Genomic DNA, 89,922 nt, shown 5'->3' with positions numbered 1-89,922 from the left:
GCCGCGTCACGACGGCGCCACCACCGGGGACTATGATCGGTGGCCGCCCGCGGGTGTCGGCCAACACCGTCACAACGGGCCGGAATTCGGGCATTTGCGACAGTGTTTTCATCAATCGGAACAATCTCTTGTGACAAACTGAGGTGACTCCGTATCATGTCGCGCCGGGTCGCCATCGCCAGCCGACGGCAATCTGCCTGTGCGCCGGACCAGCACTGATCCGCCTCCGGCCGCGAATAGGTGGATGGATCGTGAATGACCGGCCTGGAGGGATCGACCCGCGCAGGCTGACGGGTTACTTCAGGAAAGGCCGCTCACTGCCGCTCGCACAACTTGGTCGCTGATTCAAACGATGCCGCTGTCCGCCAAATTGCACGAATTTCAGAACCTGACGCCGCAGCAATGGCTCGACCGCGCGTCACGGACGGCGCCACCGCTGGTCATGGCAGTGCTGGTGATCGCCCTTGCCTGGCAGCTGGTTCAGCTCACCTGGCTGCTGCTCGATCGCGGCCCGCAACCGTTGCCGGCCGCCGCGCCTCCGCCGATGAACATTGCTCCGGTCCGCAGCAGCGTGGACATTCAGGCAATCGTGAATGCACACCTGTTCGACGTCCCCGAGGCTCCGCAGGCCCAGGATGCGGCCTCCGCGCCGGAAACCCAGATGAACCTGGTGCTGTCGGCGGTATTCGCCTCCGAAGATCCCTCCAAGGGCCTGGCCATCATCGGCGAGTCCTCGCAGTCGGCGAAAGTCTTCGCCGTCGGCAGCACGGTCCGCCCCGGCACCAAGTTGCACGCGGTGTACATCGATCGCGTGATCCTCGATCGCGCCGGCAACCTGGAAGCACTGGCGCTGCCCAAGCGCACCTCGGGCGCGCTGGTATCGATCAATCGCCCGCCGACACCGCCCGCCAGCGGCGTGACCGACAACCTCCGGCGCCTGGCCGAGAGCAATCCGAGTGCTTTTGCCGAAATCATCCGGCCGCAACCGGTGTTCGCCAACGGCGTGCAGCGCGGCTATCGCGTCTATCCCGGCCGCAATCGCGCGCAGTTCTCCAGGCTGGGGCTGGTGCCCGGCGACCTGGTGCTGGCGATCAACGGCACGCCGCTCGACGATCCCCAGCGCGGCATGGAAATTTTCAACACCATCGGCAATGCCGATCGGGTCTCGGTGACGGTCGAGCGCAACGGGCAGTCGCAGGAACTGACGTTGAACATGGCGCAGGTGAGCGTCCCCGACGCCGGCGCCACGCCACCGCGACAGCGCAACTCTCCGCAGCAGCCGCCCGTCGAATGAGCGGCGCCGCGCCTCGAACAACGAACATACGCCTGTGCATAGTCAAGGACCGTCCATGACGATTTCTGCAACCAACAAAGCAGGGCAGCCGGCCAGCGCGCTCAGCGGCAAACGCTCCGGCATCCTTGCGTTGACCATGACGTGTCTGCTGACCTGCATGTCCGCATCGGCACAGCAGCAGCAACAGCCTGCGCAACAGGCGACCATCACGCCTGCGTTCCGTGACGCGGAGCTGACCGAAATCATCGACGCGGTCGCCACCATCACCGGCAAGACGTTCATCGTCGACCCGCGGGTGCGCGCCCAGGTGACCATCCGCTCCTCGACGCCGATGACGCCGGATGCGTTCTATCAGACGTTCCTGTCGATCCTGCAGGTGCACGGCTTCATCGCGGTGCCCGCCGGCGACAACATCAAGATCCTGCCCGACGCCAACGCTCGCCAGGTGCCTGCCAACGACCTGCCGAGCAGGGTCAATCCCGATTCGGATGAAGTGGTCACGCAAGTCATTTCGGTGCGCAACATCAACGCCGCCCAGCTGGTGCCGGTGCTGCGTCCGTTGATTCCGCAGAACGGCCACCTGGTGGCCTACCCTGCATCGAACATGCTGATCATCTCCGACCGCGCCAACAACATCTCGCGCATCATGCGCATCGTGCAGCGCCTGGATCAGGGCGGCGACGAAGAGATCGAGATCGTGCGCCTGGAGAACGCCAGCGCAGCGGAGATCGTCCGCGTGGTGAACGCGCTGTCACAGGGCGCTCAACAACAAGGCGAAGCGCCCGGCATGGCCGCCAAGCTCGTGGCCGACGATCGCACCAACAGCGTGCTGATCTCCGGCGAGAAAGGTCAGCGCCTGCGCTTGAAAGGCCTGGTGATGCATCTGGACACGCCGCTGGAAGCCGGCGGCGATACGCAGGTTCGCTATCTCAACTACGCCGACGCCGAACAGATCGCGGGCAAGTTGAAGGAACAGGTCACCGGCATCACGCAGGCGGCGCCTGGTGCGCCCGGCGGCGGCGCCGCCAGTCCTGCCGCTGCGCAGGATCGCAACACCACCATCTGGGCGGACAAACAAACCAATGCCCTCGTGGTCACCGCCGCCCCCAAGATGATGCGGCAGATCATGTCGGTGGTAGACAAGCTCGACATCCGCCGCGCGCAGGTGCACCTCGAGGCCATCCTGGTCGAGATCACCACCACACGCGCCGCCGAGCTCGGTGTGAACTGGGCCGTCTTCAGCGAAGAAGAAGGCAGCACCATTCCGATCGGCACCTTCAACCAGCCGGTCGGCAACACCAGTATCGGCAGCCTCGCCTCCGCCATCATCGATCCGGACAATCTCGCCACGACCGGCTTGCCGAATGGCCTGACACTTGGCGCCGGCATGATCAAGGACGGCGGATTGAACTTCGCCGTGCTGTTGCGCGCGCTGCGCAATGACGGCACCAGCAACATCCTGCAGACGCCTTCGATCACCACCCTCGACAATGAGGAGGCCGAGATCAAGGTCGCGCAGGAGGTGCCGTTCATCACCGGCCAGTACACCAATACCGGCAACACCAATCAGGGCGTGGTCAATCCGTTCCAGACCATCCAGCGCGAAGAGGTCGGCAACATCCTCAAGATCACGCCGCAGATCAACGAAGGCACCGCGGTGCAGTTGAAGATCGAGCAGGAGAACTCCGGCGTCACGCAGGGCCCGGCCGGCGCTGTCGACCTGGTGACCAACAAGCGCACCATCTCCACGACCGTGCTGGTCGAGGACGGCGGCATGATCGTGCTCGGCGGGCTGATCAGCGACACGGCGCTCGAAGGCGAGTCGCGTGTGCCGATCCTCGGCAACATTCCCATCATCGGCGAATTGTTCAAGACGCGCAGCGGCTCCAAAGAGAAACGCAATCTGATGGTGTTCATCCGTCCCACCATCCTGCGTGACGGAGTCGCCGCGGCCATCGAGACCAACGCCAAGTACAACGTGCTGCGGGATCAGCAGCTGCAACGCAAGCGGGGCAAGGTGAACTTGCTGCCTGGCGAACGGCAGCCTTTGCTCCCGCCCATCGAGGAGCTGTCGAAGTACGCAGACCCGACCGCGGGCGCGCAGGCACCGGCACCCGGCACCGATCGCGAGCAATCCGCGCCCGTTGAAACGCAACCGCTGCCGGAGCAGTCACCGCCTCCGCAAGAGCCGAGGCTGTGATTCACTTCGAGCTCGAGTGATGTTCAGGTGAAATCATGAGCGCACAAATCGATTCTTCCGCCGCCGCGCGTAGCGCCGCGGCCGCGCCGGCGACGACGGGCATGGCGACAGCAGGTCCGGCGTCGGCGCTGTCGTTTGCATTCTGCAAGCGCCATGGCGTGGTGGTGCAAAGCGTGGGCGAGCGCTCTGCGGAAGTTGTCTATCGCACTGGCGCTCAGCCCGCGGCGATCGCGGAGCTGCGCCGGGTGCTTGGCATGCCATTGCAGTTGCGGCGCGTGGACACAGAAGCCTTCGATCAGCTGCTGCGTCAGAAGTACGAAGGCGGCAATTCGGCCATGCAAATGGCCGGTGCCGGCGTCGAAGAAGATACCGATCTGGCGCACCTCGCCCAGGACCTGCCCGAGCCTTCGGACCTGCTGGAAAGCGACGACCAGGCGCCCATCATCAAATTGATCAACGCCATCCTGACCCAGGCGGTGAAGGACAACGCGTCCGATATTCACATCGAACCGTTCGAGAACCGCCTGGTGGTGCGCTTCCGAGTCGACGGTGTGTTGCGTGAAGTGTTGCAATCCAAGCGCGCGGTGGCGCAGCTGGTCGTGTCACGTATCAAGGTCATGTCGAAGCTCGACATCGCCGAAAAGCGTTTGCCTCAAGACGGCCGTATCTCGCTGCGTGTCGCCGGACGCGCGGTCGACGTTCGTGTGTCCACGATTCCCGCCGGTCACGGCGAGCGCGTCGTCTTGCGTTTGCTGGACAAACAGGCCGGACGGCTCGAACTGAATGCGCTGGGCATGGACCCGCGCACGCAGAAGCTCATCGACGAGCTGATTCACAAACCGCACGGCATCATCCTGGTCACCGGCCCCACCGGCTCCGGTAAGACCACGACGCTGTATTCGGCGCTGGAGCGCATCAACGATAACACGCGCAATATTCTGACCGTCGAAGATCCAATCGAGTATTACATCGACGGCATCGGCCAGACGCAGGTGAACACCAAGGTCGAGATGACCTTCGCACGCGGGCTGCGCGCCATCCTGCGTCAAGACCCGGACGTGGTGATGATCGGCGAAATTCGCGACTTGGAGACGGCACACATCGCCGTGCAAGCGTCACTGACGGGCCACCTGGTGTTGTCGACGTTGCACACCAACACTGCCGTTGGTGCGGTCACGCGTCTACGCGACATGGGCGTCGAGCCGTTTCTGTTGTCATCGAGCTTGATCGGCGTGCTGGCGCAGCGCCTGGTGCGCGTGCTCAATCCCGACACCAAGGAAGCGTATCAAGCCGGCGAATACGAGCGCCGCTTGCTCAACGTGCCGGAAGGCGCGCCCTCGCCCACTTTGTATCGTCCCGGCGCCGACGCGGCGCTAGGCTTCAAAGGCCGCACCGGCATCTACGAACTGGTGCTGGTCGACGACACCATGCGCACCATGATCCACGACGGCGCCAGCGAACAGGAGTTGGAGCGCTATGCGCGCACGTTGACGCCGAGCATTCGTGATGACGGCCGCGCCGCCGTGCTGGCCGGCGTCACCACCATCGAAGAAGTGATGCGCGTCACTCGCGAAGATTAGGGGTCGTCTTGGGCGCTTTCGAATATACAGCCGTCGATGCCGCGGGACGCGAACGCAAAGGCGTACTGGAAGGCGATACTGCCCGGCAGGTTCGCCAGCTGCTTCGCGATCAGGCACTGCTGCCGCTCGCCGTCAACGAAGTGTCACAAAGCGAGCAGAAGCAGAGCGAGAGCCGTTTCAGCCTCAGGCGCGGGGTGTCCGCCGCCGATGTCTCTCTGCTGACACGGCAGATTGCTACGCTGGTCCGCTCCGGCCTGCCGCTGGAGGAAGCATTGGCCGCGGTCTCGGAGCAAACCGAGAAGCCGCGAGTTCGCAGCATCGTGATGGGCGTGCGCGCCAAAGTGATGGAAGGTCATACGCTCGCCGACGGCTTGTCGGACTTCCCCACGGTCTTCGACGAGTTGTATGTCGCCACGGTCGCAGCTGGCGAACAGTCCGGCCATCTCGATACGGTGCTGGAGCGGCTTGCCGACTACACCGAGAACCGCGAGCAGATGCGCAGCCGCACCATCAACGCCATGTTGTATCCTGTGCTGCTGTTCGTCGTCTGCATTTCGATCGTGGCCCTGCTGCTGACGTTCGTGGTGCCGAAGATCGTCAAGCAGTTCGAGAATTCCAAGGCCGAGCTGCCCATGTTGACGCAGGTGCTGATCGCGATCTCCGACTTCCTGCGCGACTGGGGCTGGTTGCTGGTGATCGCGATCGTGCTGGCAGTGTGGGGCTTCAGGCGCTGGTTGCGCGATCCCAACGCGAAGCGGCGTTTCCACGCCTTTCTGCTGCGTCTGCCGTTGTTCGGCAAAGTGGTCCGGGGCTCGAACACCGCGCGCTTCGCGCGCACCTTTGCCACCTTGACCTCGAGTGCCGTGCCTGTGCTGGAAGCGTTGCGCATCTCCGGCGAAGTGGTCACGAACCTGCCGATGCGCGACGCCGTTCAGGATGCCGCCACCCGGGTCCGCGAAGGCGCCCCCATCGGCAAGTCGCTCGGGGCGTCGAAAATATTCCCGCCGATGATGATTCACCTCATCTCCAGCGGCGAGAGCAGCGGCGAGCTGGAAACCATGCTGGACCGCGCGGCGACCAACCAGGAACGCGAAATGGATTCGATCCTGAGCGCCGCCGTGGGCCTGCTCGGGCCCTTGATGATCCTGTTCATGGGCGGCATGGTGTTACTGATCGTGCTGGCCATGCTGTTGCCGATTTTCGAGCTCAATCAGTTGATTCGCTGAGCCGGCGGCCGAGGCCGCCGCAGGGCGGTGCGGACCGCCTCGCCGACGGGTTCAGCGAATTGGCAAAGACGCTATTGCGAGACGCTGGCGTTCCCTCTATATACTCGCGCCGTACCGACCTGGGGCGCTGCGGCAACGTGCGAGATCGCACACGATGAGCGAGAAGCCGGAATCCGAAGAGTTCGAAGACGAAGAGGACGACGTTGGTTCCGTCGAATCCGAGGACCTCGATGTCGACCATTTGATCGCGGACATCGACAAACGCAAGAAGAATGTGACCAAGGCCGGCGAGCCCGCCTGGCGCCGCCTGGAACGCATCCGCGAAGAGCGCGAGACGGCCGCGCAACTGTCCGATTTCGACGACTACGAGATCGGCTTGGACGGCGATGGCGCCGACGACACCGCCCTGGACGAAGAAGACTGACCACACGCCTGCCGGAACCGGCTGGATCGCGCAGCCGTTTGCTGCGGTATGCGACGCACGAGCCGCTCCATCGCCGCGCTGCGTGAGCAAGCCCAACACTGCCGTGCCTGTCCGCTATACCGGAACGCGACCCAGGTCGTGTTCGGCGAAGGGCGGGTGACCGCGCGAATCGTGCTGATCGGTGAACAACCCGGTGACCGTGAAGACCTCTCGGGCAAGCCCTTTGTCGGACCGGCAGGCAAACTGCTCGACCGTGCCCTGGAGCAAGCCGGCGTCGAACGCGAGGCGACTTACGTCACCAACGCCGTCAAACATTTCAAGTTCGAGCTGCGCGGCAAGCGGCGCATTCACAAGAAACCGAACGACCAGGAGATCTCCGCCTGCACGCACGAGTGGCTGGAGCAGGAGCTGCGCTTGATCGAGCCGGCGCTGGTCGTCGCGATGGGCGCGACCGCCGCGCGTGCCGTGTTCGGACGGACGACGGCGATCGGCAAGAATCGCGGTCACGTCATCAAGGATGCCGCGCTGGTGAACGAAATCACCGCGGACGTGATCGTCACGGTGCATCCGTCATACCTGTTGAGAGTGCGCGACGAGGACCGGCACGCGGCGTTCGACCAATTTGTCGCCGACCTCAAACTCGCAAGAAAGTATGCGCCAGCGTGAACGCGGGCTGGGCCTAGTTGGGCCGCAGGTCGAGCCGCTCGCCCGTGCCGCTCGGCACGCAGAAGATGCCGATGGGGCTGGACCGGCCTCGCAACACCAGTGACGGCAACGGCATCGCGCCCACGTCCATGCCCCGCATATCGAGCAGCTTCTTCACCGCGTCCGAGAACAGCATTTCGCCGGCACGCGCCCGCTGACCCAGTCGCGAAGCGACGTTCACCGTGTCGCCGATGATGGTGTAGTTCATGTATGAAGGCGAGCCGACGTTACCCGCGATCACTTCACCCACGTTGATGCCGATGCCCAGGCCGGTCTCGACGCCATAGCGTTCCACCCAGCGATGCGCCAGCGACGCGAACTGCTCCAGCATGCGCTTGGCGGCAAGAATGGCGCGCTCCGCCCCATCCTCCTGCGCCACCGGCACCCCGAAGCCGACCAGCAAGCTGTCGCCCGCCATGCTGAACACGGTGCCTTCGTATTCGAACGTGATGTCGGTCAGCAGCTTGAAGAATTCGTTCAGCAGCTCGACCACGTGCTCGGGATTGAGACGCTCGGACAGCGCGGTGAAGCCACGCATGTCGGCGAACATCACCGCCACCTGCGCGCGCTTGTTGGTGCCGCCGAACATGGAGTCCAGCAGCTCCGGGCTGGCGAGAATCTGATCGGCGAGCTTGGGCGAGATGTAGCGGCGGAAGGCGGCACGGATGGTTTCGCGGCGTTTCACTTCCTCGGCCAGTTGCTCGGCCGCCAACTGCCGGCGCGCCGCGCTGACTTTGAGTAGCGAGCGCACGCGCACCAGGAACTCGTCGCGACGCACTTGATGGGTGAGGAAGTCATCGACCCCCGCCTCGAATGCCAGCAAGCGTTGCCTGGCCGACTTCGCCAGTCCCACCAACGGCACCAGCAACGTGGTGGGATTGGCCTTGAGCACGCCGCACACGCGAGTCAGCGTGGCGGGCTCGGCTTCGACATCGATGACGATGAGATCTGGCGCGCGGCGCGCGACGCTGGCAATGACATGCTCCGGCTCGACCATGTCGTCAATGACGATATCGGAGCCGTCGAGCAGGCGGCCGAGCAGCGTTCGGCTGGAATCCGAAGTGCTCACCAGTAGCGTTCTGAAAGCGGCGGACAGAGTCGCGGACATCGTCCGTAGTTCCTCCTGGTCGGTCGTGCCCTTTCGTCGCTGCCTCCGAGCCGCGCACCTCGACGCTGGGCAGTCCATCTCTTTCGGCAAGACGGTCAGGGCTTGTCACGCAGTTGACGCCGCGCTCGAGCGCGGCGGAAAGTGCGTAAAGACATTTGCTTGGCGTCGCATCCTACCGACATTGTGGAGCCAAAGCCAAACTAGGGGCCAAACTCGCTGCCAAAACGGGGCCCAAACTTCGGGGCGGTTCAGCTCGTTCCGCTAAACTTGATGCCGGAAGCAGGCTCGAAGAGATCGACCTGGACGGGTGCACAGTCCATTGATGACCAAGATGATGAGCACAATGACGACCGCGATCGCGTTCTTGCCGGCGCACCCGGCGGGGAGTCGCCGTCGTCGTAGCGCAGGCGCGGTACTTCGCGCGCTTGCATCCGCGTTTGCATTCTGGGCGTCGACGCTGATCAGCCCCGCGTCCGCGGCCGACATCGACTACTACGACGCGACCTATCGCGCCAGCTTCAAGCCCGGCGTCGAGTACGCCCAGGTCGAGCTCAAGCTCGCCGGCGATCTACTGCCCAGCAAGGTGGTATTGCGCACGGATTCGCAGCGCTATCGTCAGTTCCGCTCCGACGATCCGCTGCAGGTCAGAGACAAGGAAGTGGTGTGGCACCCGCGAGGCAAGCAGTCGACATTGCGCTACGAGTTCAAGGTGAACAATCAGCGCTCCTCGGGCAGTTACGACTCGTACATCACCGATAATTGGGCGCTGTTCCGAGGCGACAAGCTGACGCCGCCCACGCGAGTCACCGCCGAAAGCAACCTGCATTCGCGCACCACACTGGAATTCGACCTGCCCCAGGGCTGGTCGGCCGTCACGCCCTATTCCTCTGCCGGCGAGCTGCGCTTTCGCATCGACGATCCGAAACGCCGTTTCGACGAGCCCAACGGCTGGATGCTGGTCGGCAAGATCGGGGTGCGCAGCGAACGCATCCGGCACGTGACCGCGGTGATCGCCGCGCCCGAAGGAGACAAGGCGCGCCGCCAGGATGTGCTGGCCTTCATGAACTGGAACCTGCCCAAGCTGCTGGAAGTGTTTCCCGACTTTCCCAGGCGCGTGCTGATCGTGTCCGCCGGCGATCCGATGTGGCGCGGCGGCCTGTCGGGACCGGGCTCGATCTTCCTGCATTCGGACCGGCCGCTGATCAGCGAGAACCGCACCAGTCCGCTGCTGCACGAGCTGGCGCACGTGGCGCTCGGCATTCGGGGCGACAAGGAAAGCGACTGGATCGTCGAAGGCCTGGCGGAGTTTTATTCCATCCAGACTCTGCGCCGCTCGCGCGGCATCAGCAAGAAGCGTTACGAGCAGGCGATGGAAAATCTGAAGAAGTGGGCGCGCCGCTCGCCTACTCTGTTCGCCAAGAGCTCCTCGGGAGCGACGACCGCGCGCGCCGTGCTCGTGTTTCAGCAAGTGGACGCGGAGATTCGCAGCATCACCGGCAATGCCGCCAGCCTCGACGATGTCGCCCGCAAGCTCGCCGCGAAGCGTGGCGAAATCAGCTTGATCGACCTGCAGGAAATCGCGCAGCAGGTGGCCGGCAAGCCGCTGCAATCGTTGCAGCGGGAGCGGCTCATGAAATCGGACTCATGAAGCCCCATCATGAAGTCTTGGGCTGAACCAGGGCCGTAATCTTCATCGCCGTTTCCAGCGCGCGCAGGCCGTCTTCTCCGGTAACTACCGGCGTGCTGCGCTCACGCACCGCTTTCAGAAACGCTTCGATCTCGGCGCGCAACGCATCGCCCTGATCGAAATTCTCCTCCTCGATGGACACTTGCGCGGGCGACTCCACCGGCGCCGCATCTTTCTTGCGAATGACGGTGAGGATCTTCTGCTGCATGTCCACCGACAGGTAGGCGTCGTCCTGGAAGATGCGGATCTTGCGCTCCTGTTTCAGACTGATGCGGCTCGCCGTCGTGTTGGCCACGCAGCCGCCCTGGAAGCGCAAGCGGGCGTTGACGATGTCGATCTCCCCGGAGAACACGGTGGCGCCGACCGCATCGATGCTCTCGATGGGCGTGCCCACCAGCTCCTGGATCAGGTCGATGTCGTGGATCATCAGGTCCAGCACCACGCTGACATCGGTACCGCGCTGCTTGAATGGCGCCAGACGATGGGATTCAACAAAGCGCGGCGTGCGCAGACGCTCTGCGGCGGCCAGCACGGCGGGATTGAAACGTTCGAGATGGCCCACCTGCAGGATGCGCTTGTTGGCGCGGGCGAGATCCACGAGCTCGCGGGCTTCGGCCACGGTCGTCGCGATCGGTTTTTCGATCAGCACGTCGATGCCCTGTTCGAGCAACTCGCGACCGATTTTGTGATGTAACGGCGTCGGCACCGCCAGGCTCACGGCATCGACGGCCCCGAACAGCTCGCGATAATCATGCACGGCACGCGTGCCCAACTCTGCGGCCACCTTGGCGCAGGCCTCGGCGTTTGCATCCACTACCGCCACCAGCGTCGAACCCTCGACCTGAGCGTACTTCTGCGCGTGAAACCTGCCGAGATAGCCGACACCGATAACAGCGGTGCGCAGCGGAGTCGCCGAGTGGGTTGCGTCTGACATGCGCTCCGAGCCCCCTTAGCTCGTGGAGAAAGGGCGCGATCATAGACGATGGTCGACCGCCGGCGACCATTCATCGTAGTCAGTTGCGGTCGGCGGTCGCAGCCGCCAAGATGCGCGCCACTTTGACCGACCAGCCGACTGCCCAGTTAAGGTCTCATAAGTTCGTCTCATGACCGCATGAACGCAGCCCGCCATTCCCGCCACCTGCCCGAGGAGACGCTCGAGGATGTTTCCGACGAGCCGCCTCGCAGCAATCGCCTGCGTTTCGAGCTGATTTTCGCCAGCCTGTGGCTGGCCTTCGGCTTGTTCGTGCTGCCCGCGCTGATCTTCTGGGTGGGCAGCTCGCTGCTCGAGGCCTACGGCGAGAATGCCGGCCTGAGCACCTTCTATGTCGATTTCTTCGGCGACCTGGCCGATGGCTCCGGCCGGGCCTGGACGCTTGCGCTCGGTCCGCTGCTACTGATTTATGTATTGCGCGCCATCTTCATCGGAGTGAAATCGGCGCCGGCTGCGCAGGCGGATGGGGACGACGAGATTCCGAGCCCTGTGCGCCGTGCGCCCCCGAAGAAAGAGCCTGCCAAGCGCGCTCCGACTCGCCCCGCGCGCGTCGAACCGCGGATGGGCAGTGACTGACTCAAGATCGAATCCACGCGCAGCGAGCGCGCGAAATCTCTCTCGCAGCAGCGTGACGAAGATCACACTTCTGTCGGAAGATTCGCCACAGCGTGAAGTGGTCCGTGTACTCTGACCTCGTTGAATAACACAAAGATTCTGTTGGTTTTTTTTACAGTTTGGGAAGAATTCGCATGTGGCTCGCCCGACTCTTTGGCGGCCGGAAGGCGGAAGCGGATGATGAGCCGGCGCGCTTTGCGCCACCCGCTCGACCTGTCCGGCCCATGAAACGCCCGGCACCGGCAGCATCCGCCAGACGCGGAATTCATGCCGATAAGGTGGCCGACAAGGTCAAAAGTGGCTTCGATCCGTACAACAGCGGTTCATTCGAGCGCAACAACGCCTGGGAACGGGTCATCCGCCGCTAAGCGACGGTTCACCGCCCCGTTCCCACCGCGCGTTGCCGGCGCCGGCTATTCCGGCCAATACAACGCGACGGCGCCAGCCACCGCGCCCCACATGGCCGCCTGCGCCCACCATCTCCACTTCAAGGTCTTGAGCAGCCCCAACAGGCTCGCACCGGAAACCGCCGCCAGCGCCAGGAAGATCGCGCTATTACGCAGCAGCGCCGGGAACTCGCTGCCAAGCGCCGGGTTGCTCCCCTTGAGGACTAGGAAAATGACCACCACACCTAGCAGGCCGAAAGTGATAGCGGCCGCGGAGCCGAAAATGATGGCATTGAGGACCGCGAGGGGGCGCATTAGCAGCTCTCCTGAAAGCGGCCTGGCAAGGTGCCTGGCCGGACGGTTTCTTGCTGAACGACAGGCGCACGGGACCGGCCAGCGGCCCGTACTTGATCGGAGTGCAGCGTCTCTCTAGCCTTGACCATAGAATGCTCAAGTCCTGCGTAGCTTTGGCGTGGCTTTTGGCCTAGCTTTGCGTCAAGTCGAGTTGGGTTCATGTCGAGTTGGGCCCAGGTCCCCCTGATGAGGATGTGAAACAGTGTATCAGTCGCCCTCGCACCCACCCGCCAAGCAGCGGCGCAGTACGTTGATCTTCAGCTTGCCCGCGCTGCTCGTGGTCTGTGCGTTGCTGGCCGGGACGGCGCAGGCGCCAGTCGCCAAGGCGGTCGCGACCGTCAACTCGCAGGACCTCTCCCCGACCGAGCGCCAGCGCCGCGTCAGCAAGCTGGTGAGCAACGTCATCGAGCGCTCGCACTACCGTCAGTCGCCGATCAACGATCCGGTGTCGTCGCTGGTGCTGGACCGCTTCATCGAGCAACTCGACGGCTCGCGCAGCTACTTCCTCGCTTCCGACATCGCCGAGTTCGAACGCTATCGCTATCAACTCGACGACGCCGTGGTCAACGGCCAGCTCGAGCCGGTATTCGCCATTTTCAACCGCTTCCAGGTGCGTAACAAGGAGCGGGTCAACTACGCGCTGGAGCTGCTGAAGACCGAGCCCGACTTCACCGTCGACGAAACATTCGAGTTCGACCGTGCCAAGGCGCCGTGGGCCAAGACGCCCGAGGAGCTGAACGACATCTGGCGCCGGCGCGTGAAGAACGATGCCGTGTCGCTGATGCTCACCGAAAAGACCTGGCCGGAAACGCGCGACATCCTGCAGAAGCGCTATGAGCGCGTGGTCAAGCGCACCGAGCAGGTCACCAGCGACGACATCTTCGAAGTGTTCATGAACTCCTTCGCCCATGTCTTCGATCCGCACTCGAGCTACTTCTCGCCGCGCAACTCCGAGGAGTACCGCATTCAGATGAGCCTGTCCTACGAGGGCATCGGCGCTTCCCTGCAGCTCGTCGACGACTACGTGACCGTGCTCAATGTGCTGCCGGGCGGCCCGGCCGCGATCAACGGCACCCTCGGCGCCAACGATCGCATCATCGCGGTCGGCGAAGGCAAGAGCGGCAAGATGGTCGATGTGGTCGGCTGGCGTTTGGACGACGTCGTGCAGATCATTCGTGGCAAGGTCGGCACCACCGTGCGCCTGAGCATCCTGCCCGCGGGGGCCGCGCCCGGCTCACCGGAAAAGACTCTGGAGCTGGTTCGCAACAAGGTGTCGCTGGACGCCCAGGCCGCGCAAAAGAAGGTGCACACCATCAAGCGTGGCGATCGTGACATGAAGGTCGGCGTGATCAACGTGCCGAGCTTCTATCAGGATTTCGAAGCGAAATCCTCGGGCGCAAAGGACTATCGCAGCACCACGCGCGACGTGCGCAAGCTGATCGACGAGTTGAAGGCCGAGAAAGTCGATGCGCTAGTCATGGACCTGCGCGGCAACGGCGGCGGTCACCTCACCGAGGCGACGGCCCTCTCCGGCTTGTTCATTCCCGACGGTCCGATCGTGCAACTGCGCGAAACGGGTGGACGCGTCGAAGTGCTCGACGATCCCGAACCCAACACGGCGTGGGACGGCCCGATGATCGTGCTGGTCGATCGTTACAGCGCCTCGGCATCCGAGATCTTCGCCGCTGCCATTCAGGACTACGGCCGCGGCATCGTCGTCGGCCAGCAGACCTACGGCAAAGGCTCGGTGCAGAACCTGTATCCCCTGGATCGCTATGCCCTGGGCCCCGACCCGGGCTTCGGTCAACTCACTGTCACCATCGGCAAGTACTATCGTGTTACGGGCGAGAGCACGCAGCATCGCGGCGTGCAGCCCGACATTTCCATGCCGACGGCGATCAGCCCCGAGGAAGTTGGCGAGAGCACTCGCGAGAGCGCCCTGCCCTGGGATCGCATCCGTCCGGCGGACTTCAATAAGGAAGGTCAGCTGGCGCAGACCATCGCGGCACTCGAGCAAGCGCACGAGCAGCGCGTCGCCGTCGATCCGAACTTCCGCTCGCTGCTGGCCGATCTCGAATCCTTCGAGAAGGTGCGCACGCAGAAGCAACTGTCCTTGAACCTTCAGGCGCGCATCGCCGAACGCGAGCGACTGGAGCAAGAGCGCCTGGCTCGCGAGAACGAGCGGCGCAAGTTGCGCGGCCAACCGCCGGTGGCCAAGCTCACCGACCTGACAGGCCAGGAGCCGCCAGACGCGGTGTTGGACGAGACGGTGCAGATCGCCGCGGACTTGAGCGGCATGAGCCATCTGTATCTGTCGCGCCTGAAGGCCAATAGCGACCGTCCCGCGACGCCCTGAGCAGCGGATAGCGGTTGGCGGTTAGTGGTTGGTCGGAGGAGCCCCGATTCTTACTTCCTTGCTAACCACTAACCGCCAACCGCTGATCACTGTAGTAGGGCTTGATACAAGTCCCAGTAATCGTCCACCAGCACATTCACGCCGCTCTTGTTGCCGGTCTCCAGCCCGGAGACCGGCGCTGAGGGCAGCGGCAAGGTGCCGATCGAATCGGTCAGCGGAATGGTGTCCGCGTCGCTGCGATAAGTCGCCACCGCGCGTAACGCATCGGTCCGCTCCTTGAGGCCGGCCAGATCGTCTTGCTCGTTCTTGACCTCCGCCAGCGCTTCTCGCAGCAACAACATAAGCCGCGAGCATTCGTCGCGACTGCCGTATTTCATGTCGAACACGCGCTTGGTCATTGTTTCTTTCGCCAGCACCGCGAGCCCGCCGCTGGACAGCTGCACGACCAGTTGCTGCGCATAGGCGATAACGGCGGTATTGACGATGCGGCGACCGTCGATGGAAATTCCCGTGAACGGCGGCGCTTGCTTCTGTTCCAGCGCCGCGCGATCGTCACTGAGGTCGGTCACTTCGGTGACGGCGAGATCCCATTGTTCACGGTCGGAAGCGATTTCTTCCGCGAGCCGGCGCCGGCGCGAGTAGTTCCAGAAGCCGCGCATCGCGGCCAGCTCGCTTTCCTGTAACTTCAGCTGCGCCTCCAACGTGTCGGCGTGCGCTCGAACCGTCGCGATACGCTGATCGAAATCGGCAAGCTGTTGTCGACGCGTGCGATCGAACTCGAGCTGCAGACGGCGCTGCTCGCGATCGGCCTGCTGCTGTTGCAACTGCTGCGCGAAGCGTGCGACTTTCGCCGACGTCGCGCGCCACAACGAACGCAACTGGAAATACACCAGCGCATGCGCGCCGGTCTCCGGATTGCCGAGAAACTCCTCCAGCTGCAGCAGTTGCTCGTTGTGACGAAGCAAGGTGGCTTCGTGATTGCGCAGTTGCTCGAACAGCTTGTGACGCTCGTCCTGCAGCCGCGACAGCTCCTTCTTGAGCTCGGCGCGATTCCAATACAGCTGCAACAGCCGTTCATCGTCGGCGGGCTGCCGCGCGCCGGGCGCGAGGAACTGGCGGAGGTTGCTCAGCCGATCGGAGAATTCCATGCCGCGAGCCCTGGACGGGCAACCTGATCAGGCAGTGGCGAGGGCCGGGAAATGATGGCCGCGCTCGACGCAATAATCGAGCCACTTGTTGAGCATGACGTTGCGCAGCCAGCGATCGCCCAGATCGCGCGCCAGATGCGAACGCAGTGACTCCAGCAACGCGTGCCGATGCCAGCGGGCACAAGCCTGCACTTCCGCCAGGCGTGCATCGCGATAGACACGGATCAGCAGATCCGGATCGGCCAGCGAGCCGGCCTCGTCATCGAACACGTAAGTGAGGCGCAGCGTGGTGGTGTAGCGGCTGCGCTCTTCGATGGCCAGGTGCAACGGACAATCGCCTTCGACCACGGAAATCTGCGTGGCCGCGGCCGCTTCGAGATCCGGCACCAGCCAGGCGAGGCGAATGTAATTGCTCTCGTACAGAGACATCAGACTGACGAAGCTGCCCGGACGGGCACGCCAGCTGACCGGGCAATTCACATCGCTTGCTGTAACGGCTATCGACATGAGCCGAATATAGCACAGCAATTTCGCGCTCCTGCCAGTAGTGTGTGACTTGCGTCACGGCCCGTTTGCAGGCAGGCCGCGCGCCTGCACGACGCGTGCCTGGCATGCGCGAAACCCTGAAAAAAGCGGTGGAACTCTAAGGGCGTAGCCGACGCTCCACGCCGGTCCGGTCGAGAATCCGGCTGGCGATCTCTTCGATGGAACATTCCGTGGTGTCGATGTACGGAATATCGTAGCGACGGAACAGGGCCTCGGCGGTGCGCACCTCGAAATCGACTTGCGAGGGCGAGGAATACTTGCTATTGGGCCGGCGCTCGTTGCGGATCTGTTGCAAACGTTCCGGCGCGATGGTGAGCCCGTACAGCTTGCGTTGGTGCTTGATCAGCGCCGCCGGCAGCCGGCCGGTCTCGAGGTCTTCGTCAGCAAGTGGATAATTGGCGGCGAACACGCCGTATTGCAAGGCCAGGTACAGGCAGGTGGGCGTCTTGCCGGTGCGCGACACGCCGACCAGGATCAGGTCGGCGCGTTCGTAGTCCCGGGTGACAGCGCCGTCATCGTTGGCCAACGCGAAGTTGGTGGCGTTGATGCGCGTGGTGTAGGCACCGATGTCCGACATGCCATGCGCCTTGCCCTGGGCACGCGAAGACTTGAGCTGCAGCTCCATCTCCAGCGGCCCGAGGAAGGCGTCGAAGAAATCCAGGAACAGGCCGTTGGCGCGCTTGATGATCTCGCGCATGTCCTCCTGCACCAAAGTACTGAAAATCACGGGCCGGACGCCCTCGGCCTCGGCGGTCGCGTTGATGCGCCGGACGGCCTCCTCCGCCTTGTCAACAGTGGAGATAAATGGCAGAGTCACTTGCCGAAAAGCCTGCCCATCGAACTGCGTCAGCAGACTGTGTCCCATGGTCTCGGCGGTCACGCCGGTCTGGTCCGACACGAAAAAAACCGTTCGTCTTTCCATTCTTCTGTCGCCAACACTCACGCGGCATGGCGCGTTGAGGTTAAAATCTTCGGGCTAACTCGCTTCCGCTTCAGTGTTTCATTGTACGGCCCGCGGCACAAGCGCGGGTTCCATGAGGAAAGGCCTTGACCGCTTACACAGTACCCTTCGAAAAGCTTGGGCGCCATGACGTCGACACCGTCGGCGGCAAGAATTCCTCGCTCGGCGAGATGATCAGCCATCTGGCCAAGCTGGGCGTGAGTGTGCCCACCGGCTACGCCACCACCGCGCAGGCCTATCGCGACTTCCTCAAGCACGAAGGCCTCGCCGACCGCATCTCCAAGGAACTGGCCGCGCTCGACGTCGACGATGTCGAGAAGCTGGCCGAAGTCGGCGCGAAGATCCGTCAGTGGATTCTGTCAACGCCGTTCCCGCCGCAGCTGGAGCAGGAGATCCTCGCCGGTTACGAACGCATGGGCGGCGGACGCGATGTCGCGGTTGCGGTGCGTTCATCGGCCACCGCCGAAGACCTCCCGGACGCGTCGTTCGCCGGTCAACAGGAAACATTCCTCAACGTGAGCGGCAAGGAAGCGCTGCTGAAGTGCGTGCACGAAGTGTTCGCGTCGCTGTTCAACGACCGCGCCATCGCCTATCGCGTCCATCAAGGCTTCAAGCACGACGTGGTCGCGCTGTCCGCCGGCATTCAGTACATGTGCCGTTCCGATATCGGCGCCAGCGGCGTGATGTTCACGCTCGACACCGACTCGGGCTTCCGCAATGTCGTGTTCATCACTGCCTCGTATGGCCTGGGCGAAACCGTCGTGCAGGGCGCGGTGAACCCGGATGAATTCTATGTCTACAAGCCGACGCTGAAATCCGGCCATGCGCCCATCCTGCGTCGCACGCTCGGCGCCAAGGCCATCAAGATGGTCTACGGCGAGCCCGGCAGCGGCGAGCGCGTCAAGACCGTGGATGTGCCTGTCGAGGAGCGCAACCGGTTCTGCATCGACGACGCCGACATTCTGGAGCTGGCCAGGCAGGCGCTGATCATCGAGGAGCACTACGGCTGTCCGATGGACATCGAGTGGGGCAAGGATGGCGAGACCGGCAAGCTCTATATCCTGCAGGCACGGCCGGAAACCGTGCAGAGCCGCGTCGGCCGCACGGTGCAGCGCTACTCGCTGAAGAAGAAATCCAAGGTGCTCTCCAGCGGCCGCTCCATCGGTCAGCGCATTGGCGCGGGTCCGGCCCGCATCATTCGCGACGTGAAGGAGATGACGCGCGTGCAGAGTGGCGATGTGCTGGTCGCCGACATGACCGATCCCGATTGGGAGCCGGTAATGAAGCGCGCCTCGGCCATCGTCACCAATCGCGGCGGACGCACGTGTCACGCTGCCATCATCGCGCGTGAGCTCGGCATTCCCGCGGTCGTAGGCTGCGGTAACGCCACCGAATCCATCAAGGAAGGCACCGAAGTCACGGTGTCCTGCGCCGAAGGCGACACCGGCTACGTGTACGAAGGCGCCCTGCCGTTCGAACAGAAAGTCATCGAGCTCGATTCGCTGCCGGCCATCAAGACCAAGATCATGATGAATGTCGGCAATCCGGACCGCGCCTTCGACTTCGCCGGCATTCCGAACAAGGGCGTGGGACTTGCCCGCCTGGAGTTCATCATCAATCGCATGATCGGCGTGCATCCGCGCGCGCTGCTCGAATTCGATCAGCTGCCGAAGGACCTGCAGCAGACCATTCGCCGCCAGATGAATGGCTACAAGGATCCGGTCAGCTTCTATATCGAGAAGCTGTGCGAAGGCATCGGCACCATCGCCGCGGCGTTCGCGCCCGAGCCGGTGATCGTGCGCATGTCCGACTTCAAATCGAACGAGTACGCCAACCTGATCGGCGGCCGTCAGTACGAGCCGCATGAAGAGAACCCGATGATCGGCTTCCGGGGCGCGGCGCGTTACGTGGACGAAACGTTCCGTCCGTGCTTCGAGCTCGAGTGCCGCGCGTTGAAGCGCGTGCGCGAAGAGATGGGCTTGACCAACGTGCAGGTGATGGTGCCCTTCGTACGTACGGTGAAGGAAGCCGAGCAAGTCACGCAGTTGCTGGCCGAGAACGGCTTGAAGCGCGGCGAGAACGGCCTGAAGGTCATCATGATGTGCGAGCTGCCGACCAACGCGCTGCTCGCCGACAAGTACCTGCAGTTCTTCGACGGCATGTCCATCGGCTCCAACGACATGACGCAGCTGACGCTGGGCCTGGATCGCGATTCGGCCATCATCGCCAAGCTGTTCGACGAGCGTGACGAGGCGGTCAAGGCACTGCTGAAGCTGGCCATCGACGCGTGCCGCAGGAATGGCAAGTACGTGGGCATTTGCGGCCAGGGGCCGTCCGATCATCCGGACCTGGCGCGCTGGCTGGTCGAGCAAGGCATCGAGAGCATCTCGCTCAATCCGGACACTGTGGTCGAAACCTGGCTGTTCCTGGCCGGTGGAGCCGCCGCGGCCAAGTAGCGGTTGGCGGTTAGCGGTTGGTTCGGAAAAGACCATACCGCTAGTCGCCGGCTCTTACCCTTCTGACTAACCACTAACCACTAACCGCCAACCGCTTCTGGATCAGACGCGCAGGAGATTCGTCCTGTAGTGCTGCAGCTCGCGGATCGAGTCCCTGATGTCGTCCAGCGCCAGGTGCGTGGAGCTCTTCTGAAAGCTGCTGTACACCTCCGGCGCCCACCGGCGCGCCAGCTCCTTGAGCGTGCTCACATCCAGGTTGCGGTAGTGGAAATACCGCTCCAGGTCCGGCATCTCGCGTGCCATGAAACGGCGGTCCTGGCAGATGCTGTTGCCGCACATCGGTGACACACCCGGCTCGATCCAACGGCTCAGGAATTCGATGGTCTGCCGCTCCGCCTCCTGCACAGTGATCGTGCTGGCGCGCACGCGGGCCGCGAGGCCGGAGGCGCCGTGCTGACGGCGATTCCAGTCATCCATGGCGTTCAGGATCTCGTCCGACTGGTGGATGGCCAGCACCGGGCCCTCGGCCAGGGTGTTCAGGTGCTTATCGGTAACCACCGTGGCGATTTCGATGATGTGGTCGGTGTCGGGCTTCAAGCCCGTCATTTCCAGATCGATCCAGATGAGTCGGGTGGGGTCGCGGTCGGTCACGATAAGCTCTGCGTCAGGAGTTTCGATAGGCCATCATAACAGCTAGCCTATAAAGCGCCGCCCCGGGTGCAAGGATGTACCCCGCCGCCGCAGGTGGCGAGCGAGCGGCAAGAGTCGCGCCTTTGTCGCTCGCACGAGGGCCGTGGCACGATGCCCGATCCCAAGCTCTAAAGTGAATGGTTGAATGCACTGGTTTACCGCATTGTTTGTATTGCTGCTGCTGGCCTCCACCGCCATGCGCAGCTGGCTCAATCGGCGCCAGGTAGCGGCGGTGCTCCGGCACCGCGCGCAGGTGCCCGAGGCCTTTGCACAGCAGATCGACCTGGCCGCTCACCAGAAGGCGGCCGACTATACCGTCGCGGGCGCCGCGCTGAATCGCTGGGATGTGCTGCTGGATGCCGTGATCGCGCTGGTGTTGACGCTGGGCGGCGGCATCGACGCGATCGATCGTGCGTGGCAGGCAGCGGGCCTATCGCCCGCGTGGCACGGCACGGCGGTGGTACTGTCGACTTTCTTGATAGTTGGCGCCGTCGGGCTGCCCCTGTCGTTGTGGCGGACTTTTGGGATCGAGGCGCGCTTCGGCTTCAATCGCACCACGCCCGCGTTGTATACCGCCGATCTGCTCAAGAGCCTGGTGCTCAGCCTGCTGCTCGGCGGTCCGCTGATTTTCGTGATCCTGTACCTGATGCAGCAGGCGGGCGATCTGTGGTGGCTGTACGCCTGGCTGGTGTGGGTCGCATTCACAGTGTTCATCACTTGGGCGTGGCCGACGCTGTTCGCGCCGATGTTCAACAAGTTCACCCCGCTCGCCGATGAAGCGCTGAAGCAGCGCACCGAAGCGTTGTTGCAGCGCTGTGGCTTCGCCTCCAAAGGCGTGTTCGTCATGGACGGCTCGCGTCGTTCGGTGCATGGCAATGCCTACTTCACCGGCGTCGGCCGAAACAAGCGCATTGTCTTTTTCGATACGTTGATCGAGCGGCTGCAGATACCCGAGGTCGAAGCCGTGCTGGCGCACGAGCTGGGCCACTTCCGGCTGCATCACGTGCGTTCGCGATTGATCCTCTCGCTCGGCATGGGCCTGCTCGGACTGGCGTTGCTGGGCGCGTTGGCGAGGTGGCCGGAGTTCTACACATCGCTCGGCGTGAGCACGCCCTCGGCCCACGCAGCTTTGCTGCTTTTCATGTTCGTGCTGCCCTCCTTCACCTATTTCCTGACACCGCTGGGTTCCTGGTGGTCGCGCAAGCACGAATTCGAAGCCGACGAATTCGCCGCGCAACACGCCGATGCGCGCCAACTCGCCGATGCGCTGGTCAAGCTCTATCGCGACAACGCGACCACGCTGACGCCCGACCATCTGCACTCGGCCTTCTACGATTCGCACCCGCCCGCGCTGGTGCGCATCGCGCGCCTGCAATCCCTGGCTACGCAGCGGTCATGAGCGAAGCGGCCGAGACGCCGGCCCGCGTCATCGAGTCTTTCGGCCGGCGCGTCATCGTCGAAAGCCAGGCCGGCGTGCGCATGCCCGCCGAGTTGTTTGGCAAGCGCTTGAACTGCGTGTGCGGCGACGAGGTGATGATTCGCGGCCCGCAAGGCAGCGGCGACGTAGCGAAGGTCGTCCGCGTTTTGCCGCGCCGATCGTTGTTTGCTCGCACCGATAGCCGCGGTCGCACCGAGCCTCTGGCGGCGAACCTGTCGTTGCTCGTCGTGATCATCGCGCCCGAGCCCGAGCCGGACCTGTTCATCGCCGATCGCTACCTGGCGGGCGCGGCGCTCGCCAACATTGCTGGCGCACTGATCGTCAACAAATCGGAACTGGCCGGCGCGCAGGAACCCGAGTTCCAAGCGCGTGTGAACGACTACGAGCGCGCTGGCTATCGCGTGCTACGAATCTCGGCAAAGCATGATGAGCAATCGGTTGCTCCGGTGCGCGCGCTGCTCGCTGGTGCGAGCGCCATGCTGGTAGGTCAGTCCGGCGTCGGCAAGTCCACGCTCACCAATCGTCTGGCTCCCGAATCCGAGCGCGCGACTCGATCCTTGTCGGACGCAACAGGCGAAGGCCGTCACACCACCGTATCGACCGCTTTGTTTCGTCTGGCCAGCGGCGGTGAGTTGATCGACTCGCCCGGCGTGCGCGACTACGCTCCTCCGCCGGTGGAAGATGCGATGGTCCAGGTAGGCTGGCCGGAAATTCTCGCTCTGGCGCCGGAATGCCGTTTCAACAATTGCCTGCACATTCGCGAGCCCGGTTGCGCCGTGACCGCTGCGGTCGCCGAGAAGAGCCTCTCGCCGCGCCGTTATGAAAGTTATAAACGGCTACTCAACATCATGCGTGGCCTGGCGCCGGAATACGAGCGACGGCGCTGAGTCGAACCATCGGCTCACCAAGGGCAGCCATCGTCGCCCCTTGGCGGCTCTCAAGGCGTAGAGAGGGCTGGCTGAGCGCGACGACGCTGCCACAGCTGCCACACCCCGTAGGTCAGCACCGGCACGACGTAGACCGCGATCAACACATAGGCAAGGCCGCGGTAGCCACGAGCGATCAAGGTGACCAGGCCGAAGCGATCGGCCAGCAACATCGCGACGATCAGCAGAATGCCGGCAGCGACGAAGCGCGCGCGCACGGAAAGATCGCCGCCGAATCGAGCCTGCCACGCCTGCGCGATGCGTTGATTCACCGCGTGGACGCTGCCAGTACCGCTTTCCAGCAGCGCGGCGAAGATCATGAGCTGGAATACGCCGTGGAACAGCGGCACTTCCAACTGCTTCAGCATGAAATCCGACGGCAGCGCCTGCGCTTCGATCTCGGGGTAGTAGGCCACCATGCAAATGAAAAACAGGAATGCCGGAATCATGGCCAGCGGCCCCGACAACGCGCCCGCAATGATCGCGTCACGGTTGCTGGTGAGATGCCGCAGCACCGGCAGAATCACCACCGCGCCAACGATGTTGTAGCCCGCATAGGTCACGCCGGCGAGCAACCAACCGTCGGTGGGCACATCCAGCACAAAGTTGGCCGAGATGCGATCGCCGAAGGCGTTGAGCGACAGGATCACGAACAACGCATAGACGCCGTACAGAAAGAACGACACCCACTTGAACAGCTGCTCGACGGAGGTGTTGCCGAACGCCACGAACGCCGCGATACCGATCATCAGGCACAACGTGCCCGCCAGTTCCGGCCAGCCGAGCACGGAGGCGCCAATCGCGCCCGCCGCGGCTCCGAACACTGCGAGAATCAGCACGATGAACAAACAGTACGCGATCTCGAAGACGAGCCAGCCGCGCCCCAGCAAATGCCGGAAGAAGGTCCGATAGTCCTCACTGTAGGTTGCTCGCGCGAACAGGAATGTGGCCACGCAGACCACACTCCAGATCACCGCCGCGAAGGACATTGCCAGTAAGCCGCCGTGAGGGCCGGTCGGCAGGAAGAATTCGACCAGCTCGCGCCCGGTCGCGTAACCGCCGCCGATGACGACGGCTTTGAACGCGAAGCCCGGCAGCAGGAAGCGCTGAAACCAGGTGGGAGCCGACATGCGGGCTAGCGCTCGCCGCTCAGGCAGTGATCGATCAGGCGCTCGAACTCGGCACCGCCGCGAATGGGATCGGCGACCGGCACACCCAGACGCTTGCTCTCGGCCGCGAACAGCTGGCGAGCTGCATCTTCCGGCATCTTGGAGGTGTTGAGGCTGACGCCGCCGCAACGAATGTTCGGATTGGTGCGCCGGCCGAGCCGCAGGTTCAAGTCGATGGTCTCCTCGATGCTGGGCAGCGGGTAGCCATCCAAACCGAGCACGTGCGTGCGGCCCGGCTCGTGACAGACCACGATCACGTCGGGCTGGCTGCCATGTAACAAGCCGAGCGAGACGGCCGCATAAGCGGGATGAAACAACGAGCCCTGCCCTTCGATCACGTCCCAATGACCCGGCGCCGCATCCGGCGACAACACTTCCGCCGCGCCGGCCTCGAAGTCAGAGATCACTGCATCCATGGGCATGCCGCTGCCGGCAATCATGATACCCGTCTGGCCGGTGGCACGAAAATCGGCATCGACCCCGCGTTGCTTGAACGCGCGTGCGATGGACAGCGCGGTGTATTTCTTGCCCAAGGCACAATCGGTTCCCACCGCCAGCAGCCGCTTGCCGCTGCGCTTGCGGCCCGTGGCGGTCGGAATGCCTGCCAGCGGCGTGCGGACGTCGATGAGACGACGCTGATGATGCTTGGCCGCTTCAACCAACTCCGGCGTGTCCGCCAGACGCGTGTGCATACCCGCCACCAGATCGAGTCCCGCCGCCAGCGCATCCAGCAGCGAAGGCATCCAGCTGTCGAGGATACGTCCACCGATGTTCGCTACGCCGATGATCATGGAGCGGGCACCTCGCGCCCGCGCTTCCGCCGGCGAGAGTTTGGGCAGCCCGAGTGAGATAGCGTCCGCTGAGCAGGCCAGCTCGCCGATGCACAGCTCCGGCGCCCAGTCCCGGAGACCGAACGCGGTCTTGGCGTAGCCCGCGTCGACCGTATCGCCGAGGAACAGCAGATACGGTTGCGGCAGATCCAGTCTGATGGAGAGATTTGCTGAGCTCACGATTTGGTACTTGAATCGCCGTTGCGGACTAGTGGACGTCGCCCCAGATACTGCTCGCGCAGTACACGCTGCCGCCTCGATAGACGACACTGGGGGTTCGGTCCTGTGCCAGAAAAACAGGCCCGTCGAGATCCACGTAATCGCACAGCTGCGCGATCACGAAGGCGGGCGCCATGGCCAGGCTGCTGCCCACCATGTTGCCCACCATGACGTGCAGTCCGAGACGCCGCGCCTCGTTCACCATGGCCAATGCTTCGGTGAGCCCGCCACACTTATCGAGTTTGATATTCACCACCTGGAAGCGGCCGACCAGGCCGGCCACGTCGGCCACGCCTTGCACGCTCTCGTCCGCCGCGAGGGGAATGGGGCTGTCGAAACCTTCGAGCTCCGCCTCACGGCCGCGCGGCAGCGGCTGCTCCACCAGTTTGACGCCGGCCTCGATAAACGTCGGCATGACCTCATTGAGCGTCTGCAAGTTGTAACCCTGATTGGCGTCGACGCCGATCCATGCGTCAGGCCGCAATTTGCGCACGGCGCGCACGCGTTCTTTATCCATCTCGACATCCCCGTCGAGCTTGAGCTTGAGCGCGACAGCATGAGGCAAAGCCTCCGCGGCGCGCACCACTGCCGGTGGCCCATCGGCGCTCAAAGTGAATGTGGTGATGCGTGGCACGACATGCTCCACGCCTGACAGTTCCCACACCGGCTTGCCGACATGCTTCGCTTCCAGATCCCACAGCGCGCAATCCAGCGCGTTGCGTGCGCCACCCAACGGCAGCAACTGTGTCAGCTGTTGGCGATCCACGCCGCTTTCGATGGTGGAGCGATGCGCCTCGAGCGTATCGACGATCTGCTCAGGCGTGTCGTTCAAGTAATAAACACCCGCCGCCTCGCCGCGGCCGCACGCCTGCTCGCTCTTCAGAGTCACCACAGCCACCGGCACTTCAGTGAAAGTGTAACCGGAGATGCGGAATGGCGAGCGCAGGCGCAGGCATTCCACTTCGACCTGCATTTTTACGGGAATCGCGGTGCTCATAGCGTTTTCAATCTGTCACTCTCGATCTTGCGGTGGCGAGGGACGAGGATCAGTAATTCACGTCGAAGGCGATCAGATGGAACGTGAACGCCACCCACAGCAGCACCAGCAGGGACAAGGCGAGCACGACCGCCCACAGCTTCGCGTACCAGCTTCGGTTGCTACGCAAGACCACCGCCGCGTTCCACAAGCCGAGCGCCGCGCCACCGACGAAGACGATGGGTGACGACAATTGCAGCAGCCACAACCAGGGATCCATGCTCGGGCTGAGCAGGTTGAGATTGCTGATCATCATGCCGGTCGTGGTGGCCCAGGCGATGAACAACACGACCGCGGCAGTGGCCGCGATACGAATCCAGCGATGCGCCCTGGCATCGTCGCCTGCCAGTCGATAAGGCACGCCATAGTGTCTGCGCACGAGCGCGGAGACTGGCCACGCGAGACTGGTCAGCAGCAGCGAGATCAATCCAACAACGAGCGCCGGCAGCAGCCAGCCCGGTGACCGCGATGCGGGCGTCCGCTCGAACATCATGAAGGGCGACAGGCCGTCCCAGCTGAAACGAGTGACCTGACCATCCTTTGCCTCGGCCGCCAGCAGCGCCTCGCCATCCACGTCGCGCCACACGAAGGGCTCGATCTCGCGCCACTTGATCGGCGCGCCGGCAAGGTTGCGGGCCATCGACACAGTGATGGTGTTATCCGGGTTGGCAATCACTTTGACCGGACCGACCAGACCGAGCAGACGGAAGAAGCTCGAATCGGCGCGACGCGAGTTCTCGTAGATACCGGCGATCATGCGCGCATGCTCCGCTGCGGTCTGCTCATCGACTTTGCCGTCGAGCGTCTGGCCCGGCAGATATCGCTCGGCGAACTGATCGAACAAGGCGCTGCGAATGTTGTGCGAAGCAGGACCGACACCGGAGCTGTTCAGGCTGACGAACATGCCCACGCCATCGTCAATAAACAAATGCAGGTCGCTATGGAACCAGATGGTGTCGCCACCGTGACCCACCGCGCGGCGACCGTTGTAGTTCTGCTCGTAGAAGCCGAGCACCATTCGATGCACTCGCGGCAGGATCGTCAGCGCGGTCGTATGCATCTGCTCAGCCGTGCTTTCCTGCAGAATGCGCGCGGACCCGAAAGCGCCCTTCTGCAGGTGCGCGATCATGAACTTCGCCATGTCGGCACCGGTCGCGGACAAACTGCCCGCGGGCGCGACGCCGACGATCTCGAACGGCTTCGGCTCGCCGGAGGCCACTTCATAGCCGTTGGACATGAGCGGCTTCAATCGATCGGGCAGCGGCTGACGGAAGGAGGAATGCTCCATGCCGAGTGGCCCGAAGATGTGCTGGTCGATGTAATCGTCGAACGGCATGCCAGACACGCGCTCGACGATGTAGCCCGCCAGGGCCGTTGCGTAGTTCGAATATGCAGGCGTGGTGCCCGGCGGGAAGATGCGAGTCGGGACCCACTCCTTCATGCGTTCGGCGAGCACCGGGGTGGGCTCGCCCTCCTTGCCTATCAAACCCTTGAGCTGCTCTTCGAAGCCAGCGGTGTGGGTCATGATGTTGCGCAAGGTGATGGGCTGACCGTCGCGCGGCGGGATCTCGAAATCGAGGTACTGATTGACGTCGGCGTCCAGGTCGAGCTTGCCCCGCTCCACCTGCTGCATCACCGCTGTCCAGGTGAACAGCTTGGACACCGAACCGGGACGGAACAAAGTGCGCTCCGGATCGACCGGCTTGCGTTCGGCCACGTCCGAATAGCCGTAGCCCTTTTGCAGCAAGACCTCGCCGTCCTTCACCACCACGACCACCGCGCCGGCGATGCCGCCGGTTTGCAGCGCGTAGGGCAAGTAGCCGTCGAGCCACGCTTCGACGTCCTGTCTCGTCAGCGGTGTTGTTCCGGGAGCCGTTTCCGCGGCTGGAACACTCGCGTCCGCCGTGGGTGTGGGCGGCGGCAACTGCGCCCCCTCCTGTGCCCAAGCGCCGCCCGCCAGGCCGAGCAGACCGAGGACACCCACCAACGTCGTCACCCCCATCAACGTCGTCCCGCGTGCGCGCATTTCATCCCTCACTCTTGTTCGAGTTGCCGTTTGCGAGTGGCCCCGGCGTTTTCTCGTATTTGGAATAATAGTCCTGAATGGAGAATCGTCAACCTGATTTGGTAAGAGACTGACGCCGAGGCCCTGGCTGAGCCTGAACCGGCATCCGTTAGAATGAGCCGCGATGAAAACCACCAAGCCAGCCGCGAAAGCCGAGACCGAGCAGCGAACCGACCGTCACGCCGACCGCCCCACTCTGGGCCGGGTGCTGCGGGCCTTGCGGACCCGCAATGATTGGACGCTGAAGGAAATGAGCGACCGCACCGGGATCCCGCTGTCGACCCTGGCCAAGGTCGAGCACGACCGGCTCACCCTGACCTATGACAAGCTGCTGCAATTGAGCGAGCGCTTGAAGATCCGGATGTCGGACCTGTTCGCCGAGCCCTCCGAGCCGACGGCGCAACCGGTCACCGCCCGCCGCAGCATCGGACGCATGGACCGGGCGATCCGCGTCAAGACCTCCAACTACGACTACTACTATTTGTGCGCCGAGCTGCGCCGTAAAAGGATGATTCCCATCCTCACGCACATCCGCGCCAAGAGCATCGAGGAATTCGGCGATCTCGTGCATCACTCGGGCGAGGAATATATCTACGTGCTCTCGGGCAGGATCGAGGTACACACCGAGTTCTACGATCCCATCGTGCTGGAAGCCGGGGAATCGCTGTACATCGATTCGAACATGGGCCACGCCTATGTGGCCGGCGAAGGTTGTGATGAAGCGATCGCGCTCGGCGTGTGCTCGAGCGCCGAGGAAGACCTGATGGAATCGCTGCTGGAATTGCACGGCGACGACCATGTGCGTCTGTCGCGTCCCACGGAGCCGGAAGGTACGCCGCAGTCCGACAAAACGAAACCGCGCCGGAAAAAAAGCGTGGCCTAGGGCCGACGCGCGATCAACGCCGCGTGGCTAGACGACGCGCAATCAACTCAACGTGCGGCGTCCTGCCAACGCGTGAGCAAGCGTGCCCCCATCGACGTATTCGAGCTCGCCGCCGATAGGAACGCCGTGCGCAATGCGGCTCGATTTCACGTTGTGACGAGCCGCGATCTCCGCAATCACGTGCGCGGTGGCATCGCCTTCCACCGTGGTGCTGGTGGCGAGAATGGCCTCGCTCACAGTGCCGTCAGCGAGCAATGTTTCCAATTGCGCAAAGCCCAGCTCATCCGGGCCGATGCCATCGAGCGGCGAGAGATGCCCCATCAATACGAAGTACGTGCCGCGATAGCTGCCGGATTGCTCGATCGCAGCCACATCGGCTGGCGATTCCACGACGCACAGCATCGCGCGATCACGGGCGGGCGAAGCACAGATGGGACACAGATCGGCATCGGCAAACATGCGGCAACGCTGGCAGCGGCCAACCCCCACGACCGCCTTCTGCAACGCGTCGGCCAGCAGGCCGGCGGCATTGCGGTCCTTCTCCAGCAAATGAAACGCCATGCGCTGCGCCGACTTGGGCCCGACTCCGGGCAGGCAGCGCAGCGCTTCGATCAACCGAATCAGGGAAGGCGGATAGATCATGGCGGCGGTTGGCGGTTGGCGGTTGGCGGCTGGTCCGGAGAGCATGCCCTTCGGGCACCGTTCTTCTCGAACCGCAAGCCGCCAGCCGCCAACCGCTGGTTCGTCAGAACGGCAGCTTGAATCCCGGCGGCAGGTTCATACCCCCCACCAGGCTGGCCATGCGCTCCTGGGTGGTGCGTTCGACCTTCTGCACGGCGTCGTTGACGGCCGCGGCAATCAGGTCTTCCAGCATGTCCTTGTCGTCGCTGCTCACGATCGAAGGATCGAGCGTCACGCGGCGCACTTCGTGCTTGCCGGTCATCACCACCTTGGCCATGCCGCCGCCGGCCTCGCCGGTCACTTCGAGCTGGGCGAGCTCGGCCTGGGCGCGCTGCATGTTGGCCTGCATCTGCTGCGCCTGTTTCATCAGGTTGCCGATATTGCCTTTCATAGCTACTCCGTCTCTCTGCTCGGCCGCCGGGCGACCGGAATGACTGTCAGTTGTCGATCGGCCGGATCGACTCCGGCGTCACGGTCGCGCCAAACATTTCTTTCATGGCGCGGATGTTGGGATCGTTTTCGATGGCGGCTCGCGCATTCTGCAGACGGTCGTCCGCGGCGGCCTTGAGCTGGCGAGCCGGCGTATTCAACGCCTCGGGCTCGCCTTCGATGAATTCCAGCACCACGGCCTCGCCGTAGTACGTGCTCAGCGCCTGCTTGAGCTTTTCTTCCATCATGGCCGTGCGGTAGTGCGCGCCTTCGGGATCGAGCGACAGACGCACTTTGTTTCCTTGCCGACCCAGGAAGGCGCAGTTCACTGCGAGCTGACGCGTGATGCCACCGAGGTTCATCTGCGCGACCATCGCAGTCCAATCGCCATCTGTACCGGCAGCCGCCGGCGCGGGTGCCGCGACGTTAATGGTGGCAGGTGCAACGCTGGCCGGAGGCGGCTGTACTGGCGCCGCTGCGGCCGCACGCACCGACGCTGGCACGCGGCCCGCCGGAGCACTGGCCGGACGAGCTGCCGGGGCAGGCGCCGATCCACCGCCAGCCGTTGCTACAGCGTCCTGCACGCTGAACGCCAACATGCGCAACAGCACCATTTCGAATCCACCACGCGCGTCCGGCGCCAGCTCCAGATCGCGCCGGCCGATGATGGCGATCTGATAGAACAGCTGTGCATCTTCGGGAGTAATGGCGGCGGCGAGCTTCTTGTAAGCCTCGACGTCTTCCGATTCGTCGATCTGCAGATCAGGCACGGCCTGCAGCAACGCAAGCTTCTGCAACAGCGCGGCGAGCTCGGCGAGCACTTCGCGATAGTCCGGCGCGTGCTCGTCCAGTTCATTGACGCATTCGATCACCTTGCGCGCATCGCGGGCAATCAGCGCCTCGACGATGCCGAACACCTGCGCCCGATCCAACGTGCCGAGCATGGTGCGAGTATCTTCGGCCGTGAGCTTGCCGCCACCGAACGCGATCACTTGATCGAGCAGACTCAACGCATCGCGCATGCTGCCTTCCGCGGCACGCGCGACCAGGCGCAGCGCTTCGGGCTCGAACTGCATGCTCTCCTGTTCGCAGATGAACTGCAGCCGCTTGAGAATCATCGCTGGCGGGAAGCGCTTCAGATTGAACTGCAGGCAGCGCGACAGCACCGTCACCGGCAACTTCTGCGGATCGGTGGTCGCGAGCAGGAACTTGACGTGCGGCGGCGGCTCTTCGAGGGTCTTCAGCAGCGCATTGAACGAGTGCGTCGAGAGCATGTGCACTTCGTCGATCAGGTAGACCTTGTAGCGGCCGCGCGCGGGCGCGTACTGCACGTTGTCGAGCAACTCGCGGGTGTCGTCGACTTTGGTGCGCGAGGCGGCGTCGACTTCGATCAAGTCGACGAACCGGCCTTCGTCGATCTCCCGGCAGGCGCTACACGTGCCGCACGGCGTCGGCGTCATGCCGGTTTCGCAATTCAGCGACTTCGCCAGGATGCGGGCGATGGTGGTTTTGCCGACACCCCGCGTGCCGGTGAACAGAAACGCGTGGTGCACCCGCCCGGACTGCAGCGCGTTGACGAGCGCGCGCATGACGTGATCCTGGCCAGCCAGCTCGGTGAAACTGCGCGGCCGCCATTTTCGAGCGAGAGCTAGATAAGACATGGAAGTGACTGGTGACTAGTGACTGGTGAATGGTCAGAGAAAACCGGCTCACGGGCAGCATTACAGCACAGGCTTCCCCTCCCACCAGTCACTAGTCACGAGTCACTAGTCACTTCATTTCCTGGATGGAGACGGCCCGCGCCGGCGCTTCTCCGGCGCCCGATATCACCGTTACCGTTGCTCCCTTCCGGGCCTGGCGGGGTTCGCGGCTGATCGTCGCGGAGAAACCGACGCGAGCCGCCATAGAAGCCCACGAAAATCGGCAGTCAAATGCGGCGGCGGAATATACCAGAGTGGCAGTGGCTAGTGACCAATGTCCAATGAATAGACCCACTTAGCCCCGGCCGCGGTAGCCCGGCACGCCCTGGTCCGGCAGCCACAGCCCTGCCGGGGGCTTGCCGGTCTGCCAGAACACGTCTATGGGGATGCCGCCGCGCGGATACCAGTACCCGCCGATCCGCAGCCAGCGCGGCTTCAGGAAGTCCACCAGCCGTGCGCCGATGGCGACGGTGCAGTCTTCGTGAAACGCCCCATGATTGCGGAACGAGCCCAGGTAGAGCTTCAGCGACTTGCTCTCGACCAGCCACTGCTTGGGCACGTAGTCGATCACGATGTGCGCGAAGTCCGGCTGCCCGGTCACCGGGCACAGCGAAGTGAACTCGGGCGCGGTGAAGCGAGCGACGTACTGCTTGTCGGGATGCGGATTCGGCACGCGCTCGAGCACCGCCTCCTCCGGCGACGCCGGCCAGGCGACCTTCGCACCCAGCTGACTCACGTGCCGGGCGACGTCGCTGCTCTGATTCCTTTTCGAGACCTTCGCCAACTTCAACCTCTGACTTCAGGCCGGGCCCTTCGGGCCGGCCCGGATAAAGATTTTTTCGGGTTTGTGGCGGCCTGACGGCCGCCACGAATTATGAAGCCGATCCGAACGCCACCGCACGTTCACCCTGGTTACAAGATCTCCGAGGCGTAATCGGCCAAACGCGAGCGCTCGCCACGCATCAGCGTGATGTGCCCGGCGTGCGGCCAATCCCGGAAACGATTGACGACATAGGTCAACCCCGACGTGGTCTCGGTCAGATACGGCGTATCGATCTGCGCGATGTTGCCCAGACAGACCACCTTGGTGCCTGGACCCGAGCGCGTTACGAGCGCCTTCATCTGCTTGGCCGTGAGGTTCTGCGCCTCGTCCAGGATCAGGAAGCGATTCAGGAACGTGCGGCCGCGCATGAAATTCAGCGAGCGGATCTTGATGCGATTGCGCAGCAAGTCATTGGTCGCGGCCCGGCCCCAGTTGCCGCCTTCCTGACTTTGCGTCAACACCTCCAGGTTGTCCATGAGCGCGCCCATCCACGGCTCCATCTTCTCTTCCTCGGTGCCCGGCAGGAAGCCGATGTCTTCGCCGAGCGGAATGGTCACGCGCGTCATGATGATCTCGCTGTAGCGATTGCTCTCCAGCGTCTGCGCCAGGCCGGCGGCCAGCGTCAGCAGCGTCTTGCCCGTGCCGGCCGGACCGAGGATGGTCACGAAATCGACCTCCGGGTCGAGCAGCAGGTTCAACGCGAAATTCTGTTCGCGATTGCGCGCGGTGATGCCCCAGACGCTGTGCCGCTCGTTGCGATAGTCACGAACCAGCTCCAGCACCGCCTCGTTGCCCTCGATCTTGCGCACCAGCGCCTCGAGCGCATTGGCGTCCTGCTGATACAGGAACTGGTTGACGTGCCAGTCACGCACCATCGGCCCGTGCACGCGATAGTAAGTGCGCGCCTGCTCCTGCCAGGAGTGCATGTTCTTGCCATGCTTCTCCCAGAAGTTCGCCGGCAACTCCTGCAGGCCCGTGTACAGCAGGTCGGCGTCTTCGATGGTCTTGTCGTTGTAATAGTCCTCGGCGTAGACGCCGATGATCGAGGCCTTGATGCGCAGGTTGATGTCCTTGGACACCAGCGTGACGCGCGCCTCCGGAAATTCCTTCTGCAGGGCCAGCGTCTGGCCGAGGATGGCATTGTCCGCGCCGTGGCCGGGCAAGTTGTCCGGCAGGCCGCCGCTCAACGCCTTGGTCTGGAAGAACAGCCGGCCCGCGACTTGTTTCTTGGCGCCGTTGATGTACTTGCCGCTCGGCAGCTCGATGCCCGCATCGATGTTGGACTTATTGGTGTCCGCCATCAGCTCGTCGAGAAAGCGGCTGACCTGGCGCACGTTGCGCGCGGCTTCGGACAAACCTTTCTTACCCGCATCGAGCTCTTCCAGCACGATCATCGGGATGTACACGTCGTGCTCATCGAAGCGAAAGATCGCGGTCGGATCGTGCATCAGGACATTGGTGTCCAGCACGAAGATACGGCGCTGGCCGCGCCTGGCAGCGCGAGCGCGCTTGTCGCCGGCTTTGTGATCGCTCGATTCGGCTCGGGTCATGAGAGGGGTCGTCGCTCCTATGGAAAGGATCGCAGCAGCGTCGAGGACGGGGTTACAGAGAGCGGGCGGCAGCGAGCACGGCTTCGGCATGGCCCGGCACTTTGACCTTGCGCCACTCCTGGCGCAGCACGCCAACGGAGTCGATCAGGAAAGTGCTGCGCTCCACGCCCATGAACTTGCGTCCGTACAGGCTCTTTTCCTTGATCACGTCGAACAGCTTGCACAGCGCCTGACTCTCGTCGGAGAGCAGCTCGAACGGAAATCCATACTTCGCCTTGAACTTCTCGTGCGAGGCGATGCTGTCGGTGGACACGCCCAGGATCAGCGTGTTGGCCTTCTTGAAGGCCGGTGCGAGATCGCGAAACGCCTCCCCTTCCATGGTGCAACCGGTGGTGTTGTCGCGTGGATAGAAGTAGATCACCAGGTTCTTGCCGGCCGCCTCGCTCGACTTCCAAGTGCCGCCGCCGGTGATCGGGCTGGAGAACGCGGGGACTTTCTTGCCAACCGCTACCTTGCCGCCGCCGGACGTCCTGCTCGGCGCGGTCACAGCGCGTGACTTGGTCGCACTAGAGGCTTTCTTGGCGACCCTGGCGCTCGGCCGTTTCGCGGGCGCTTTGGTGGCCGTCCTTTTGCTGGCGGGCGACGCTTTTTTTCCAGGCATCTCTTGGGGACTACGTTAGGACTTGACGGGTTCGAGGATGGCGTCGAGGTTGAGCTGGTCGCACAGGTCCATGAATTCCTCGCGCAATGCCGCGATGTGGATCTTGCCAGGGACGTGGACGACCATCTGTACGGAAAACATCGGCGCGCCGGTGTGCGCGGCCGCGTAGCTGCGCGTGTTCAGCTCGTTGATGTCGATGCCCCGCGCGCTGAAGAAGCCGGCCAGATTGTGCACGACGCCAGGTTGATCGAGGCACACCACATCCACCGAGTACGTCACCACGTCCTTGCGCGGCGGGCGCTGGTCGGTGCGGCGCAAGCTGACGGTGATCCCGGAGGCATCGCTGAGCTTCTTCAGCTCGGTCTCGAGCTTGGCCAGCGTATGCCAGTTGCCCGAGACCAGCAGCAACATGGCGAACTCGCTGCCGAGCGCGCTCATCCGGCTGTCGATGATGTTGCCGGAGCAATCGAGCACCACACGGGTCAGATCGTAGACGAGACCGGTGCGGTCGCTGCCGAGAGCGGAAATGACGATGAACTGCATCGAGAGCCTGAATGATTTTGCTATGCCGGGGCGGGACGTAAGTTTACACGGACCGGCGCGGCTGTCGGAACGCGAAATTCCCATCCTCCCGGTCCGCTTCTGCCGCTGGCCGGCCACGATTGTCCCTGATTGCCCAACATGCCGGCCGGCCCGCCCGTCGGCAGTTCACGTGCGTAAATGCCGGCAACTTTGGTAGCATCCTCGTCCTTCCCCAGCGAGGATGATCATGTTTAGCGGCAGCATCGTGGCGATCGTCACGCCGATGCAGGCGGATGGCTCTGTGGATCACAGCGCCCTGGACCGCCTGGTCGATTTCCACGTGTCCAATGGCACCAACGCCATCGTGGCCGTGGGCACCACCGGCGAATCGCCGACGCTGAGCGTCGAGGAGCACATCGGCGTGGTGAAACGCGTGGTCGAGCGCGCCGCCAAGCGCATCCCCGTGATTGCCGGCACCGGCGCCAATTCCACCGTCGAGGCGATCGAGCTCACCCGGCTGGCGAAAGACACCGGCGTGGACGCCTGCCTTTCGGTCGTGCCCTATTACAACAAGCCGACCCAGGAAGGGATGTACCAGCATTTCAAGGCCATCGCGCAGGCCGTGGACGTGCCCATCGTGCTGTACAACGTGCCGGGTCGCACGGTAGTCGACATGAAGCCGGAGACCGTGGAACGCCTGGCGGAATTCCCCAACATCGTCGGTCTGAAGGAAGCCTGCTCGCTGGAGCGCAACCGCGAGTTACTGAACCGCGTCGGCGGCCGTCTGGCGCTGTTCTCGGGCGACGACGATCTGGCCTGCGAAGCAGTGCTGGCAGGGTTCCAGGGCGTGATTTCGGTGACCGCCAACATCGCGCCGCGCCAGGTCCGCGCCGTCATCGACGCCGCCCTCGCCGGCAAGCGGGATGAAGCTCGCCAGCTCGACCGGAAGCTGCAGCCGCTGCACAAGGCCATGTTCCTGGAGAGCAATCCCATCCCGGTCAAATGGGCGGCCGCCCGCTTGGGCCTGATTACCGACGCCGTGCGCCTGCCGCTGGTGCCGCTGTCGCGCCAGTACCAGGCCCCCATCCTGGAGGCCATGCAGGCGGCCGGTATCGCGTTCGCCTGATTTCTTCATAAAGGGTGCGTGTCGGTTTGCCAGGAAACGGCGTCGACGTGTAACCTTCGCGCCTTGCTGGAGAGGTGGCCGAGTGGTCGAAGGCGCTGGACTGGAATTCCAGTTACATCCTCACAGGTGTACGTGGGTTCGAATCCCACCCTCTCCGCCAGAAAATGAAAAAGCCCCCCTTGCGGGGCTTTTTTATTTTCTGCAGGCAAGGTGGCGATGCGAACGCAAACTGGAGGGTTCGACAAAACTGCAGGAAAGCAGTTTTGCACGACCGAAGGTCGCCCCGAAGGGGCGAGGCACATGGATGTGCCGAGTGCCATCCCACCCTCTCCGCCAGAAAATGAAAAAGCCCCCTTGCGGGGCTTTTTATTTGTTGTCGACCGAGCTCATCAGCCGTGAATCGTGCGGCGCCTGGACGCCCGATCAACGAGCGTCGCTTGCTCCCAGCACCTTCGCGAATACCTCTCTATCGACGTTGCCGCCGGAAAGCACCGCCGCGACTTTCTTGCCTTTGACTTGCTCGCGTTCCTTGGCGATCGCCGCGACGGCGGCAGCGCCAGCACCTTCGGCGACGTTGTGTGTGCACTCGAAAATGGCACGCATCGCTGCCGCGATCTCGTCGTCGCTGACTTCGACAATACGATCCACATACTTCCAGATCAGCTCGAGTGCTTCGGGTTGAGGCGTGCGGCACGCCATGCCGTCGGCCAGTTGCGTCGACACTGGCGAATCGATCGGCTGCTTCGACGCAAACGACAATGCATATGCCCGAGCGTGCGCCGACACCACTCCAACGATCTTGGTCTCCGGACTCAGCGCATTCCTCACGGCTGTGCACGCACAAATGCCCGAACCCAGACCGATCGGAACATAGAGGGTGTTCAAGTTGGGAACCGCGCGGAACAATTCCACGCCGTAGCTGGCCACTCCTTGGATCAGCAACGGATGGAACGACGGCACCATGTGCGCGCCGGACGTTTCAGCCATTTGGATCGCGTGCTGCCGCGCCTCCTGGAAATCTTCGCCATGCTCGATCAACTTTGCTCCAAGCGCCCGCATGGCATTGTTCTTTTCCACGCCGTTACCAAAGGGAACGACGATCGTTGCATCCAGACCGTATCGCCTGGCTCCGAGCGCCACGGATTGACCGTGGTTACCGCGAGTAGCGGTGATCACCTCGCGAACTTTGCCCGCCTTGGCGAGATCGGCAAAATACACCAGGCCGCCGCGCACTTTGAATGCTCCCACCGGCGTATGATTTTCGTGCTTCAGCCACACCTCTGCCCCCAGCCGCTCGCCGAGCAGGGGCCAGCAATACTGGGGAGTGGCAGGCACCACCGAATAGACGAGTGGCGCGGTCGATTCGATCTGACTGAGCGTGGGCAGCATGACGCGTCCTGTGCGTAACCAGCCCGAAGTGTAGCAGCGCTCGCCGACTTTCCAAGGATGTCGCCTGCCGACGAACCCGCGACAACTACCGGCGCTGCTCCAGTTCCTTCGCCAGTTCCTGCTGCAACGAGCCCGGCTCCAACTCCGGAATGACCTGGCGCGTGGCGTGCACTTCCACCGACTGATAGAGACCGTCGCGAAAGTAGGGATCTGCCGCCAGGAGCTTATCGAGATGGGCGCGATCCTCGACTTCGAACAGGATGATGCTGCCGACGACCCGGCCGTCCTCACCGATCAGCGGCCCACCGAATTTGTAGGGCCTGGCATTCGCCATGGCATACCGGAGGTGATCGGCGCGGAGCCTGGCGCGAAGATCGCCGGGTTTATCTTTGCAATACACTACGAACAGCATGTCGTGCTCCTCATCGGCCGGACGTCGCTCGCACGCCTGGCGACAAGAGTAGCGCCGCTCGAGCGCCCACCTCCACTGCCGAGAAAATCTTGCATTTCCCGGCCCTACTGTGCATGGTGACACCGTGGTCCCCATCTATCGCGGCAGCGATTACATCGAAGCGCATCTGCTCACGGGCTTGCTGAGGCAGCGCGGAATCAAGGTGTTCCTGCAGGGCGCGTTGTTACAAGGCGGAATTGGCGACCTACCCGCGCTCGGACACCTGACCATCATGGTCGATGAGGAGGATCGTGTCGCTGCAAAGCGCATCCTCGCCGCGTACGAACGCGGCGAGTTGCAGATCGAAGACGAAACGCACGATGAATCGGACTTCGACGGTCAGGAAGAAAGAGGCCCCGCCGAAGACGACATCAAATAGCGCGCCCGGCTTACTGGGCCGCGGTTACGCGCCACATGCGCTGCCTTCAGCCCACACGCCGCCCGGCGATCTCCCGGTCGACCGGGCGCGACAAAGGCAGCTGCGCCAGATCCAGGAACGATGTGCGGCTGCTGGCATTGGCACGTCGAGCGCTCTCGCGCCGAGGGGGAAAGCGACTCAGTGCCTCGGTGACCCGATGCGGCGTGCCGAGATCGCTCCATCCACAAGCCGGCACCGTAAGTACACGCAACAGCGATGGAAACCGTTGCAGGATGTCGCGAGAGAAATCCAAAGCCGGCGCGCGCTCATAAAGTTCGGCAAGCTCGGCTTGCCGCGCATGAGGCTCGGTGATGCTGATTATCTGCCGCATGTCGGCCACCAACTCCGGCGAGCGTTGCTCGAATGCGTCCAACAACGTCTTGCCATGCGCGGCGAATATGAAGGAATTCCACACACCGCCCCGCGCGATGAGCACGCGAGCAGCGGCCATGCTGGGCTTCTCCACGAATTCGCTGACAGAACGCAGATTCGTGGCCACAGCGTCCTCGGCCACGATGTAGCCCAACTCGGGATCCGGCTCGTCTGGAGTGATGCCGAGGATCACGATCTGCCCGGGCTGCCGCCGGACACTTAATATCGCGGCTCGCAGGCACGGCGCCAGTAGCGACTCGTCGCGCACGAAATGATCGGACGGCAGGACCAGCAGAGCCGCGTCTGGATCTCGACGCAAGATCTCCAACAATGGCAACAGGATGCCCGTGGCGGTGCCGCGATTGCGCGGCTGCTGGATCACGTTTCCGGGGGGAATGTTCAGGTCCAAGGCCTCCCACCACAACCGATGGTGCTCCGAGACGACCACGCAGGTGCGCTCGGCCTCGCTCACGGCCTGCGCTCGGCGCATGGCGTCGTGTAACAGCGAGGCGTCACTGCCAAAAGAACAGAACTGCTTGGGCACGGCCACACCGGAGGCGGTCATCGTGAGCGAGTGCAAGCGACTGCCCTCGCCACCTGCCAGAACCAGGGCCCAGTCATGACCCGTGCTCGACGACCTCATCCCGCCTCTCTGTTGATCAGGCATGACGCTTGAGCCTCGCAGTGATGTTGACCCGCGCGAAGAGTGGCACGTAGCACGACTTAATACAGCCGTGACAAGCTCAGCAGTTTTACGTACAAGAACGGAGACGGCGAGGCGTGACTGCTTGCCGGACAGCGTTGTTTCTATTAGCGGGAGCTGCGAGTGGCCGCAACTCGAGCTCGAGTGCCGCGATCGCGTTCTGCTTCAGGATCAGCTCGTGCACCTGCTTGGGCCGGGAAGGAAGCGCGATGATGGCGGTCATGTCCGGAAAGTCCGCGGCGACCTCGTCGAGACGGATGGGATTGGAATACTTTAGACGCATTCCACAGACGCATTCCACCACCACCGGGCATGCCGGTGTCGATGCCGGAATGTCCGCTGTGGAGGATCGCCGGCAGCTGGTGCCCGGCGATGACCTCGTACAGCGGATACGCCATGCGATCGCTCGGAAAAAAGCCCTGGCACGACGGATGGAAAGCGCCGGCAATCAACCTTGTGCCTGCAACTGCAACTCCAGCTCGTGCAGCGTGCGATAGCACGGCAACACCTGGTCCACGCTCGAGTTTGGCTCGCGCTTGTCGCGAATCGCGGCGAAGAACTCGCGATCCTGCAGCTCGATGCCGTTCATCGAAACGGCCACCTTGGACACATCGATCTTTTCGTCGCGGCCATTGACCAGATCGTCATAGCGCGCGATGTAGGTGCCGTTGTCACAGATGTAACGGAAGAACGTGCCCAGCGGCCCATCGTTGTTGAACGACAGCGACAGCGTGCAGATTGCGCCAGACGCGGTCTTCAACTGGATCGACATGTCCATGGCAATGCCCAGCTGCGGATGAATCGGTCCCTGGATGGCGTTGGCAACGGTGATCTCCTCGCCCGTCTGATAGCGGAACAGATCCACCGTATGCGCCGCGTGATGCCACAGCAGATGATCGGTCCACGACCGCGGCTCGCCGAGTGCGTTGGTGTTGGTGCGGCGGAAGAAGAAGGTCTGCACATCCATCTGCTGAATCTTCAGCTCGCCGGCGCGCAACCGCCTGTTCAACCACTGATGCGAAGGATTGAAGCGACGCGTATGACCGACCATGCACACCAGCCCGGTCTGCTTTTGCAGATTGGCCACCGCCTGCGCGTCAGCCCAGCTGTCCGCCAGCGGAATCTCCACCTGCACGTGCTTGCCCGCCTTCATGCAGGCGAGCGCCTGCGATGCATGCATCTGCGTCGGCGTGCAAAGAATCACCGCGTCGACATCGGGACGCGCCAGGCTCTCTGAAAGCTCGGTCGTCACATGCTCGATCGAGAACTTCTTCGCCACTTCGCGCGTCTTCGCCAGCTCGCGCCCCACCAGCGACGTGACTTGCACGTCCGGAATGTTCTGAATGCCTTCCAGATGTTTGACACCGAAGGCACCCGCACCGGCAATGGCGACTCGCAGGGTGCTCATTACGAATTCTCCAGGATCAAGTGCCCGACCGCGGTGTTACTGGCCGGCACGTGGTAGAAACGATGCGCAACTCGCGGCGGGTTGTCGCTCATTGCGCCGCGAGCGATCAGCCACATCACCAATTCGATGCCCTCCGAGCCGGCCTCCCGCACATATTCAATGTGCGGCATGTCCGCCAGCTTGTCCGGCTCGGCGATCAAACGATCCAGGAATGCATTGTCCCAGGGCTTGTTGATCAAGCCGGCGCGTGGGCCCTGCAGTTGATGGCTCATGCCGCCCGTGCCCCAGATCTGAATCTTCAGCGGCTCGTCGTACAGCGACACCGCCTTGCGAATCGCACGGCCGAGATTGAAGCAGCGCCGCCCGGAAGGCACCGGGTACTGCACCACATTGACCGCGAACGGAATGACGGCACACGGCCACTGCTCGACCTGGCCGCACATCAGCGACATAGGCACCGTCAAGCCATGATCCACGTCCATGCGATTGACGATGGTGAGATCGAAATCATCCTGGATCACGGACTGCGCGATGTGCGCCGCCAGCTCGGGATGGCCTTTCACTACCGGCACCGGCCGCGGCCCCCAGCCCTCGTCGGCCGGCTGGTACTCGGCGGCACAGCCGATCGCGAAGGTGGGAATGCATTCCAGGCTGAAAGCGGTGGCGTGATCGTTGTAGACCAGGAAAATCACATCGGGCGTATTCTCCTTGAACCACGCCTTGGAAGGCTCGTAACCTGCGAACACCGGCTTCCAGTAATCGTCACGGGTCTTGCCCAGGTCGATCGCGGCGCCGATGGCCGGCACGTGCGATGTGTAGACACTTGCGGTGATCGCGGCCATTAGCGTTTCCCCCGTGGGTCGAGCAGCGGGCTGCCGACTTTGCGTCCGCCTTGTAGCATCATTTTCGCGTATTCCTCTTGCGTCAGGCCCGTCATGCTGGCGGCCATGTATTGAAAGCTCTTGCCGTCGGTGGCGCCGATCTTGGCGAGGAAGTAGATGTTGCCGCCCAGCTCGATACAGCGATTCAGATCGCGGGCCAGCACCGCCTGCTTCTGCTCTTCGGTCATGGGCCACTCGTCGAGATAGGCGACTTCGTTCTCCTTGAAGCGCGCGCGGTTCTCCGCCTTCATCAGCGACATGCAGAACTGATTCAGGTGATAGCCTTTGCGCGATTGCTCGGCATCGAAAATGGTGGTACCGGGAAGGTCTTTATAGGGTTTGTCCAGAGCCATGATTCAGCGACTCCAGTAAAGGGCCAGGGGATTGTCGACCAGCAGCTTGCGCTGCAGCTCGGCGGTGGGTGCGATACGCGGGATGAAGTCAACCAGCTTGCCGTCATCCGGCATGTGCGATTTCATGTTCGGGTGCGGCCAGTCGGTGCCCCACAACACGCGCTCGGGAAATGTTTCCACGACACGCCGTGCAAAGGGCACCACGTCGTCATAAGCATCCGGTCCGCTGTTCGACAGGCGTTCCGGACAGCTCACTTTCGACCAGAAGTTCGGATGTTCTCGCAGCAATCGGATGAACAGCTCGAACTCGGGGCCGTCGACCGGCTTGGAAACGTCGGGCCGCCCCATGTGATCGACGACCACCGTCGTGGGCAAGGAGGTGAAGAAGTCGTACAGCTCCGGCAGCTCCTGCCCCTCGAAATAGATGACGATGTGCCAGCCCAGCGGCTGGATGCGCTCGGCGATGGAGATCAGCACTTCGCGGGGCGTCGTGTCGACGAGCCGTTTGACGAAGTTGAATCGCACGCCGCGCACGCCGGCAGCATCGAGTGCCTGCAACTCCTCATCGGTCACGTCCGGTTTGACCGTCGCCACGCCGCGAGCCCGACCATTGGAGGCTCTGAGAGCATCTACCAGCGCCCGGTTATCGGCGCCGTGGCAGGTGGCCTGCACAATCACATTGCGCTCGAAGCCGAGATAGTCACGCAACTCCCACAGCTTCTCTTTCGGCGCGTCGCATGGCGTGTACTTGCGCTCCGGCGCATACGGAAACACATCGCCGGGACCGAAGACGTGACAGTGTGCGTCCACCGCGCCCGGCGGCGGGCGGAAGGTGGGCTTGCTGGGCGACGGATGAAACACCAGCCAGTCGCGATCCATCTGAAATGCCGTCATGTGTGCGTGGCCTCCATCAAAGACCACGGGCCTCGAGGATCGCATCCAGCCGTGGGAACACCCTGCGAGCATTGCCTTCGAAGATACGAAGCTTGTCGGCCTCGGAAATGCTCAAAGCGTCGATGTAGCGCTTGGTGTCGTCGAAGTAGTGACCGGTCTCGGGATCGATGCCTCGCACCGCCCCGACCATTTCCGAGCCGAACAGGATGTTATCGATGTCGATGACCTTCACCAGCAGGTCGATGCCCGGCTGGTGATACACGCAAGTGTCGAAGAACACGTTCTTCATGACGTGCTGATCCAGCGGCGGACGCTTCAGCATGTCGGCCAGGCCGCGATAGCGGCCCCAATGATAAGGCACCGCTCCACCGCCGTGCGGAATGATGAAACGCAGGGTCGGAAAATCCTTGAACAGATTGCCCTCGATGAATTGCATGAACGCCGTCGTGTCGGCGTTGATGTAGTGCGCGCCGGTGGCATGGAAATTCGGGTTGCAGGATGCAGAGACGTGAATCATGGCCGGCACGTCCAGCTCGACCATCTTCTCGTAGAACGGATACCAGTGCTTGTCCGTCAGCGGCGGTGCCGTCCAATGCCCGCCCGAGGGGTCGGGATTCAGGTTGCAACCGACGAACCCCAGCTCCTTCACGCACCGCTCCAGTTCGCTGACCGAACGTGAGACCGGCACGCCGGGCGATTGCGGCAGCTGGCACACGCCAACGAAATTCTCCGGGTACAGGTCCACTACTCGCTTGATCAGATCGTTGCAGGCGCGAGTCCACTGTTGCGACACCTGCTCATCGCCGACGTGATGCGCCATGGCCGAGGCGCGTGGCGAGAAGATCGTGATGTCGGCGCCGCGCTCCTTCTGCAGCTTGAGCTGATTCTTCTCGATGGTTTCGCGAATCTCGTCATCGCTGATGCGGGCAGGCGTCGGCTGCGGCGCCAGGGGATCCTTCAGACGCGCAAGCTGCTGGTCCCGAAACTTCTGGTGAGCGTCCGGTGCCGTCGTGTAGTGGCCGTGACAATCGATGATCATGAAACCTTCTCCACCTGGTCACGCTCCTGTGCACGTGCCAGTACCGCATCCAACATTGCTTCCAGTTCTTCTATCGAGGCCGATTCGCGGAAGGCCGCCGCCCAATCCTGACGTTGCGCTGAAGCCGCGCTCATGTGCGGCTGCAAACCCGCCTCGCTCACCGTTTGCGCCACCTCCCGCATCTCCTCGGCGCGACGACGCCCATGTATGAGTGAGCGAGAAATCATGTAGCGCGCCAGCGATGGCCAATCCGTCCCGGGGAACAAGTTCCGCAACGAATCGATAACGGTCGACTCCACGCCATAGTGACGCGCGGCCAGCAGCGATTCGGTGAGCAGCGACTCCATGCCTTTGATCATCACGCTGCGGCACATCTTGGCGGCCGATGCGCGGCCCACTTGATCCGAGAACAGCTCTGCGCCGGAGAAGCCGTATTGTTGCGCCAGTGGTAAAAACGTCGCGGCATGCCTGCCACCAAACAGCATCGGCGACGCAACGCGCTCGGGCGAAATCGGCGACATGATGGCTGCCTCGACATAACGACCACCGGCCGCGTCGATCAGTTCCGATGCCTGCTTCTTGATGCCGGGCGACACGGAGTTCACGTCCAGGAAATAGGCCTTGCCCTTCAATGCTCCGGCGACGGAGCGAGCAGCGGCAACAGCCTGTGCGGCAGTCACTGCGCTGACGATGAGGTCCGCGTCAGCGACCGCTTCATGGGCATTGCTGGCGACTCGCACGCCAGCGCTCCTGGCAGCACGTAAGCAGGCGCTCTCCGGATTCTTGAACAACAGATCGAATGCAGTGAGTTGCGCGTTGCCGGCCGACTGGAAGTCGGCCGCAAGTATCTGCCCTACTTCGCCAAAGCCCAGCAGACAGATCCGCTGCATGCCGCTCATGATCCGCTCCATACACGGCCGGGTACGAACACTTCGCCGCTCATGAGCTTCCGGGCCGTGCGCAACAAGGCCGAGCGACGTACGTTCACCTTGCCGTCCTCGACCGCAACCTCGATGTCGACCGTGAAAAAACCCGTCGGATGTTCTACCTCGACGCGTTGCGCCGCCTGGTTTCCGGCAAGTTTCGCGATCTGAGCCGCCACCGAACCCGGCGTCACGCAAGCGGTGGCCACACTGACGGCGCCCAGCACGCCGATGGATTCGTGTACCCGGTGCGGAATGAAAGTGCGGGTGGAGATGGCCCCGCCTTGTCGGGGCGGCGACACCAGGCACATTTTCGGGACCGTCTTCTTGGTCACATCGCCCAGGTTCATGCGCGGGCCGATAGCCAGACGAATGGCCTCGATGCGCGACTTCAGCGTGGCGTTGTTTTCCAGTTGCTCCGGCGTTTCATCGCCGGAGATGTCGAAGTCCTCGGCTCGAAGCACGACCACCGGCATCCCGTTGTCGATGCACGTCACCGACACCCCGTTGATTTCATCCTTCACCGAACCGGTGGGCAACAGCGAGCCGCAACTCGATCCGGCAACGTCCAGGAATTCCAGCGGAATGGCCGCGGCCGTTCCAGGTACGCCGTCAATGCGTGCATCGCCTTCGTACTCGACGGCACCGTTGGGTGTGGGTACGTAGGCCACCGCGATGCTTGCCGTGTTCAGCATGTGAATGCGCACTGGCGTTACATCCCCGGCAATGGGCACCAACCCGTTCTCGATCGCCCAAGGCCCGACGCCCGCCAGAATGTTGCCGCAGTTCTGGCTGTCGCTGACCTCGGCTTTGTCGACGACCACCTGAAGGAATAGATAGTCGACATCGGCATGCGCAACGGTGGCTGGACGGATCACGGCAACCTTGCTGGTCAGCGGATGCGCGCCGCCCACGCCATCGATCTGCCGCACATCGGGAGAGCCCATTGCGGCGAGCAGCACGCGATTTCGCAGCGCCTGGTCGGCGGGGAGATCGCGTTCGTGAAAGTACAGGCCCTTCGACGTGCCACCCCGCATCAAGGTGCAAGGAATGCCCTTAAGCATGAGGCCCGGCTCCGCGCCAAAGCAGTCGCAGCCTCATTCGAGGGACTCCACGTACTTCAGCCCCTTCTCCGCAAGGCGCTGACGCATTCCGTAGATATCCAGACCCAGCTCGCCAGCTTTCAAGCGAGCCCGAACCGTCGCTTCCTTCTTCTCGCGCGCTCTGGATTGCTCCAGTACGCTCGCCGCCTTCTCGCGCGGGACCACGCACACGCCATCGTCATCGGCTACGATCACGTCGCCGGGCTTGATGGCAGCGCCGGCACACACGATAGGGACGTTCACGCTGCCCAATGTTTCTTTCACGGTCCCTTGCGCCGAGACATAGCGAGACCACACCGGGAAACCGATGGCCGCCAGGTCTTTCACATCTCGCACGCCGGCTTCGATGATCAAGCCGCGCACTCCGCGGGCCATCAGCGAGCACGCCAGTAGCTCTCCAAAATATCCGGTGTCACACGCCGATGTTGGCGCGACGACCAGAATGTCGCCGTCAGAGCACTGCTCCACCGCGACGTGGATCATCCAGTTGTCGCCAGGAGGAATGCTCACCGTCACGGCCGAGCCTGCGATGCGCGCGCCGGAATAAATGGGGCGCATGTACGAAGCCAGCAAACCCGTGCGGCCCTGCGCCTCGTGCACGGTCGCGACGCCGCACTCGGCCAGTCCATCGATCACGCTACGATCGGCACGCTGAAATTTGGTGACGACTATCGACATTCGATCCTCCGCCTCATCCTGCAGTCTGCAGCGGGCCTGCTTACCGAGCCAATTCAATTTCCAGTCGAGCTATTAGCGAACGCTATAGATCCGTTGCGCTGATAAGCCTGGCTGTCTTGCCATGCGCAACGATCACTCGGCCGGTCGGCGAAAGAAACTCAGACCCACCACGGCTGCGCCGGCGAGTACCGCGACGGGCACCATGTACTGAACGACACCGCTCGCGCTCGTGCCCGAGCCCAGCAGAATGCCAGCCAGCAGCGGTCCGACGATCGAACCGACACGCCCCACCGCGACGCTCGCACCCGAGCCAGTGCCTCTTACGCTCTTTGGGTAATAAGTGGCCGCGACTCCATAGAGTGCGTAATTCGCGCCGAGCAGGAAGAAGCCCGCCGCGGCGCTCAATACCACCGTTGCTGCCAAACCTTTCGCTGCGCTCAGGGCGATCAGAGATACGATCAAACCGGCGTAGGCCGCCGCCATCGGCCAGCGGACATCCATGCGATCCACCAGCTTGCCGAAGACCAGTGCGCCGGCGACGCTGGCCCAGTTGAACGCCAACGATGCCTGCGGCGCCACGGCTTTATCCAACCCGTTCGCCGTAACCAGCGTGGGTAGCCAATTCAAGATGAGATAAAGAATCAGCAAGGTCGGCAGGAATGCCAGCCAGAGCAATAGCGTGACCGGCGTGCGCCCCTCGGCCGTCAATGCGTCGACGACGTTGGTTCGTGGAGCCTCGCCCGCGGACTTGGTCAGCGTCTCGGGCATGAGAAAATAAATGGTCGGTGCAAGCAGCAACGGCAGAATTCCGCCGATCTCGAACAGCACTCGCCAATCGAAACCCTCCGGCAGCAACTGCGTGAGCAGCGCCGATGTACCGCCGCCCACGGGCATGCCACAGAACACAGCGGCAGCCGTCGATGCTCGCTTCTCCGGTGCGCTCACCTCGGCGGCCAGCGCCATCATGTTCGGCAGCGCAGCGCCAAACCCCAGGCCGGCGCACAACCGCACCACAAACATCGCTTCGAACGTGCCGACCAGCGAGGTCAACAATGTGAAGATGCCGAAGGAGACGACCGCGCCAATGAACACTGGTTTGCGTCCGACCACGTCGGCCAGCCAACCGCCGAAGCTGGCGCCGATCACCAGTCCGATATTGCTGATCGAGAAGACCCAGCCGAGTTGCTCCGGCTTGAAACCGAACTCGGGTACCAGGCGTGGCGCCGCGACGCCCATCGCCTGGATATCGAATCCCTCGACTACGGCGACCAGGAAGCACAGAGCCACCGTGATGCCCACGCTGGGTGCTGCCACCGCGGCCGCGGTCCGCTGTTCAAGCATTGCAATCCCCCGATGCCGGCTAGATGGGCTCGCCGGCGACAAACCTCGTTTATTCCAGCATTCTGTGGCAACGAGGCGGCTCCCGCCTATTCAATGTCGCGTCGGGGTATCAGGAATTGCTATAGTCGCATCGGCAAGCCGTGCCACGCCCATGACGCTGCCGAATCTACGCCATCTGCAAGCCTTTCACGAGGTTGTCGCGACTGGAAGCATCAGCGCGGCGGCGCTGCGGATGCATTTGACTCAATCGGCGGTGACGCAGGCCATTGCTGCGATCGAACGGCATTTCGGCGTTTCATTGTTCACGCGGCATCCAACGGGGATGCAGCCCACCGCTGCCGGCCGGATCTGTGACGAGCGCGTCCAGCGAGCCCTGACTCAACTGCGCGACGGGCTCCAGGAACTGGCCGGCTCCGAGCTTGGCGCGGCCGAACGCGAACAGCTGTTTCGGCGGATCACTGGAGCCCAGCTCAGCTCGCTGGTCAAGCTGGTGGAGTTCCGCAACTTCACCCACGCTGCCCGGGCCAGCGGTGTTTCGCAACCAACCATGCATCGCGCCGCCCGGACGTTGGAACAGACTCTGGGTGCAACACTGTTCGAGAAGACCAGCTATGGCGTCGTGCCCACGCGCGAAGCAGAGAAGCTGTCGCGTCGTGCACACCTAGCCTTCGTCGAGATCACGCAGGCTCGGGCGGATATCGACGCACTGCGCGGACGCGAATCCGGACGCACTGTGATTGGCGCCATGGCGCTGGCCCGCAGCTTCATTCTGCCGAGCGCACTGATCGCCTTTACACGGGAACACCCGGAGCATGCCGTCTCCATCATGGAAGGCACATACGAAAATCTGCTCGCCGGCTTGCAATCCGGCCAGGTCGACTTCCTGATCGGCGCGCTGCGCGAATCACGCCCGAGCGCCGGCATCGTCCAGGAACACTTGTTCAACGACCCATTGTCCATCGTCGTCCGCGCCGGCCATCCCCTGGCTCACAAGCGCAAACTCACAGCGAGGGATTTGGACGCCTACCCCTGGATCGCACCTCGCGCCAGCTCACCGCTGCACGCCCACTTCGACGCGCTGTTCAACGACCTGGGACTCGAGCCGCCGCAGCGCTTCATCGAATGCAACTCCCCCGGCGCAGCGCGCGCCTTCCTGATGGAAGGCGATCACATGATGCTGTCGTCAACCAACCAGGTTCACTACGAGTTGCAAGCGGGAATGTTGGTGTGCCTGCCCCACCCGGCAGGAAAAGTCCTGCGCAGCATCGGCCTGACGGTCCGCGACGACTGGCGCCCCACGCAAGCGCAAGCGCGCCTGCTGGCCATCCTCCGAAGTTTGACCGCCACGCACTGAATATCTGGCGATCCAGCCTCGGCGATAGCAACTGCTACATGCGAACGAACGGCGCGAACGGCGTCATCGCCGAGCGACGAAAAACGCTCTCAGCATGGCCGCACACTCTTCCCCCAGCACGCCCGACTCGCACTCCAATCTATGGTTCAGTGCTGAATTCTGAGTGACGTTGAAGACAGAGCCGGACGCGCCGGCACGAGGATCGCTCGCGGCGTAAACCAACCGTTTTACGCGAGCATGAACCATAGCGCCGGCGCACATGGCGCACGGTTCGAGCGTGACGTACAGCGTCGTGTCCAACAAACGGTAGGTCGAGAGGTTCAGAGCCGCCGCGCGCAGCGCAATGATCTCGGCGTGAGCCGTGGGATCGTTGGTGCTGATCGGCCGGTTCCAGCCTTCCCCGATGATGACGCCGTCCTTGACGATCACCGCGCCAACCGGCACTTCTCCCGCACGTTCGGCCTCGCGCGCCAGCTCCGCGGCGCGCGCCATGAACATTACGTCAGCTTCAGACGCCATCGAAGAAATCGACCACTCCCGTTTCGAGGGAATATTCCGCGCCGACCACCAGCAAGCCTTCGTGTCGAATCAACTGCTCGAGCACTGCCGAGCCATGTCTCAGATGATCGACCGATGCGCGCACGTTGGCGCGCACCGCGCGACCAATCAAGCTGGGCATGTCGTCCTTCAATTCAGTTCTCATGAGCTCTTGCACGGACGGCCGCACGCGGTCGACGATCGAACGCAGATTGATCGACTGATTCTCCGCGGGCCGCTGCAATTCCTCGACCGTGGCGAGCACCGCGCCACAACGAGAATGCCCCAACACAACCACCAGCCGCGTGTTGAAGCGCGAAGCCGCGAACTCGACACTGCCGACTTGTGAAGGCGCCACGACATTGCCTGCAACGCGAATGACAAACAGGTCGCCCAGGCCCTGATCGAAGACCAGCTCGGCGGGAACGCGCGCGTCGGAACAGCCGAGGATGATGGCGATTGGCTCCTGCTGCTGGGTGAGCTCGACCTTGCGAGCCAGGTGCATTTCGCCGCTGCTGACGCTGGCAACGAAGCGACGATTACCATCGCGCAGCCGCTGCAGCGCTTCTTGAGCCGGGATCATTCGTCCACGTCCTCCGGACCGGTCGTGGACCGGCGTGCTTAAGGATTATCGAAGCGGAATTGTAGCGTCCGCGCATGCTCGGGTCGCGGGGGATTCGAGTTAGCGAAGCAGCCGTCCCTAACTCATGCTCGGAAGCAGCCGCTGTAGAACATCGCGATAGATGCTTACTAGCAACTCCGGCGCCGCAATCTGTTCGGTGACGCTGCGAAAAGCGCTACCCTCCGACAGCACTGCGACGAATTCCACACGGGCGGCGGCTTCGTCCGGAGTCAGCTCGGGATTTTTGGCACAAACCAGTGCCACGGCCTGGTCGCGCAAGCGCCGGTCCGCGGACCGAACGATTTCGGCGACCGCCGGATTGCGAGTGGCCTCGGCAGTGATTTCGAGCAACAGAACGCGTTCGCTGCGCTCGTCCTCGGAGGAAAAATAGTTGCGATGGGCGAAGCGTGCCGCGAAATCCACCTGCTTGTGGGTGTCCATCATCCACTCCAGGCGGCGCGCGACGATGCGCTCGACGATGGCGTGAACGATGGCCTCTTTGCTGGCGAAATAGCGGTAGATCTGACCGACGCTCATGCGGGCTTCAGCGGCGATCTGACCCATGCTGGCCGCGTGAAAACCGTGACGCACGACGCAGGCGAGCGCCGCCGAGACGATTTCGTCGCGGCGGCGCTGATCCCGTAACTCTTTGTCAGGACGCTTTTTTTCCTTGACTGCGGACATGGTCACAATGTTTTACAAGCGGCCTCTGGGCGTTTGCCCGCGGGCCCGGCATAATATTGAGAATGAACGTTCATACTCAATTTGTCGCAGATTAGTCCAATGGCTTTTCCCCTGTCCAGTCCGGTGGCCCGCTCCACGGGATACCCATCCGCCGCCTATAGTCCGCTGCGTGGCCGTCCAGCCTCATCGACTTGCCATCCGATGGGTGTCCAGCTGCATCCTCAGCCTTTTGGGAGTCCAACCTTGACCCGGCTCGTGCTGCTGTTTGCCAGCCTGGCGCTGACCGCGATCCTGGCCGGCTGCGGACAGAAGCAGGCCGGCGGTCCGCAGCGGCAGGCGCCTGAGGTAGGTTTCATCACCGTGCAGGCCGAGCCGCTGGTATTGCAGTCGGAGCTGGCGGGTCGCACGACTTCTTATCTGGTCTCGGATGTGAGGCCACAAGTCTCGGGGATCATCAAATCGCGCCGCTTCGAAGAAGGCACGCAGGTCAAGGCCGGCCAGGTGCTTTATGAAATCGATCCGGCGCCCTATGAAGCCGCCGTCGCGCAGGCCAAGGCCTCGCTTGCGAACGCCCAGGCCGCAGTCGAAGCGGCCCGCTTGAAAGATCAACGCTATAGCGAGCTGCTCGCTATCGAAGGCGTATCCCAGCAGGAAGCCGACGATGCGAAGGTGGCCCATCAGCAGGCGGTAGCCTCTGTCGCGCAGATGCAGGCGACGCTTGCGAGCGCGCAGATCAACCTCGACTACACCAAAGTGCGCGCTCCCATCTCGGGCCGCATCGGCAAATCCTCAGTGACTCCAGGCGCGTTGGTAACCGCCAATCAAGAAACGGCCCTGGCGACCATTCGCACGCTCGATCCCATCTACGTCGACATGACGCAATCGAGCGCCGAGCTGTTGAAGCTGCGCCGGTTGATTGGCGAGAGCGGCATGAAGTCGGGCCGCGCCACCGTCAGTCTCAAGCTCGAGGACGGGTCTGAATACTCCCACCACGGCTCCATGAAGTTCGCGGAAGTGGCGGTCGACATCTCCACGGGCTCCGTCACGTTGCGTGCAGAATTCCCCAATCCCGATAACGTGCTGCTGCCGGGAATGTATGTCCGCGCCGTGCTTGATCAAGCGGTGAAAACCTCCGCGATTCTCGCACCTCAGCAAGGCATTACGAGGGACTTGAAAGGTAACGCTACTGCGCTCGTGCTCACGGCCGACAACAAAGTGGAGCAGCGCACGTTGGTGGCCGAGCGCGCCATTGGCGATCGCTGGTTGATCAGCGAGGGTCTCGCCGAGGGCGATCGGCTGATCATTGAAGGCACCAGCAAGGTCCGCGTCGGCGATGCTGTCACTCCTGTGGACCTGGGATCCGGCCGGCGAGCAGCTGCCGCCGAACCGCCTGCGACCACGACGGAAGGCTGACCATGCTCGCCAAATTTTTTGTCGGGCGTCCCATCTTCGCCTGGGTTATCGCCATCGTCATCATGTTGGCCGGCAGCGCGGCAATCACGTCGCTGCCGATCGCGCAGTATCCCGACGTCGCGCCGCCTACCATTGCGATCAGCGCCAGCTACACGGGTGCCTCGGCGGAAACCGTCGAGAACAGCGTGACGCAGATCATCGAGCAGCAGCTCACCGGCCTCGACGGCTTGCTGTACTTCTCTTCTTCGAGCAGCTCCGACGGTCGCGCCAGCATTCAAGTCACATTCGACCAGGGCACCAATCCCGATACTGCCCAGGTGCAGGTCCAGAACAAGGTGCAGCAGGCACTGCCACGCTTGCCCAACTCCGTGCAGCAGCAAGGCGTGACCGTGGTGAAGTCCCAAAACGACTTCCTCATGATCGTAGCCATATCCGATACGAACGATCGCGCCACCGAGAGCGACCTGGCCGACTACATGGTCAGCAACATGCAAGATCCGATTGCGCGCGTGCACGGCGTGGGCGGTGTGCAAGTGTTCGGCTCGCAATATGCGATGCGCATATGGCTCGATCCCGCCAAGTTGCTTTCCTATAACCTGATGCCGAGCGACATACGCGCGGCAATCGAATCGCAGAACACCCAGGTCTCCGCCGGCAAGATCGGCGGCATGCCGAGTCTGGACAATCAACAACTCAATGCCACCGTCACCGCGCAATCCAAGCTGCAGACCCCGGAGCAGTTCCGCGCCATCATCGTGAAGCACGATTCGAGCGGCGCCACGGTTCGTCTCGGCGACGTTGCCCGCGTGGAGCTGGGTAGTGAGAGCTACGACGCCGTGCCGCGCTCGAATGGACACCCAGCCACCGGCCTGGCCGTCAAACTCGCGCCGGGCGCGAATGCGCTCACAACTGCCGAGGATGTGCGCAAAGTCATCGACGAGCTGCGCCCCTCGCTGCCGCAAGGCTATGTAATCACCTACCCGCGCGACAGCACAGCCTTCATCAAGATCTCCATTGAAGAAGTGGTGAAGACGCTGATCGAGGCCATCGTGCTGGTGGTCATCGTGATGTTCGTGTTCCTGCAGAACTGGCGCGCCACATTGATTCCGGCGATCGCGGTGCCGGTGGTGCTGCTCGGCACGTTCGGCGTGCTGCAGGTGTTCGGCTACTCCATCAACACCCTGACCATGTTCGCCATGGTGCTGTCCATCGGCCTGCTGGTGGACGACGCCATCGTGGTCGTGGAGAACGTCGAACGCATCATGCGCGAGGAAGGTCTCGACCCGCGCGCGGCAACCATGCAGTCGATGAGCGAGATCACGCCCGCCCTGATCGGCATCGCCACCGTGCTCTCGGCGGTGTTCCTGCCGATGGCGTTCTTCAGTGGCTCCACGGGCGTGATCTATCGGCAGTTCTCCATCACCATCGTGTCATCGATGCTGCTGTCGGTGGTCGTAGCGTTGGTGCTGACACCGGCGCTGTGCGCGCAACTGCTCAAGCCCGTGCACGCCGAACCCACGCAGCGCGGTTTCTTCGGCTGGTTCAACCGCACATTCGATCGCGCGGTAGCACGCTATGAACACGGCGTGGTCAAAGTGTTGAAACGGCCACTGCAAGGCATGTTGGTGTTCGGCGCCATCGTGGGGCTGATGGGCCTGTTGCTGCTACGCCTGCCGACCAGCTTCCTGCCCGATGAGGACCAGGGAACGGTGATGGTGCAGTTCACGCTGCCGCCGGGCGCCTCCATTTCACGCACGCTCGAGGTCGCCAAGGCCATCGAGAAATATTTCATGGAGCACGAGAAGAACAACTTCACCACCATATTCACGCTGTCCGGCTTCAACTTCAGCGGCAGCGGCCAGAACGCCGGCATGGCGTTCGTGAACCTGAAGAATTGGAGCGAACGCAAAGGCGCCGAGAACCGCGCCGACAACATCGCGCGTCGTGCCACCATGGCGCTATCGACGATCCGCGATGCGCAGGTGTTCTCGCTGAACCCGCCGTCCATCTCTGGCCTCGGCCAATCCGGTGGCTTCGAGTTCCAACTGCAGGCCAACGCCGGCGTGAGTCGGGAAACGTTGCGAGAAATGCGCGACCAATTGCTCGCGAGTGCCCGGGCCGACGCCACGCTCACTTCGGTGCGCCTCGGCAGCTTGCCGGATACACCGCAGCTTCATGTGGAGATCGATCAAGCCAAGGCCAGCTCGCTGGGCTTGTCACTGGCGGATGTGAACACTTCGCTGAGCGCCGCCTGGGCCGGCATCTACGTGAACGACTTCATCGATCGTGCCCGCGTCAAGCGAGTGTATATGCAAGCCGACGCGCCATTCCGGTCTGCGCCGGAAGATCTGGGGCGTTGGTACGTGCGCGGCGAGAACGGAACGATGACGCCCTTCTCCGCATTCGCGACCACGAGATGGACGTATGGTCCCGAGAACCTGAGCCGTTACAACGGCCTCGCCTCGTATTCGATTCAAGGCGCGGCGGCTCCGGGCGTGAGCTCGGGCACCGCGATGGACAAGATGGAGGAACTGGCTGGACAGCTGCCTGCCGGTGCAGGCTTCGATTGGAGCGGACTGTCGTATCAGGAACGATTGGCGGGCGGCCAGAAGGCCCTGCTCTACAGCATTTCCATCCTGGTCGTGTTCCTGTGTCTGGCGGCGCTGTACGAAAGCTGGTCGGTGCCATTCTCCGTCATGCTCGTCATCCCGCTCGGTATCGTGGGTGCCGTGCTCGCTGCCACGTTGCGAGGCCTGGAGAACGATGTCTATTTCCAGGTGGCGCTGCTGACCACCATGGGTCTGTCGGCGAAGAACGCCATCCTGATCGTGGAGTTCGCCGAGTCGGCCTACATGCGCGGCGCGAGCTTGATGGATGCAGCGATCGAAGCCGCGCGCTTGCGTCTGCGACCCATCATCATGACTTCGCTGGCGTTCGTCGCCGGCGTGACGCCCTTGGCCGTGTCCTCCGGAGCGGGCGCGAACAGCCGTATCTCCATCGGTACTGGCGTGGTCGGCGGCACGTTGACCGCAACGGCGCTCGCGATCTTCCTGGTTCCCCTGTTCTTCGTCCTGGTGCGCAAGCTGTTCAAGGAACGTCCGCAGGAAGCTCAGGAGCTCGCAGTAAACCCCGGCGCCAGCGGCGAAGGAGCACAGCATGCGTAAGCAAGCTCTAACGTTCGCTCTGAGCACAGCCGTTGCGGTAGCCCTGGCGGGTTGCACCATGGCTCCTCGCTACGAGAGGCCAGCGGCACCCGTGGCAGATACGTGGCCCACCGGCGCGGCCTACGACCCTGCGCAGGCCGGAGAAACAACTGCGGCGGATTTGCCGTGGCGCGAGTTCATCCGAGAACCGAAGTTACAACAAGTGATCGAGCTGGCGCTCGCCAGCAACCGCGATCTGCGCAGCGCTCTGGCCAATATCCAGGCAGCGCGAGCGCAGTACCGAATACAACGCGCTGATCTGCTCCCGCGGATCGATGGTGACATCAACGCTACCCGCGCCAAGAACGTCAACCAGTTCAGCAGCACCGGCACCCCCATCGAGACCGAGTTCTACACGGCCAATGTCGGCTTGAGCGCGTTCGAGATCGATCTGTTCGGCCGCGTGCGTAGCTTGTCCCGAGCCGCGTTGGAATCGTATCTCGCCACCGAGCAAGCGGCGCGCGCCACACGCATCAGCTTGATCGCCGAGACCGCGAGCGCCTATCTGACATTGGCCGCGGACAGCAGCCAGCTCGAACTGTCCCGCCGAACCGTGGAAAGCGCACAGCGCACCATGGAAGTGACCCGCAAACGTTTGGAAGCCGGCGTCTCGTCGCGGTTGGATGTGCGGCAAGCCGAGACCATTTATCAGCAAGCTCGTGCGGACCTCGCAAGCACGACCGCGCTGATCGCACAGGACCGCAACGCTCTGGAACTGCTGGTGGGCGGTCGCCTTCCCGACGAACTGCTGCCGGCCGAGCTGCCGGACCATCACCAATGGCTGGCCGATGTGCCGGCTGGACTGTCGTCATCAGTGCTGTTGTCGCGCCCCGATGTGTTGCAGGCGGAGCATCAACTCAAATCGGCCAACGCGAACATCGGCGCGGCACGCGCTGCGTTCTTCCCGAGACTGTCGTTGACCGCGAGCACCGGACTGGCAAGCACGGAGCTGTCGGACCTGTTCAGCGATGGCGCCTCGATCTGGTCGGTGGGTCCGAGCCTCACGCTGCCCATCTTCAACGGCGGCGCCAACGTCGCAAACCTGCAGTACGCCAACGCGCAGCGCGATTTATATGTTTCGCAATACGAGCTGGCCATCCAAACGGCATTCAAGGAAGTGGCCGACGCCCTCGCCGTTCGCGGCACGATCCAGGATCAGCTGGATGCACAACGCGCGCTGGTCGATGCCGCGGCCGATAGCTACCAGCTCGCGGAAGCACGCTATTCCAAGGGTGTAGATACGTTCTTGAATGCGCTGGATGCGCAGCGCGTTTTGTATAACGCCGAGAAGTCGCTGGTATCGGCTCGATTGACTGCGAGCGACAATATCGTGACGTTGTACCGCGTGCTGGGCGGCGGACTCGCCGGCGAAGAATGATGAGTTCGCGCCCGGCCGCCGTTGCGCGGCCTGGCGTAGTGTAATCTGCGACATCCCAATCGATCCCCGAGCACATTCATGAGCGAGTCCACCTATCTGCAACTGCGATCGCTGATCACGGCCGGCGGCGAGCTGCAGCTATCACTACGCGAGACGAAGATTCCCGAGCCGGGGGCGGACGAGGTGCTGATCCGGGTGCTCGCCTCCCCCATCAATCCCTCGGACCTGGCCCTGCTGCTAGGACCGGCCGACTTATCGACCGCCCGCGCGGGCGGCACGGCAGAGAGTCCGACGTTCACCGCGAAAGTGCCTGCGAACCTCATGAAGGGCATCGCTGCGCGCATCGACCAGTCCATGATCGTCGGCAATGAAGGTGCTGGAGTCGTCGTGAAAGCTGGCGCCGATGCGCAGAGCCTCTTGGGAAAAACGGTTGCGGTTCTTGGCGGCGGCATGTACGCGCAGTATCGCGTCGCGAAAGCCGCTGCATGCCTGGCGCTACCGGCAGGCACCACAGCGGCCGAAGGCGCCTCGTGCTTCATCAATCCGCTCACCGCGCTCGGCATGGTCGAAACCATGCGCCGCGAGAATCACACCGCACTCGTCCACACGGCCGCAGCCTCCAACCTCGGGCAGATGCTCAACAAGATCTGCCAGAAGGACGGAATCCCGCTGGTGAATATCGTGCGCAACGCCGAGCAGGCGGACACACTTAGAAAGCTCGGTGCCAGGTACGTTTGCAACAGCACCTCGGCCAACTTCATGGATGAGCTCACTGATGCGATCGCCGCAACGGGCGCCACGCTCGCCTTCGATGCCGTGGGTGGCGGCAAGCTGGCCAATCAAATCCTGATCTGCATGGAGGCTGCCATCAATCGCAAGAGCACCACTTACAACCGCTACGGCTCGCCAGTCCACAAGCAGGTGTACTGCTATGGCGTGCTCGACACGCGTCCCATCGAGATCGATCGGACCAACGTCGGCATGGCGTGGGGCGTCGGCGGCTGGCTGCTGACCTGGTTCCTGGAGAAGATTGGCCCGCAAGCCACACAAAAACTGCGCGAGCGGATCGCGGCCGAGTTGAAGACCACGTTTTCGAGCCATTACACGGCGGAGCTTTCACTGGCAGAGGCCCTGCGCCCCGATGTGATCAATGCATACAACCGGCGAGCGACCGGAGAGAAGTACCTGATCAATCCCAACAAGGGCCTGCAGTAACAGCGCCGATGAACCACAGCCTCCGCCCCGCGGCCGAAGACTCGCCTGTATTGTTCAATGAAGTTGCCCTGCGTGGCGGTCAGCGCCTGGGCTTTGCCCGGCTCAATAGAGAGAAGGCGTTGAATGCGCTGTCGATCGACATGTTTCGTCTATTGCATCCGCAATTGCGCCGCTGGGCCGACGATCCGCGGATCGCCTGCGTGATCCTGCACGGCGCGGGCGACAAGGCATTCTGTGCCGGCGGCGACATTCGCAGCGTGTACCACGCCATCCAGGCATATTCCGGTCCGCCGCCGAACCCGACGGCGCTGGAGCTGTTCCGCGACGAGTATCGATTCGACTACTTTCTGCATCGATATCCCAAACCGCTGCTGGTCTGGGGCAGCGGCATCGTGCTCGGCGGCGGGCTCGGATTGATGGTGGGTGCGAGCCATCGCGTCGTCACCGAGACATCGCGCGTCGGCATGCCCGAAATCAGCATCGGCTTCTTTCCCGATGTTGGCGGCAGCTGGTTTCTGCAGCGAATGCCCGGGCGCACGGGACTGTTCCTGGCGTTGACTGGCGCGCAGATCAATGGACACGATGCGATCATGGGCGGGCTCGCAGATTATTTCATTCGCTCGACCGATCGCGACGCGTTGTTTGCTCACTTGTCGGATGCCCCCTGGTCGTCGGACGCGAGCGCCAATCGCGAAGTGCTGACTGCCCTGCTGCAGGAATTTACTGGTCCCGCAGCGAGTCTGTTGCCAGCTTCACACTTGCAGCAGCATCGCGAGCTCATCGACTCATTCTGTCGCGGCGAGTCCGTGAAGGATATCGTTGCGCGGATCACACGCTACGAGGGTGAGGACGAATGGCTGAAACGCGCGGCTGCGACATTGGCCACAGGCTCGCCAACATCCGCTGCGCTCAGTTTCGAACTGCAGCGGCGGGCGAAGACGCTCGATCTGGCCGACACCTTCCGCCTCGAGCTGACCGTCACCATGCAATGCTGTGCTCACCCGGATTTCAGCGAAGGTGTGCGCGCGCTGCTGATCGACAAGGACCGCAAGCCACGATGGCAGCCCGCCACGCAGGCCGAAGTCACCGACGAATGGGTCGCGCAACACTTCGTCGAGCCGGCATGGCCGGGCTCCACACATCCACTAGCGGACCTCTGAATAGCGCCGCCATCGCAGCCAGCGCCGCTTCATGAGCGAATGTCAGCTCTTGGGCGGCGGCGGAATATTCAGGCCGGCCTGCACCGCCGGCCGATCCAAAAAGGCATTGAGCACCCGCTGCACATTCGGGAAATTCTTGAAGCCCACCAGATCACCCGCTTCGTAGAACGTCACGAGGTTGCGCACCCACGGGAATATGGCAATGTCCGCGATGCTGAATTGGTCGGCGACCATCCAGGTTCTGCCTTCGAGGTGCTTCTCGAGCACGCCGAGCAGGCGCTTCGACTCGTTTACGTAGCGATCCCGCGGACGCTTGTCCTCGATCTCCTTGCCGGCGAATTTGTGGAAGAACCCCAACTGGCCGAACATCGGGCCGATGCCGCCCATCTGGAACATCACCCACTGAATGACCTGGTAGCGCAGCGCCGCCTCCTGCGGCATCAGCTTGCCGGTTTTCTCCGCCAGATAGATCAGAATGGCGCCCGACTCGAACAGCGGCAGCGGTTTGCCGCCCGGGCCGTTGGGATCGATGATGGCCGGAATCTTGTTGTTCGGATTCAATGACAGGAATTCCGGCGACAGCTGATCGTTGGTGTCGAAGCTCACGCGATGCGCTTCGTATGGCAGGCCCGTTTCCTCCAGCGCGATGGACACCTTCACGCCGTTCGGCGTGTTCAACGAATACAGCTGCAACCGATCCGGATGCCGGGGCGCCCACTTCTTGGTGACGGGAAAGGCGGAAAAATCTGCTGCCATGACGGTCCTCCTGCTGGAGGCGCTATTGTCGCACTATCGACACGCTGGTATGCAGCCGCTTGACGGAATAAGTGTCATGTCAGATTTTCCTGGATCGCGCGTCGTGCGCGATCTGTAAGCGCCCGTCCGCACGGACCAGCGTACGCAGGCTCTTGAAATCCGCGAGCATCGGATGCGATGTCTCGATGGAATGCTGATGCGTGGCCGTGATAACAGCTACCGCCGCGCCCGCCGCCTCTCCGGCGCGGATGCCTGCCGCCGCATCTTCGAAAATCAGGCAATCATTGGCGCTGAATCCAAGCCTGCCTGCCGCCAGCTGATAGCATGCCGGATCGGGCTTGCCTCTCGGAATATCTTCTGCCGTGATGAAGACGCGCGGCGTCGGAAGGCACGCCGCCGCCAAACGGCGAACGGCCAACGCGCGCGGCGCGGAGGTCACGATGGCCCACTGCTCTCCGGGCAACGTCGCGACAAATTCCTTCGCGCCTGGAATAGCGTGGACGCCCTCGACATCCTCGATCTCTGCCAGTGTGATCGCTTCGGCCTCAGCCACCGGGTCCACGCCCGGAATATTCAGCCGGCGCACCGAATCCACCGCGCGACGCCCGTGGATGTCGTGCAAGAACGTCCTGGCATCGATATCGAACCGAGCGGCCCAGCGGGTCCAGACTCTTTCCGCCGCGGCGATGGAGCTGAGCAGCGTGCCGTCCATGTCGAACAGGATGGCCGCGAACGAACGGCCGTCGAACAGATCATCGAGTTGAGTCATCCAGCCTGGATCTCCGCTTGGCGCGCGGTAAAGTAACACACCGCCAGGTGCGCTTCCGGCGACTATCCGGAAACGGGCCCGCCTGTCCGGGGTTCCCCCTGTCCGAGGTGTGTTCTGGCTCCACCTGGCGACGCCGGCGGAGCTCGTGTCAGACTACGCGTTCAATTCCGGCAGGCCCCCGCATGATCATCCACCTGGTCGACGGCACTTACGAGCTGTTTCGTCACTTCTATGGCTTGCGCCGCTTCAACAAGGACAAGCCGCTGGGCGCGGCCAACGGCGTGCTGCACACGGTACTCGAGCTGATCGAACAAGGTGCCACTCACATTGGCGTCGCCACCGATCACGTCATCGAATCCTTCCGGAATCAGATGTGGCCGGGCTACAAGACCGGTGACGGCATCGAGCCCGCGCTGTGGGCGCAATTTCATCCGTTGGAGCGCGCGCTGGTAGCCATGGGTGTAGCAACCTGGCCCATGGTGGAGCTTGAAGCGGACGATGCGCTCGCCTCGGCCGCTTACCTCGCAGTAAATGACGCGCGCGTCGAGAAAGTGTGCATCTGGACGCCGGATAAGGATCTTGGCCAATGCGTGGTCGACGATCGCGTCGTGCAGATGGACCGCAAGAGCAAACAGCTGCGCAATGCCCAGGCGGTGCAGGAAAAGTTTGGCGTGCCTCCTGCGTTGATCCCGGACTTCCTCGCGCTGGTCGGCGACACCGCCGACGGATATCCGGGCATCGAGGGCATCGGCAAGGTGAGTGCCGCCCGTCTGGTCAACAAATACGGCCGCATCGAGGACTTTCCACCCGAATCGCTGAGCGGCGACCGCCTGGCGCTTGCGCTGCTGTTCAAGCAACTCGCAACGCTACGCATCGACGCACCACTGTTCGACAACGTCGATGCGCTTCAGTGGCGCGGCCCGACGCCTGAGTTCACTACATACGCCGAGCAATCCGGCGACAAGCGGCTGCTGGAACGCTGCCAGAAAGCCGCGGCGAAGCTTGCTACCTAGCCTCAACACGAATTTTCGGCCGAGCATGAGATGCGATTCGTTCTGTGTTGACGGCTGACTGACCGCCAGTCACTATTTGGACTCATGACACAGCCGAAGGCGCGAAAGTGAACAGCGCCCGCCTGGTTCGTAAAATCACCACCTTCGTGGAACGCACGCTCGGCATCCATTGAGCGTTGCTTCAAGGAAGCTGGTATCAGCCCTATGATGGCGGTCGCGCGTTCTACACGGCATTGGGGCATCTGCCGGAAACTTACTCCGACGCGCTATTCATGCACCACTTGTATGGCGGCATCTATTGGGCCGCCACAGGCAAGGGCCTCAACTCCCCTTCAGATCGCGAAGGTGCATCGCGAGTAGTACCACTGCACCACTGATCATGACCGCCAGCGCGACATAGCTGGCGTTCTGCGACTGTGCGTATGTGATGCTCGAATAAAGCAGATAGGCGCACATCGCGACAAAGATCAGTGGGAGTACGGGATACCAGGGCACGCGGAACGGCCGCGGCCGTTGCGGGTCGCGCCGGCGCAAGACCAACAGCGCAATGCCGCTGAGCATGAAGAAGAACCAGAACACCGGCGCCGTGAATTCCACCATGGTGGCGAACCCGTCCTTCTCCAGCGCCCCAAACGCGATCAGCGCCAACGCAATCGCCGCCTGGACAATGAAACCTACCACCGGCGCGTGACGCTCGCCTTGCCATCGGCCCATGAAACGCAGCGCCTGCCAGTCCTGAGCCACCGAGTAGTTGCTGCGCGCTCCCACGAGCATGGTGGAGTTCATTGAGGTCAATGCCGCGACAGCGACAGCAACGCCGATCAGCTGGCCACCGATGGGCCCTAGCGCACGCTCGATGACGTCGACGCCGATAGCCCGGCTCGCCTTCAGTTGCTCGAAGCCGAGTCCATGCAACACACCACCGACGAAGATGAGATACGCGAACGTGATGACACCGATGGAGATGACCAGCGTCCGGACGACAGCTCGATGGCCACCACGAACCTCGGCCGAGACATAGGCGGCTTCATTCCAACCGCCGAAGGTCAACAGCACGAACACCATCGCAAGACCGAAAGCACCCTCGCCTTCCGAAGAACTTGCCGCCGCAGCAACCGGTGCAGGTTCCAAAGTCATGCCCGCGACCGCGACCACTAGAACGCCCGTAATCTCCAGCAGCGTCAACGCATTCTGCATTCGTGATGAGCTGCGCAGACCGACAAGATTGATCAGGGTCAGCACGATCACCGCCGTCGCTGCATAGATCGCCGACGAGTAGGCGCCGAGGTTATGCAGACGGCTCAGGTAGTCACCAAGAATAAAACCCAGCAACGCAATCGAACCGGTGCAGATGACCGTGCTGCGCGCCCATGCAAACAAGAAACTGACCTGCTTGCCATACGCGCGAGTGAGAAATGTGTAGTCGCCGCCCGCGCTTGGATAGGCGGTGGCCAACTCTGCGTAGGTCAGCGCACCGATCAGCGAGAGCACGCCTCCCAACACCCACGCTGCCATCATCGCCGTCGGCGAACCGGCAATCCCTGCGACCAGCGAGGGCGTCTCGAATATGCCGGCGCCGATGACGATGCCGACCGTGATCATGGTCGCATCGAAGACGCTCAGTGTCGGCGTGGGTACGCCAGCAGCGCCCCAACTCGATGCCACCTCCTGTGCTGCTCGCTCGCGATCGAAGGTGGAGCTCACCGACGAGTGCCGATGTAGGTGGAGGTCTGGTCGTTGCGAGTGACCTCCGCCTCGATCCGATTGCCCTTCAGCTCTCCCTTGAGCCGGGTGTGTACGTCGCCTTCGGAGAACGTCATCGCGATCTGCGTGCCGCGCAGCTCGCCCTCGGTGAGTGGCTTCTTGCCGGGTCCGGCGGTGCCATTGAGCTTCTGAAATGTCTGCACCAGCTCGACATCGAATCTGTCCTTGCCGCGCTGCTGCTTGAATGTCCACTTACCCTTCGCGTCCGCCGGAACGATCCACAAGTACGCCGAACCGTCACCGGACACCGTGCTCTCATCAGGCTGCCAATTGTCCATGAGGAAGGAATGCGACACGACCCGCGTGCCGGGTTTCATTTTCAAAATGATGGGCCGCAGTCGCAGGTTCAGCTCCGGCAGCAGATACAGCGTGAGCACCGAGGCATCGCTGAAGTCGGTCTCGAAAATGTCGCCCTGGATCACTCTTACTTTGTCGGCGACGCCTTCGGCGCGCACCAGACATTGCGCCAGCCGGGCCATGTCCGGGTTGTATTCGACACCCACCGCGCGTGCGCCGAATTGCTTGGCCGCAGCGATGGCGATCTTGCCGTCGCCGGCACCGAGGTCGTACACCAGGTCGTTCTTGGTAACTTTGGCCATGTCGAGCATGCGCGTGACCAGTGCATCGTTGGTCGGCACCCAGACCACGTCCTTGCCCGGCTGACCGGTGGAGGGTTTGAAGGTTTTCTCGCACGCCGCCCGCGAGCTCTGGTCACTGGGGATTGGCACGCCCTGGGTGGCGCTCTGGGCATCGGCCCGCGCCATGCCAAATATCACTAGTGCGCCCCAACTCAATCCCCAAAGGGCGCCCGAACGGAAAGCCCCAGCGCGCGACCGCGCTTGCGAACGATGGCAGCTCGACATCGGCATGGTCGTCCTCCCCTGGCGCTGTCTGGCCTGAACGCATTGGCTGGCGAGAAAGTTCACCGACAACAACGTCACCAAACGCGGATCGTGGCGCAGAAGTTGCGCATTGCTGGCCACTCCCTCGCTGTGCGCCGGGATATCGGCATCCGGCACGATACCGCATTGTTATGGCGCTGCGATTGGCGAGCAGGAGGCTGCGTCTATTCAGTGCGTGCTTGCCACGCCGTTGGGAACAGGCGCCGTGCGTTGCCGCTGTAGATCTTGTCGATGACGTCTCGGGGCAGCGACAAGCCACGCAGTGGCGCCGCAAACTCCTCTGACTGCATGGTCTCGGCGCTGCTCAGGAAGCGCCAGTCGTCGAGCCACGTGTCGTGGGCCGTGGCCGCACATGCACTATCTTCCTGAGGCCCCGCGCAGGCGATGTCGGTGGCGTACAGGATTCGATCCTGGAACTCGATGAAGAACCTCCGCACCTTGTCGCGATCCAGGCTGGCCTGCAGTTGCACGTGCGACAGGCGCGCCCCGAGATCGACGGACGCATTCGGATAACGCCGTAGGAATTTGGCGACGCGATCGAGATTCCATTCGAGCGAGGCCAGATGCACCCCGACAAACGCCAGCTTCGGATGGCGGTCGAGCAAGCGATCGCGTGCGGCAATCTGCTGTTCATACGTCGGCCATTGCGATTGTGAGTACATGTGATATTGAGGATGCGCAGTGAAGTACTCGCGGTCACTGCGGATCGTCATCTCGGGCAGCGGCAACCAGGCGTTGCGAGGCTCGCCCACATGGCTGAGGAGTACCGTGCGACGCTCCTCCAACATGCGAAAGATTGGAGTGAAACGCGGATCGTCGATCATTACGACGTGGCCATCCGGGTCACGCTGCTGCATGCCAATGTCTTTCCACACCTTGACCCCGACGGCGCCGGCATCGAGGTCATCCGCAAGCTGCCGCTCCACTTCTTGCGCCCACCCCGCGCGTTCGCTCCCCGCAGCATCAAAGGTCGTAGCGAGCTCCACACGACCCGGGTAGCCCTTGCGCAGTGCCAAAGCGGCGCTGCGCTGTTGTGGCAGCGGCGGAAAATCACCGTAGTTGACGTTGATCGTGAGCAGGCGGAAGTTGTCCGCCGCCGCGCGAGCCATCAATGTCGGCAACGACCCATGCAAGTGAATATGTGCATCGATCTTTTCAACTCGCGCAAAATCGTCGATGCGATATGGCGGCTGCTCGGCCGACGCGACCAATGATCCCGCCAGCAACGCTGCTGCAAGCCAAAGCCTGATCGATTTCATGGGGTCGAGCATTGTTCTCTCAGGGTGGCCAAAGCGGTTTCGTCGAGTGGCTGCTTCGCGAGTCGCGCCGCGTACAATGCTGCGCCAAGTTCCGGGGAGTACAGTGGCGTTCGATACTCGAACCCATGGTTCGCAGCCTCCAACGCAGCACGAAAAGCGTTGCAGGTCAGTGCGGCTCCGTTAAAGACTCCGCCACTGTGCGACACAGGCAGCACCACACTTTCCGGGACCGCCAACGAACGCCGCACCGCGATCACGCATTCAACCAGTTCCTGCGCCGCCCTGTCGAAGATAGCCGCGGCCCGGGCATCGCCCGCCTGGGCGGCCTCGTGAACGAGCACCGCAAACTGTGCAAACACACTGCGCACGCTGCCCGACTCCCCATAGATCCGGGCGCAAAGATCGAGATCGGCGGCAATGCCGAAGCGAGCACGCACCAACTCATACAATGGACCGCGCCCGGTGCGTCCATCACTCATGCGTGAGAATAGGTTCAAGCCTTCGCGAGCAATCCAATAGGCGGAACCTTCGTCGCCGATGAGCTCACCCCAACCGCCCGCCCTCGCCTCGCGACCAGCATACTGGCCATAAGCTACCGAGCCGGTCCCTGCGATTACGCTGATGCCATCCTCGCACGCTAGCGAACCGGCCCAGCTGCAAACAGTGTCGTTGCCGCAGCGATAGCTGGAGACATCGAGCAGTGCCGATGGCATCGCATCCATGGTGGCAGTCGTCGCGCTGTCCTCGCCATACGCGGGCAATCCAATGAAGGCAAATGTCACACTGGCAGGCGGGCAAGCGGCTTTGGCTAGTGTCGCGCCGATGCCGCCGATCAACAGCTCGGTGGACCGCACAAAGCCTTCGGCCAGGTGACTCACACTCGGGCCGACGTGCCGGGCACGGATGCGCCCCGCAGCATCGATCAGTGCGTAGGCTGTCTTGGTGCCGCCGCCATCAACGCCGAGAAACATGCTCGTGCTGTTCCGGCCAAGGATGAATGTTCACTCCCTGCACCACGCGATTGACCACGCCGGCCGCATTCGGGCGATCCGGCGTCAAGCCCAGCGCGAGCGACTGCAGCAGCGCATAGGTCTGTGCAACCATGACGTGGGCGCAGGCCAGTTCCAAATCGCCCGCATCGCGCAGGTCCTGGTAAATCACATTGTCGCCCTCCGGCAAACCGTCCGGCTTGCCACTGAGCGCAAGGATAGCGCCGGCACGCGCGTCCCGCCGCAATTCCGCCAACAGCTCCAAGTCATAGGCGCGTGTATAAGCATCGTTGGCGAGCAGCACGACCACCAGCGTTCGATCATTGATGACCGTCTTGGGCCCATGCCGAAAGCCGAGCGTGGACTCGCCGAGCGCCACGACTCTGCCGTCGGTCAGCTCCAGCAGCTTGAGTGCCGCTTCAGAGGCCAGGCCACGCAACTCGTTGCTGCCAAGATAGACCACGCGTTGAAATTCTCGCGCGACGAGACGCTGCGCCAAAGGCCACGCCTGCTGCAGGACCGAACTCGCTGCTGTAGCCAAGGCCGAGACGGCTTCGGGTCGAAACACCCAGAATGCAAGCCCCGCCGTCAGCAGCATCGAGGTAAAGCTCGAGGTCATCGCGAATCCGCGATCATGGGTCACATCCGGCAATACGAGCGCGTGCGCGCTACGCAGCTGACGCGACCGCTTGACCAATTCACCTTCGACGTTGCAGGTCACGATGAGATGGTGCACGTCATCCAGTCCACGCTCCGCGAAATCCACGGCCGCGACGCTCTCCGGGCTGTTGCCCGAACGCGCGAACGACACCAGGAGCGTCGGCACATCCCTTTGCAGGAACAGATGCGGACCACTGACCAGATCGGTGGTGGCAATGGATTCGACGCGCCGATGCAACCGCGCCGTCAAGGCCGGCAGCAGGCAATCGCCGATGAATGAAGACGTGCCCGCACCGCTCAACACCACGCGTAGCTCGGGCTTCGCCAGCAACGGAATCAGAAAGCTGTCGAGTTGTGCTCGTTGCTCGCGAACCAGCCGCTCGATCTGCGGCCACACGGACGGCTGTTGCGCGATCTCGCGCGCCGTCCATTCGGCGCCGCGAGCCTGCAGCTCCGCTTGCCCCACGCCGGGAAAATCAGTCGACATCAATCCTTACCTCTGAGAACCAGCCACGCCGCAAGCGCGCATGTAGGGGCGTAACGACGCCGCGATGCCTTCCTGGAGCAACTCGTCGACGTTTGCCTGCAAACGACCGTCGCGAACGGCCTCGTACTGTCGCGGCATGAACTGGCTCAACAGTGTAAGCGGCACGGAGCTGCCGCGCAGTCTCGTCAGCAACGACTCGTATGCTTGCTTGATCCGCGGATGCGGCCAGTAATATCTGATTCGATCGCTCAGGCTGAACTGCAGATCGAGCGATTCGCGCTTCGGATCGTGATAGTAGTTGCGCCAGTAACGCGGATCGCTCCGCATCACTTCGAGCGCGATGGCTCGCAGATCCTCTTGATCTGCACCACCGGGCAATTCCCGGGCAATCGCCGCCAGCGACCACAATGTTTCTCGCAGGGCATAAGTCGCGCCGGGCCCGACTTTGAGAATGGCGAAGTGATCTCGCACCAACGCCTCCAGATTCACTGGGGCCTGATAGTCAGTCGAGTGCGCCTCGAAGATGAACTGTGCATCGTCGGCGATGAATGCGCTCAAATCGCGAGCCCGGTTCGGACGATAGTCGATGACCTTGTGATGATCGAACTCGACGCCAGGCTGCACGACGAGTGCAATCACGCGCGGCCACGCGGCATCCAGCCCAAGCTGCGCGAACGCATCCTGATGCGCTTTGATGGTGGCGCGCGCCGCTTCCGGGCTGGTGACTTCTAGCTCGCCAAGCGATTCCGTGGCTCCACCTGGGACGGGCACTTCGGTTCCTATGACATAGACCGGTGGCTCGCCACCGACGTCCCGCCATGCCTTCTCGGCGACAGCGCATAGCCGCGCCGCGCGGCGCGCGATGACATCCTCTGGCACCGGCTCTGGGTCGCCGCCACAGGCCATCGAACAATCCAAATGAATCTTGCGAAAACCGGCCACGACATACTGCCGAATCATTTCCGCCGCTTTGTCCATCGCCTCATCCGCGGGCTCGTGCCGCCAGGCATTGGGACCGAGATGATCTCCGCCCAGCCACAGGTTTGCTTCGCGAAATCCCGACTGCCGCGCGATCTTCAATACGAACCTGCGGAAGTCCGCCGGCGTCATGCCGGTATAGCCGCCGAATTGATTGACTTGATTCGACGTGGCCTCGACGAGGAGTGGCGCATCGTATGCGCGCGCCTCCCGCATGGCGCTTTCAATGACCTGCGGATGCGCCGAGCACAAGGAGTAGACGCCGGCCTGCTCTCCCCGCTTGTGTCGCGCCACGATGTCGAGCAACTGCCTCATCGCTGCGGCGACTCCTCGGGCTGCGCGGCCAACAGCAGCGCTGCGGTGAGGGCCAGCGCGATGCCGGCAATCTTGTACGGCCCGGGCACGGCTCCCACGAGTGCCAGCGACAACAACGCGGTCAGCAGCGGCGCTCCCGCATTGATCAGCGGCGAAACGATGATCGCCTTGCCATAGCGGAACGCGAACACCAACGTCAGCGCGCCAATGGCGTTCAACACTTGAATGGCTGCGGCCAGCCCGGGACCGCTGAGCGAATAGTTGATGGGCTGCGAGAAGTCCGTCATCGCCAGCGCCACCGGGCTGAGCAACAGCCCGCTCAACATCATGTAGAAAAAGATGCTGGCCGCATCCATGCTGGCGTTCGCCAGCTTGATCACATAGGCCTGCAATCCCCACGCCGCCAGGATGGCCAGCGCCATGGCAAACCAGCTGCCATAGCCACTGGGTTGGCCATCGCCGCTATAGTCGAACAGCGGCAGCGCTATCAGGGCGAGCACGATGCCCACCAGGCCGAGCAACCCGGTTCGCTCGCGCAGTAGCGCGAATGACAGCGCGATGGTCAGCGCCGGCGACAACGAGATGATCGGGAAGATGAGATACGGCGGACCGACGCGCACCGCATGGAACAACAGCAACTGTCCACCTGCGCCCAGCAGGCCGATGCACAAACCGAGCATCAGCGACCGCGGGTCACGCTGCAACGGCTGGTCACTGCGGCTCAGCACGAAGATGGCCGGCGGAATCATGGTCAGCGACCACACGACGTAATTGAGCGTTTCAGGCACGCCGTTGGCACTCGGCAGCCCCGCCAACGCACCCCACACGCCCCACAGTAACAGTGTGGTCAGGGCATATAACAACCATGGTTTTGTTTTCATTCAGGCCGGCTCTTTCCCCACTGTACCGATCGCATTTTTTTCCACCACGACTCTCGTCAGCAATGCTTGTTAGAACTTGGCGCTGGCGCCGAGCAGGTACGAACGACCCCAGGTCTCGAAGCCGGCCAGCATGTCGCGGCGGCCGAGATAGGAGATGTAGTACTCGTCGAGCAGATTGCGGCCCTCGAGCGACACGCTCAGCCCATCGGTGACCTTGTAGGCCACCGATGCCGTCACCCACGTGATGGGCTCCACCTGCTCCGACAGGCTGCTGACAGCGTCGTTGGCTGCGGTGTACTCACCGCTGTAGTCGGCGGCGAGTTGCACATCCCAGCGATCGTTCTCGAACATCAGCGCCAGCGAATACGCGGACTCGGAGACATTCTCCAGCGGTCCGACATGCACGCCGCCGACATAAGCCTTGGTATCGGTATACGTGTAGTTGGCGCGCACGCCAAAGCCGTTGTCGAAGAAGTGCTGCAACCCCAGCTCGGCGCCCAGCACCTTGGCCTTGTCGCCATTGATGGGGCGGCTGATGTCGTACAGCACCGGGACCTCGCCGCCGCCCCCGATGTTGCCGACCACGCCGATGTCGACGTTCTCTTCGAGCTGATGCGTGATGAAGTTGCTGAGGTCCTTCCAGAACACCGCGCCGCTCAGCACCGACTTGCCGGCGAAGTACCATTCGACCGAGAGGTCCGCCTGGTCCGCCTCCACCGGCTTGAGGTCCGCATTGCCGTCATATTCGATGAGGTAATTGCGGTCCAGCGTCTGATCGACGCGCGTGGGCGCCAGTTGATTCAGCGATGGACGCGCCATCACCTTGGCGGCGGCCACGCGCAGCAACAGATCGTCGCGCAGCCAGTATCCGACGTTGAGGGACGGCAGGAACTCGTCATAGCTCCCCTTCTGAGTGAGCGGGTCCGCCGGACTGTAAGTCACGTCCGGGCTGGAGGTGGGAATGCCCGGCGTGGGATCGTCGACGAACACGATGCTGTCCACCGCCGTCCTGGCGGTCGTGTCGGTGCTGACCCATCGCACACCTGCGGAGGCGAACCATGCATCGCCACGGAAGTTTGCATTCAAGTACAACGCGACCGTCTCCTCGTCAACGTCGTACGACTGCACCGGATTCAACGTCGCCGCCGTCAGCGAGGAATCGTAGACCTGCCCGGTGGGATTGCCGTCCTCATCGAGGATGGGCTGGCCGTCGAGCGCGCGCAGCGCATTGAAATAGGCGCTGGCATCGAACTGCACGAAGCGGCGCGGATAGCGCCCGCCGGCGTTGCGCATGAAGTTCGGCAGCGACACCGGCCGGACCACATTGGCGCCGAGGCTTTCGAAAGTCGTGTCGTACATGTTGCAGTACTGGCACGAGCCGCCGTTGGTATCGTTCTCGATGGTGTTGCGCACCTTGCTGCGATCGGTGCTGGCGATGCCGAACTGCAATGCCTGCAGCGAGCCGAATTCCAGCTTCAGCTCGCCGGCGATGGACAAGCCTGTGACCTCGTCCGTTACGTCGGTACCCGACAAGCCCGTGTAGTGCAAGCCATAGTCGGCATTGCCGAGCGCGCCGCTCTGCAATGCCGTCGCTAGATCGCGGCCATCTTCCAGAGTCACGCTGATGTTCGGTATGCGACCGTTGTTCATGTCGACACGGCTGGAGTGATTTCCGCCGATGCCCGAGACGATCCACGTGTCCTTGCCGCCGGAATCGCGCTCGGCCTTGGAACGATACGCGTCGAATGTGAATTTCAAGTTGTCCGTGGTCTGCCAGGTGGCGTTCCAACCGAACTGCGTGGTGTCGACCACGCGGTGTTCGGTGATGGTGGAGATTTCCGGGACCAATTCCGCAACGGACATGCCCGTGACCCAATGATCGCGGATGCTCACGTCGCTCCAGCGATGCAGTCCCGCATCCTCATCGAGGATGGCGTCCTCGACATAGTAGGACTGGTGATAGCCGACAGTAGGCGCGTCCAGGCGAGTGAACATGCCGTCGACCGTCATTCGCAGACTGTCGTTGACCTGCCATTGCCACACCGCGGTGACGCCGCTGCGCTTCTTCTCCTGGATACGAGCGCCGAAGCTGGTACAGCACAGGCCGAGCAAATCGCTCTCGTCAGCGGAAATCACACCGTCGCCATTGGCGTCGAACGCGCCCGGCGAATCCGGCGTAATCAGAAACTCTTCCACGGCATCCGAGCGCACTTCGCTGTCCTGATACACCGCGGTAAGCATCACGCCCATGCGATTTTCGGCGAAGGTATTGCTGAGGACACCACTGACTTTATAGCCGGTGTTCTCGGAAAGATCGTTGTAGTCCCCTTCGACCGACAGCGAAGTCCGCAGGCCGGGACGATCCAATGGCCGGGCCGAGCTCAAGTTGATGAGACCGCCAATGCTGCCTTCGAGGTTCGCGGCATCGGCCGACTTGGACACGTCCGCACCCGAGATCACCTCCGAAGGCAACACGTCGAACGCGAACTCACGGCCATCGCCATCGGTAGCGAGGATGCGGCCGTTCAACGTCACGATACTGAACTCGGGCCCGAGTCCGCGAACGTTCACGTACTGGCCCTCGCCGCCCCGGGTTCGCTGCAACGTGATGCCGGTGATGTGAGATAGCGAGTCGGCGACGTTGTCGTCCGGGAAGCGGCCCAGATCCTCGGCGACGATCGAATCCTGCACGAGTTGCGCTTCGCGCTTGCGCTCCAGCGACTCGACCAGCGCGGCGCGCGTTCCGGTCACCACGATCTCTTCGAGTCGCTCCGATGCCGACGCGTCCTGATGCGCTTCTTGGGCCAGTGCCGAAGCACCGAGCGTGACGCCGAGGACAGCTAGGGAGACTGCTTTATATGTGTATGACATGGGCATCCACCGTGCGTGGCTCATGCTTTCTGGCCAGGTGCGGCGATCCTATGCCACGGAAATCGAAAGCACAAGAAACTTTCGTTTACTTTCGTATTGACTTGGAACCGGTTAACTAATGGGCTATGCTTTCGCTACGCTGGAAAACGAAAGTCTATTTTTTCGAAGGACGCAGACCCATGGCCAGACTCAAGAACGGCACCGCAGGCGGCAACGGCGCGGTTTCGATGGAGGAACGCCGGCGGCGCATTCGCCAGCTGATCGAGACGAACACTCAGGGCACGGTGTCCGAGCTCGCACGGAGCTTCGGCGTCTCCGCGGTCACCATTCGCACCGATTTGTCGGCGCTGGAACAACTGGGAGTGGTGGTCCGAACGCATGGCGGCGCCCTACCGCGTGGCGACAGCGACGAGCTGCCGATCGACGTCAAACAAACATTGCGTCGCGCCGAGAAAGTGAGAATCGCCACCGCCGCGGCCGAGCTGATCCGCGATGGCGAAACGGTGATTCTCGACTCGGGCACGACCACCGCGGAGATCGCCAAGCAGATTCGTACTCTGAAGCTGGGCTCAATCAATGTAATTACGAACGCCCTCAACATTGCCGTGCTGCTGGCGAACTCGTCGCACGTGAACGTCATCATCCCCGGCGGCGTGCTGCGCCAGAAATCCTTTTCCCTGTCGGGCCCGCAGGCTGAGCAGGCCCTGAGCACGCTGCATGCCGATGTGCTGTTCCTGGGCGTGGACAGCCTCGACCCGGAGATCGGCTTGATGACTCCTTATGTGCTGGAAGCGCAATTGAACGCGCAGATGATCCGTATCTCACAACGCGTGGTCGCGGTTACGGACTCTTCGAAGTTGTTGCGACGGAATCTCTCGGTGATCGCGCCGGTGGATCAGATGGACGTACTGATCACCGATACCAACGCCGACGCGGCCTGTATCGAGGCGATTCGGGCAAAAGGCGTCGACGTGCGGCTGGTCTGACCTCAGGCGCCGATTTCAGAAGAGCTGTGCAATACCGAGCACGATCATCACAGGAATCGCGACCAGCACGGCAATCAGCAACACCAGCAGCAGGAAAAAGCCCGCGACGAACAACCGGCTGCCGCGCCGGCTCTTCACGGGGTCCAGCTGATACTGAGCGAGTAACGCGAGATTCCGGGTGTTTGCCTTGAAGCCGGCGTCGAACAGATCGCCGGCAAATGGAATCGCGCCGATGACGGTATCGATCACCACGTTGCTCATCATCCTCAACAGCACGCTGCGCGGCGCGCCCAGATCGCGCGCTTCATTGATGATGTAGGTGGAGATGACAGCAGCGATGGCGTCGCCAATACCGGGAATCAGGCCGATCAGCGGATCGATGCCGATGCGGAGTCCGCCCGGTAGCGGGATGGAATTATCCATCAGCCAGGCCAGCGCGCGCAGCCGTCTGATGCGCTCGGCGCTGTCGGCGCCCTTGGACGTGATCAATGTCCCGCTGACCGTTTTCATGCTTCAGCAACGCCTGTCGAACATCCCGGTTCCAGTTTCAAACCGCCTCGACTCGCGAGCAACACTCTGCCCGGCCAGCACAGGCAACCAAGCGGGCTCGTGGTCCTTCTTCTCGGGTGCGCTCGGCGCGAGCGACAAAGTTTCGCCGGGCTGGACGCGCCCATCAAAAAAATGCTGGATGGTGCTCGAATCGGCGCGTGCGGCCGGGCGATTCAACGCCCGGCCCGGAGAGTCCAGGCGAGCCAAATCAAGACGGCTTCAAGCCGCCCCGCGAGCGAACCAGCGAGCCGAGCAATGCCCAGTTGTTCAACGACTGCAAATGGAAATGCAGCAGTGGCAACCAGCCCTTCCTGTGCAACTCGAGCACCTGCGAGTCTTCCAGTGTCTGCAAGCGCTCGGGGTTCATCAGTTTGAAGCCACGCAACGTGAATGTCTGACCGCCGCCGAGATCGGCGCGCGCGACGCGATCCTCGAGCATGTTGTTCTTGTCCAGCCATTCGCCGAAGCGACGCGTGTCCATGTAGTGAGCCTGAAAGGTCTCGCTGAACTGCAGAGCACGCTGTAGGGCGTCAGTGGGTTTGCCATCGGCGAACAGCGGCCGCGCCGCTGACGCGCTCTCGAAACTGTCGGCGGCTTCGTCGATGCACAACACGAGGCGCTGCTGTTCCGGCACCTCCGAGAAAATGAACGGATAGCGGCGTACATAGGCCGGAATATAGCTGTCTTCGCGCCAAGCGCCCGCCTCGTTCACGAACAGGTTCTCGTGATCCCTCAAACCGACCACCGCGAACGGCACAGTCGGAGTGCTGGTGGAGAACACGATGGGATAGGTTCGCGCGGCCAGCAGCATTTCCGATGCAGTCAGCGGTAGCGCGTTGGTGGTGGCTGCAAAGAGGTACGTCGCATCCGACTTCAAGCCCGCCGTCGCATGGCGCTGTGGCTCCAGCGGCATGGGCTGCTTATAGAACATCGGCAAGGGAGCGGGTGCGTCGGGCGCGGGAGCGGCGTCAGTCATGGGTTTTCCGTTTCATTGAAGGCGCGCGATTTTGTCCCGCCCGAACGCGCACGGCAACGCTGAATTGATGACGATCGCGTCATGGATCGGGCACGCCGCGAGCTGTGTCACACGTCGTGGACACGGAAAAAAACATCTGATCCTGCGGACTTGCGTCGCATGAGCAGTGCCTGCCAGCAGCAGTCCGGCCCGCCTGCTCATCCGGTGAAAACGGCAATGTGGCAATAGGTGTTGCAAACAGCCGCGGACTGGATCATCTTATGGCCCAAGAATGATAGCGGTATCACGAGGGGATACACGTGTCGTACAGGGTGGAACGACATTTTGAGCACCGCGAATTGACAGCGATGTCAGGCAGGGCCCGCGCTGCAGACCGCTATCGCCCTTGTTCGGGCGCATGCAACCGTATCGATATTTCATGGCTGGCTCGTCACTTCAGCCAGCTCGCAATCCATCGTCGTTTCGATTCCTGCTGCCTGCGGCAACACCGCTGAGGTCAGGCTTTCGCAAGCGCGATATCCGGCGGCGATGGTAGCGGTATCTCCCTACCCTCGCCGGCATCGTTGGAGAAGTTTCGACAACTGAATTGATCGACGTCCGCTAAATCAGGGGGAATCATGATGAAGCACAGCAGGCTCGCGATAGCCATTGCCGCGGCGCTCGCCTCGGCTGCACCCATGAAGGGTGCATTCGCTCAGGCCGCTCCGGAGGAGCAGAGCTCCACCACGCCAGGACAAGGCAACCTGGAGGAAGTCGTGGTGACCGGCCTCAGGGCCAGCCTGGAAACCGCCATGGACATCAAGCGCGACGCGATCGGCGTGGTCGACGCCATCAGCGCGGAAGACATCGGCAAGTTTCCGGACAGCAACCTGTCCGAGTCGCTCCAGCGCATCACCGGCATTTCCATCGACCGTCGCAACGGCGAAGGCGCTCGTGTGACGGCTCGCGGCTTCGACGGCCGCTACAACATGGTGACATTGAACGGACGCACCATGCCCGCAGCCGATGCATTCGCCGGCGGCAACACTGGCGACGGCGGCATCGCCGGTCAGTCGCGTGCCTTCAATTTCGCCAACCTGGCGAGCGAGAGCATCAGCGCCATCGAGGTCTACAAGACCGGCCGTGCAAACATTGCGACCGGCGGCATCGGCGCCACGGTGAACGTGCGCACGGCGCGGCCGTTCGACAACGACGAGCCGGTGATGAACGTCGGCCTCAAGGCCGTCAACGACACCACCAATCGCACCGGCGACGATGTGACTCCGGAAGTTTCCGGCATCTTCAGCTATGCCAACGACGACAAGACCTGGGGCGTCGGCCTGTCCGCCAGCTATCAGAAGCGCGACAGCGGCTCCTCCAGCTCGACGGTCAACGACTGGAACATCCGCACCTGGGATCCCGCCAACCAGACCACCCAGTTCGCTCCGGGCGCCACGATCGTCAACGCACCCGCGGTGGGTTCGCTGTACGCCATTCCGAACGACATTCGCTATCACTTCTCGGATCGCGAACGCGAGCGCACCAACGCGCAACTGACGGTGCAGTTCGCTCCCACCGACACGCTGACACTGACCGCCGACTACACCTACGCGGAAATGGAGCTCATCGAGGATCGCGGCGACCAGACGCTGTGGATGAACGCCAACCGCTTCCGCCGCGTGGAGTTCGACACCGGCCGCTCGGTCGCGACGCCGCTGCTGATCGAGGAGGACGAAGGCACCGCCAAGGACTTCGGCTTCGAGCAGCAGCATCGCGAGCAGACCAACGAGTTGAAGTCCATCGGCTTCAACGCCCAGTGGCAGGTGTCCGACAACTTCTCGATCGGCTTCGACATACACGACTCGAAGATGGAGAGCTTGCCCAGCGATTCCCTCACCGGCGGCGGCGAAACGCTGTTCAGCTTCGCGGCGCGCGTGCCGAGCACCTGCGTTTCTCCAGGCGTCTGCACCAACCGCTTCGTGCAGACGTTCCTGTTCAACAGCGGCTTGCCGCTGGCTCAGCGCACAATCTTCACCGACCCGACCGCGACCGCACCGACTTCCGGCGGCGATGCCAACTTCGCCTTCACCCCGGACCACCTGGGCAGCCAATACCTGCGTATCAACTTCCAGGAGCAGGTCAGCGACATTACCGAGGCGCGCCTCAACCACGATCTGAAGTTCGACAATGGCAATCGCCTGCAATTCGGCGTGGAGACGCGCGTGATGGAATCGCGCCAGCGCGCTTCGAATGCGCAGATGACCTTGGGCGACTGGGGTGTCGCCAGCCCTGGCGAGTTGCCGCGGGATCTGCTGCAGCCGTTCAGTCTGGTCGGCCAGTTCGACGACTTTGGGACCGCGGGCGTGCCGCAGTCCGGCTGGAAAGGCAATGCGAATGCCCTGGCACAGTGGGCGGTGGCCAACTACGGCACCTGGCGCGATGCCAGCCAGACCAATGGTGTGCTGTCTTTCAATCCCGCTTTCGACCAGGACCACACCGTGTCGGAAGACACGGTCGGCGCTTATCTCCAGTTCGGCATGAGTCGCGATATCTTCTCGCGGCCCGCCAACATCCTGCTGGGTGTGCGCTACGAGCGGACCGACGTTGAAGCCGTCTCCAACATGCTCATTCCCCGCGGCCTGATCTGGCAGGACAACAACGACTTCTCCGAGTGGCAGGGCGTCGAGTGGCAGGCGCTGAGAGACCAGACCGACTACGACCATGTGCTGCCGAACTTCGACTTCGACATCGAAGTGGTACAGGACGTCAAGGCCCGCTTCTCCTACAGCAAGACCATCGCACGCGCGCAATACAACCAGCTGCGCGCTGGCGTGGACATCGGTGGCTCGCAGGGCACGACCATCAACGGCATGCGCCCCACGGCCAACGCGTCCAACACTCAACTGGAACCGCTGGAGTCCGACAACATCGACGTATCGTTGGAGTGGTATCTGGGCGATGCCAGCTATGTCTCGGCCGGCTTCTTCCACAAGAAGGTCGCGAACTTCATCGGCCAGGAAGTGAACACGCACGGCTTGTTCAATATCACGGACCAGACTTCGGGCCCGCGCGCGCAGGCGGCACGGGCCGAGCTGATCGCACGCGGTTACGGCACGGATGACACCAATCTGTTCGTGATGATGGCCATGATGGAACACCCGGAAACCTTCACTACCGCCAGCGGTGTTACGTGGGCAGGCGGCGCCGAGAATTTCGACGGCTCCGAAGCGCAGCACCTGGCGTTCGCAACGCAGTACGACCTGTTCCCGAATCCGGAAGACCCGGAGTACCTGTTCAACGTCACGCGCCCGGTCAACAACAAGGACGCGAAGATCCACGGCTGGGAGCTGGGCGGTCAGCACTTCTTCGGCGACACCGGCTTCGGCATCCAGGCGAACTACACCATCGTCAAGGGTGACGTGAGCTTCAACGACGCCGGCGATCCGAACATCAACCAGTTCGCCCTGCTCGGCCTGAGCGACTCGGCCAACGTCATCCTGATGTACGAGAAGTACGGCTTCCAGGTGCGTCTGGCCTACAACTGGCGCGACGAGTTCCTGCAGAACACCAACCGCGGCAACTTCCGCAATCCCGAGTACGTGGAGGAGTACTACCAGGTCGACTTGAGCATCGGCTACGACGTGAACGACAAGCTGTCGCTGTCGTTCGAAGGTTTGAACCTCACGGAAGAGGATGTACGCTGGCACGGCCGCTCCGTACTGCAGCCCTGGTATGTCGAAGACCAGGGTGCGCGCTACGCTCTCGGAGCGCGGTACAGGTTCTAGCCGAAGCTGGCCGGAACGCAACGGGCCACCGCTCCCACGGTGGCCCGTTGTGTTGGTCCGCTGACGCTTCAGGAGGTCTGGTGGCCAGGCACGTCATGCTCAACAACGTCGCCCATCACGATTTGCGGGTGATCACTCGGTATGGCGCCGAGTTTGGCGACAACATCGGCACCGTGCTGACCTTCCCCACCGAGTACGGGGACGTGCAGCGCGAGTATCCGATCTTCTTTCGCAAAGATGCCCAGAGCGGCGAATTCCAATCGATCGCGCTGCTGGGCTTGCAGCCCGACGAGAATCTGTTTCTCGAAGACGGCGCCTGGCAAGCCGCCTACATCCCGGGCATCGTGGCCCGCGGGCCTTTTCTCATCGGCTTTCAGAACCAGGACGTGAATGGCGAATTGCGCAGGGAACCGGTCATCCACGTCGATCTGGACAATCCACGCATCAGCCGCAGCGAAGGCGAGCCGGTATTCTTGCCGCAGGGAGGTAACACGCGTTACCTGGAACGAATCGGCAACATCCTGCAGGGAATTCATCAGGGCCTCGCCGTCAGCAAGGCCATGTTCGAGGCCTTCACCGCCCACGAGCTGATCGAGCCGGTGAACGTCGAGGTGAAGTTCAATGCCGAGGAGCAGTTCGACCTGCGCGGCCTGTATACCATCAGCGAAGAAAAGCTGCGTCGGCTGGACGGCGACGCCTTGTACCGGCTGAACAGCGCGGGATTTCTGCAAGGCGCCTTCCTGGTGATCGCCTCGCTCAACAACATGAAAAAGCTCATCGACATGAAACATCGCCAGCGGCGCAAGCTCGCGGGGGTGGCCTGAAGCATCATGACCGGCATCACTCAGCGAACGCGTGAGCTGCACGGCTATACCGCCGAGACGTTGCCACTGGCGGAGCTGCTGGCCGGCGATGAGCCGGTGGTTCTGAAGGGATTGGTCGCTCAATGGCCGCTGGTGCAGGCAGGCTTGCGCTCGCATCACGAGGCCATGAGTTATCTGCGAACGTTCTACAACGGCAAGACAGTCGGCACCTCGCGCGGCGGGCCACGGATCAAAGGACGCCTGTTTTATAACGACGACTACACCGAGCTGAATTTTCGTGGTGAGCGCGCAGCGCTGGATCAGGTGCTGATGGATATCGAGAAACATCTCGAAGACGAGCTGCCGCCCACCAACTACATCGGCTCCACCACCATCGACGCCTGCCTGCCCGGCTTCCGGCGCGAGAACGACGTGCCGTTGGCTGCGCACGGCTTCGATGCGCTCGCGAGCATCTGGATCGGCAATCGCACCATCGCGTCGTGCCACTACGATGCACCCAACAACCTCGCCTGCTGTGCCGTCGGGCGGCGCCGCTTTACGATGTTTCCTCCGGATCAGATCGTGAATCTGTATCCGGGACCGCTGGAGCCGACGCCGGGTGGCCAGGCCGTGAGCCTGGTGGACTTTACGAATCCCGACTTCGAGCGCTTTCCCCGCTTCCGGGACGCACTGGCCGTTGGCCAGGCCGCCGAGCTCGAGCCGGGCGATGCCGTGTTCGTGCCGAGCCTGTGGTGGCATCACGTGGAAGCACTCAGTCCGTTCAATACGCTCATCAACTATTGGTGGAGCACTTCGCCGAAGTTCATCCCGTCGCCGATGAACGCGCTGTATCACGCGATGTGGACCTTGCGTGACCGGCCCGAGCGCGAGAAGCGCGCCTGGAAGGAAATATTCGACTTCTACGTGTTCGGCCCGGCGGAGCGCGCCGGCGAGCATCTTCCCGAGCAGGCCCGCGGGGCGCTCGGACCGTTGGACGACAGCAGCGCGCGCCGCATCCGGGCCATGCTGCTCAACAACTTGAATCGTTGAATGCGGAGCGACCCGGAGCAACCATGAGCGCCAGTGCCGTCAAGAAAGTCGTCATTGCCGGTGGAGGCACCGCCGGTTGGATCACGGCCGCCGCCCTCGCCCATCAGCTCGGGCCTTTGCTCGATATCACGCTGGTGGAGTCCGAGGAGATCGGCACGATCGGCGTCGGCGAATCGACCGTGCCGCCGATCCGCATCTTTCATCAACTGCTCGGCATCGACGAACAGGAGTTCATGCGCAGCGTCTCGGCGACCTTCAAGCTGGGTATCTGGTTCGAGAACTGGGGCCAGATCGGCGATCGCTACATCCACCCGTTCGGCCGCCATGGCAAGCCGACCTGGCTGTGCGAGTTTCATCACTTCTGGTTGCACGGCCTGCGCGCCGGGTTGAATTCCGAGCTGGGCGAATACTGCGTCGAATGGCTGGCGGCGAAGGAAGGCCGTTTCGGCACGTCGCCTCAATCCGATATCAACTATGCGTTCCATATCGACGCGTCGGCATACGCCAGGTTCCTGCGGCGCTTTGCCGAGGCTCGGGGCGTCAAGCGCGTCGAGGGCAAGATCAAGTCTGTGCAGCAGCATCCCACGACCGGCTTCGTCGAGTCGCTGACGCTGGAATCGGAGCGCGTTGTGCCCGGCGACCTGTTCATCGATTGCACCGGCTTCCGGGCGCTGTTGATCGAGCAGACCCTGCATACCGGGTTCGAGGACTGGTCGCACTGGCTGCCGTGCGACAGCGCGGTCGCGGTGCAAACCGAAATCACCGGCTCGCCCAATCCGTACACCTGCGCCATCGCGCATGAAGTCGGCTGGCGCTGGTTGATTCCGCTGCAGCATCGCATGGGCAACGGCTTCGTTTTCTGCAGCCGCTACCTGTCCGACGACGACGCCAAACAGAAGTTGATGCAAGCGGTCAGCGGCAATCCGGTGCGGCCGCCGATGCTGCTGAAGTTCAAGCCCGGCCAGCGGCGCCTGACCTGGAACAAGAACGTGGTCGCCATGGGCCTGGCCGCGGGCTTTGTCGAGCCGCTGGAGTCCACCGCCATTCACGTGATCATCACCGCGGCGACGCGCTTGATGCAGCTGTTTCCGTTCGATGGCGTGCGCCAGCCGTTCGTCGATCAGTTCAATGAAGAGTCGCGCCTGGAGATGGAGCGGATTCGAGACTTCATCATCCTGCACTATCACACCACCGACCGGGACGATTCGCCGTTCTGGCGCTACTGCAGGAACATGACGATTCCGGAATCACTGGCGCGGCGCGTCGAGTTGTTCAAGGAAGGCGGCCACGCCTATCAGGCTGCAGACGAGCTGTTCCGCGTCGACTCCTGGGTACAGGTGCTGCTCGGCCAGGGCATCGTGCCCAAACACTATCACGCCTCGCCGCGCGGCATGCAGGATCACGAGCTCTCGCGTGTCCTGCACAGCTTGAAAGCCAACGTCGCCCAGACGGTGGCGCGGCTGCCCCGGCATCAGGACTTCATCAACGGCTACTGCCGCAGTGATTAGCGGTTGGTGGTTAGTGGTTAGCCAGAGAAGAGCCATATGGCTACAGTTCCGAACTAACCCCTAACCGCCAACCACCAACCACTGGCTTGGTGCAGAATAGCGGCCCTCCAAATGAGCCGTAATATCGCCATGCCTGCCCAGTCCGCCCGGTCCGCCAAGTCCGCCAAGTCCGCCAAGTCCGCCAAAGCCAAGTCGTCGTCCTCGCCTGCGAACAAGAGCCCTCCGGCCAAGGTCGTCAAGATCGGCAAGCGCCTGGAAGCGGTGGCACGTGAGATCAAGGACGCCGACGAATTCGTCGAGCATGTCTCTGGCCTGGCCAAGCGTTATCGTCGCGAACATGCCCTCAGGGCCGGCGACGCGCAAACGGACTTGCGCCAGTCACTGCGCACGTTCCACAAACATGCCAGCGCGCTGGCCGAGTGGCTGCAGCAAGCCAACACCGGCAAGGCCACGGCGATAGAGCGCAAGGCGTTCGATGCTCTGGGCACGAAGCTGTTCGGCTCCCCTGTCCTCGCCCGCCCCCAAAGCACCCAGACGCTTGAATGGCTCACGCGCGCCAGCAAAGCCGCGGAGGACACCATCACGGAAATGAAACAAGGGGGCGCTGAGGACGCATTGAAGATCGCCGCCGAGGGACTGCGAGCCACTTTCGAGCACCACAAACTGAAGCTCGCCGCCGGCAGCGACAAGAAACCCGGCGATGCGGTGCGTCTGCTGTGCGCGATCGCCCGGGAGGCCGGGGAAACGATCGAGCCTGCCGTAGCGAAGGCGGCACTGCGAGATGCCAATCGACCGGCAGCCGCGGCGTAGCCATAGTCGGTCGCTCAGGTAGCGCCGTGGAGGATCACATCCCCACCCGCAGCAACTAAGCCGAGTGCACCAGTCGCAGCTGCGGATGCGTCCGGGTGATGCGGCTCAACGCTTCCACCGACTCGGGCGTGGCGATATAGATACCCTGCGCATACTCGACGCCAATGTCGGCCAGGCACTTCAGCACCTCGGCGCTTTCGACCCGTTCGGCGATGGTCTTCAATCCCATGGCGCGGCCGATCTGGGTGATCGCCTCCACCATGCTGCGATCGACATGGTCCGTGGTCACGTTCTGGATGAACGAGCCGTCGATCTTCAGGAAATCCACCGGCAGATTCTTCAAGTACATGAAGGACGACAAGCCGCTGCCGAAGTCGTCCAGGGAGAACAAACAGCCGCGCGCCCGGAACTCGCGCATGAAATGCACGACGTTGGCCAGATTGGAAATGGCCGCGGTCTCGGTGATTTCGAAGCACACCGCGCCGGGGCTCAAGTCGTAGGTCTGCAGCTCGTTGATCAAGAACTCGAGGAAGCGATCGTCGTTCAACGAGGTGCCGGAGAGATTGATCGACAGTGTATAGCCATGCTTCGGATCACCATCCGCGCGGTAATGCGCCAGCGCGCCCAGCGCCTGCCTGACGACCCACCGGTCGATCATGGGCATCACGTTGTATCGTTCCGCCGCAGGAATGAACTCCGCCGGCTGCACCAACTCGCCGTGCTCGCCGCGCATCCGCACCAGCAACTCATAGTGGCCGCGCGTATCGCGAGTCGTACCGATGGGCACGATGGGTTGGTAATAGAGCTCGAGCCGATTCTCCTCGCAAGCCCGAGTCAGTCGCGACACCCACTGCATCTCGCGATGCCGTTCGGGTGCCGAACCGTCCTGGTACATGTGCACGCGATTGCGCCCTGAATCCTTGGCCGCATAGCAGGCCACGTCCGCAGCGGCCATGACGCTGCCGATGCTCTCGCTGGCGCTGTTGATCTCGACGATGCCGATGCTGACGCCGACGTTCATCGCGCCGTCCTGCCACTCGAATCGATACTCGAGAATGGCCTGGCGAAGATTGTCGGCGATCTTGGCGGCGCGATCGGCAGTGCAGTCCTGCAGCAGCACGCCGAACTCATCGCCGCCCAGGCGCGCGATCGTGTCGCTGGCTCGGATGCGTGTCTGCAACAGCCCTGTGATCTGCTTCAGCAGGCGGTCGCCGGCCTGATGGCCGCAGGTGTCGTTGACGAGCTTGAACTGATCCAGGTCCAGATACAGCAAGCCATGCGTCGTGCCCTCATCGGAGCGCGCGGTCAGCAGCGCTTCGTTGAGCCGGTTCTCGAACTCGCGGCGATTGATGAGGCCGGTCAAGGCATCGTGGCTGGCTTGATACGCGAGCGCGCGGCGCAGGCGGCGCTCCTTGCTCACGTCATGAAACACCATGACCGCACCGATGATCTTGCCAGAGCGGTCGCGAATCGGCGCCGCCGAATCCTGGATGGCGATTTCCTGGCCCCGCCGATTGATCAGCACGGTCTGATCCGCCACGGCGATGACACGGCCTTCGCGTAGCGCGCGACTGACCGGATCTTCCAGAGGCTCGCGAGTGCCTTCATTGAGGATGTTGAAGACTTCGTGCAGCTTCCGGCCACATACCTCGCTCGCCTCCCAGCCGGTGAGATTCTCGGCAACGGGATTCAACGTTTCGATGCAACCCGCCGCGTCGGTGGTGATGACGCCATCGCCGATGGACTGCAACGTCACCTGAGCTTTTTCTTTTTCCTCGAACACCGCCGTCTCGGCGCGCTTGCGCTCGCTGATGTCCGATATCGTTCCTTCGTAGCCGATCAATTGGCCGCTCTTGTCTCGCACGGCCCGTGCGTTCTCGATCACCGTGAGCACGGTGCCGTCCACGCGGCGCATCTGAAACTCGGCATTGCGGACTTCGCCATCGCGTTCGATGGTGGCGACGATTGCATCACGTTCGGCGGGATCGGCATACAGCCGCGTCGATGGCTGCGCCAGCAGTTCGGCCGGCGTGGAATAGCCCACCATTCGCGCCAGCGCCGGATTTACCGAAACGAAACGGCCATCGCTGGTGGAGCTATACACACCTTCCATGACGTTATCGAACAGGCGACGGTAACGAGCCTCGCTGTCGCGCAGCGCGTTCTCGGCGAAGCGGCGCTCGATGGCAATGCCAGCCAGCTGCGTCATGCGCGACATCAGTTCGAAGTCCCGCCGCATCGGGCTCTTCGGCGCACGGAAGTACAAAGCCAACGTGCCCAGAACCCGGCCGTCGGACGAATGGATCAATGTGGACCAGCAACTGCGCAATCCTGCAGCCAGCACTGCGTCCCGTGCGTTCTCCCACAGCGCATCGCGCGCGATATCCGCGACGATGACCTGGCGTTGCAAATAGACGGCTGCCGCACACGACCCGTTGCGGGCAGCGACGGTGACTCCTTCCATCGCCTGCGCATACACGGCAGGCAAGCGCGGGCCGGAACACAACGTAAGATGCTTGCCTTCATCATCCAGCATGCGGATGGCGCAAACACAGTCCGGCGCGACACGCTCGACGACATCGGTAATCGCTTGCAACGTGATACGCAGATCGACATTTGCCGCGAGGCGCTCGAACACGCGCCGCTCACCGGCAGCCAGCAATTCAGCGCGCTTGCGCTCGGTGATGTCGGTGATGCTGCCGCGAACCAGGCGTTGGCCGTGCGACTGCAGGCGTACCCAACGTACTTCACAAGGAATGTCGTTGCCGAAACTGTCCCGGAACACCCATTCGAGCACCGGCGCTTCGCCGGCCAGCGTGCGATCGAACTGCGCGCGGTGGGAGTGGGATGACAACGAGCCGTCCGGTTGATGGGGCGGACACAGCGTGTCCGGACTGCTCTTGAGCAGCGCCTCGCGATCCATCTTGAAGAAGCGGACCGCGTTCTCGTTCACATCGATCAGCCGATTGTCGTCCAGATCGACGACCACGATGATTTCCGGCGCGTGCTCGACGAGCGTGCGATAGCGTGCCTCGCTGTCGCGCAACGCCGCTTCGGCCATCTTTCGATCCGTCGTGTCACGCAAGCAGACGACGAACACTTCGCGACGATTCATCTTCGTCTTGCTGACCGCTATTTCTGCGGAGAACTGCGTGTTGTCGCTGCGCTGGCCCAGTGTCTCGTGCGGAGCCAGATCTACTTGCGTGTCGTCGAGGCGAGCGGCGAGTTGTTCCAGCGCGGTGATGATGGATTGTTGGGACGCGAGTTGCGGCAAGAGGAAACTCAGCGGCCGGCCGATCGCATCGGCTTCGGCGTGGCCGAACACGCGCTGACCGGTGACGTTCATGGAGGCAATGTGACCAGCATCGTCGACGGTCATGATCACGTCCTTCACGTGATCGAGTACGGCCTGCAGTTGACTGGCGGTGCTTTCGCGCAGCTCCCGAGTCAGCGCAGTGGCCTCATCGGACATGAGCTGCATGGAACGCACGATGCCGCGGCGTTCCTCATCGGTTTTGCCATAGGTACAGCTGATTGCGGCAAGCAGCTTGCCGAGATCGAGCTCGCCGTCCGAGCGCGTCGCTTCCCTGATCTGCCGATCTAGTAGTCGATGCATGTCGTCTACTCGACGCCGCGCGGCGCCTGGTCCGCGCCGTCACCGTCCCCGCTTTGTTGGTTGTGAAGTAGTACCGATTGTGAAGCATCGTAAGACGTTGACGCTCAAGGCGGTGTGAAACAGCTCCCGGATTTATGTGAAAGCACGGCATCCTACCTAGGGATGAACGCGGGTTATGTCCTATGGAGGTGTGCGGGGTGCGGAAGGTCGGCAATAACTGACGTCCTTTGTCGGCTTGGTTCAGCCGGAACGATCCACCCCTGGTCAGGAGTGGTCTTCCGGCCGATCAGGCAACGAGAACCAGACTACTCGTCCGCGTCCTCCGAGGACGACTTGTAGCCGGCGCGCTTGCGATCATTCTCCTTCAGCAAGCGCTTGCGCACCCGAATGTTGGACGGCGTCACTTCAACCAACTCGTCATCCGCGATGAACTCCATCGCCTGTTCCAGCGAATAACGAATCGGCGGCACCAGGATGATGTTTTCGTCGCGGCCGGCGGCGCGCATGTTGGTGAGCTTCTTGGCCTTGAGCGGATTCACCACCAGATCGTTGTCGCGGCTGTGAATGCCGATGATCTGGCCTTCGTACACCTCGTCGCCATGCGAGGCCATGAGCTTGCCACGCTCCTGCAAGCTGAACAGCGCATAGGCCAGCGCCTTGCCCTGCCCGTTGGAAATCAGCACGCCGTTCTGCCGCTGCCCCACTTCCTTGTCGAGCACCGGACCGAAGTGATCGAAGATGTGATGCATGAGACCGAGACCGGACGTCATGGTGCGGAATTCGGTCTGGAAACCGATCAGCCCGCGCGAAGGAATTTTGTAGTCCAAACGCACACGGCCCTTGCCGTCCGGAACCATGCCGGTCAGCTGTCCGCCACGCTCGCCAAGAGCCTGCATGACAGCGCCTTGCGAGCTTTCTTCGAGGTCGACCGCGAGCGTTTCGTATGGCTCGCACATCTGACCATCGATTTCTTTCGTGACAACACGCGGGCGCGATACGGCAAGCTCATAGCCTTCACGCCGCATGTTTTCGAGCAGCACGCCCAGGTGCAACTCGCCGCGGCCATAGACGCGGAACTTATCCGGATCGTCCGTCTCTTCCACACGCAGCGCGACGTTATGGCGCACTTCGCGCAGCAGACGCTCGCGAATCTGGCGGCTCGTGACGAACTTACCTTCCCGACCGCAGAACGGCGACGTATTCACTTCGAACGTCATGCTGATGGTCGGCTCGTCGACCACCAGCGCGGGCAGCGCCTCGGGCTTGGCCGGATCGCAGATCGTGTCCGAGATCTGCGGATGTTCGATGCCCGCGAAGGCCACGATGTCGCCTGCGCTCGCCTCTTCCACTTCGATGCGATCCAGGCCGAGGAAGCCCAGCACCTGCATGATGCGCTCGTTGCGGGCCTTGCCTTGGGCATCTACCACCGTCACTGGCATGTTCTTCCGGATCTTGCCGCGCTTGATACGGCCGATGCCGATGGCGCCGACGTAGTTCGAGTAGTCGAGCTGGCTGACCTGCAACTGCAGCGGACCGTTCTCGTTCACATCCGGCGGCGGACAGTGCTTCACGATGGCTTCATACAGCGCCGTCATGTCGGTGCCCATCTGGTCGGGCGCGTTGCCGGCTATACCTCGCAACGCCGAGGCGTACACCACCGGGAAGTCCAGCTGCGATTCGGATGCGCCGAGCTTGTCGAACAGATCGAACGTCTGATCCAGCACCCAGCTCGGCCGCGCTTCGGGCCGGTCGATCTTGTTGATCACGACGATGGGATGCAGGCCGTGCGAAAACGCCTTTTGCGTAACGAAGCGGGTCTGCGGCATCGGGCCGTCGACCGCGTCGACCAGCAGCAGCACCGAGTCCACCATCGACAGCACGCGCTCCACTTCACCGCCGAAGTCGGCGTGAC

Annotated in this window: 76 protein-coding genes, 1 tRNA gene, 1 other RNA gene and 2 pseudogenes (1 of these 80 only partly in view); 31 read left to right on the top strand and 49 right to left on the bottom strand. The window is 62.7% G+C overall.

Annotated elements, in window-relative coordinates:
* Window positions 1-352: 352 nt before the first annotated feature.
* The 6 genes from gspC (at window position 353) to VGE08_RS14205 (ending at window position 7,390) form a co-directional block, all read left to right on the top strand.
* Complete coding sequence (gene gspC, locus VGE08_RS14230; RefSeq protein WP_331068557.1) at window positions 353-1,294, top strand: type II secretion system protein GspC; 942 nt, start codon at window positions 353-355, stop codon at window positions 1,292-1,294.
* 55 nt (window positions 1,295-1,349) lie between these two features.
* Entirely contained in the window at window positions 1,350-3,494 is a 2,145-nt protein-coding gene (gspD, locus tag VGE08_RS14225) for a type II secretion system secretin GspD (RefSeq protein WP_331068556.1), read from the top strand.
* Between the two features lie 101 nt (window positions 3,495-3,595).
* Entirely contained in the window at window positions 3,596-5,074 is a 1,479-nt protein-coding gene (gspE, locus tag VGE08_RS14220) for a type II secretion system ATPase GspE (RefSeq protein WP_331068565.1), read from the top strand.
* An 8-nt stretch (window positions 5,075-5,082) separates the two neighbouring features.
* A complete protein-coding gene (gene gspF, locus VGE08_RS14215; RefSeq protein WP_331068555.1) occupies window positions 5,083-6,300 on the top strand; it encodes a type II secretion system inner membrane protein GspF in 1,218 nt (405 codons plus the stop codon).
* Between the two features lie 154 nt (window positions 6,301-6,454).
* A complete protein-coding gene (locus VGE08_RS14210) occupies window positions 6,455-6,724 on the top strand; it encodes a hypothetical protein (protein WP_331068554.1) in 270 nt (89 codons plus the stop codon).
* A 48-nt stretch (window positions 6,725-6,772) separates the two neighbouring features.
* A complete protein-coding gene (locus tag VGE08_RS14205) occupies window positions 6,773-7,390 on the top strand; it encodes a UdgX family uracil-DNA binding protein (RefSeq protein ID WP_331068553.1) in 618 nt (205 codons plus the stop codon).
* A 13-nt stretch (window positions 7,391-7,403) separates the two neighbouring features.
* On the opposite strand, the gene VGE08_RS14200 is transcribed toward VGE08_RS14205, so the two are convergent.
* Window positions 7,404-8,537: an adenylate/guanylate cyclase domain-containing protein gene (locus VGE08_RS14200; RefSeq protein WP_331068552.1), complete on the bottom strand. Its 1,134-nt coding sequence runs from the start codon at window positions 8,535-8,537 to the stop codon at window positions 7,404-7,406.
* 343 nt (window positions 8,538-8,880) lie between these two features.
* Here VGE08_RS14200 and VGE08_RS14195 point away from each other — a divergent pair, with 343 nt between their 5' ends.
* On the top strand, window positions 8,881-10,185 hold the full coding sequence (locus tag VGE08_RS14195) for a hypothetical protein (protein WP_331068551.1): 1,305 nt from the start codon (window positions 8,881-8,883) through the stop codon (window positions 10,183-10,185).
* Between the two features lie 7 nt (window positions 10,186-10,192).
* Here VGE08_RS14195 and VGE08_RS14190 read toward each other — a convergent pair whose 3' ends face one another.
* Window positions 10,193-11,158 (bottom strand): Gfo/Idh/MocA family oxidoreductase, encoded by a 966-nt coding sequence (locus VGE08_RS14190; RefSeq protein ID WP_331068550.1) that lies wholly within the window; start codon window positions 11,156-11,158, stop codon window positions 10,193-10,195.
* A 177-nt stretch (window positions 11,159-11,335) separates the two neighbouring features.
* Between VGE08_RS14190 and VGE08_RS14185 the strand changes: the two genes are divergently transcribed.
* Together VGE08_RS14185 and VGE08_RS14180 are read left to right on the top strand one after the other, a co-directional pair.
* Window positions 11,336-11,791 carry a hypothetical protein gene (locus VGE08_RS14185; protein WP_331068549.1) on the top strand — a complete coding sequence of 152 codons (456 nt, stop codon included), beginning with the start codon at window positions 11,336-11,338 and terminating at the stop codon, window positions 11,789-11,791.
* Between the two features lie 173 nt (window positions 11,792-11,964).
* Window positions 11,965-12,198: a hypothetical protein gene (locus VGE08_RS14180; RefSeq protein ID WP_331068548.1), complete on the top strand. Its 234-nt coding sequence runs from the start codon at window positions 11,965-11,967 to the stop codon at window positions 12,196-12,198.
* 45 nt (window positions 12,199-12,243) lie between these two features.
* Here the strand turns inward: VGE08_RS14180 and VGE08_RS14175 are convergent, their stop codons facing one another.
* Entirely contained in the window at window positions 12,244-12,531 is a 288-nt protein-coding gene (locus VGE08_RS14175) for a hypothetical protein (protein ID WP_331068547.1), read from the bottom strand.
* Window positions 12,532-12,772: 241 nt separating this feature from the next.
* Between VGE08_RS14175 and VGE08_RS14170 the strand changes: the two genes are divergently transcribed.
* Window positions 12,773-14,926: a carboxy terminal-processing peptidase gene (locus VGE08_RS14170; protein WP_331068546.1), complete on the top strand. Its 2,154-nt coding sequence runs from the start codon at window positions 12,773-12,775 to the stop codon at window positions 14,924-14,926.
* An 86-nt stretch (window positions 14,927-15,012) separates the two neighbouring features.
* Here the strand turns inward: VGE08_RS14170 and VGE08_RS14165 are convergent, their stop codons facing one another.
* From VGE08_RS14165 to ppsR, 3 genes are all read right to left on the bottom strand, one after another.
* Window positions 15,013-16,074: a hypothetical protein gene (locus VGE08_RS14165; protein ID WP_331068545.1), complete on the bottom strand. Its 1,062-nt coding sequence runs from the start codon at window positions 16,072-16,074 to the stop codon at window positions 15,013-15,015.
* 27 nt (window positions 16,075-16,101) lie between these two features.
* Window positions 16,102-16,581: a DUF1249 domain-containing protein gene (locus tag VGE08_RS14160; protein WP_331068544.1), complete on the bottom strand. Its 480-nt coding sequence runs from the start codon at window positions 16,579-16,581 to the stop codon at window positions 16,102-16,104.
* Window positions 16,582-16,717: 136 nt separating this feature from the next.
* Window positions 16,718-17,542 (bottom strand): posphoenolpyruvate synthetase regulatory kinase/phosphorylase PpsR, encoded by an 825-nt coding sequence (gene ppsR, locus VGE08_RS14155; RefSeq protein WP_331068543.1) that lies wholly within the window; start codon window positions 17,540-17,542, stop codon window positions 16,718-16,720.
* Window positions 17,543-17,667: 125 nt separating this feature from the next.
* Here ppsR and ppsA point away from each other — a divergent pair, with 125 nt between their 5' ends.
* Entirely contained in the window at window positions 17,668-20,037 is a 2,370-nt protein-coding gene (gene ppsA / locus VGE08_RS14150; RefSeq protein ID WP_331068542.1) for a phosphoenolpyruvate synthase, read from the top strand.
* A gap of 102 nt (window positions 20,038-20,139) precedes the next feature.
* On the opposite strand, the gene orn is transcribed toward ppsA, so the two are convergent.
* Complete coding sequence (orn, locus tag VGE08_RS14145) at window positions 20,140-20,688, bottom strand: oligoribonuclease (protein WP_331068541.1); 549 nt, start codon at window positions 20,686-20,688, stop codon at window positions 20,140-20,142.
* A 184-nt stretch (window positions 20,689-20,872) separates the two neighbouring features.
* Here orn and VGE08_RS14140 point away from each other — a divergent pair, with 184 nt between their 5' ends.
* Entirely contained in the window at window positions 20,873-22,126 is a 1,254-nt protein-coding gene (locus VGE08_RS14140) for a M48 family metallopeptidase (RefSeq protein ID WP_331068540.1), read from the top strand.
* A complete protein-coding gene (gene rsgA, locus VGE08_RS14135) occupies window positions 22,123-23,052 on the top strand; it encodes a ribosome small subunit-dependent GTPase A (protein WP_331068539.1) in 930 nt (309 codons plus the stop codon). The genes VGE08_RS14140 and rsgA overlap by 4 nt, the downstream gene beginning before the upstream one ends.
* A gap of 50 nt (window positions 23,053-23,102) precedes the next feature.
* On the opposite strand, the gene VGE08_RS14130 is transcribed toward rsgA, so the two are convergent.
* The 4 genes from VGE08_RS14130 to VGE08_RS14115 are packed head-to-tail and all read right to left on the bottom strand — an operon-like array spanning window position 23,103 to window position 28,371.
* Entirely contained in the window at window positions 23,103-24,221 is a 1,119-nt protein-coding gene (locus tag VGE08_RS14130; RefSeq protein WP_331068538.1) for a hypothetical protein, read from the bottom strand.
* Between the two features lie 5 nt (window positions 24,222-24,226).
* Window positions 24,227-25,270, bottom strand: coding sequence for a DUF1611 domain-containing protein (locus VGE08_RS14125; protein ID WP_331068537.1), 1,044 nt, complete (start codon window positions 25,268-25,270; stop codon window positions 24,227-24,229).
* Window positions 25,271-25,298: 28 nt separating this feature from the next.
* Entirely contained in the window at window positions 25,299-26,306 is a 1,008-nt protein-coding gene (locus VGE08_RS14120; protein ID WP_331068536.1) for a dipeptide epimerase, read from the bottom strand.
* 49 nt (window positions 26,307-26,355) lie between these two features.
* Entirely contained in the window at window positions 26,356-28,371 is a 2,016-nt protein-coding gene (locus VGE08_RS14115) for a serine hydrolase domain-containing protein (protein WP_331068535.1), read from the bottom strand.
* Window positions 28,372-28,534: 163 nt separating this feature from the next.
* Here VGE08_RS14115 and VGE08_RS14110 point away from each other — a divergent pair, with 163 nt between their 5' ends.
* Entirely contained in the window at window positions 28,535-29,293 is a 759-nt protein-coding gene (locus tag VGE08_RS14110; RefSeq protein WP_331068534.1) for an XRE family transcriptional regulator, read from the top strand.
* 42 nt (window positions 29,294-29,335) lie between these two features.
* On the opposite strand, the gene recR is transcribed toward VGE08_RS14110, so the two are convergent.
* From recR to VGE08_RS14070, 8 genes are all read right to left on the bottom strand, one after another.
* Window positions 29,336-29,935 carry a recombination mediator RecR gene (gene recR, locus VGE08_RS14105; RefSeq protein WP_331068533.1) on the bottom strand — a complete coding sequence of 200 codons (600 nt, stop codon included), beginning with the start codon at window positions 29,933-29,935 and terminating at the stop codon, window positions 29,336-29,338.
* A 103-nt stretch (window positions 29,936-30,038) separates the two neighbouring features.
* Window positions 30,039-30,365, bottom strand: a complete 327-nt coding sequence (locus VGE08_RS14100) for a YbaB/EbfC family nucleoid-associated protein (protein WP_331068532.1) — start codon at window positions 30,363-30,365, stop codon at window positions 30,039-30,041.
* A 46-nt stretch (window positions 30,366-30,411) separates the two neighbouring features.
* On the bottom strand, window positions 30,412-32,064 hold the full coding sequence (gene dnaX / locus VGE08_RS14095) for a DNA polymerase III subunit gamma/tau (RefSeq protein WP_331068531.1): 1,653 nt from the start codon (window positions 32,062-32,064) through the stop codon (window positions 30,412-30,414).
* A 136-nt stretch (window positions 32,065-32,200) separates the two neighbouring features.
* Window positions 32,201-32,297: signal recognition particle sRNA small type (gene ffs / locus VGE08_RS14090), an RNA gene on the bottom strand.
* Between the two features lie 101 nt (window positions 32,298-32,398).
* A complete protein-coding gene (queF, locus tag VGE08_RS14085) occupies window positions 32,399-32,839 on the bottom strand; it encodes a preQ(1) synthase (RefSeq protein ID WP_349258701.1) in 441 nt (146 codons plus the stop codon).
* 176 nt (window positions 32,840-33,015) lie between these two features.
* Complete coding sequence (locus tag VGE08_RS14080; RefSeq protein WP_349258700.1) at window positions 33,016-34,374, bottom strand: PhoH family protein; 1,359 nt, start codon at window positions 34,372-34,374, stop codon at window positions 33,016-33,018.
* A gap of 154 nt (window positions 34,375-34,528) precedes the next feature.
* Entirely contained in the window at window positions 34,529-34,948 is a 420-nt protein-coding gene (locus tag VGE08_RS14075; protein ID WP_414717490.1) for a peroxiredoxin, read from the bottom strand.
* A gap of 204 nt (window positions 34,949-35,152) precedes the next feature.
* A complete protein-coding gene (locus VGE08_RS14070) occupies window positions 35,153-35,680 on the bottom strand; it encodes a glycine cleavage system protein R (protein WP_331068527.1) in 528 nt (175 codons plus the stop codon).
* Window positions 35,681-35,906: 226 nt separating this feature from the next.
* Between VGE08_RS14070 and dapA the strand changes: the two genes are divergently transcribed.
* Window positions 35,907-36,785, top strand: a complete 879-nt coding sequence (gene dapA / locus VGE08_RS14065) for a 4-hydroxy-tetrahydrodipicolinate synthase (protein WP_331068526.1) — start codon at window positions 35,907-35,909, stop codon at window positions 36,783-36,785.
* A gap of 68 nt (window positions 36,786-36,853) precedes the next feature.
* Window positions 36,854-36,945: transfer RNA gene (locus tag VGE08_RS14060), tRNA-Ser, on the top strand.
* Window positions 36,946-37,208: 263 nt separating this feature from the next.
* On the opposite strand, the gene VGE08_RS14055 is transcribed toward VGE08_RS14060, so the two are convergent.
* The gene (locus VGE08_RS14055) at window positions 37,209-38,174 is read right to left on the bottom strand and encodes a threonine dehydratase (RefSeq protein WP_331068525.1); all 966 of its coding nucleotides are present in this window, start codon (window positions 38,172-38,174) and stop codon (window positions 37,209-37,211) included.
* Window positions 38,175-38,259: 85 nt separating this feature from the next.
* The gene (locus VGE08_RS14050) at window positions 38,260-38,586 is read right to left on the bottom strand and encodes a YciI family protein (protein ID WP_331068524.1); all 327 of its coding nucleotides are present in this window, start codon (window positions 38,584-38,586) and stop codon (window positions 38,260-38,262) included.
* 124 nt (window positions 38,587-38,710) lie between these two features.
* Between VGE08_RS14050 and VGE08_RS14045 the strand changes: the two genes are divergently transcribed.
* A complete protein-coding gene (locus VGE08_RS14045; protein ID WP_331068523.1) occupies window positions 38,711-39,004 on the top strand; it encodes a DUF2007 domain-containing protein in 294 nt (97 codons plus the stop codon).
* Between the two features lie 46 nt (window positions 39,005-39,050).
* Here VGE08_RS14045 and VGE08_RS14040 read toward each other — a convergent pair whose 3' ends face one another.
* From VGE08_RS14040 to VGE08_RS13990, 11 genes and pseudogenes are all read right to left on the bottom strand, one after another.
* Window positions 39,051-40,058, bottom strand: coding sequence for a sugar phosphate nucleotidyltransferase (locus VGE08_RS14040; protein ID WP_331068522.1), 1,008 nt, complete (start codon window positions 40,056-40,058; stop codon window positions 39,051-39,053).
* 232 nt (window positions 40,059-40,290) lie between these two features.
* Window positions 40,291-40,555 (bottom strand): annotated as a pseudogene (locus VGE08_RS26360) (amidohydrolase family protein); the annotation flags it as partial.
* 11 nt (window positions 40,556-40,566) lie between these two features.
* A complete protein-coding gene (locus VGE08_RS14030) occupies window positions 40,567-41,526 on the bottom strand; it encodes a Gfo/Idh/MocA family oxidoreductase (protein WP_331068520.1) in 960 nt (319 codons plus the stop codon).
* On the bottom strand, window positions 41,526-42,368 hold the full coding sequence (locus VGE08_RS14025; RefSeq protein ID WP_331068519.1) for a class III extradiol dioxygenase subunit beta: 843 nt from the start codon (window positions 42,366-42,368) through the stop codon (window positions 41,526-41,528). The genes VGE08_RS14030 and VGE08_RS14025 overlap by 1 nt, the downstream gene beginning before the upstream one ends.
* Window positions 42,368-42,760 (bottom strand): protocatechuate 4,5-dioxygenase subunit alpha, encoded by a 393-nt coding sequence (ligA, locus tag VGE08_RS14020; RefSeq protein ID WP_331068518.1) that lies wholly within the window; start codon window positions 42,758-42,760, stop codon window positions 42,368-42,370. Before ligA ends, VGE08_RS14025 begins: the two co-directional genes overlap by 1 nt.
* A 3-nt stretch (window positions 42,761-42,763) precedes the next feature.
* The gene (locus VGE08_RS14015; RefSeq protein WP_331068517.1) at window positions 42,764-43,654 is read right to left on the bottom strand and encodes an amidohydrolase family protein; all 891 of its coding nucleotides are present in this window, start codon (window positions 43,652-43,654) and stop codon (window positions 42,764-42,766) included.
* Window positions 43,655-43,670: 16 nt separating this feature from the next.
* Window positions 43,671-44,693, bottom strand: coding sequence for an amidohydrolase family protein (locus tag VGE08_RS14010; RefSeq protein ID WP_331068516.1), 1,023 nt, complete (start codon window positions 44,691-44,693; stop codon window positions 43,671-43,673).
* A complete protein-coding gene (locus tag VGE08_RS14005; RefSeq protein ID WP_331068515.1) occupies window positions 44,690-45,592 on the bottom strand; it encodes an NAD(P)-dependent oxidoreductase in 903 nt (300 codons plus the stop codon). The genes VGE08_RS14010 and VGE08_RS14005 overlap by 4 nt, the downstream gene beginning before the upstream one ends.
* A complete protein-coding gene (locus VGE08_RS14000) occupies window positions 45,589-46,680 on the bottom strand; it encodes a 4-oxalomesaconate tautomerase (RefSeq protein WP_331068514.1) in 1,092 nt (363 codons plus the stop codon). Before VGE08_RS14000 ends, VGE08_RS14005 begins: the two co-directional genes overlap by 4 nt.
* A 33-nt stretch (window positions 46,681-46,713) precedes the next feature.
* Window positions 46,714-47,397, bottom strand: a complete 684-nt coding sequence (locus tag VGE08_RS13995; RefSeq protein WP_331068513.1) for a 4-carboxy-4-hydroxy-2-oxoadipate aldolase/oxaloacetate decarboxylase — start codon at window positions 47,395-47,397, stop codon at window positions 46,714-46,716.
* Between the two features lie 132 nt (window positions 47,398-47,529).
* A complete protein-coding gene (locus VGE08_RS13990) occupies window positions 47,530-48,738 on the bottom strand; it encodes an MFS transporter (protein WP_331068512.1) in 1,209 nt (402 codons plus the stop codon).
* A 151-nt stretch (window positions 48,739-48,889) separates the two neighbouring features.
* On the opposite strand from VGE08_RS13990, the gene VGE08_RS13985 reads away from it, so the two are divergent.
* Window positions 48,890-50,092 (top strand): LysR family transcriptional regulator, encoded by a 1,203-nt coding sequence (locus VGE08_RS13985; protein ID WP_331068511.1) that lies wholly within the window; start codon window positions 48,890-48,892, stop codon window positions 50,090-50,092.
* 63 nt (window positions 50,093-50,155) lie between these two features.
* On the opposite strand, the gene tadA is transcribed toward VGE08_RS13985, so the two are convergent.
* The 3 genes from tadA to VGE08_RS13970 form a co-directional block, all read right to left on the bottom strand.
* Window positions 50,156-50,611, bottom strand: coding sequence for a tRNA adenosine(34) deaminase TadA (gene tadA, locus VGE08_RS13980; protein ID WP_349258685.1), 456 nt, complete (start codon window positions 50,609-50,611; stop codon window positions 50,156-50,158).
* A complete protein-coding gene (locus VGE08_RS13975) occupies window positions 50,601-51,212 on the bottom strand; it encodes a carbonic anhydrase (protein ID WP_331068510.1) in 612 nt (203 codons plus the stop codon). Before VGE08_RS13975 ends, tadA begins: the two co-directional genes overlap by 11 nt.
* A gap of 117 nt (window positions 51,213-51,329) precedes the next feature.
* Window positions 51,330-51,935 carry a TetR/AcrR family transcriptional regulator gene (locus tag VGE08_RS13970; protein ID WP_331068509.1) on the bottom strand — a complete coding sequence of 202 codons (606 nt, stop codon included), beginning with the start codon at window positions 51,933-51,935 and terminating at the stop codon, window positions 51,330-51,332.
* Window positions 51,936-52,136: 201 nt separating this feature from the next.
* Here VGE08_RS13970 and VGE08_RS13965 point away from each other — a divergent pair, with 201 nt between their 5' ends.
* The 5 genes from VGE08_RS13965 to VGE08_RS13945 all read left to right on the top strand — a co-directional run bounded on the left by VGE08_RS13965 (window position 52,137) and on the right by VGE08_RS13945 (window position 60,304).
* The gene (locus tag VGE08_RS13965) at window positions 52,137-53,348 is read left to right on the top strand and encodes an efflux RND transporter periplasmic adaptor subunit (protein ID WP_414717489.1); all 1,212 of its coding nucleotides are present in this window, start codon (window positions 52,137-52,139) and stop codon (window positions 53,346-53,348) included.
* 2 nt (window positions 53,349-53,350) lie between these two features.
* A complete protein-coding gene (locus VGE08_RS13960; protein ID WP_331068507.1) occupies window positions 53,351-56,512 on the top strand; it encodes an efflux RND transporter permease subunit in 3,162 nt (1,053 codons plus the stop codon).
* Entirely contained in the window at window positions 56,505-57,929 is a 1,425-nt protein-coding gene (locus tag VGE08_RS13955; RefSeq protein WP_331068506.1) for an efflux transporter outer membrane subunit, read from the top strand. The genes VGE08_RS13960 and VGE08_RS13955 overlap by 8 nt, the downstream gene beginning before the upstream one ends.
* 78 nt (window positions 57,930-58,007) lie before the next feature.
* Entirely contained in the window at window positions 58,008-59,144 is a 1,137-nt protein-coding gene (locus VGE08_RS13950) for a zinc-binding dehydrogenase (RefSeq protein WP_331068505.1), read from the top strand.
* Window positions 59,145-59,152: 8 nt separating this feature from the next.
* Window positions 59,153-60,304, top strand: a complete 1,152-nt coding sequence (locus VGE08_RS13945; RefSeq protein ID WP_331068504.1) for an enoyl-CoA hydratase/isomerase family protein — start codon at window positions 59,153-59,155, stop codon at window positions 60,302-60,304.
* A gap of 42 nt (window positions 60,305-60,346) precedes the next feature.
* On the opposite strand, the gene VGE08_RS13940 is transcribed toward VGE08_RS13945, so the two are convergent.
* Complete coding sequence (locus VGE08_RS13940; protein WP_331068503.1) at window positions 60,347-61,060, bottom strand: glutathione S-transferase N-terminal domain-containing protein; 714 nt, start codon at window positions 61,058-61,060, stop codon at window positions 60,347-60,349.
* A gap of 79 nt (window positions 61,061-61,139) precedes the next feature.
* On the bottom strand, window positions 61,140-61,829 hold the full coding sequence (locus VGE08_RS13935) for an HAD-IA family hydrolase (RefSeq protein WP_331068502.1): 690 nt from the start codon (window positions 61,827-61,829) through the stop codon (window positions 61,140-61,142).
* A 182-nt stretch (window positions 61,830-62,011) separates the two neighbouring features.
* Here VGE08_RS13935 and VGE08_RS13930 point away from each other — a divergent pair, with 182 nt between their 5' ends.
* Window positions 62,012-62,842 (top strand): 5'-3' exonuclease, encoded by an 831-nt coding sequence (locus tag VGE08_RS13930; protein WP_331068501.1) that lies wholly within the window; start codon window positions 62,012-62,014, stop codon window positions 62,840-62,842.
* Between the two features lie 188 nt (window positions 62,843-63,030).
* Window positions 63,031-63,219, top strand: a pseudogene (locus VGE08_RS26355) (ThuA domain-containing protein); the annotation flags it as partial.
* Here the strand turns inward: VGE08_RS26355 and VGE08_RS13925 are convergent.
* The 8 genes from VGE08_RS13925 to VGE08_RS13890 all read right to left on the bottom strand — a co-directional run bounded on the left by VGE08_RS13925 (window position 63,164) and on the right by VGE08_RS13890 (window position 73,948).
* The gene (locus tag VGE08_RS13925; RefSeq protein WP_331068500.1) at window positions 63,164-64,546 is read right to left on the bottom strand and encodes an APC family permease; all 1,383 of its coding nucleotides are present in this window, start codon (window positions 64,544-64,546) and stop codon (window positions 63,164-63,166) included. The pseudogene VGE08_RS26355 and the gene VGE08_RS13925 sit on opposite strands and share 56 nt — an antisense overlap.
* Window positions 64,543-65,370, bottom strand: a complete 828-nt coding sequence (locus VGE08_RS13920; RefSeq protein ID WP_331068499.1) for a class I SAM-dependent methyltransferase — start codon at window positions 65,368-65,370, stop codon at window positions 64,543-64,545. Before VGE08_RS13920 ends, VGE08_RS13925 begins: the two co-directional genes overlap by 4 nt.
* Before the next feature lie 302 nt (window positions 65,371-65,672).
* A complete protein-coding gene (locus VGE08_RS13915; RefSeq protein ID WP_331068498.1) occupies window positions 65,673-66,767 on the bottom strand; it encodes an amidohydrolase family protein in 1,095 nt (364 codons plus the stop codon).
* Complete coding sequence (locus VGE08_RS13910; RefSeq protein WP_331068497.1) at window positions 66,764-67,738, bottom strand: N-acetylglucosamine kinase; 975 nt, start codon at window positions 67,736-67,738, stop codon at window positions 66,764-66,766. The genes VGE08_RS13915 and VGE08_RS13910 overlap by 4 nt, the downstream gene beginning before the upstream one ends.
* Complete coding sequence (locus tag VGE08_RS13905; RefSeq protein ID WP_331068496.1) at window positions 67,722-68,903, bottom strand: SIS domain-containing protein; 1,182 nt, start codon at window positions 68,901-68,903, stop codon at window positions 67,722-67,724. Before VGE08_RS13905 ends, VGE08_RS13910 begins: the two co-directional genes overlap by 17 nt.
* A 6-nt stretch (window positions 68,904-68,909) precedes the next feature.
* Complete coding sequence (locus tag VGE08_RS13900) at window positions 68,910-70,196, bottom strand: D-tagatose-bisphosphate aldolase, class II, non-catalytic subunit (RefSeq protein ID WP_331068495.1); 1,287 nt, start codon at window positions 70,194-70,196, stop codon at window positions 68,910-68,912.
* Window positions 70,193-71,077, bottom strand: a complete 885-nt coding sequence (locus VGE08_RS13895) for an EamA family transporter (RefSeq protein ID WP_331068494.1) — start codon at window positions 71,075-71,077, stop codon at window positions 70,193-70,195. Before VGE08_RS13895 ends, VGE08_RS13900 begins: the two co-directional genes overlap by 4 nt.
* Before the next feature lie 69 nt (window positions 71,078-71,146).
* The gene (locus tag VGE08_RS13890; RefSeq protein ID WP_331068493.1) at window positions 71,147-73,948 is read right to left on the bottom strand and encodes a TonB-dependent receptor; all 2,802 of its coding nucleotides are present in this window, start codon (window positions 73,946-73,948) and stop codon (window positions 71,147-71,149) included.
* A 179-nt stretch (window positions 73,949-74,127) separates the two neighbouring features.
* Here VGE08_RS13890 and VGE08_RS13885 point away from each other — a divergent pair, with 179 nt between their 5' ends.
* Entirely contained in the window at window positions 74,128-74,934 is an 807-nt protein-coding gene (locus tag VGE08_RS13885; RefSeq protein ID WP_331068492.1) for a DeoR/GlpR family DNA-binding transcription regulator, read from the top strand.
* Between the two features lie 15 nt (window positions 74,935-74,949).
* On the opposite strand, the gene VGE08_RS13880 is transcribed toward VGE08_RS13885, so the two are convergent.
* Together VGE08_RS13880 and VGE08_RS13875 are read right to left on the bottom strand one after the other, a co-directional pair.
* Window positions 74,950-75,444: a DUF4112 domain-containing protein gene (locus VGE08_RS13880; RefSeq protein WP_331068491.1), complete on the bottom strand. Its 495-nt coding sequence runs from the start codon at window positions 75,442-75,444 to the stop codon at window positions 74,950-74,952.
* A 247-nt stretch (window positions 75,445-75,691) separates the two neighbouring features.
* Window positions 75,692-76,459, bottom strand: coding sequence for a SapC family protein (locus VGE08_RS13875; protein WP_331068490.1), 768 nt, complete (start codon window positions 76,457-76,459; stop codon window positions 75,692-75,694).
* A 620-nt stretch (window positions 76,460-77,079) separates the two neighbouring features.
* Here VGE08_RS13875 and VGE08_RS13870 point away from each other — a divergent pair.
* From VGE08_RS13870 to VGE08_RS13850, 5 genes are all read left to right on the top strand, one after another.
* Window positions 77,080-80,223: a TonB-dependent receptor gene (locus VGE08_RS13870; RefSeq protein WP_331068489.1), complete on the top strand. Its 3,144-nt coding sequence runs from the start codon at window positions 77,080-77,082 to the stop codon at window positions 80,221-80,223.
* 80 nt (window positions 80,224-80,303) lie between these two features.
* A complete protein-coding gene (locus VGE08_RS13865) occupies window positions 80,304-81,047 on the top strand; it encodes a SapC family protein (RefSeq protein WP_331068488.1) in 744 nt (247 codons plus the stop codon).
* A gap of 6 nt (window positions 81,048-81,053) precedes the next feature.
* Complete coding sequence (locus VGE08_RS13860) at window positions 81,054-82,076, top strand: cupin-like domain-containing protein (protein WP_331068487.1); 1,023 nt, start codon at window positions 81,054-81,056, stop codon at window positions 82,074-82,076.
* 23 nt (window positions 82,077-82,099) lie between these two features.
* The gene (locus VGE08_RS13855) at window positions 82,100-83,584 is read left to right on the top strand and encodes a tryptophan halogenase family protein (protein WP_331068486.1); all 1,485 of its coding nucleotides are present in this window, start codon (window positions 82,100-82,102) and stop codon (window positions 83,582-83,584) included.
* Window positions 83,585-83,695: 111 nt separating this feature from the next.
* Window positions 83,696-84,394 (top strand): hypothetical protein, encoded by a 699-nt coding sequence (locus tag VGE08_RS13850; RefSeq protein WP_331068485.1) that lies wholly within the window; start codon window positions 83,696-83,698, stop codon window positions 84,392-84,394.
* Window positions 84,395-84,449: 55 nt separating this feature from the next.
* On the opposite strand, the gene VGE08_RS13845 is transcribed toward VGE08_RS13850, so the two are convergent.
* Both VGE08_RS13845 and typA read right to left on the bottom strand, forming a co-directional pair.
* Window positions 84,450-88,010 (bottom strand): PAS domain S-box protein, encoded by a 3,561-nt coding sequence (locus VGE08_RS13845; protein ID WP_331068484.1) that lies wholly within the window; start codon window positions 88,008-88,010, stop codon window positions 84,450-84,452.
* Window positions 88,011-88,315: 305 nt separating this feature from the next.
* Window positions 88,316-89,922: the 3' portion of a translational GTPase TypA gene (gene typA / locus VGE08_RS13840; RefSeq protein ID WP_331068483.1), read on the bottom strand. 232 nt of this gene lie beyond the right edge of the window; 1,607 of the gene's 1,839 nt are visible here — the last part of the coding sequence; its start codon lies off the right edge, out of view; it ends in the stop codon at window positions 88,316-88,318.

It is taken from the genome of Steroidobacter sp., assembly GCF_036406195.1.
Classification (GTDB): domain Bacteria; phylum Pseudomonadota; class Gammaproteobacteria; order Steroidobacterales; family Steroidobacteraceae; genus Steroidobacter.
The sequence above is the reverse complement of the archived record's forward strand: the minus strand, read 5'-3'. Positions and strand labels throughout refer to the sequence as shown.

Excerpts from the sequence above, each read along its gene's own strand:
- gspC (WP_331068557.1), top strand. The coding sequence starts at position 353 with ATGCCGCTGTCCGCCAAATTGCACGAATTTCAGAACCTGACGCCGCAG.
- gspD (WP_331068556.1), top strand. The coding sequence starts at position 1,350 with ATGACGATTTCTGCAACCAACAAAGCAGGGCAGCCGGCCAGCGCGCTC.
- gspE (WP_331068565.1), top strand. The coding sequence starts at position 3,596 with ATGGCGACAGCAGGTCCGGCGTCGGCGCTGTCGTTTGCATTCTGCAAG.
- VGE08_RS14210 (WP_331068554.1), top strand. The coding sequence starts at position 6,455 with ATGAGCGAGAAGCCGGAATCCGAAGAGTTCGAAGACGAAGAGGACGAC.
- VGE08_RS14205 (WP_331068553.1), top strand. The coding sequence starts at position 6,773 with ATGCGACGCACGAGCCGCTCCATCGCCGCGCTGCGTGAGCAAGCCCAA.
- VGE08_RS14200 (WP_331068552.1), bottom strand. The coding sequence starts at position 8,537 with ATGTCCGCGACTCTGTCCGCCGCTTTCAGAACGCTACTGGTGAGCACT.
- VGE08_RS14195 (WP_331068551.1), top strand. The coding sequence starts at position 8,881 with ATGACGACCGCGATCGCGTTCTTGCCGGCGCACCCGGCGGGGAGTCGC.
- VGE08_RS14190 (WP_331068550.1), bottom strand. The coding sequence starts at position 11,158 with ATGTCAGACGCAACCCACTCGGCGACTCCGCTGCGCACCGCTGTTATC.
- VGE08_RS14185 (WP_331068549.1), top strand. The coding sequence starts at position 11,336 with ATGAACGCAGCCCGCCATTCCCGCCACCTGCCCGAGGAGACGCTCGAG.
- VGE08_RS14180 (WP_331068548.1), top strand. The coding sequence starts at position 11,965 with ATGTGGCTCGCCCGACTCTTTGGCGGCCGGAAGGCGGAAGCGGATGAT.
- VGE08_RS14175 (WP_331068547.1), bottom strand. The coding sequence starts at position 12,531 with ATGCGCCCCCTCGCGGTCCTCAATGCCATCATTTTCGGCTCCGCGGCC.
- VGE08_RS14165 (WP_331068545.1), bottom strand. The coding sequence starts at position 16,074 with ATGGAATTCTCCGATCGGCTGAGCAACCTCCGCCAGTTCCTCGCGCCC.
- VGE08_RS14160 (WP_331068544.1), bottom strand. The coding sequence starts at position 16,581 with ATGTCGATAGCCGTTACAGCAAGCGATGTGAATTGCCCGGTCAGCTGG.
- ppsR (WP_331068543.1), bottom strand. The coding sequence starts at position 17,542 with ATGGAAAGACGAACGGTTTTTTTCGTGTCGGACCAGACCGGCGTGACC.
- VGE08_RS14140 (WP_331068540.1), top strand. The coding sequence starts at position 20,873 with ATGCACTGGTTTACCGCATTGTTTGTATTGCTGCTGCTGGCCTCCACC.
- rsgA (WP_331068539.1), top strand. The coding sequence starts at position 22,123 with ATGAGCGAAGCGGCCGAGACGCCGGCCCGCGTCATCGAGTCTTTCGGC.
- VGE08_RS14130 (WP_331068538.1), bottom strand. The coding sequence starts at position 24,221 with ATGTCGGCTCCCACCTGGTTTCAGCGCTTCCTGCTGCCGGGCTTCGCG.
- VGE08_RS14120 (WP_331068536.1), bottom strand. The coding sequence starts at position 26,306 with ATGAGCACCGCGATTCCCGTAAAAATGCAGGTCGAAGTGGAATGCCTG.
- VGE08_RS14115 (WP_331068535.1), bottom strand. The coding sequence starts at position 28,371 with ATGCGCGCACGCGGGACGACGTTGATGGGGGTGACGACGTTGGTGGGT.
- VGE08_RS14110 (WP_331068534.1), top strand. The coding sequence starts at position 28,535 with ATGAAAACCACCAAGCCAGCCGCGAAAGCCGAGACCGAGCAGCGAACC.
- recR (WP_331068533.1), bottom strand. The coding sequence starts at position 29,935 with ATGATCTATCCGCCTTCCCTGATTCGGTTGATCGAAGCGCTGCGCTGC.
- VGE08_RS14100 (WP_331068532.1), bottom strand. The coding sequence starts at position 30,365 with ATGAAAGGCAATATCGGCAACCTGATGAAACAGGCGCAGCAGATGCAG.
- dnaX (WP_331068531.1), bottom strand. The coding sequence starts at position 32,064 with ATGTCTTATCTAGCTCTCGCTCGAAAATGGCGGCCGCGCAGTTTCACC.
- VGE08_RS14080 (WP_349258700.1), bottom strand. The coding sequence starts at position 34,374 with ATGCACGATCCGACCGCGATCTTTCGCTTCGATGAGCACGACGTGTAC.
- VGE08_RS14070 (WP_331068527.1), bottom strand. The coding sequence starts at position 35,680 with ATGCAGTTCATCGTCATTTCCGCTCTCGGCAGCGACCGCACCGGTCTC.
- dapA (WP_331068526.1), top strand. The coding sequence starts at position 35,907 with ATGTTTAGCGGCAGCATCGTGGCGATCGTCACGCCGATGCAGGCGGAT.
- VGE08_RS14055 (WP_331068525.1), bottom strand. The coding sequence starts at position 38,174 with ATGCTGCCCACGCTCAGTCAGATCGAATCGACCGCGCCACTCGTCTAT.
- VGE08_RS14050 (WP_331068524.1), bottom strand. The coding sequence starts at position 38,586 with ATGCTGTTCGTAGTGTATTGCAAAGATAAACCCGGCGATCTTCGCGCC.
- VGE08_RS14040 (WP_331068522.1), bottom strand. The coding sequence starts at position 40,058 with ATGAGGTCGTCGAGCACGGGTCATGACTGGGCCCTGGTTCTGGCAGGT.
- VGE08_RS14030 (WP_331068520.1), bottom strand. The coding sequence starts at position 41,526 with ATGAGCACCCTGCGAGTCGCCATTGCCGGTGCGGGTGCCTTCGGTGTC.
- VGE08_RS14025 (WP_331068519.1), bottom strand. The coding sequence starts at position 42,368 with ATGGCCGCGATCACCGCAAGTGTCTACACATCGCACGTGCCGGCCATC.
- ligA (WP_331068518.1), bottom strand. The coding sequence starts at position 42,760 with ATGGCTCTGGACAAACCCTATAAAGACCTTCCCGGTACCACCATTTTC.
- VGE08_RS14015 (WP_331068517.1), bottom strand. The coding sequence starts at position 43,654 with ATGACGGCATTTCAGATGGATCGCGACTGGCTGGTGTTTCATCCGTCG.
- VGE08_RS14010 (WP_331068516.1), bottom strand. The coding sequence starts at position 44,693 with ATGATCATCGATTGTCACGGCCACTACACGACGGCACCGGACGCTCAC.
- VGE08_RS14005 (WP_331068515.1), bottom strand. The coding sequence starts at position 45,592 with ATGAGCGGCATGCAGCGGATCTGTCTGCTGGGCTTTGGCGAAGTAGGG.
- VGE08_RS14000 (WP_331068514.1), bottom strand. The coding sequence starts at position 46,680 with ATGCTTAAGGGCATTCCTTGCACCTTGATGCGGGGTGGCACGTCGAAG.
- VGE08_RS13995 (WP_331068513.1), bottom strand. The coding sequence starts at position 47,397 with ATGTCGATAGTCGTCACCAAATTTCAGCGTGCCGATCGTAGCGTGATC.
- VGE08_RS13990 (WP_331068512.1), bottom strand. The coding sequence starts at position 48,738 with ATGCTTGAACAGCGGACCGCGGCCGCGGTGGCAGCACCCAGCGTGGGC.
- VGE08_RS13985 (WP_331068511.1), top strand. The coding sequence starts at position 48,890 with ATGACGCTGCCGAATCTACGCCATCTGCAAGCCTTTCACGAGGTTGTC.
- tadA (WP_349258685.1), bottom strand. The coding sequence starts at position 50,611 with ATGGCGTCTGAAGCTGACGTAATGTTCATGGCGCGCGCCGCGGAGCTG.
- VGE08_RS13975 (WP_331068510.1), bottom strand. The coding sequence starts at position 51,212 with ATGATCCCGGCTCAAGAAGCGCTGCAGCGGCTGCGCGATGGTAATCGT.
- VGE08_RS13970 (WP_331068509.1), bottom strand. The coding sequence starts at position 51,935 with ATGTCCGCAGTCAAGGAAAAAAAGCGTCCTGACAAAGAGTTACGGGAT.
- VGE08_RS13965 (WP_414717489.1), top strand. The coding sequence starts at position 52,137 with ATGGGTGTCCAGCTGCATCCTCAGCCTTTTGGGAGTCCAACCTTGACC.
- VGE08_RS13960 (WP_331068507.1), top strand. The coding sequence starts at position 53,351 with ATGCTCGCCAAATTTTTTGTCGGGCGTCCCATCTTCGCCTGGGTTATC.
- VGE08_RS13955 (WP_331068506.1), top strand. The coding sequence starts at position 56,505 with ATGCGTAAGCAAGCTCTAACGTTCGCTCTGAGCACAGCCGTTGCGGTA.
- VGE08_RS13950 (WP_331068505.1), top strand. The coding sequence starts at position 58,008 with ATGAGCGAGTCCACCTATCTGCAACTGCGATCGCTGATCACGGCCGGC.
- VGE08_RS13945 (WP_331068504.1), top strand. The coding sequence starts at position 59,153 with ATGAACCACAGCCTCCGCCCCGCGGCCGAAGACTCGCCTGTATTGTTC.
- VGE08_RS13940 (WP_331068503.1), bottom strand. The coding sequence starts at position 61,060 with ATGGCAGCAGATTTTTCCGCCTTTCCCGTCACCAAGAAGTGGGCGCCC.
- VGE08_RS13935 (WP_331068502.1), bottom strand. The coding sequence starts at position 61,829 with ATGACTCAACTCGATGATCTGTTCGACGGCCGTTCGTTCGCGGCCATC.
- VGE08_RS13930 (WP_331068501.1), top strand. The coding sequence starts at position 62,012 with ATGATCATCCACCTGGTCGACGGCACTTACGAGCTGTTTCGTCACTTC.
- VGE08_RS13920 (WP_331068499.1), bottom strand. The coding sequence starts at position 65,370 with ATGGCGCGGGCCGATGCCCAGAGCGCCACCCAGGGCGTGCCAATCCCC.
- VGE08_RS13915 (WP_331068498.1), bottom strand. The coding sequence starts at position 66,767 with ATGAAATCGATCAGGCTTTGGCTTGCAGCAGCGTTGCTGGCGGGATCA.
- VGE08_RS13910 (WP_331068497.1), bottom strand. The coding sequence starts at position 67,738 with ATGTTTCTCGGCGTTGATGGCGGCGGCACCAAGACAGCCTACGCACTG.
- VGE08_RS13905 (WP_331068496.1), bottom strand. The coding sequence starts at position 68,903 with ATGTCGACTGATTTTCCCGGCGTGGGGCAAGCGGAGCTGCAGGCTCGC.
- VGE08_RS13900 (WP_331068495.1), bottom strand. The coding sequence starts at position 70,196 with ATGAGGCAGTTGCTCGACATCGTGGCGCGACACAAGCGGGGAGAGCAG.
- VGE08_RS13895 (WP_331068494.1), bottom strand. The coding sequence starts at position 71,077 with ATGAAAACAAAACCATGGTTGTTATATGCCCTGACCACACTGTTACTG.
- VGE08_RS13890 (WP_331068493.1), bottom strand. The coding sequence starts at position 73,948 with ATGTCATACACATATAAAGCAGTCTCCCTAGCTGTCCTCGGCGTCACG.
- VGE08_RS13885 (WP_331068492.1), top strand. The coding sequence starts at position 74,128 with ATGGCCAGACTCAAGAACGGCACCGCAGGCGGCAACGGCGCGGTTTCG.
- VGE08_RS13880 (WP_331068491.1), bottom strand. The coding sequence starts at position 75,444 with ATGAAAACGGTCAGCGGGACATTGATCACGTCCAAGGGCGCCGACAGC.
- VGE08_RS13875 (WP_331068490.1), bottom strand. The coding sequence starts at position 76,459 with ATGACTGACGCCGCTCCCGCGCCCGACGCACCCGCTCCCTTGCCGATG.
- VGE08_RS13870 (WP_331068489.1), top strand. The coding sequence starts at position 77,080 with ATGAAGCACAGCAGGCTCGCGATAGCCATTGCCGCGGCGCTCGCCTCG.
- VGE08_RS13860 (WP_331068487.1), top strand. The coding sequence starts at position 81,054 with ATGACCGGCATCACTCAGCGAACGCGTGAGCTGCACGGCTATACCGCC.
- VGE08_RS13855 (WP_331068486.1), top strand. The coding sequence starts at position 82,100 with ATGAGCGCCAGTGCCGTCAAGAAAGTCGTCATTGCCGGTGGAGGCACC.
- VGE08_RS13850 (WP_331068485.1), top strand. The coding sequence starts at position 83,696 with ATGAGCCGTAATATCGCCATGCCTGCCCAGTCCGCCCGGTCCGCCAAG.
- VGE08_RS13845 (WP_331068484.1), bottom strand. The coding sequence starts at position 88,010 with ATGCATCGACTACTAGATCGGCAGATCAGGGAAGCGACGCGCTCGGAC.